A 115,343-nucleotide genomic window follows, 5' to 3' on the forward strand; every position below is an offset into this window, starting at 1 on the left:
TGAGCTACAAAGGCTCAAGGTTTGTCGCGTTTACGCCAGAACCTTGAGCCCACGAGGTTACTTCTTACGCAGCGTGGCCTTGAGTTTTTTCTGCCAGGCCACCAGTTCAAACACGCCAAAGATAAAAATACGGACCTGTTCAAAACGGCTCAGCGGCGGGGCATCTTTCGGCTGAGTGGCCTTCAGCAGCGTCAGCTGCAGACCGTGCATCAGGATCATAAAGATCAGAGCAACGTTAACGAAGATGTTCAGCGGCTTCGGGAAAGGCTGAAACAGGTTTAATAATAAAAATGCCCAGACGCACAGCATCAACACGCGGCCAAAATTAATCAGCATGATTTTCTCCTTTTGCCTCACGTTGATAGAGACGGTAGGCGACCTGTCCGGCCACTTTCTCACGATACAGATGCCAGCATGCCGGCACCGGCGGTAAACCATTTTCGACTTCGCTCTCAACGTAGATGAGCGCTTCATCGGCGAGCCAGCCGTTATTTTCCAGCAGACGCAGCGTCTCTTCCAGCAGACCTTTGCGGAAAGGCGGATCGACAAACACGATATGGTGCGGCGTGCCTGGCTGATTAAGGTAGCTGAGCGTATTGGTATTGACCACCTTGCCATGGCTGGCTTTCAGGGTCGCCAGGTTTTTTTGCAACTGTTGAGCGACGCCGCGCTCCATTTCCAGCAGCGTGGTGCTGCCCGCATAGCGCGACAGCGCTTCCAGCCCGAGGGCGCCGCTGCCGGCAAAGCAATCGAGGCAGTGCGCATCGACCATGACAGGCGCCAGCCAGTTAAAAAGGGTTTCACGGACCCGGTCGGTAGTCGGGCGCAGGCCCGGGCTCTCGGGCACCGGTAATTTCCGCCCCCGCCATTGCCCACCAATAATACGGATCTGGCCGCTGCCCGTGTGGTTTGGTTTCTTCATCTCGTTGCTCAGGTCTCCACTTTCAGCCCGCTATTCTAGCGATCGAACGCGGATGACGAAACCTTAATCCGGGGGCGGTGATGCGAGTTAAGTTAAGTGATAGACTATCCGACTAATTTCATCATTTTTCAGCTTCCGCTATTGTTATGCCGAAGCTGTGCCATGAATAAACAGCGGGAGTGTCGTCGCAAATGGCAAAAGAGAAAAAACGTGGCTTCTTTTCCTGGCTGGGCTTTGGACAAAAAGAACAGGCGCAGGAAACCGAGACCGAACAGAAAGTAGAAGGGCAAACCGACGTTGCCGAACAGCATTCGGCTACAGCGTTGCCTGCTGAGACGGTGGCGGCACCAGAAGCGGATACGGTAAGCGCTTCTACGGTGGAGAAAGAGGACGCGGAAGCTTTTGCGGCCGATGTCGTTGAGGTGACTGAACAGGTTGTTGAGAGCGAATTACCGCACTCTGAGCCGGTGACGCCTGCGGTTGAAGCCCCGGCCGAAGTCGAAGCGATCCCTCAGCCGCACGCTGCTATTGACGAAGCGCCAGCCGCCAGTACGTGGGTCGAAGAGGCTGCCGTTGAACAGGTTGTGGCTGAGACCGCTGCTGAAGAGACGGTTGCTGAAAAGCTGTCGGCGGAAGACCTCGCCGCTCCGGAGTCGCTGGTCGAAGATGCGATCGCTCAGCCGGTTGTCGCGGAAGCGGTAGCCGGGCAGACGCCGGAAGCGGTGACGGATGAGCCGCAAGTCGCTGCCGTGGACGACGCGGTGAGTGATGAGCCGCGCGGTGAGGAACAGCCTGAATCTGCTCTGTCTGATGAAGAACTTGAAGCTCTGGCGCTCTCCGCTCAACCTATTGATGATAAAGAGGTTGTTGAAGCGGAAGAACAGAGTCAGCCGGATGATTCCGCTCAGCAGGAGCAGGAAAAACCGACGAAAGAGGGCTTTTTCGCCCGTCTGAAACGCAGCCTGATTAAAACCAAACAGAACCTCGGTTCCGGATTTATCAGTCTGTTCCGCGGCAAAAAAATCGACGATGATCTGTTTGAAGAGCTGGAAGAGCAGCTGCTGATTGCTGACGTCGGCGTGGAAACGACCCGTAAGATCATTACCAATCTTACCGAAGGCGCCAGCCGTAAGCAGCTACGTGATGCGGAAGCGCTGTATGGCCTGCTGAAAGAAGAGATGGGCGATATCCTTGCGAAAGTGGATGAGCCGCTGAATGTTGAAGGGAAAACGCCATTTGTTATTCTGATGGTGGGCGTGAACGGCGTGGGTAAAACCACCACTATCGGTAAGCTGGCGCGTCAGTTCGAACAGCAGGGTAAATCGGTGATGCTGGCGGCCGGGGACACCTTCCGTGCCGCGGCGGTAGAACAGCTGCAGGTCTGGGGTCAGCGCAACAACATTCCGGTGATTGCTCAGCATACCGGCGCGGACTCGGCATCAGTGATCTTCGATGCTATTCAGGCCGCGAAGGCGCGAAATGTTGACGTGCTGATCGCCGATACCGCGGGTCGTCTGCAGAATAAATCGCACCTGATGGAAGAGCTGAAGAAAATTGTCCGGGTGATGAAAAAACTGGATGAAGATGCGCCGCATGAGGTCATGCTGACCATCGATGCCAGCACCGGGCAAAACGCGATTAGCCAGGCCAAACTGTTCCATGAAGCCGTTGGCTTGACCGGCATCACGTTGACTAAGCTGGACGGTACCGCGAAAGGTGGGGTTATCTTCTCGGTCGCCGACCAGTTCGGTATTCCGATTCGCTACATTGGCGTCGGTGAACGTATTGAGGATCTGCGTCCGTTTAATGCGGGCGACTTTATTGAGGCACTTTTTGCCCGAGAGGATTAATCATGATTCGCTTTGAACAAGTCAGCAAAGCCTATCTCGGTGGGAGACAAGCGCTGCAGGGGGTGAATTTCCACCTGCAGTCGGGCGAGATGGCATTTCTGACCGGCCACTCCGGCGCGGGGAAAAGTACCCTGCTTAAGCTTATCTGCGGTATTGAACGGCCGAGCGCCGGGAAAATCTTATTCGGCGGCCACGATATTAGCCGCCTGAAAAGCCGTGAGGTGCCGTTTTTGCGCCGTCAGATCGGCATGATTTTCCAGGACCACCACCTGCTGATGGACCGTACGGTGTTTGATAATGTCGCTATTCCGCTGATTATTGCCGGCGCCAGCGGCGATGATATTCGTCGCCGTGTGTCGGCGGCGCTGGACAAGGTCGGGCTGCTGGACAAAGCGAAAAACCTCCCTATTCAACTCTCCGGCGGCGAACAGCAGCGCGTGGGGATTGCCCGCGCGGTGGTCAATAAGCCTGCGGTGTTGTTGGCGGATGAACCTACCGGTAACCTCGACGAGGCGCTCTCGGAAGGGATTTTACGCCTGTTTGAGGAGTTTAACCGCGTAGGCGTAACGGTTCTGATGGCGACGCACGACCTGGGGCTGATTTCCAGCCGCTCGTATCGCATGCTGACCCTGAGCGACGGTCATATGCATGGAGGCCATTGGGGTGAATAAGCGCGACGCAATAAACCAGATTCGCCAGTTCGGTAGCAGGCTCGATCGCCTCCGCAATGGCGCAGGCGCGGGCGGCGGCGGTGGGCGTAATGCGCCGAAGCGGCCAAAAGCAGCGCCGGGCCCGGCTTCCCGTAAGAGCAACGTCTTTAACGAACAGGTTCGCTATGCCTGGCATGGCGCGGTCCAGGATTTAAAAAGTACGCCGCTGGCTACCTTCCTGACCATTATGGTTATCGCCATTTCGCTGACGCTGCCAAGCGTGTGCTACATGGTGTACAAGAACGTCAACAGCGCGGCGGCGCAGTACTACCCGTCGCCGCAGATCACCGTTTATCTTGAGAAAACGCTGGACGATGACGCGGCGGCGCGAGTGGTTGGCCAGCTCCAGGCAGAACAAGGCGTAGAGAAGGTGAACTATCTGTCGCGGGATGAAGCGCTTGGCGAGTTCCGCAACTGGTCTGGCTTTGGTGGCGCGCTGGATATGCTGGAAGAGAACCCCCTTCCGGCCGTCGCGATTGTCGTGCCGAAGCTGGATTTCCAGAGCACCAATGCGCTGAACACGCTGCGCGATCGCGTGACGCACATTCAGGGCGTGGACGAAGTGCGTATGGATGACAGCTGGTTTGCCCGCCTCTCCTCGTTGACCGGGCTGGTGGGCCGGGTGTCGGCGCTGATTGGCGTGCTGATGGTGGCGGCTGTGTTCCTCGTTATCGGCAACAGCGTACGCCTGAGCATTTTTGCTCGTCGCGATACCATTAACGTGCAAAAACTGATTGGCGCGACCGACGGCTTCATCCTGCGTCCGTTCCTGTATGGCGGTGCGCTGCTGGGCTTCTGCGGTGCCTTTTTATCGCTGATTTTGTCGGAAATTATGGTGATGCGCCTGTCGTCCGCGGTGACGGAAGTCGCGCAGGTGTTTGGAACCAAGTTTGAACTCAGCGGGTTAGGCTTCGACGAGTGTCTGCTGATGCTGATTGTCTGCTCGATGATTGGCTGGGTGGCGGCCTGGCTGGCTACCGTGCAACATTTACGTCACTTTACCCCCGATTAAAAAAAGTCTGATATAATCTTTCCCTGCACTGATGAATGTCTCTCTGCAGGGAAAGAGTCCCTGTTGTCTCTTCCCTACGTTTCATTTCCATGTCACATTTTGTGCGTAATCTATTCACATCGTTGCATGGAACTTGTGGATAAAATCACTGTCTGATACTAATGTGGGTGATATTCTCGTTGCTCATAAACGCTGGCATGTTTGTTGCTCATCTCATGGGAACCATCACGTCAGACGATATCGATTGAGAGGATTTGAATGACCAAAGATATGCAAACTTTAGCTTTAGCCCCCGTTGGTAACCTGGAATCGTATATCCGGGCTGCGAACAGCTGGCCGATGTTATCGGCTGATGAAGAGCGGGAGCTTGCTGAAAAGCTGCATTACCAGGGCGATCTGGAAGCAGCGAAAAGGCTGATCCTGTCTCACCTGCGCTTTGTTGTTCATATTGCTCGTAATTACTCGGGCTATGGCCTGCCGCAGGCGGATCTGATTCAGGAAGGCAACATTGGCCTGATGAAAGCCGTGCGTCGTTTCAACCCGGAAGTGGGCGTGCGTCTGGTTTCCTTCGCCGTACACTGGATTAAGGCTGAAATTCACGAATACGTTCTGCGTAACTGGCGTATTGTGAAAGTCGCGACCACCAAAGCGCAGCGTAAGCTGTTCTTTAACCTGCGTAAAACTAAGCAGCGTCTGGGCTGGTTTAACCAGGATGAAGTCGAGATGGTGGCCCGTGAGCTGGGCGTGTCGAGCAAAGACGTACGTGAAATGGAATCCCGTATGGCGGCGCAGGACATGACCTTCGACATGTCGTCGGACGACGAGTCCGATAGCCAGCCGATGGCACCGGTGCTCTACCTGCAGGATAAAACGTCTAACTTTGCCGATGGCATTGAAGATGATAACTGGGAAGAGCAGGCGGCCAACAAGCTGACCGACGCGATGCAAGGTCTGGACGAGCGTAGCCAGGACATTATCCGCGCCCGCTGGCTGGACGAAGACAATAAGTCGACGCTGCAGGAACTGGCGGATCGCTATGGCGTGTCGGCTGAGCGCGTACGCCAGCTGGAAAAAAACGCGATGAAGAAACTGCGTACTGCCATCGAAGCATAACGCAACAGCGTACATACTCGCCTCTGTGCAGGCACCCGATAACGCCCCACATTACGTTGGGGCGTTTTGTTTTTCTGCGTCTGCTTTTTCGGCCAGCACCTGCGGGCATAGCGTCTGCAGACATGCCAGCAGGATACGGAAGGCCGGCTCCATTTGCGCCTCTGCCAGGCTGGCAAAGCCCATCAATAGCCCCTTCTTACGTTCTTCCGTCAGATAGTAGCGCGAGAGCGGACGCACCAGAATATTGTGGGCATTGGCCTGTCTGGCGATCGCGACATCGTCCGCGTCGTCTGGCAAGTTGAGGATCAGATGTAGACCGGCGTTATCGCTGAAATCTGACAGCGCCTGCGGGCTGCAATAACGCTGAATCAGCTCGGTCAGGCAGGCGCGACGGCGGCTGTACAGCAGGCGCATTCGTCGGATATGGGCGGAGTAATGGCCCGCGTTAATGAATTCCGCCAGCGCCATCTGAATCAGCGAGTGGCCGCCGCGATAGAGTTCGGCATGGGCGCTTTTCAGATCGCCAATCAGCGGACGCGGCAGCACGACATACCCCAACCGCAGCCCCGGGTAGAGAGTCTTACTGAATGTTCCGATATAGACGACCGGCGCGTCGGCAATCAGTCCCTGCAGCGCCGGAATCGGCTGGCCGGAAAAGCGAAATTCGCTGTCGTAATCATCCTCGACGATCCAGCTGCCGTGCTGGCGCGCCAGAGCCAACAGGCGCTGACGGCGCTCCAGGCTCATCACCGCTCCCAGCGGATACTGATGCGATGGGGTGACAAAAATCAGGTGTGGCGCCGCCTCAACTGTCTCCGGCGGGCACAGGCCGTTGGCATCGACGGTAATGGGATTGACCCGCACATCATTCATCGCCAGCACGTGACGGATCCCCCAGTAGGAGGGCTCCTCGACCCACGCCAGATCGCCACTATCGCAGAGCATACGCGTCACCAGATCGATTGCCTGATGGATCCCTTCCGTAATAAGAATTTGATCTGCCTGGCTGTGAACGCCTCGGGACACGCGCAGGTAATCCACTAACGCCTGCTGCAGTTCCGGAGTACCGCCGTTACAGCTGTAGCTCAGTCGCTCGGGTTTCGGGCGGCGGCTGATACGGGCCTGAATCTTGCTAAATAGCGGGTGGGGAAAAGCATTGACGTCCGGTACGCCAGGGATAAACGCTCCCCACTGGCGCGGGCTGGCGCTGACGTGGCTGAGCAGCTGTTGCCCGCGGCGCGACAAAAAGGGGGTTGCCGTCAAGTCGCTGCTGTTTTCGGCGATGCTGCCAGTAGAAAGAGAAATATCCGGCCCGGTTTTCGCGACGAATGTGCCGCTTCCGCGGCGGGAAACCACATATCCTTCCGCCTGCAATTGTTCATAAGTTGTTAATATGGTGTTTCTTGAAACGCCGAGCTCCCCGGCCAGATCTCGCGAGGGGGGCAGGCGGCTATGGGGCGCTAAAGAACCGTCCAGAATCGAGCGACGAACCGCGTTGTATAAGCGTTTATGCAGCAGCGGGTCTGTCTCCTCCTGCAATCTGACCAGCACAAGGTCACCGACGAGTGAGCGCAATTGGATCCCTCAGATAATCTAAATTGGTACTCGATTATAGGGCCAACTCCTGTGTAAATAAACGACATAGTTTCGAGATTGTTGCGATAACGTGACACACATGACAGGAGATTCGAGGGTGAAAAGTTCAGAACTGAATCAACGTCGCCAGCAGGCGACGCCGCGCGGCGTAGGCGTAATGTGCAATTACTTTGTTGAGAAGGCGGAGAATGCCACGCTGTGGGATGTGGAAGGTAACGAGGTGATTGATTTTGCTGCGGGAATCGCCGTGCTCAATACCGGCCATCGCCACCCGAAAATTGTTGCCGCCGTCGCGCAGCAGCTGGAGGCCTTTACCCATACGGCGTATCAGATTGTCCCTTACGAAAGCTATGTTTCGCTGGCGGAGCGCATTAACGCGCTGGCGCCGGTCGATGGCCCGGCCAAAACCGCTTTCTTCACCACCGGTGCGGAAGCCGTGGAAAATGCGGTGAAGATTGCCCGCGCTTATACCGGCCGTCCGGGGCTGATTACTTTTGGCGGCGGCTTTCACGGGCGTACCTTTATGACCATGGCGCTGACCGGTAAAGTCGCGCCTTACAAAATCGGTTTTGGACCGTTCCCTGGTTCGGTTTATCACGGGGTATACCCGAATGCTGCCCACGGCATCACCACCGATGAGGCGATGAAAAGCCTTGAGCGTATCTTTAAAGCCGATATTGCCCCGGACCAGGTGGCGGCAATTATCCTCGAGCCGATTCAGGGCGAAGGCGGTTTTAACGTCGCGCCAGCGGAGTTTATGCAGGCGCTGCGTACGCTGTGCGATACCCACGGCATCCTGCTGATTGCCGATGAAGTGCAGACCGGTTTTGCCCGCACCGGCAAGCTGTTTGCTATGCAGCATTACGACGTGAAGCCGGACCTGATGACGATGGCGAAAAGCCTTGCCGGCGGTTTCCCGCTGTCAGGCGTAGTGGGGCGCGCCGAGGTGATGGATGCGCCGGCGCCGGGCGGACTGGGCGGCACCTATGCCGGTAACCCGCTGGCGGTCGCCGCGGCTCATGCGGTCCTTGACGTCATTGAAGAAGAGCAGCTGTGTCAACGTGCGGAACAGCTTGGCAGCCATCTGAAAGAGGTGCTGAATCAGGCGCGCGAGTATTGTCCGGCGATTGTTGATGTTCGCGGCCAGGGCTCAATGGTTGCCGTGGAATTTAACGATCCGCAGACCGGCGCGCCGTCACCGGAGTTCACCCGCCACATTCAGCAAAAGGCGCAGGAAAATGGTCTGCTGCTGCTGAGCTGCGGCGTCTATGGCAACGTTATCCGTTTCCTGTATCCGTTAACTATCCCCGATGCGCAGTTTACAAAAGCGCTGGATATTCTGGCGCGCGTCCTGAAGGGATGATGTGCCCGACTCCTGTGCGGCGGCAGGGAAGCCAGATAAAACAGGATGCCGCACACGAGTTTTCATACTCAGCGTGAGTGGTTTATCACCCTGATATCACCTTTTTTCCGGCGGCGCCTGTCGCCGGAATAAAACGGAAAATATTATGTCTGAACATTCCACCTTTTCCTCGGTTCTCACCAGCCGGGAGCGTACCGCTGTACCTGCAAAATCCCTTAGCTTCGTGGAAGGGGTCTCGATGATCGTCGGCACCAATATCGGTGCCGGGGTTCTGTCTATCGCCTATGCGTCCAGCAAGGCCGGCTTTTTACCGCTGTTGTTCTGGCTGGTGGTGGTCGGCAGCCTGACGACGGTCACCATGCTGTATGTCGCAGAATCGACGCTGCGCACCCGTAAGCATTTACAGCTGAGCGGGCTGTCGCATCGCTATGTCGGGCGCTTCGGGGCGCTGATGATGTTCCTGTCGGTTTGCGTGAACAGCATCGGCGCGCTGACGGCCTATATGACCGGAAGCGGTAAGCTGCTGCATTCGCTGTTCGGTATCTCTCCGGCGCTGGGGAGCGCGCTCTTTTTTATCCCGGCGGCAGGCGTGCTTTATCTCGGGCTGAAGGCCATCGGGCGAGGTGAAAAATTCATCAGTATCGGCATGGTGGTCATGATCGCCGTGCTGGTGGCGGCGACGCTGCTCAAAGAGACGACCCAGGTCCGCTATCTGCTCGACGGCAACTGGCTGTATATGGTGCCGGTGTTCAACGTGGTCGCATTCTGTTTCTCGGCGCAGTATATCGTTCCGGAAATGGCCCGCGGGTTTGCGGATAAGCCGGAGAAATTGCCGAAAGCCATTATGGTGGGAATGGGGCTGACTTTCTGCCTGCTGGCGCTGGTCCCGCTGTCGGTGATCGCCCTGAGCGGGCTGGATAATATTTCCGACGTGGCGACGATCTCCTGGGGCAGGGCGCTCGGTGAGTGGGCCTTTTTCTCCGCTAACCTGTTTGCCCTGTGTGCGATGCTGGCTTCTTACTGGGGTCTGGGGGGAAGTTTCCTGACGAATATTTTCGATCAGTTCCGCCTCGGCAACGATGAGCAACCGCGCAAGCGCATGATGGTGCTGACTATCGTGGCCATCCCGCCATTTATTCTGGCATACAGCGGCATGGTGTCGTTTGTGAATGCACTCTATTTTGCCGGCGTCTTTAGCGGCGTGATTTTATCCATCATGCCGATTCTGATGCTCAAAGGCGCCCGGCAGCGCGGTGATATCACGCCAGGCTGGAGCTGTCCGCCGCTGATAACCCATCCGCTGATCCAGACCTTCATTGTGTTGCTTTACCTGTGTAGCGCCGTTTACGCGATAGCTTCCGCATTGGGCTACCTGCCCGCCGGTTGGTAATCTGGCGCCTGACTCCACCGCGTCCGGTTCATCCTGACGCGGTTTTTTATTTGTCACTTATCTGTTACATAACCCGCAATTTTGTCATTTCAAATTCTCCTGAATGGCGGTATGTTTAGCATAGTGTGCTGCAAAAGCGCAGGCGGCAGACCTAAAAGTAGACGTCATATGCTTTATTTATGACTTAAATTAGAATAATGCGCTAACAAACAACATCACAACAAATGCAAAAAACCATAATAATGGGGAGCCTCAGGATGAACATGAAGGGTAAAGCGCTACTGGCAGGATGTATCGCCTTAATTATGAGCAATGCCGCGCTGGCGGAAGATATCAAAATTGCCGTGGTTGGCGCGATGTCTGGCCCGGTGGCACAGTACGGTGACCAGGAGTTTACCGGTGCTGAGCAGGCGGTTGCCGATATTAACGCGAAGGGTGGGATCAAAGGCAATAAGCTGCAGATCGTGAAATATGATGATGCCTGCGACCCGAAACAGGCGGTGGCCGTCGCCAACAAGGTGGTTAACGATGGCATTAAGTACGTTATCGGCCATTTGTGCTCGTCCTCTACCCAGCCGGCGTCCGATATCTATGAAGACGAAGGCATTCTGATGATCACCCCGGCTGCGACAGCGCCGGAGCTGACCGCCCGCGGCTATAAAATGATTCTGCGTACCACCGGTCTCGATTCTGACCAGGGGCCGACGGCGGCGAAATACATTATTGAGAAGGTTAAACCTCAGCGCATCGCTATCGTGCATGACAAACAGCAATATGGTGAAGGTCTGGCGCGTGCGGTGCAGGATGGTCTGAAGAAGGGCGGCGCTAACGTGGTGTTCTTTGACGGCATCACCGCCGGGGAGAAAGATTTCTCTACCCTGGTTGCGCGCCTGAAGAAAGAAAACATCGACTTCGTCTATTACGGCGGCTACCACCCGGAAATGGGGCAGATTCTGCGTCAGTCCCGCGCGGCAGGTCTGAAAACGCAGTTTATGGGACCGGAGGGCGTCGCCAACGTCTCCCTGTCTAACATTGCCGGTCAGTCTGCGGAAGGCATGCTGGTCACGAAACCGAAGAACTATGACCAGGTCCCGGCGAACAAACCGATTGTTGACGCGATCAAAGCGAAGAAACAGGATCCGAGCGGCGCCTTCGTCTGGACAACCTACGCGGCAATTCAGTCGCTGCAGGCGGGCCTGAATCAGTCCGAAGACCCGGCGGCGATCGCGAAATACCTGAAGGCCAACTCTGTCGATACCGTTATGGGGCCGCTCTCCTGGGATCAGAAAGGCGACCTGAAAGGCTTCGAGTTCGGCGTGTTTACCTGGCATGCCGATGGCACGGCGACCGACGCCAAATAATTTAACCTTCGCCTTTCACGCTACAGGTGCGTTGGCTGCGCTCCTCAACCCCGGTCGCTTACTCATGTAAGCTCCCGGGGATTTCACAGCTTGCCGCCTGCCTGTAGCGCGAAATTCTCGGTTAAATCAATGGCCGCTTAGTTGCCATGAAACGCGGGGATTCCCGGTTAAATCAATGGCCGCTTTGTTGCCATGAAACGCGGGGATTCCCGGTTAAATCAATGGCCGCTTAGTTGCCATGCAAAACGGAGATCCCCGGTTAAATCAATGGCCGCTTAGTTGCCATGAAAAACGGAGATCCCCGGTTAAATCAATGGCTGCTTTGTTGCCATGAAACGCGGGGATTCCCGGTTAAATCAATGGCCGCTTTGTTGCCATGAAAAACGGAGATTCCCGGTTAAATCAATGACCGCTTTGTTTTTAATGCTTTTCCCAACCGCCGTCCCGGGCGCTGAAGCCTAGCGCTTGCATAAACGCCGACATGACGCGGTGGTCTTCAATTCCGGTATCGGCCATCCGCCAGCGACCGATTTCTGGATTTCTTTGCAGCACTTCTTCCACCAGATATTGCCCGACGCCGCGCCGACGAGTGACTTCGCGTACGCACAGCGCGCTGAGCTCGCCTTCATTGCCACGTAGCGTGACGCGCACGGCACCCAGCAGACGCTCGTTAAAGCGGGCGGCGTAAATTCGGTGACGATCGTCCAGAGGGATATCGTCGGGATCCTGCGACGGCCAGATTTTCCCTAAGTCGATGCGATCCTGATCGCTGAAAAGTGGTAATCGAATAATGGTCAGTTTCATGCGCGACAAGTCCAGTCAAAACGGATGGGGCAGTGTACCCAAATTTGCTGTCGGAAGGGGCGCTGTTTTTTATCCATTCATTAGGGGATTCGTTCTTCTGGCGAGTGCAGATTAGAGCAATCCGTCATGGATCGAAAAATAAGCAGAATTTTAACCTAATGTGCAGCGTTTTATTCCGCCTTATGTATCGTTATTTTATGCTGTGAAGAGGACTTTTTTTTGTTTATCTTCGCTTTAATACAGAATATTATCTTTGCTTAATCGCCTGAAAAATAGAGATTTTAATCTCAATTCAGGCAAAAAACATCGCTAAACCATTAAAGATAATGGTAAAAGTAGCGTTGTTTAATAAAAGCACAGAATGCTTTTTAACCATAAAAATACAAAATATTTACACCACATCACGAACGGGGTTCTGAAGCATGAAAAGGAACGCAAAAACCATTATTGCGGGATTCGTTGCACTGACGATGTCTCACGCGGTCATGGCTAAGGATATTAAAGTTGCCGTGGTCGGTGCGATGTCCGGCCCGGTAGCTCAGTGGGGCGACATGGAGTTCAACGGCGCGCGGCAGGCCATTAAAGACATTAACGCGCAGGGCGGAATTAAAGGCGATAAGCTGGTTGGCGTTGAGTTCGACGATGCCTGCGACCCGAAACAGGCCGTGGCGGTAGCGAACAAAATTGTTAATGAAGGCATCAAGTACGTTATCGGCCATCTGTGTTCCTCTTCTACCCAGCCTGCCTCCGATATCTATGAAGATGAAGGTATTCTGATGATTTCTCCGGGCGCGACGAACCCGGAACTGACCCAACGCGGCTATCAGTACATCATGCGTACCGCTGGCCTGGACTCCGCACAAGGGCCGACCGCCGCCAAATACATCCTGGAAAAAGTGAAACCGCAGCGTATCGCCATCATCCATGACAAACAGCAGTATGGCGAAGGTCTGGCGCGATCCGTCCAGGATAGCCTGAAGAAAGGCAAGGCGAATATCGTCTTCTTTGATGGCATCACCGCCGGAGAGAAAGATTTCTCCGCGCTGCTGGCACGCCTGAAAAAAGAAAATATCGACTTCGTTTATTACGGCGGCTACTACCCTGAAATGGGGCAAATGCTGCGTCAGGCTCGCTCCGTGGGGCTGAAAACCGTCTTTATGGGACCCGAAGGTGTCGGCAACGCGTCGCTGTCAAATATTGCCGGCGCAGCCGCGGAAGGCATGCTGGTAACAATGCCGAAACGCTATGACCAGGATCCGGCGAACAGCGCTATCGTTGAGTCGCTGAAAACAGAGAAGAAAGATCCGAGCGGTCCGTATGTCTGGATCACCTATGCTGCCGTGCAGTCATTGGCGCAGGCGATGGACAGGAGCAGCAGCCAGGAGCCGCTGGACTTAATCAAAGATCTGAAAGCTCACGGGGCGAAAACCGTGATTGGGCCGCTGAATTGGGACGAAAAAGGCGATTTGAAGGGATTTGAGTTTGGTGTCTTCCAGTGGCATGCGGATGGATCATCCTCTGTCGCAAAATAAGATGCGTTATCCCACCGCCCGTGTGAAGCGGGCGGCATGAAAAAGGTTACCTTATGTCCGAGCAGTTTCTCTACTTTCTGCAGCAGATGTTTAACGGCGTCACGCTGGGCAGTACCTATGCGCTGATCGCCATCGGCTATACGATGGTGTACGGCATTATCGGCATGATTAACTTCGCCCATGGCGAGGTATACATGATTGGCAGCTACGTCTCCTTCATGATCATCGCCGCCCTCATGATGATGGGGATTGATACCAGCTGGCTGCTGGTGGCCGCCGGGTTTATCGGGGCGATTATTATCGCCAGCGCCTACGGCTGGAGCATTGAACGCGTGGCCTACCGACCGGTGCGCAGTTCCAAGCGCCTGATTGCGCTGATTTCCGCCATCGGGATGTCGATCTTCCTGCAAAACTACGTCAGCCTGACGGAAGGTTCGCGCGATATCGCGTTGCCGAGCCTGTTTAACGGCCAGTGGATTATCGGGAGCAGCGAAAACTTCGCCGCCACCGTCACCACGATGCAGCTGGTGATTTGGGTCGTGACTTTTGTTGCGATGCTGGCACTGACGCTGTTTATCCGCTATTCACGCATGGGCCGCGCCTGCCGCGCCTGTGCAGAAGACCTCAAAATGGCGAGCCTGCTCGGTATCAATACCGACCGGGTGATTGCGTTGACGTTTGTTATCGGCGCGGCAATGGCGGCGGTCGCGGGCGTACTGCTGGGCCAGTTCTACGGCGTTATCAACCCGTATATCGGCTTTATGGCCGGGATGAAAGCCTTTACCGCTGCGGTACTGGGCGGCATCGGCAGCATTCCTGGCGCGATGATCGGTGGCCTGATTCTGGGCATCGCCGAAGCGCTCTCGTCTGCCTACCTCAGTACGGAATATAAAGACGTCGTCTCCTTTGCCCTGTTGATTCTGGTGCTGTTGGTGATGCCTACCGGCATTCTGGGTCGTCCGGAGGTCGAGAAAGTATGAAACCGATGCATATTGCTATGTCGCTGCTGTCCGCGGCGATGTTCTTTGTCCTCGCCGGCGTGTTTATGGGTGTGCAGCTGGAGCTGGACGGCACCAAACTGGTGGTGGATACCGCAGCCGATATCCGTTGGCAGTGGATCTTCATCGGCACCGCGGTGGTCTTCTTCTTCCAGCTGATGCGTCCGCTGTTCCAGAAAACCCTGAAAAACGTCTCCGGGCCGAAGTTTATTATGCCGGCCATCGACGGTTCGACGGTCAAGCAGAAGCTGTTCCTGCTCGCACTGCTGGTTATCGCCGTGGCGTGGCCGTTTATGGTGTCGCGTGGGACGGTGGATATCGCCACGCTGACCATGATCTATATCATTCTCGGTCTCGGGCTTAACGTGGTGGTGGGGCTGTCCGGTCTGCTGGTGCTGGGTTATGGCGGCTTCTATGCCATCGGTGCCTACACCTTTGCGCTGCTGAACCACTATTACGGTCTTGGCTTCTGGACTTGTCTGCCGCTGGCAGGGCTGGTATCCGCAGCCGCGGGCTTCCTGCTGGGGTTCCCGGTGCTGCGTCTGCGCGGCGACTATCTGGCGATCGTCACGCTTGGCTTCGGCGAAATCGTCCGTATTTTGCTGCTTAATAACACCGAAATCACCGGTGGCCCCAACGGCATCAGCCAGATTCCAAAACCGACGCTGTTTGGCCTTGAGTTTAGCCGCAGCGCCCGCGAAGGCGGCTGGGATACTTTCAGTAACTTCTTTGGCCTGAAGTACGACCCGGGCGATCGGGTGATTTTCCTCTACCTGGTGGCGCTGCTGCTGGTCGTGCTGTCGCTGTTTGTGATCAACCGCCTGCTGCGTATGCCGCTGGGACGCGCATGGGAAGCGTTGCGTGAAGACGAAATTGCCTGCCGCTCGCTGGGCCTTAGCCCTACGCGCATCAAGCTGACCGCCTTTACCATCAGTGCCGCGTTTGCCGGCTTTGCCGGTACGCTCTTCGCCGCGCGCCAGGGCTTTGTCAGTCCGGAATCCTTCACCTTTGCCGAGTCGGCTTTCGTGCTGGCGATTGTGGTTCTGGGTGGAATGGGCTCGCAGTTTGCGGTGATTCTCGCCGCGGTGCTGCTGGTGGTATCACGCGAGCTGATGCGTGATTTCAACGAATACAGCATGCTGATGCTGGGTGGGTTGATGGTACTGATGATGATCTGGCGTCCGCAGGGTCTGCTGCCGATGACGCGTCCGCAGCTGAAGCTGAAAAAAGGTCAGGCGAAAGGAGAGCAGGCATGAGTCAGCCATTATTATCCGTCAGCGGCCTGATGATGCGCTTTGGCGGCCTGCTGGCGGTCAACAACGTGTCGCTGGAGCTGCACCCACAGGAGATCGTGTCGCTGATCGGTCCTAACGGCGCCGGGAAAACCACGGTCTTCAACTGCCTGACCGGTTTTTATAAGCCGACCGGCGGGACCATCATGTTGCGCGATCAGCACCTGGAAGGGTTGCCGGGTCAGCAAATCGCCCGGATGGGCGTTGTTCGTACCTTCCAGCACGTGCGTCTGTTCCGCGAAATGACGGTGATTGAAAACCTGCTGGTGGCGCAACATCAGCAGCTGAAAACCGGGGTCTTCTCCGGGTTGTTGAAAACCCCGGCCTTTCGTCGCGCGCAGAGCGAAGCCCTGGATCGTGCCGCTACCTGGCTTGAGCGTATCGGCCTGCTGGAACATGCGAACCGTCAGGCGAGCAATCTGGCCTACGGTGACCAGCGGCGTCTGGAGATTGCCCGCTGCATGGTCACCCAGCCGGAAATCCTGATGCTGGATGAACCCGCTGCGGGTCTGAACCCGAAAGAGACCAAAGAGCTGGACGAGCTGATCGCCGAGCTGCGCAGTCATCACAACACCACCATCCTGCTGATTGAGCACGATATGAAGCTGGTGATGGGCATTTCCGATCGTATTTATGTGGTAAACCAGGGCACGCCGCTGGCTAACGGTACGCCGGAAGAGATCCGCAATAACCCGGATGTGATCCGCGCATACCTTGGTGAGGCATAAGTATGGAAAAAGTGATGTTATCTTTTGACAACGTAAGCGCCCACTACGGCAAGATTCAGGCGCTGCATAACGTCAGTCTGCATATTAATCAGGGGGAAATCGTGACCCTGATTGGCGCCAACGGCGCGGGGAAAACCACGCTGCTGGGTACCCTGTGCGGCGACCCGCGCGCCAGCAGCGGGAAGGTGGTGTTTGACGGTAAGGATATTACCGACTGGCAGACCGCGAAAATCATGCGCGAAGCGGTGGCGATTGTCCCGGAAGGGCGGCGCGTCTTCTCGCGTATGACCGTTGAGGAGAATCTGGCGATGGGCGGTTTTTTTGCCGATCGAGACCAGTTCCAGAGCCGCATCAAATGGGTTTATGAACTGTTCCCGCGCCTGCTTGAGCGCCGTATTCAACGTGCGGGCACCATGTCCGGCGGCGAGCAGCAGATGCTGGCGATTGGTCGGGCGCTGATGAGCCAGCCGCGCCTGCTGCTGCTTGATGAGCCCTCTCTGGGACTGGCGCCGATCATCATCCAGCAGATTTTCAACACCATCGAACAGCTGCGCGAGCAGGGGATGACCATCTTCCTTGTCGAGCAGAACGCCAACCAGGCGCTGAAACTGGCTGACCGCGGCTATGTGCTGGAAAACGGCCACGTCGTGCTGGAAGACACCGGCGATGCGCTGTTGGCTAACGAGGCGGTGCGTAGCGCCTATCTGGGCGGATAGTGAAGATAAAACGCCCGGCATCTGCCGGGCGTTTTACTTGGCTCCTACAGCTCCAGAGAGCGTTTCCACAGCATAAAATCATATTGTTCGAGCGCATCCGCTTTGGTACGCCAGCTTCCGCTGGCGGTGGCGATGATTTTCTCGAACAGGCCGTCAGCGATATCCGCCAGCGGCGTACCTTCGATAATCGGCCCGCAGTCATAATCGATAATATCCGGCATCTTTTTGGCCAGCGCGGTGTTGGTTGAAACTTTGAGAACCGGAACGATAGGGTTCCCTGTCGGCGTACCTAACCCGGTTGAGAAGATCACCACGTTGCACCCGGCCGCGACCAGGCCCGTTACCGCGTCCACATCGTTGCCCGGCGTGCAGACCAGCGAAAGGCCGCTTTCTCCCATCGGTTCGGCATAGTCGCATACCGCGCTAACCGGCGCTCTGCCGCCTTTTTTCGCCGCGCCGGCGGATTTTATCGCGTCAGTGATCAGCCCATCGGCAATGTTTCCCGGGCTGGGGTTATCGGCGATGGTGGTGCCGAAGAAGTTCGCGACATGCTCATAGTTTTTCATCAGCGACAGAAACTTCTCTTTCAGTTCGCGGGTCGCGCAACGTTGAACGATATCCCCTTCCGCGCCGCACAGCTCGGGGAATTCCGCCAGCCCCGACGCGCCGCCGAGGGCGACAAGGCGGTCTGACACTTCGCCCATCGCCGGGTTTGCGCTGATCCCCGAGAACCCGTCAGAAGCGCCGCACTTGACGCCGATTTTCAGATGGGAGAGCGGGACGTCCTGCCGCTCGGCGACGGGGGCTTCGCGGATCGCGTTATAGGTTTCGGTCAACGCATCCTGCATCATTTTTTCTTCGCTACTCCAGTCCTGCTGCCTGAAATAAATAATCGGTTTGCTGAAGTTTGGGTTACGCTTCGCCAGCGCGGCGTTGAAATCAACAATTCGCGCTTTTTCACAGCCGAGAGCAAAAACCGTCACGCCAAGAACATTGGGATGATCGGAATAGGCGGCCAGCACGTCGCACATCGTCATGCTGTCCGAGGTGGCGCCGCCGCAGCCGGAATTAACGGTAATACAGCGAATACCGTCAAGATGCGGAAAGGGCAGATGCCGGGTATCGTTTAAAGCCCCTGCCGATGTCACCTGGCGAGCAAAATTTTTCAGGCCGTTATTGGCGTAGCCAAGGGCGTCGTTCAACGCATCGGTGACGCGCTGAACGTTGCGGTTTTCACAGAATACCAGCGGAATGACCAGCCAGTAGTTCGCGGTGGCGACCCGGCCATCTTCACGCACGATTCCCTTAAACGTCCGCTTTTGCCAGGCGGAAACATCCGGCTGCTGCCAGTCATAGGGGGCGACATCGTCAAGCGTAACCGGGGCCGCGTAGTGTTTGATATTCTCCGTTGTGATGGCTTCGCCCCGGGTGATGGGGCGCGTCGCTTTACCGACCGGTACGCCGTACAGCGAAACGATATCGCCGGGCGCAATATCCTCGGTGGCAAATTTATGTTTGGCTTTGACATCGCTACGCAGAACGTAGGCCTCATCGTTCCAGTGAACCCGCTGTTCTTTGCGTAAGTCCTGCAGCGCAACGATTAAGTTATCAGTAGGGTCAATCTTTAAGATGGTCTGCATGTTATTTATCCTTTGTTATAGGCGCATCAGGACTTAGTGATGAGTGACCGCAACGCCGTTTGTCGCTTTTCTGCCGGCAAGAGCGGCAATAAGCAGCGCACAGCAGATGGTAATCAGCGACAGTGCGACCAGGCCCGCCGAATCGTTGCCGAAGAAGGTATCGACCTCAACGCGAATGAGCGGCGCCAGGAAGCTACAAAACGCGCCCATGGTGGTGCAAAAGCCGATACTGGCGGCCAGCGCCGAGCCTGACACAATCTGCGCCGGGAAAGTCCAGAAAATGGGTTGCACGGAGAGAAAGCCGATGGCTGACAGCGACAGCGCGGCAATGGCGAGCACCGGGCCGGACCAGGCAGAAACAAACAGCCCCAGCGCCGCAGCCAGCATACAGATGACCGAAATCAGTACCCGGCGAGCCGGCATTTTGTCCGCCAGACGCGGAATGTAATAGACGCCGACGGCGGAGCAGGCCCATGGAATGGCGGCGACCAGCGACTCTTTAAAGCCGAGCGTGGAACCCATTAGCGAGGCGACTTGCGAAGGCAGGAAGAACATCAGTCCGTACACGCTGATCTGGATGGTGCCGTAGATCAGCGCCAGGTGCCAGACTTTAAGGCTTTTCAGCGCGGTACCGACGCTGCTGGTTTCCGTCTGCCTCTGCTCCTGCTGTAGCTGGGCAGTCAGCGCCTTTTTCTCTTCTTCGTTCAGGAAGCGCGCTTTGGCCGGCGTATCGTCGAGCCAGAACCAGGCGAAGATCCCCATGATGACCGCCGGAATGCCTTCAATGAAGAACATCCAGAACCAGCCGGGTTTACCGAGGAAGCCGTGCATTTCCAGAAGCGCGCCGGAGATGGGCGAGCCTAAGGTCAGCGCCAGCGGTACGCCGAGTACGAAGATACCGACTACGGATGCGCGAACTTTATTGGGAAAGTAGATGGAGGCCAGCAGCAGAATACCGGGATAAAAACCGGCTTCGCCTAATCCCAGTAAAAAGCGCAGGACAATAAACTGGGTTTCCGTCTGTACCAGTCCGGTGAGGGCAGAGAGGACGCCCCACAGAACGGTGGTGATACTTAACCATTTTTGCGCGCCAATTTTATTCAGAATCAGGTTCGCAGGAATGCCAAACAGCGCATAGGCGGCGAAAAAGATCCCCGCCCCGAGGGCGAAGGCGGAATTGGAGAGCCCAATATCCACCTGCATCGCCTCTTTGGCGAATCCCACGTTCACCCTGTCGATAAAGGCGATGAAGTACAAAATAAACATCAGTGGCACCAGGCGCTTCCATGATTTGGTAATCGCGGAATTGAGGGCCGGATTGTCGTAAGCTGTGATGGTTTTCATAATACCTCCGCGTGGGGGTCAGGCATTAATTTCAATACCAGCGCGGGAAAGTATCCGCAGAATACTTTCGGTCTGGCAGGTGGCGAGCGAGCTAAACGGTGCCGTGCAGCGGTCGGACTGAATAATTCCGCGCAGCTGTAGCGCTTTTTTAAATGTTGGAATGAACGGATCGTTAACCGCGTAAATATCCATTAACCCATCCACTTTTTGCTGATACCGCGAAATTTTCTGCAAATCGTTATCGCTAAATGCCTGCATCCAGTCGCGGAATATTTCAGGGCAAATATTGGATAACCCGCCGATACATCCATCGCCCCCCGCCAGGACATTGTGCGCGAAGTTATTGTCATAACCGGCATAGACTTCAAAATACGGTAGTTCAGATTTTACCTGGCGAATCACCTGCGACGTATGATTGGTGTCCGGAATGGTGTCTTTAAGACCGACAATGTTTGGGAACTCTCTGGCGAGTCGTAAACAGACCTCTGGCGAGACGCAATAGCCGGTACGTTCCGGGAAGTTATAAATAAATATTTTGGCGGCGGTGCGGCGAGCTATCTGGCTATAAAATGTATAAATGCCTTCATCAGTCAGGCGGAAGTACCACGGGCTGATAATCATGACGCCATCCAGTCCGCACTCATCTGCATAGTTTGCCAGCTCTACGCACTCGTCAATATCCATGCGGCTGGTACCTGCATAGGCCTTTATTCCCTCGCGCGGGAACTCTGCCGCCATTTGAATGACCTGACGGGATGTTTTCATATCCAGCGAGAAAAACTCACCGGTACTACCCATGACGACAAATCCCGATACGCTGCTTTTAATGAAATCGTACAGGCGAAAGTTGCCTTCAGGATCCAGCCTGCCCTGCTCATCAAAAACCGTTATTGCCGGGGTGATGTAACGACTTTGCATATTAAACCTCTTTGTTGTTCGTATATACAAACTGTGTCTGTATTTGCGATTAAGCATAAGTAAACACGCCATCGACGTGAAGTCAAATGGCGCCAAAGTCGTGCGGATAATTGATTAACTCAATGAATAGAGGGGGAATTATGCAGAATAGTCGGGCGCCACGGTGGATCATTAAATATCGGCATTGTGTGGGTAATCACAATTCCGAAGGCGCCGTTGGCAAATAAATCAGTAATTTTTAATATCAGGCAGCTTATTCAGCACGCTTTCGATACGACCCTTGGCCTCTTTTAGCGCATGAATAACCTGCTGCGTTTTTTCATCGCTGGCGCGGAAAGAAGGCAATGAGACGCTGATCGCCGCCAGAATAATGCCTTTCTGCTGCAGGGGGACGGCGAAGCAGATGGTATCGTCGTTGATTTCCCGATCGTCCATGGCATAACCGTTGGCGGCGACCATATCCAGCTGCTGACGAAGCTGGGCCATATTCGTTACGCTGCGGGCGGTAACGCAAGGAAAACCCTGCGGATAGAGCTCCAGTATCTCTTCGTCACGATGCTTATGCAGCAGCGCCTTGCCCAGGGCGGAACAGATCGCCGGAAGGCGAGTTCCTACCTTAGAGACCAGCTGCACGGTTTGATCGCCCTGGACTTTATCAACATAAAGTACCCAGGCATCATCCAGAATGCCGAGCTGGCAAACTTCGTTGCATTCATTGACCACCGCGTGCATTTCGCTATTGATCGTTTTCAGCCAGAACTCTTTTTCCACCGTTGAGCTGGCCAGAACCGCGCAGGAGATCCCCAGAGTGTAAATCCCGTTGCGAGCGTCGTGACTGATATATTTGCGATACTGCAGTGATTTGAGGATCGGGAAAATGGTTCCCTTGGAGATATCCGTTTTGAGCGATAGCTCGGAAAGCGTCATTCCATCCGCGTTGGCTAAGGTTTCCAGAATGAGCAAAACGCGCTCGGTAGGTTTATGAAGCGTCTTCATATTTTTTCCTTTTGACGGCTCGCCGTAGAGTGCTCTTTAACGCACTCTATTTAACTACAGATCCCCCTTTATCTGTAGTCTGCGCCGCCTCTCTTTTTCCCTTGCCATTTCCCTGCCACTTTTTTTTCACCGTTTCATCATGTTTTTGCCAATTTATTGTAATATTTTTGTAATGCAATAGTTATTTTTCTGTCATTCGAGCATGTCATGTTACCCCCGCGAACATAAAACGCGTGAAATCGCGCATCTGGAACAACAAGAGAGATAACCGATGATATCGTTACGACATACAGCTTTAGGACTGGCGCTCAGCCTGGCATGTGCCGGTCAGGCGCTGGCAGTGACCAATATTCCGTTCTGGCATTCCATGGAAGGGGAGTTGGGTAAAGAAGTTGATTCTCTGGCGCAACGTTTCAACGCGGCCAATCCGGATTATAAAATTACACCGGTGTACAAAGGTAACTATGAACAGAGCCTGAGTGCCGGCATTGCGGCATTCCGTACCGGTAATGCGCCGGCGATCCTTCAGGTTTATGAAGTAGGTACTGCGACGATGATGGCTTCGAAGGCCATTAAGCCGGTATATCAGGTGTTCAGCGATGCGGGTATTAAGTTTGATGAATCGCAGTTCGTCCCGACCGTTTCCGGTTACTACACCGATTCCAAAAGCGGCCATCTGCTCTCCCAGCCGTTTAACAGCTCCACACCGGTGCTGTACTACAACAAAGACGCCTTCAAAAAAGCCGGTTTAGACCCGGAGCAGCCGCCGAAAACCTGGCAGGAGCTGGCAGCCTATACCGATAAGCTGAAAGCCGCCGGGATGAAGTGCGGTTACGCCAGCGGCTGGCAGGGCTGGATTCAGATTGAAAACTTCAGCGCCTGGCATGGCCTGCCGGTGGCGACCAAAAACAACGGCTTTGACGGTACCGATGCGGTTCTGGAGTTCAACAAGCCGGAGCAGGTCAAGCATATCGCCATGCTGGAAGCGATGAACAAGAAGGGCGATTTCAGCTACTTCGGGCGTAAAGATGAGTCCACCGAGAAGTTCTATAACGGGGACTGCGCGATAACCACCGCCTCTTCCGGTTCGCTGGCCGATATTCGCCAGTACGCGAAGTTCAACTACGGCGTGGGGATGATGCCGTACGACGCCGACGTGAAGGGCGCGCCGCAGAACGCCATTATCGGCGGGGCCAGCCTGTGGGTGATGCAGGGTAAAGATAAAGAGACTTACACCGGGGTGGCGAAATTCCTGGAATTCCTCGCTAAACCGGAAATCGCTGCGGAATGGCATCAGAAAACCGGCTACCTGCCGATTACCACCGCCGCTTATGACCTGACCCGCCAGCAGGGCTTCTACGATAAGAATCCAGGCGCGGATATTGCCACTCGTCAGATGTTGAACAAGCCACCGTTGCCGTTCACCAAAGGGCTGCGTCTGGGCAACATGCCGCAGATCCGCACCATTGTGGATGAGGAGCTGGAAAGCGTGTGGACCGGGAAGAAAACGCCACAACAGGCGCTGGATTCAGCGGTACAACGTGGTAACCAGCTGCTGCGCCGCTTCGAGCAAGCAACCAAATCGTAATCTGTAACTTGCCCGGTGGCGCTGCGCTTACCGGGCCTACGATGTGCCCTATGTAGGCCGGGTAAGGCGTAGCCGCCACCCGGCATTGTTCAGGAACCCAATCTCAATGTCATCATCCCGTCCGGTATTCCGCTCGCGCTGGCTGCCTTATGTGCTGGTTGCGCCGCAGCTGATTATCACCATTATTTTCTTTATCTGGCCCGCGGGCGAAGCGCTGTGGTACTCACTCCAGAGCGTCGATCCGTTTGGTCTTTCCAGCCAGTTCGTTGGCCTGGACAACTTCGTGACCCTGTTCCACGACCCGTACTATCTGGACTCGTTCTGGACCACCATTAAGTTCAGTAGCCTGGTGACCTTCAGCGGGCTGATGATTTCTCTGTTCTTTGCTGCGCTGGTGGATTATGTCGTGCGCGGCAGCCGCTTTTATCAAACCCTGATGCTGCTGCCCTATGCCGTGGCGCCAGCGGTGGCGGCGGTATTATGGATTTTCCTCTTTAACCCCGGCCGTGGACTGATAACCCATTTCCTCGGCGAGATGGGCTATGACTGGAACCATGCGCAGAACAGCGGCCAGGCAATGTTCCTGGTGGTCTTTGCCTCGGTATGGAAGCAGATCAGCTATAACTTTTTGTTTTTCTTCGCTGCATTGCAGTCGATCCCGCGCTCGCTGGTTGAGGCTGCCGCCATTGACGGCGCCGGGCCGATTCGCCGCTTCTTTAAACTGGCGCTGCCGTTGATTGCGCCGGTCAGCTTTTTCCTGCTGGTGGTCAACCTGGTCTACGCCTTCTTCGATACCTTCCCGGTGATCGATGCTGCCACCGCCGGCGGCCCGGTACAGGCGACCACTACGTTGATTTATAAGATCTATCGCGAAGGTTTCGCCGGGCTCGACCTGTCGGCGTCCGCCGCCCAGTCGGTGGTTCTGATGTTCCTGGTGATTGTGCTGACGGTCGTTCAGTTCCGCTACGTTGAGAGTAAGGTGCGCTACCAATGATTGAGAACCGTCGCGGGCTGACGATTTTCAGCCACACTATGCTGATTGCGGGGATCGCCGTCATCCTGTTCCCGCTGTATGTCGCGTTTGTTGCCGCGACGCTGGATAACAAAGCCGTTTTTGAGACGCCGATGACGCTGATTCCCGGCGGACATCTGCTGGAAAATATGGCGACCATCTGGACCCAGGGCGTTGGCGTGAACAGCGCGCCATTCTGGCTGATGATGCTCAACAGCTTCATCATGGCCTTCGGTATCACGGTCGGGAAAATCGTGGTCTCAATGCTCTCTGCGTTCGCCATCGTCTGGTTCCGCTTTCCGCTGCGTAACCTCTTCTTCTGGATGATTTTTATTACCCTGATGCTGCCGGTTGAGGTACGTATCTTTCCCACCGTGGAAGTGATCGCCAATCTGAAGATGCTCGACAGCTATGCCGGGTTGACGCTGCCGCTGATGGCCTCCGCGACCGCCACCTTCCTGTTCCGCCAGTTCTTTATGACCCTGCCGGACGAGCTGATCGAAGCGGCGCGTATCGACGGCGCCTCACCGATGCGCTTTTTCCGCGACATCGTGCTGCCGCTCTCGAAAACCAATCTCGCGGCCCTGTTTGTTATCACCTTTATCTACGGCTGGAACCAGTATCTGTGGCCGCTGTTGATTATTCAGGACGTGAATCTTGGCACCGCAGTGGCGGGTATCAAAGGCATGATCGCCACCGGAGAAGGCACCACCCAGTGGAACCAGGTGATGGCGGCGATGCTGCTGACGCTGATTCCCCCGGTTGTTATCGTTTTAGCCATGCAGCGTGCGTTTGTGCGTGGTTTAGTGGACAGTGAGAAGTAGGTTGTATCCCTTGATTGTTCGTGGCGTCGACGCTGAGCCGAAACCGCGTAATCAAGGCGGAGGATGATGGACATAGTGGGCCTATGTCCAAATCCGACAACGCAGAGTACGCGGTTTCGGCACGCGTCCCGAAGGGCTGGGGCCATTTTTGCCCGGTACCGCGTTACTCGCGTCTTATTTGGGCCCACCAAACTGCGACGCTTGCGCCTTGCCCCGAGCAAAAATAGCCGCCAGCGACGTTCATGAACAATCAAGGGATACAACCTTTTATGGCAGGTTTAAAACTACAGGCAGTAACCAAAAGCTGGGATGGCAAAACCCAGGTCATTCAACCGCTGACGCTGGACGTCGCGGACGGGGAATTTATCGTTATGGTCGGACCGTCCGGCTGCGGGAAATCAACGCTGCTGCGCATGGTTGCCGGGCTTGAACGCGTGACCAGCGGCGACATCTGGATTAACCGCCAGCGCGTGACCGAGATGGAACCGAAGGATCGCGGGATCGCGATGGTGTTTCAGAACTACGCGCTTTATCCGCACATGAGCGTGGAAGAGAACATGGCCTGGGGGCTAAAAATACGCGGTATGGGCAAAGGCCTGATCGCCGAGCGGGTGCAGGAAGCGGCGCGTATTCTGGAGCTGGATGGCCTGCTCAAGCGCCGCCCGCGCGAGCTCTCCGGCGGCCAGCGCCAGCGCGTTGCGATGGGCCGCGCCATCGTGCGCGACCCGGCGGTATTTCTGTTTGATGAACCGCTATCGAATCTCGATGCCAAGCTGCGCGTCCAGATGCGTCTTGAACTTCAGCAGTTGCATCGTCGTCTGAAAACCACCTCGTTGTACGTCACGCATGACCAGGTGGAGGCGATGACGCTTGCCCAGCGGGTGATGGTGATGAACAAAGGCATTGCCGAACAAATTGGCACCCCCGTCGAGGTGTACGAGAAGCCGGCCAGCCGCTTTGTGGCGAGCTTTATTGGCAGCCCGGCGATGAACCTGCTGGACGGGCGCGTCAGCGAAGATGGTCATCGTTTTGAGCTGGAAGGCGGTCTGCGTTTACCGATGAATGGCGAGCATCGTCGCCATGCCGGGCGTAAGATGACGTTAGGTATCCGCCCGGAGCATTTTGCATTAAGCTCCCAGGCGGAAGGTGGCGTACCGCTGGTGATGGATACGCTGGAAATTTTAGGTGCCGATAACCTTGCCCACGGTCGCTGGGGCGAGCAGAAACTGGTGGTCAGGCTGCCGCATCAGCAGCGTCCGTCAGCAGGCAGCACGCTGTGGCTGCATCTGCCCGAGGATCATCTGCACCTCTTTGATGGTGAAACAGGACAACGCGCATGAGTCACTGGCCTTATCCTCACATCGTCGCCCATCGTGGCGGCGGGAAACTGGCGCCGGAAAACACCCTGGCGGCCATCGACGTCGGCGCCCGTTTCGGGCATACGATGATCGAGTTTGACGCCAAGCTGTCGAAAGACGGACAGATTTTTTTGCTGCATGATGACAATCTCGAGCGCACCAGCAACGGCTGGGGCGTCGCCGGCGAGCTGGCCTGGAGCGAACTGCTGAAAGCCGATGCCGGCAGCTGGTATAGCCATGAATTCAAAGGCGAGCCGCTGCCGCTGCTGGCCGAGGTTGCCGAACGCTGTCGTCAGCACGGCATGATGGCGAATATCGAGATTAAACCCACAACCGGCACCGGACCGCTCACCGGGAAAGCGGTGGCGCTGGCGGCCCGTGAGCTGTGGCAAGGTATGACGCCGCCGCTGCTCTCATCGTTCGACATTGACGCGCTGGAGGCGGCGCAGCAGGCGGTGCCTGAGCTGCCGCGCGGGCTGCTGCTGGATGAGTGGCGCGAGGACTGGCGCGAGCTGACCACGCGCCTGGCGTGCGTTTCGATCCACCTTAACCATCAACTGCTGGATGAGTCGCGAGTGGCCAGCCTGAAAGCCGCGGGTCTGCACATCCTCGTCTATACCGTCAACAAACCCCAGCGGGCGGCTGAGCTGTTGCGCTGGGGCGTGGACTGCATTTGTACCGATGCCATTGATGTCATCGGTCCTGACTTCCACGCCTGATCCTTCGGCAGACGGCCGTTATGGTGTCGTCTGCCGTTGCAACATCCCTCCGTTATTATTCGGCAACATCTGCTGGGACGAATTCAAATTACCGCTCTGGATGACCCGCTGCTGGTTGTTGTTGAGCTGCGTCTGGAGATGCTGCTGCTGGGCGCGCGTCTGGCTCTGCATATCCTGCTTCAGCATGCTCTGGTGCTGCTGCTGTTGCACCTGCATCTGATTTTGCATCCGCTGCTGGCTGGGGATGACGTACCCCGGCTGATTGGGATTATTGGTGGTGTTGAGTGGCTGCGCCAGGACGCTCAGCGGCAGCAGCGCCGCCAGAAATAATAGTGCTTTCATGGTTCTCTCCTCCCGTGCGTGGGATCACTTAAGTGTACCTCCTTTTCAGCATAACAATGATTTTTTAGGACTTATCAACCAGGCTTAAGCGGGGAAAAAAACACTTCAGGAGTAAGACAATGATAAACACGCGTTCCTGGCGTCAGGTGGTCATCGCTGCTTTGCTGGCCGGCGGAAGTTTTGCCGTCAGCGCAAATCCCACCCCGCCGCCCGTTTCTTATGGTGTCGAAGAAGATGTCTTTCACCCGGTTCGTGCCCGGGAGGGGATGGTGGCCTCGGTAGATGCGACGGCGACCCGCGTCGGGGTGGATATTCTGCGTCAGGGGGGCAACGCCGTCGATGCCGCGGTGGCCGTGGGCTATGCGCTGGCGGTTACGCATCCACAGGCCGGTAATATTGGCGGCGGCGGGTTTATGATGCTGCGTACCAAAGACGGTAAAACGACGGCGATTGATTTTCGCGAAATGGCGCCTGAGCAGGCCACCCGGGATATGTTCCTTGATGATCAGGGCAACCCGGATAGCAAAAAATCGCTCACTTCACATCTGGCTTCTGGTACGCCGGGCACCGTGGCAGGCTTCTCATTAGCGTTGGAAAAATACGGCACCATGCCGCTGAACAAGGTGATCCGTCCGGCGATTAAGCTGGCGGAAGAGGGCTTCACGGTGAACGATGCGTTGGCCGACGATCTGAAGACCTACGGGAGTGAAGTCATCCCCAGTCACCCGAACAGTAAAGCCATCTTCTGGAAAAACGGCGAGCCGTTGAAGAAAGGTGACAAGCTGGTGCAAAAACAGCTGGGCAAAAGCCTTGAGCTGATCGCGGAGCATGGCCCGGATGCGTTTTATAAAGGGGCGATTGCCGATCAGATTGCCGACGAAATGCACAAAAACGGCGGCCTGATCACCAAAGCCGACCTTGCCGGCTACAAGGCGGTCGAGCGTACGCCGATAAGCGGCGAATATCGCGGTTATCAGGTGTTTTCGATGCCACCGCCTTCGTCCGGGGGGATCCACATCGTACAGATCCTCAATATCCTCGAAAACTTCGACATGCATAAATATGGCTTCGGCAGTGCAGACGCCATGCAGGTGATGGCGGAAGCCGAAAAACATGCCTATGCCGACCGTTCGGAGTATCTCGGCGATCCGGACTTCGTCAAAGTGCCGTGGCAGGCGCTAACCAACAAAGCCTACGCCAAATCGATTGCTGAACAGATTGATATCAACAAAGCCAAACCTTCGAGCCAGATTCGTCCGGGCAAGCTGGCACCGTATGAAAGTAACCAGACCACCCATTTCTCGGTGGTGGATAAAGAGGGTAACGCGGTGGCGGTCACCTATACGCTGAATACTACCTTCGGGACCGGTATTGTGGCGGGTAGCTCCGGGATACTGATGAACAACCAGATGGATGACTTCTCGGCGAAACCGGGCGTTCCGAATGTCTACGGGCTGGTGGGCGGTGATGCCAACGCCGTCGGGCCGAAAAAGCGTCCGCTGTCGTCGATGTCGCCGACTATCGTGGTGAAGGAGGGGAAAACCTGGCTGGTGACCGGCAGTCCGGGCGGTAGCCGCATCATTACCACCGTACTGCAGATGGTGGTCAACACCATCGATTTCGGTATGAACGTGGCGGAAGCCACCAACGCGCCGCGCTTCCATCATCAGTGGCTGCCGGATGAGCTGCGGGTGGAGAAGGGGTTTAGCCCGGATACGCTGAAGCTGCTGGAGCAGAAAGGGCAGAAAGTGGCGCTGAAAGAGGCGATGGGAAGTACCCAGAGCATTATGGTCGGCCCGGACGGGACGCTGTATGGCGCGTCCGATCCGCGCTCGCCCGGTGATTTGACGGCGGGATACTGATTGATGTGCCGGGTGGCGGTTGACGCCTTACCCGGCCTACAGATGATGCAGAATCACGGGCCCGGCTGGCGTGGCGCCACCGGGCCATATTTAGCGGTTACTTGAGGCGCGCCATGAAATGCGCATCCACATACTCGCCGTTACGCAGGGCAAACTTCCGCGCGGTCCCTTCGACGACAAAACCGTGTTTGCGATAGACGGCAACGGCGGCGGCGTTATCGGCAAATACCGTCAATTCGATGCGCTCGACCCGCAGCCAGTTATCGCACAGGTTAATCATTTCGCGCATCAGCGCGCTGCCCACGCCACGCCCGTGGAACGCTGCGTCAACGCTCATTCCGAAGGTGGCAACGTGGCTCCGGCGAGGTCGCGGCTCGACGCTGAGCATCAGGTGACCGACGACGCCATTGTCAAGAGTGGCGACCAGATGGTGACTGTGTGGCCTGGGCTGTAGACGTTCTTGCCACATTTCCATCGAGGGATGAGGAAGTTGTAGTGTGTCGTGATAGACCTCCGGGTGGGCCGTCAGCTGGCGTAAAGGTTCTGCATCGCGCGGTTCAGCGTGGCGTATCACTATGTCACTCATTTCTCTTCTCCTGTGCCGCGGCATCGCGGTCTTGATCCCCTTTATTGGCCTTTTAAACATCCCTGACTTTAAAAAATGCGTCAACGGCTAATTTTTGCAAAAAGAGGTAGACAAGTGCGAATGAGAATGATTATTATTGTCCTGCATTCAGGGAGACCCTTGCGGAAAGCCTGAAAGCACGACATTGCTCACATTGCTTCCAGTATTACTTTAGCCAGCCAGGTGCTGGCTTTTTTTTTGGCTTTTTTTGCCGGACATTTCCACCATCCTGAATAGGTTAAGAGTTAAGTTCGTCGCCGGGGTGCGCTATGGTTAGCAGCAGAAACCTCAACAAAGGACGGCTCTATGACTCTGCACTGCGCGTTTATTGGGTTTGGCAAAAGCACCACCCGCTACCATCTTCCTTATGTTCTGCACCGCAAAGACCGCTGGCACGTCGCGCATATCTATCGCCGCAGCGCGAAGCCGCAGGAGCAGGCGCCGCAGTATTCTCATATTCATTTCACCAGCGATCTCGACGACGTGCTCAACGACCCGCAGGTAAAACTGGTGATTGTCTGTACTCATGCGGACAGCCATTTCGAATATGCAAAGCGGGCGCTGGAGGCCGGTAAAAATGTGCTGGTAGAAAAACCGTTTACCTCCACGCTAGCCGAGGCAAAGTCGCTCTTTGCGCTGGCGAAGAGCCGGGGGTTGACGGTGACGCCATACCAAAACCGCCGCTTTGATTCCTGTTTCCTGACGATGAAAAAGGTGATTGAGAGCGGCAAACTGGGCGAGATCGTGGAGGTTGAGAGCCATTTTGACCTCTATCGCCCGGTGGCAGAAACACAGCCCGGAGTGCCGCAGGATGGAACATTTTACGGTCTTGGTGTGCATACGCTGGATCAGCTCATCTCGCTGTTTGGCCGCCCGGACCACGTGGCTTATGACATCCGCAGCCTGCGCAACAAAGCCAATCCGGATGACACCTTTGAAGCCCAGCTGTTCTACGGCGACCTGAAGGCCATTGCCAAAACCAGCCACCTGGTGAAGCTGGCGTACCCGAGGTTTACCGTCCACGGGCATAAAGGCTCCTTTATCAAATATGGTATCGATCGGCAGGAAACCAGCCTGAAAGCCAATATTATGCCGGGTGAGCCAGGATTCGGCGCGGACGATACGTTTGGCCTGCTGGAGTACGTCAATGAGGCGGGTGAAACCGTGCGGGAAGAGATCCCAATTGAAACCGGCGACTATGGGCGGGTCTATGATGCGCTGTATGAAACCCTCGTTAACGGTCAGCCAAATTACGTCAAGGAATCTGACGTTCTCACGAATATGGAGATCCTCGGGCGCGGGTTTGAACAGCCCTCTCCGGCCACGATAACCTTAGATAAATAAGCCTTCATGGCTCCTTTGTAGTCATTCATATTTTTTGAACAGAGGAGTCAATTTTCACCCTCTATGATCGTGAGCAGATTGAGTCCACACTGACTCTATCGAAAACATACGGGGGTGCAACATGATCTACTTACGCAAAGCTAATGAACGCGGTCACGCTAACCACGGCTGGCTGGATTCCTGGCATACTTTCTCTTTCGCTAACTATTATGACCCGAACTTTATGGGCTTCTCGGCGCTGCGGGTTATCAATGATGACGTGATTGATGCCGGTCAGGGCTTCGGTACCCATCCGCACAAAGATATGGAAATCCTGACCTACGTGCTGGAAGGGGCGGTTGAACACCAGGACAGCATGGGTAACAAAGAGCAGGTTCCGGCGGGCGAGTTCCAGATCATGAGCGCAGGTACCGGGGTTCGTCACTCCGAGTACAACCCAAGCGATACAGAAAAACTGCATCTGTACCAGATCTGGATTATGCCAGAAGAAAACGGCATCACTCCGCGCTACGAACAGCGTCGCTTTGATGCTCTGCAGGGCAAACAGCTGGTTCTGTCGCCGGATGCCCGTGACGGTTCACTGAAAGTGCACCAGGATATGGAACTGTACCGCTGGGCGCTGCTGAAAGATGAACAGTCGGTGCATCAGATTGCCGCGGAACGCCGCGTGTGGATCCAGGTGGTGAAAGGCGAGGTGACGATTAACGGTACCAAAGCGACCACCAGCGATGGCCTGGCGATTTGGGACGAGCAGGCGATTTCCGTACACGCCGACAGCGATAGCGAGATCCTGCTGTTCGATCTGCCGCCGGTCTGATTCAGTTCTGAAGATGTTTAAATAAATTGCGCGGCCTTCCCGGATGTTTGGGAAGGTTGCGCTTTGTCCGTGATAAACTGGGAAAATGTCTCCCCGTTATCACAGTCAGGACGATGAAAAAGAAAAGACCCGTACTGCAGGATGTAGCCGATCTTGTCGGCGTGACCAAAATGACGGTCAGTCGCTTTTTACGTAACCCGGAACAGGTTTCCGAGGCCCTGCGTGGCAAGATTGCCGCTGCTCTCGATGAACTGGGTTATATTCCCAATCGTGCGCCTGATATCCTCTCTAATGCCACCAGCCGCGCCATTGGTGTGCTGCTGCCCTCGTTGACCAACCAGGTCTTCTCGGAAGTGCTGCGTGGGATTGAAAGCGTCACCGATGCCTTCGGCTACCAGACGATGCTCGCGCACTACGGCTATAAGCCGGAAATGGAAGAAAAGCGTCTCGAATCCATGCTCTCATGGAACATTGATGGCCTGATTCTCACCGAACGTACCCATACCCCTCGCACGCTGAAAATGATCGAAGTTGCCGGTATCCCGGTGGTTGAGCTGATGGACAGTCAGTCGCCGTGCCTCGATATCGCCGTCGGTTTTGATAACTTTGATGCCGCACGCCAGATGACCGCCGCAATTATTGCCCGCGGCCATCGCCACGTGGCCTATCTGGGGGCGCGCCTTGATGAACGTACTATCATCAAGCAAAAGGGCTACGAACAGGCGATGCGCGATGCCGGCATGACGCCGTATAGCGTGATGGTTGAACAATCTTCGTCCTATTCGTCAGGGATAGAGCTGATGCGCCAGGCGCGTCGCGAATATCCGCAGCTCGATGGCATCTTCTGTACCAACGATGACCTTGCGGTCGGTGCCGCCTTTGAGTGTCAGCGCCTGGGATTGAAAATTCCGGACGATATGGCGATCGCCGGTTTCCACGGCCATGATATTGGTCAGGTGATGGAGCCCCGACTGGCCAGCGTGCTGACCCCGCGTGAGCGAATGGGACGCATTGGTGCCGAACGGCTGCTGGCCCGTATTCGGGGTGAAGTCGTGACGCCGAAGATGTTAGATTTAGGTTTCACATTGTCACCGGGCGGATCAATTTAGACTGACAAGTTTGAAGTAGATCACACATATTCATTCCTGGCACGAATGGTGATTGCTTATCGCTAAGTCCGGCATGACAATGTTACCGATAACAGTTACCCGTAACAATCAATCTGTATACGAGTCTTCACGCTGTATTCTTGCAGCCAGTACGGCTTCGTATATGTGTCCAGTGGGAGGAAGCTTTGAGCACGACTAACCATGATCACCACGTCTATGTCCTGATGGGCGTTTCCGGCAGTGGTAAATCCGCTGTCGCCAGCGAAGTGGCGCATCAGCTGCATGCCGCGTTTCTCGATGGTGACTTTCTGCATCCGCGTAGCAACATCAACAAGATGGCCTCCGGCGAGCCGTTAAACGACGATGATCGTACGCCGTGGCTGCAGGCGCTGAACGACGCCGCTTTTGCCATGCAGCGTACAAATAAAGTTTCGCTGATCGTCTGTTCCGCTCTGAAAAAGAGCTATCGCGATATTCTCCGCAAGGGCAACCCGAATCTCTCTTTCGTCTACCTGAAAGGCGATTTCGACCTGATTGAAAGCCGTCTGAAAGCGCGTAAAGGCCATTTCTTTAAAACCCAGATGCTGGTGACCCAGTTTGAAACGCTGCAGGAACCTGGCGCAGACGAAGGCGATGTCTTAATCGTCGATATTGATCAATCGCTGGAAGGCGTGGTCGCGAGCACCATTGAGGTGATCAACAAAGGCAGTAACTAGTGAGTACATTAACGCTTGTTTTAACAGCAGTAGGCTCCGTTTTGCTGCTGCTGTTTTTAGTCATGAAGGCGCGTATGCATGCTTTCGTGGCTTTGATGGTGGTTTCTATTGGTGCCGGTCTCTTTTCCGGCATGCCGCTGGATAAAATTGCGGCGACGATGGAAAAAGGGATGGGCGGGACGCTGGGCTTCCTGGCGATCGTCGTGGCACTTGGCGCGATGTTTGGCAAGATTCTTCATGAAACCGGCGCTGTCGATCAGATTGCCGTGAAGATGTTGAAATCTTTCGGCCACAGCCGCGCTCATTACGCGATTGGCCTCGCTGGTCTTATCTGCGCGCTGCCGCTGTTTTTCGAAGTGGCGATCGTGCTGCTGATCAGCGTGGCCTTCTCCATGGCGCGCCATACCGGCACCAACCTGGTGAAACTGGTTATCCCGCTGTTTGCTGGCGTGGCGGCCGCGGCGGCGTTCCTGCTGCCCGGGCCGGCGCCGATGCTGCTGGCATCGCAAATGCATGCTGACTTTGGCTGGATGATCCTGATTGGTCTGTGCGCGGCGATTCCGGGAATGATTATCGCCGGGCCGCTGTGGGGCAACTTCATCAGCCGTTACGTTGAGCTGCATATTCCTGACGATATTAGCGAACCAAGCCTGGGTGAAGGCAAGATGCCGTCCTTTGCCTTTAGCCTGTCGCTGATTCTCCTGCCGCTGGTGCTGGTGGGGCTGAAAACAATCGCCGCGCGCTTTGTGCCGGTTGGCTCCAGCGCTTACGAATGGTTTGAGTTTATCGGCCATCCGTTCACCGCGATTCTGGTCGCGTGTCTGGTGGCTATCTATGGTCTGGCGGTACGTCAGGGGATGGCGAAAGATCGGGTGATGGAGATCTGCGGTCATGCGCTGCAGCCTGCGGGGATTATCCTGCTGGTTATCGGTGCCGGCGGCGTCTTCAAACAGGTGCTGGTTGACTCCGGCGTGGGCCCGGCGCTCGGTGAAGCGCTGACGGGCATGGGGTTGCCTATCGCCATTACCTGCTTCGTGCTGGCGGCCGCGGTGCGTATTATCCAGGGTTCTGCGACCGTCGCCTGTTTAACGGCGGTGGGGCTGGTCATGCCGGTCATCGAGCAGCTGAACTACAGCGGTGCGCAGATGGCGGCGCTCTCCATCTGTATCGCGGGTGGATCCATCGTGGTGAGCCACGTGAACGACGCCGGTTTCTGGCTGTTCGGGAAATTTACCGGCGCTACCGAAGCGCAGACGCTGAAAACCTGGACGATGATGGAAACTATCCTCGGCACCACCGGTGCCATCGTCGGTATGATCGCGTTTACGTTGTTAAGCTAAACGCCGCTGAGCGTGTCCGGCCGAGCGACGCGAGGCCGGGCAAATCGCCCATCCAATCCCGCAAAAAAACCTCTCTGCTGAGCGATGAGACGAAAGGATTACCTCTCGTAAGGCCGCATCAGACCTGGTTTTCTCCGCTTTCCCCACCGGCGCGATAGCGCTAGATTTCTGCGCAGATCCATAATCCAGATCAATAAAAAAGCGGCGGAAAATATTCCCTTCCTGCGGTTATTTCCCCGATAATCTTTGCGGTTTTTCTGGGTACCGATGTCGGCAGAAGCTGCGTTCAATAAGTTGCTTTTCTGATTGCTGCGCAATCATTGATTAATTTCACTTGCGACTTTAGCAGCATTTTGTAATGTGAGGGATGATCCAGCAGGAAACTGGCTAGGCACAAACAGCACACATCTCCCAGGAAATACGTTATGAAAAATGTTGGTTTTATCGGCTGGCGCGGAATGGTCGGCTCTGTACTCATGCAACGCATGGTTGAAGAGCGCGACTTCGACGCCATTCGCCCTGTTTTTTTCTCCACCTCTCAGCTGGGGCAGCCTGCTCCATCCTTTGGTGGTAGCACCGGCGGTACGCTGCAGGACGCGTTTGATCTGGACGCGCTGAAGGCGTTGGACATTATTGTGACCTGCCAGGGCGGGGATTATACCAACGACGTGTATCCGAAGCTGCGTGAGAGCGGCTGGCAGGGTTACTGGATTGACGCCGCCTCTTCGCTGCGCATGAAAGACGACGCCATCATTATTCTTGATCCGGTAAACCAGGATGTGATTACCGCCGGTCTGAATAATGGCGTGAAAACGTTTGTTGGCGGCAACTGTACCGTCAGCCTGATGCTGATGTCCCTCGGCGGCCTGTTTGCCCAGGATCTCGTGGAGTGGGTGAGCGTGGCCACTTACCAGGCGGCATCCGGTGGCGGGGCGCGTCACATGCGCGAACTGCTGACCCAGATGGGCCAGCTGCATAGCCACGTGGCGACAGAGCTGGCGAATCCGGCGTCCGCCATTCTGGATATCGAACGCAAAGTGACGGCGCTGACCCGCAGCGGCGACCTGGCGGTTGATAACTTTGGCGTGCCGCTGGCAGGCAGTTTGATCCCATGGATCGACAAACAGCTGGATAACGGCCAGAGCCGTGAAGAGTGGAAAGGACAGGCTGAGACCAACAAAATTCTCGCCACCTCGTCAGTGATTCCGGTTGATGGCCTGTGTGTACGCGTTGGCGCGCTGCGTTGCCACAGCCAGGCGTTTACCATCAAGCTGAAAAAAGATGTCTCTATCCCGACCGTTGAAGAACTGTTGGCCGCACACAACCCGTGGGCCAAAGTCGTACCGAACGATCGTGATATTACAATGCGTGAGCTGACCCCGGCTGCCGTCACCGGCACCCTGACCACGCCGGTGGGTCGTTTGCGTAAGCTGAATATGGGGCCGGAATATCTGTCGGCTTTCACCGTCGGTGACCAGCTCCTGTGGGGCGCTGCCGAGCCGCTGCGACGCATGCTGCGCCAGCTGGCTTGATAACGGGATGAACCAAAAGGGGGTGTTTTACACCTCCTTTTTTTTGCGTAATACAAGGAGTAAACGCGGATGTTAGATTTTTTCCAACGGAGGTAAGACAGCCTTGGCTATGCTTTAAGTAAGGAACGACAACGTTGCCTTACCTGAAGGTGGGACGGAGCAGAAGGATGCACAGTGTGCTGCACCGTTCAGGTCAAAAAAAGTCGCCAGATACAGGAAAGGGCGACACTTACAACAGGATGAAACCATGTCTAATCGTATCGATAGAGACGTGATTAATGCGCTTATTTCTGGCCATTTTGCGGATCCCTTTTCCGTACTTGGAATGCATCAAACCGATGCCGGTCTGGAAGTGCGCGCATTATTACCCGATGCCACCGATGTATGGGTGATTGAACCGAAAACCGGGCGCAAAGTCGGCAAACTCGAATGCCTCGACTCACGCGGATTCTTTAGCGGCGTACTGCCGCGCCGAAAAAATCCTTTTCGTTACCAGCTGGCCGTCACCTGGCACGGTCAGCAAAACCTGATTGACGACCCTTATCGCTTTGGTCCGCTGCTGCAGGATCTTGATGTCTGGCTGCTGTCAGAAGGCACTCATCTACGGCCTTATGAAACGCTGGGGGCACACGCCGACACGATGGACGGCATCACCGGCACGCGCTTTTCCGTCTGGGCGCCGAACGCCCGTCGGGTTTCCGTTGTCGGACAGTTCAACTACTGGGATGGCCGCCGTCATCCGATGCGCCTGCGCAAAGAGTCCGGCATCTGGGAGCTGTTTGTGCCCGGCGCGCATAATGGCCAGCTGTATAAATTTGAACTGATTGACGCCCACGGCCATCTGCGCGTGAAGTCCGACCCTTATGCCTTTGAAGCGCAAATGCGCCCGGAAAGCGCGTCGCTTATCTGCGGCCTGCCGGAAAAGGTCGAACAGCCGCAGTCCCGTAAGCAGGCCAACCAGTTTGATGCGCCGATTTCGATCTATGAAGTCCATTTGGGCTCCTGGCGTCGCCATACCGATAACAACTTCTGGCTGAGCTACCGTGAACTGGCCGATCAGCTGGTGCCCTACGCGAAGTGGATGGGCTTCACCCATCTGGAGCTGCTGCCGGTAAACGAACATCCGTTCGACGGTAGCTGGGGCTATCAGCCGACCGGGCTGTACGCGCCGACCCGCCGTTTTGGTACCCGTGAAGACTTCCGCTACTTCCTGAATGCTGCCCATGCCGCGGGTCTGAACGTGATCCTAGACTGGGTGCCGGGCCACTTCCCGTCGGATGACTTTGCGCTGGCATCGTTCGACGGCACCGCGTTGTATGAACACAGCGACCCGCGAGAAGGTTATCACCAGGACTGGAATACGCTGATCTACAACTACGGTCGTCGGGAAGTCAGCAACTTCCTGGTCGGGAACGCGCTGTACTGGATTGAACGCTTCGGGATCGACGCCCTGCGCGTGGATGCGGTTGCATCAATGATCTACCGCGACTACAGCCGCAAAGAGGGGGAGTGGGTGCCCAATGAGTACGGCGGCCGGGAAAACCTCGAAGCGATTGAATTTCTGCGCAATACCAACCGTGTGCTCGGTGAACAGACGCCGGGAGCGGTCACGATGGCGGAGGAGTCTACCGACTTCGCCGGGGTTTCACGACCGTCTTCGACGGGCGGTCTTGGCTTCTGGTTCAAATGGAACCTCGGCTGGATGCATGACACCCTCGACTACATGAAGCTCGATCCCATCTATCGTCGTCATCATCACGACAAGATGACCTTCGGGATGCTCTACAACTACACCGAAAACTTCGTGCTGCCGCTGTCACACGATGAAGTGGTTCACGGCAAAAAATCGATTCTTGACCGGATGCCCGGCGATGCCTGGCAGAAGTTTGCCAACCTGCGCGCCTACTATGGCTGGATGTTTGCCTTCCCGGGGAAAAAACTGCTGTTTATGGGCAATGAATTTGCCCAGGGGCGGGAGTGGAACCACGACGGTAGCCTTGACTGGCATCTGCTGGAAGGCGGCGATAACTGGCATCACGGCGTCCAGCGCCTGGTACGCGATCTGAACCATACCTATCGCCACCATAAAGCGCTGCACGAGCTGGATTTTGACCCCTACGGCTTTGAATGGCTGGTGGTGGATGATCACGAACGTTCTGTCTTTATCTTTGTGCGCCGCGATAAAGCCGGCAATGAGATTATCGTTGCCAGCAACTTCACGCCGGTGCCGCGCTACGGCTATCGTTTCGGGATTAACCAGCCGGGGCGCTGGCGTGAAGAACTGAATACCGACTCGATGCACTACCACGGTAGCAACACCGGTAACGGCGGCATCGTGGAAAGCGAAGCCATCGCCAGCCACGGGCGTGAGCATTCTCTCTCGATTACGCTACCGCCGCTGGCGACCGTCTGGCTGGTACGGGAGGCAGAATGACGACACTGGCGGCCGGAAAACCTTCGCCGTTGGGTGCAAGCTATGACGGAAAGGGGGTGAATTTCACCCTCTTTTCCGCCCATGCCGAGCGGGTTGAACTCTGCGTATTTGATGCCCAGGGCAATGAGCAGCGGTTCGATTTACCCGCGCGCACGGGCAATATCTGGCACGGCTGGCTTGCTGCCGCCGGGCCGGGTCTGCTCTACGGCTACCGTGTGCATGGGCCGTGGGATCCGGCGCAGGGGCACCGCTTTAATCCGGCCAAGCTGCTGCTCGACCCGTGCTGTCATCGGGTTGAGGGCGTACTGCCCGATGATGAGCGTCTCCACGGCGGCGATCTTTCTCCCGATCGTCGTGACAGCGCGGCGATTGCGCCAAAGTCGCAGGTTGTGGATCTGCGTTACAACTGGCAGAACGATGCGCCGCCGGGAACCCCCTGGGGTGAAACGGTTATCTATGAGGCCCATGTTAAAGGGCTGACCTGGCTGCATCCCGGGCTGCCGGAGTCGATTCGCGGCACCTATAAAGCGCTGGGTCATCCGGTGATGATCGATTACTTCAGGACCCTCGGCATTACGGCGCTGGAGCTGATGCCGGTGGCGCAGTTTGCCAGCGAACCGCGCCTGCAGAGAATGGGATTAAGCAACTACTGGGGCTATAACCCAATGGCGATGTACGCGCTCGATCCGCGCTATGCCAGCGAGCCTGCGCGTGCGCTGGATGAGTTTCGCGATGCGGTAAAGGCGCTGCATGCGGCGGGGATCGAAGTGATCCTCGACGTGGTGCTGAACCACAGTGCTGAAATTGATCTGGAAGGACCGACCTTCTCTTTGCGCGGAATCGATAACCGTAACTATTATTGGATCAGAGAAGACGGGGATTACTACAACTGGACCGGCTGCGGAAATACGCTCAATCTCAGCCAGCCGGACGTGGTGGAGTATGCCCGCCAGTGTCTGCGGTTTTGGGTCGATGAGTGCCACGTCGATGGCTTTCGCTTTGATTTAGCCTCGGTGATGGGACGCACGCCGGAATTTCGCCAGGATGCGCCGCTGTTTGAAGCGATCCGTAACGATCCGCAGCTGGCGGCCGTGAAGCTGATTGCCGAACCCTGGGATATTGGCGCCGGCGGCTACCAGGTGGGAAACTTCCCGCCGCTTTTTGCCGAATGGAATGACCATTTTCGCGATGTCGCCAGGCGCTTCTGGTTACAACAAAGCATCTCATTGGGCGAGTTTGCCCGGCGTTTTGCCGCGTCCAGCGATCTCTTTCAGCGTAACGGTCGCCAGCCCGCGGCGGCGGTGAATCTGATCACCGCCCACGATGGCTTCACCCTGCGCGACTGCGTTTGTTTCAATCAGAAACATAATGAGGCGAATGGTGAAGAGAATCGCGATGGGACTAACAATAACTACAGCAGCAATCATGGTATAGAGGGAACAGGGGGCAGTCTTGATGTGCTTGAGCGGCGCCGGGACAGCGTTCATGCCCTGCTCTCGACGCTGCTGCTGGCACAGGGCACGCCGATGCTGCTGGCGGGTGACGAGCATGGTCATAGCCAGCACGGCAACAATAACGCGTATTGTCAGGACAACGCATTGACCTGGCTTGACTGGAACCAGGCAAATAGCGGGCTGACGGCATTTACCGCCGCGCTCATTCACCTGCGTCGATGCATACCGGCATTAACCAGTAACCGCTGGTGGCAGGAAGGGGACGGCAACGTTGTTTGGCTAAACCAGTATGCGCAACCGTTAACTGCCGATGAATGGCAGCACGGCACCGCGCGTCTGCAAATTTTGCTGTCTGGCCGTTGGTTAATGACGGTGAATGCCACCCCAGAGGTGGCGCATATGGAGTTACCTGAGGGGGAGTGGCACGCCGTTCCTCCTTTCGCCGGAGAGGATAATCCGGTCGTCATGGCTGTCTGGCATGGGCCCGCGCACGGAGTGTGCGTATTTCAAAGGTCGTAAGCCCTGAAGCTTCCGGTTGCACTCGCGGCCGCTACGCGGTGAGAGGGACAGGAAGGCTGGGATGTAAAAAGGAGTTAATCATGGTTAGGCTAGAAAAGAACGATCCGTTGATGCTGGCGCGTCAGCTCCCCATCAAAACCGTGGCGTTGATTCTTGCGGGTGGACGCGGTACCCGGCTTAAGGACTTAACTATTAAGCGTGCAAAACCGGCTGTCCATTTTGGCGGTAAGTTTCGCATAATTGATTTCGCATTATCTAACTGCATTAACTCAGGTATTCGCCGCATCGGCGTCATCACCCAGTATCAATCGCACACTCTGGTTCAACATATCCAACGCGGCTGGTCATTTTTTAGTGAAGAAATGAACGAGTTCGTGGATTTACTGCCCGCGCAACAGCGTGTGCATGGCGAAAACTGGTATCGCGGCACGGCTGATGCGGTGACGCAGAACCTCGATATCATTCGTCGCTACAAAGCGGAATATGTGGTGATCCTCGCCGGCGATCATATTTACAAGCAAGACTACTCGCGCATGTTGATCGATCACGTCGAAAAAGGGGCTCGCTGCACCGTGGCCTGTATGCCGGTGCCCATCGAAGAGGCATCCGCCTTTGGCGTGATGGCGGTTGATGAGAGCGACAAGATCATTGAGTTTGTCGAAAAGCCCGCCGTACCGCCCGCAATGCCGAGCGATGAGACCAAATCGCTGGCCAGCATGGGGATCTATGTCTTTGATGCAGATTATCTTTATGAACTGCTGACTGAAGATGATAACGACGAAAACTCCAGCCACGATTTCGGTAAAGATATTATTCCGAAGATCACTGAAGCTGGCATGGCTTATGCACATCCTTTCCCGCTCTCCTGCGTGCAGTCTGACCCGGATGCGGAACCGTACTGGCGCGATGTGGGTACGCTTGAAGCCTACTGGAAAGCGAACCTTGACCTGGCTTCGGTGACGCCGGAGCTGGATATGTACGATCAGAACTGGCCGATTCGCACCCATATGGAGTCTCTGCCGCCCGCGAAGTTCGTTCAGGACCGCTCTGGTAGTCACGGTATGACGTTGAACTCGCTGGTTTCCGGCGGCTGTATTATCTCCGGCTCCGTGGTGGTGCAATCGGTGCTGTTCCCGCGCGTGCGCGTGAATTCATTCTGTAATATTGATTCGGCAGTCTTATTGCCAGAAGTGTGGGTGGGGCGCTCATGCCGCCTGCGCCGCTGCGTAATCGATCGTGCCTGCGTGATTCCTGAGGGCATGGTGATCGGCGAACACGCGGAAGAAGATGCGCGTCGGTTCTACCGTTCAGAGGAAGGTATCGTGCTGGTGACGCGTGATATGTTGCGGAAGTTGGGGCATAAACAGGAGCGATAATGCAGGTCTTACATGTATGTTCAGAGATGTTCCCGCTGTTAAAAACCGGCGGTCTGGCGGATGTAATCGGCGCGCTGCCTGCGGCGCAAATCGCTGAGGGTATCGATACGCGCGTGCTGCTGCCGGCGTTCCCGGACATTCGCCGTGGCGTCACCGATGCGCAGGTGGTGACGCGCCGGGATACTTTTGCCGGACGCATGACGCTGCTGTTTGGTCACTATAACGGCGTGGGGATCTATTTGATTGATGCCCCGCATCTCTACGACCGCCCAGGGAGCCCTTACCACGACACCAACCAACATGCTTACACCGACAACGTGCTGCGTTTTGCGCTGCTGGGGTGGGTAGGCAGCGAGATGGCCTGCGGACTGGACCCTTTCTGGCGTCCTGATGTCGTGCATGCTCACGACTGGCATGCAGGCCTGACTCCTGCCTATCTGGCCGCGCGTGGACGCCCGGCGAAATCGGTCTTTACGGTACACAATCTGGCCTATCAGGGGATGTTCTACTCCTGGCACATGAATGAGATCGAACTGCCGTGGTCGTTCTATAACATGCATGGTCTGGAGTTCAACGGCCAGATCTCGTTCCTCAAGTCCGGGCTCTATTACGCCGATCATATTACGGCGGTCAGCCCGACCTACGCGCGTGAAATAACCGAACCGCAATTTGCCTACGGCATGGAAGGGCTGCTACGTCAGCGCCAGCACGAGGGGCGACTATCGGGGATCCTGAACGGCGTGGATGCGGGTATCTGGAACCCGGAGAGCGACCTGCTGCTGGCGTCGCGTTATGACCGCGATCGCCTTGAAGACAAAGCGGAGAACAAGCGCCAGCTGCAAATTGCGATGGGGCTGAAAGTCGACGACAAAGCCCCGCTGTTCGCCGTGGTCAGCCGTCTGACCAGCCAGAAAGGGCTGGATTTAGTTCTCGAAGCGCTGCCGGGCCTGCTTGAGCAGGGTGGGCAGCTGGCGCTGCTGGGCGCAGGGGACCCGGTACTGCAGGAAGGTTTTCTGGCTGCGGCCGCCGAGCACCCGGGCAAAGTTGGCGTGCAGATTGGTTATCACGAGGCCTTTTCACACCGCATTATGGGGGGCGCCGACGTGATTCTGGTTCCCAGCCGTTTCGAGCCCTGTGGCTTAACCCAGTTGTATGGCCTGAAGTACGGCACGCTGCCGCTGGTGCGGCGTACCGGTGGTCTGGCGGATACCGTGACCGACAGTTCGCTGGAAAATCTGGCCGATGGCGTAGCCAGCGGTTTTGTCTTTGAAGACAGCAATGCACTATCGCTGCTGCGGGCAATTCGGCGCGCGTTCGTGCTGTGGTCGCGCCCGTCGCTCTGGCGTTACGTTCAGCGTCAGGCGATGAATATGGATTTTAGCTGGCAGGTCGCGGCGCACTCTTATCGCGAACTTTATCAACGCTTGCTGTAACCACAGGAGTCATTGCGATGAATGTACCCTTTAGCTATGCATCACCCACGCTGAGCGTTGAGGCGTTAAAGCACTCTATTGCCTATAAGCTGATGTTTATCATTGGTAAAGATCCGGCTATCGCCAATAAGCATGAGTGGCTCAACGCCACGCTGTTTGCCGTCCGCGACCGTATGGTGGAGCGCTGGCTGCGCTCTAATCGTGCTCAGCTTTCTCAGGAAGTACGCCAGGTTTATTACCTGTCGATGGAGTTTCTGATTGGCCGTACGCTTTCTAACGCCTTGCTGTCGTTGGGCATCTACGAAGATGTGAACAGCGCGCTGGAAGAGATGGGGCTGAACCTTGAAGAGCTGATTGACGAAGAGAATGACCCGGGGCTGGGTAATGGCGGTCTTGGGCGCCTGGCCGCCTGTTTCCTCGATTCGCTGGCGGCCCTGGGCCTGCCTGGCCGTGGTTACGGTATCCGCTATGACTACGGGATGTTTAAGCAAAACATCGTTGACGGCCGGCAGAAAGAGTCGCCGGATTACTGGCTCGAGTACGGCAACCCGTGGGAATTTGAACGGCATAATACGCGTTACAAAGTGCGCTTCGGCGGACGCATTCAGCAGGAAGGTAAACAGTCGCGCTGGGTTGAAACCGAAGAGATCCTGGCGGAAGCCTACGATCAGATTATCCCGGGTTTTGATACCGATGCGACCAACACGCTCCGTCTGTGGAGCGCCCAGGCCAGCAGCGAGATTAACCTCGGTAAATTTAATCAGGGTGATTACTTCGCGGCGGTGGAAGATAAAAACCATTCCGAAAACGTCTCCCGGGTACTGTATCCGGACGACTCGACCTACTCCGGGCGCGAGCTGCGCCTGCGTCAGGAATATTTCCTCGTCTCCGCGACGGTACAGGATATTCTCAACCGCCATTATCAGCTGCATAAAACCTTTGCTAACCTGGCAGACAAAATTGCGATTCACCTTAACGACACCCATCCGGTGCTGTCGATTCCGGAGCTGATGCGCCTGCTGATTGATGAGCATAAGTTCGGCTGGGATGAGGCGTTTGAAGTCACCTGCCAGGTGTTCTCCTACACCAACCATACGTTGATGAGTGAAGCGCTCGAGACCTGGCCTGTCGATATGCTGGGGAAAATTCTGCCGCGCCATTTGCAGATTATTTTCGAGATCAATGACTACTTCCTGAAGACGCTGCAGGAGCAGTATCCCAATGATACGGCGCTGCTAAGTCGCACGTCGATTATTGACGAATCCAACGGCCGCCGGGTGCGCATGGCGTGGCTGGCGGTGGTGATTAGTCATAAGGTGAACGGCGTTTCCGAACTGCACTCCCGGCTGATGGTGGAGTCGTTGTTTGCCGACTTCGCGAAGATTTTCCCGATGCGCTTTATTAACGTCACCAACGGCGTGACGCCGCGTCGCTGGCTGGCGCTGGCGAATCCGCCGTTGTCGAAGGTACTGGACGAGAACATCGGTCGTACCTGGCGTACCGACCTCAGCCAACTGCAGGAGCTGGAGCAGCATATTGACTATCCGACGGTCAATCAGGCCGTACGTCAGGCGAAGCTGGAGAACAAGCAGCGTCTGGCAAACGTGATTGCTCATCAGCTGAATGTGGTGGTGAACCCGAAAGCGCTGTTCGACGTGCAAATCAAACGTATCCACGAGTACAAGCGTCAGCTGATGAATGTCCTGCACGTGATTACCCGCTACAACCGTATTAAGGCCGATCCTGACGCCGTATGGGTACCGCGCGTGAATATCTTTGCCGGGAAAGCCGCCTCGGCTTATTACATGGCCAAGCACATTATTCATCTCATTAACGATGTGGCGGCGGTGGTGAACAACGATCCGCAGATTGGCGATAAGCTAAAAGTGGTGTTTGTCCCGAACTACAGCGTTAGCCTTGCGCAGCTGATTATTCCGGCGGCGGATCTTTCAGAGCAGATCTCGCTGGCGGGTACGGAAGCTTCCGGAACCAGTAATATGAAATTTGCGCTTAACGGCGCTTTGACCATTGGTACCCTGGACGGCGCGAACGTCGAAATGCTGGAGCACGTGGGCGAGGATAATATTTTTATCTTCGGCAATACCGCAGAACAGGTGGAGGCGCTACGTCGTAACGGCTATAAGCCGCGGGAATTTTACGAACAGGATCCGGAGCTGCATCAGGCGCTGACGCAAATCGGTACCGGGCTGTTCAGCCCGTCGGAGCCGGGTCGCTATCGCGATCTGCTGGATTCGCTGATCAACTTTGGTGACCATTATCAGGTGCTGGCGGATTACCGTAGCTATGTGGATTGCCAGGATAAGGTGGATGAGCTGTATCGTCATCCGGAAGAGTGGGCGATGAAAGCGATGCATAATATCGCCAACATGGGCTATTTCTCTTCTGACCGTACGATTCAGGAATACGCCGACCATATCTGGCATATCGACCCGGTACGGCTGTAGCCGGTTACGCAGTGAAAACGGGGCCGCTGGCCCCGTTTTTTATGCACTATCCCGACAAACTCCGCGCCAGCGCGGGTCGTTCGGGCTTAAGAAGCCAGCGAAAGCTCAGACTTTCCCACGTGCTGCGCCAGCCATTCGCCGATCCGCGCCTGCTGCGAGTCATTCAGCCACATTCCCTGTTTCGTCCGGCGCCAGATGGCATCCTCAAGCGTGCGTACCCACTCATGCTCCACCAGGTATTTCAGCTCGGCTTCATAGAACTCATGGCCAAAATCCTCACCCAGATCCGCTATCGATGCCGCCTCTGCGAGGATCAGCTCGCTGTTGCTGCCATAGGTGCGGGCATAGTGACGCGCCATCGATTCGCTGATAAATGAGAACCGGCGGCGCAGCCTGGCCGCGTAATCGTCGCGGTCGCCGTCGATATCCCCGCCGGGCAGCACGGCCGTTTTGGTCCAGGCCGGGCCGATGCCTTTGTAGTAGGGCGTCAGTTTTTCCAGCGCGTGCTCGGCCAGCTTGCGATAGGTTGTCAGCTTGCCGCCAAATACCGACAGCAGCGGCGCCTGGCCCTGTTCGTCATGGATATCCAGGGTGTAGTCGCGGGTAATCGCCTGCGGCGAGTCCGATTCATCGTCGCACAGCGGACGGACGCCGGAGTAGGTCCAGACGATATCGTCGCGGGACAGCGTCTTTTTGAAGTGCGCGTTATAGGCGTTCAGCAAATAGTTGATCTCGTTGTCATCGATCGCCACTTTCTGCGGGTCGCCATTGTACTCAACGTCGGTGGTACCGATTATCGAGAACTCATCCATCCACGGGATCACGAACACAATCCGTTTGTCTTCGTTTTGCAGAATGTAGGCCTGTTTCTGGGTGTGCACACGCGGCACCACAATGTGGCTGCCTTTAATCAGGCGAATGCCGTACGGTGAGCGCAGATGCATCCCTTCGTCAAAGAAGTGTTTGACCCACGGGCCGGTCGCATTGACCAGGCCACGGGCCTGCCAGGTGAATTTCTCGCCGGTATCGATATCTTCCGCCTCGACAATCCACAGGCCGTTTTCGCGTTTTGCCGAAATTGCCCGGGTACGAGTCCGGACCTCGCCACCTTTGCGTACCACCATCTGCGCGTTAGCCAGTACCAGACGCGCATCGTCTACCCAACAGTCGGAATATTCGAAACCGCGCACGATTTCAGGTTTTAATACCGATTCTGCGCCAAATCGCAAGCCGGTCGAAGCGGGTAAGCTGGTGCGTTTCCCGAGGTGATCGTACATAAACAGACCGATACGGATCATCCAGGCCGGGCGCAGGTGCGGGCGATGCGGCAGGCGAAAGCGCATGGGAAAAGCGAGATGCGGCGCCATTTTTAACAGCACTTCGCGTTCGGCCAGCGCTTCGCTGACCAGGCGGAATTCATAGTGTTCAAGGTAGCGCAGCCCGCCGTGAATCAGCTTCGAACTGGCGCTGGAAGTGGCGCAGGCGAGATCGCGCGCTTCCAGCATCAGTACGGATAAACCACGCCCGGCGGCGTCTGCCGCGATACCGGCACCGTTGATGCCTCCCCCTATCACAATCAGATCTTTGGTTTCCACGTTCGCTACCTCTGGCACTTTCGTTTAAGCTCAAAAATGTTCGTTATCGCTCAATATAGCAAACAAACGCGCCATTGGTAACATCAAAAAAACATTTCAGAGTGATGCGTGTAACATATTGGCGTTTATTTCCCGTCTGACGGTAAACTAGGCAGTAGAATCATGGCCGGCTATCTGCCAGCAATATTATTCCGCTATATAGAGAAAGAGCACATGGACCACTTTGAATGTATCAATGTTGAAGAAGCGCACCAGAAACTGCATCAGGCAAAGGCGGTGCTGGTGGATATCCGCGATCCGCAGAGTTTTGCGATGGGGCATACGCCGGGTGCGTTTCATCTGACCAACGATACGCTGGGCGCGTTTATGCGCGATAATGACGTTGATACCGCGGTGATGGTGATGTGCTACCACGGCAATAGCAGTAAAGGCGCCGCGCAGTATCTGCTACAGCAGGGCTATGACAAGGTTTACAGCGTGGATGGTGGGTTCGATGCGTGGCATCGTCATTTCCCGGCGGAAGTGGAACATGGCGCGCTTTAAACGTTAGCACGCCATTCCGTTATTCCCGTCCTGTTTCAGATGGCATGGCTGCGGATGCGTTGTTCAGGGACGCCCAGGGCGCGCCACTCCTGCAACTCGTATATACTAGCCCCCTTTGTGTGGAATAAGCGATCCGCCGTATGTTAATGATTACCTCTTTTGCTAACCCGCGTGTGGCCCAGGCGTTTGTCGACTACATGGCTACGCAGGGCATTATCCTGACCATTCAGCAGCATGATCAGAGCGATGTCTGGCTGGCCGATGAGAGTCAGGCCGGGCGGGTGCAGGCCGAACTGGCTCGCTTCCTGGAAAACCCCGCCGATCCACGCTATCTGGCGGCCAGCTGGCAATCCGGACAGACCAACAGCGGTTTGCGCTACCAGCGTTTCCCTTTCTTTGCCACTCTGCGTCACAACGCCGGGCCGTTTACCTGGGCCATTTTGCTTGTCTGCATCCTGGTCTTTGTGCTGCAAAACATCATCGGCGATCGGCCGATCATGCTGCTGCTGGCCTGGCCTTATGACCCGTCGCTGAAATTTGAAGTCTGGCGCTACTTTAGCCATGCTTTCATGCACTTCTCGCTGATGCATATCCTGTTTAACCTGCTATGGTGGTGGTACCTCGGCGGTGCGGTGGAAAAACGCATCGGCACCGGCAAACTGGTGGTCATTACCGTTATTAGCGCCTTGTTAAGCGGGTTTATTCAGCACCAGTTTAGCGGCCCCTGGTTTGGTGGGCTATCCGGCGTCGTCTATGCGCTGATGGGCTATGTCTGGCTGCGTGGAGAGCGGGATCCGCAAAGCGGCGTCTATTTGCAGCGTGGCTTGATACTCTTCTCTTTAGTGTGGTTAATTGCTGGATGGTTTGATGTTTTTGGCATGTCGATTGCGAACGGTGCGCATGTGGCAGGTCTCCTGACCGGGCTGGCGATGGCGTTGGTCGATACGCAACATGTGCGAAAGCGAACATAGGGCCGCCGACTTATCCGGCTCTCTGCAACGACAGCGCCTTTATGCGAGTCTTATAATCCCAGGGATATTTCATGAAACAAACACAACGTCATGACGCCATTATCGAGCTGGTAAAAAAACAGGGATATGTCAGTACGGAAGAGCTGGTTGAGCAGTTTGCCGTCAGCCCACAGACCATTCGTCGTGACCTGAACGACCTTGCCGAACAAAAGATGATCCTGCGCCACCACGGTGGCGCAGCGCTGCCTTCCAGTTCGGTAAATACCTCCTGGCACGACAGGAAGGCCACCCAGACGCAGGAAAAAGAGCGTATTGCCCGCAAGGTGGCCAGCCAAATCCCCGATGGCGCGACGTTGTTCATCGATATCGGCACCACGCCGGAAGCGGTGGCGCATGCGCTGCTGGAGCATAACGATCTGCGCATCGTCACCAACAACCTTAATGTGGCCACCACGCTGATGGTGAAAGAGGATTTCCGCATTATTCTGGCGGGCGGCGAGCTGCGCAGTCGGGATGGCGGCATTATCGGCGAAGCGACGCTGGACTTTATCTCCCAGTTTCGTCTTGATTTCGGCATTCTCGGTATCAGCGGCGTAGACAGCGACGGTTCGCTGCTGGAGTTTGATTACCATGAAGTTCGCACCAAACGCGCGATCATTGAAAACTCTCGCCACGTGATGCTGGTGGTGGATCACTCGAAATTTGGGCGCAATGCGATGGTGAATATGGGCAGCATCAGCATGGTCGATGCGGTCTACACCGATGTGATGCCGCCGGCAGGGGTACTGAAAGTTATTACGGACAACAACCTTCAGCTGGAACTGTGCTAAACGGCGTTAAACGCCGTAGCCCATCATTTTAAGCAACCGCTGGGCGTGCTGTACCGCATCCTGGCGGTGTGCGACTCCCAGCTTCTGATACAGATTACGAATGTGGGTTTTAATGGTCGTGGCCGCCACGTCCAGCTCACCGGCAATCTGTTCGTTGCTGTAGCCGGAATAGATCAGCCCCAGTACCTGCCATTCACGCTGGGTCAGCGGGCTGGTGCGAATCAGTTCCGGGACTTCCGGGTGACTCAGCAGCCGTTCGACAAAGCCCTCATCAAAGTGGGCAAACTTATGGCGATGGTGCTGGTTGATATCGCGCAGGATGCGCTGGGCACGGTGCTGTTCCAGCTCCGGCAGCGTATTGAGCTGAATCAGCTGGCGCAGCTGCTGCGCCATGGCTTCGCCTTCAATCACAAAGTGGTTGATAAACCCGGTGCGGTTGGCGAGTGCGAGCGCCTCCAGCAGGACTTTCTGCGCCTCGCTTTTCCGTCCTGCCTGCCAGTAAAGCTGGTTGAGCAACAGCAGGTTGCGGTTAATATCGCTCATCAGACGCAGCGAGCGGGCATTGTCGTTGAGCTCTTCCAGCACCATTTCCGCCGAGTCAAAATCACCCAGCAGAATTTGCGCCCGGGCGATGTTGCGCCACTGGCTTTGCAGGAAGTGGTTATTGGCGAATTCGGGTTTCGGCGTCTGGCGCAGCCAGTTGGCGGCCGTGGCTTTATCACCGACCATCTGCCAGTAGATCACCCGGACTTTATCGGCATTCGAAACCCAGTCGCTATGATAGTGACCGTTGCCGAGCAGGTTTTCCAGGCGGTTGAGGTGGCTGCGGGCGTTATCCAGATCGCCGCGTGCCAGCGAGCACTGCACCATCAGAGCCAGACACTGCAGCTGCTGCTGCGGTTGATAGCTTGACAGGACATCCATGCCATTACGTGCGGACGCTTCCGCCTCATCCAGCCGCGCCCAGGCCCACAGCAGCTGTGAGCGAATACGCAGCAGGAATTCATGCATCGGCAGCTGCTCGAGATGCTGCTCGCGGATAAGCTGGAAAGCTTTCTCCTGCACTTCCCAGGCGGCCTGCAGGAAGCCCTGGGCAAAGAGAATCTCGCTTTGCTGGATCATGCTCCACAGCGCGTAATGCCAGATGTCGTGGCGGCGGGCCATCTGCTCCGTCTGTTGCATCACCGCCAGAGATTTACTTAACTGGCCTTTACAATGCAGCACTTCGCCATGCACCGATGTAGCCACAATTCGGCTGTAGTAGCTGGCCAACGGCAGCTCTTCTAACGCGACCATGGACAGACGCTCGGCCTCTTCCTGATCGCCGGCATTAATGGCCACCTGTGCACGCAGGGCGTTGAAATCGCCATGCATCGCGGTATCCATTTTCATGTCCATCTCCTGCTCGGCGCGCGCCAGCAGGGTGTTGACTTCGCTGTAACGGTGCTGGCTTTGCATCAGCCAGGCCTGCAGCAGGAGCAGACGCGGATTTTCCAGCAGGTTTGACCACGGCAGCGCCGCCAGCGACTGTTCGAGCAGTCCCAGTTCGCTGTGGTTGAACATGCCCCAGGCGTGATTCAGTAAAATATCGCGCAGCATTTTCGCATCGCCGGCCGCCAGCGCATGATGAATGGCTTCGCTGGGGAAGCCCAGCGCCATCCAGCCTTCGGCGGCAGAGCGGTGAATTTCAGGTAATTCGGTTGCCAGCTCCCACTGGCAGCGCTGGCGCAGGAAATTGCCAAACAGGGGGTGATAGCGGAACCATTCGCCGGAGTCGTCCATCCGCTGCATGAACAGGCCCTGACGTTCAATCTCTTCCAGCTGCATTTGCCCGTTTTCTTCCCCGGTCACGCGAACGATGAGCGCATCGTTCATTGAACGCAGCAGCGAGCTTTTCAGCAAAACATTACGCGTTCGCGCGTCGACATTATCCAGTACCTCATCCACCAGATAATCGGAGAGATGGCTGGCATTTATACCGGCAAGACGACGGGCGGAGTGGTGGGCGGAAGAGTTATTCTGGCGAGCGGAAAGAGCAATAAGCTGAAGCGCCGTGGCCCAGCCGGCGACGTCGTCGCACAGCCTGCTGCTGTCTTCAGCCTCAATCGGCGAAGCCAGACGACAGTCGAAAAAGAGTTTTGCTTCCTGATGGGTAAACGCCAGCTGCTGGCTGCCGATTTCCAGCAGCTGATCGCGCACGCGCAGGTTGGCAATACCGAGCTGCGGCAGGTTGCGCGAGAGCACCACCAGGGTCATATTCTCCGGCTGATGGCGGAGGAAGAAGCGCATCGCATCGTGAATCACCGGATTGTTGATCAGATGATAATCATCAATCACCAGATACAGCGGGCGCTGCCAGTCGGCAAGCTCAATAAACAGCTGCGCAAAAAGCGAGGGCAGGCTGGCATACTGGCGTTTCTGCACCATGTTTTCGCTGGCCACGCAGTGGCCGCCGGTAGCCTGCTGAACAGAGGCGATCAGATAACTGGCAAAACGCTCCTGTTGGTTATCGCCTTCATCCAGCGAAAACCAGCCAAGTTCATTTTTCCCCGCCGCCCATTGAGAGATGAGCGTTGTCTTGCCGTACCCAGCGGGGCTGGTGACCAACACGAGACGGTAATTGTTCGCGCCGGAAAGTTTAGCCAGCAATCGCTCGCGAACCACGGTGTGTTCAAGGCGGACTGGGCGACTTAATTTAGACGGAATCAACATAGTTAATCATTTCGCTGTGCAAGAGAGGATTTGCGATTTTTTTTGCGCTTCGTAATTAATGACTATTAAGGTCGGCGATAATGAAAATTATTGCAAGTTATGTCCGAATTTTATGCTCTTGAATTTGCACCAGGTCACAAATTCCCAATTAAAACCCTGCGGTTGTAAAACCGGTACCAGCGTGCGTGATTACTGGGTTTTCCCTTGTTCACTGGTCTAAAAAATGGCTTTCACTCCATTTTTTTGTAGTTGTATGTTTTTATTAAGTTAATTTCAGGACAATCTTATAAATAATCGTTTTGGCGTATTTGTGTCATGAGGCAGGGTTATTTTTACACAATGCTTATTTTTATTTCGTGATAATTGCGGAATGGTGTTTTATCCAACGCTTTGTCTCGGCCTGTAACAAATATTCTTCTGATGGTGATGAACAATATAGTGTTTCTGGGTGGTGAATTTTCCAGCATGTTTCTGGCGGAGAGCTACCGTTATAGTGGCCACGATCACACTTTTCGCTCATCCCTGCTGCTCCTCCCTGTCTAATCCCCATCGGGATGAGGACGTTGCTTCAGGAGGTCGGCACACTAACGCCAACGTTTTAGTAAAGGACCCGGATTTCTTATGTCACAGACTTCTTTTAATAAAGATCAGTTTCAGGCTGCACTGACCCGTCAGTGGCAGCATTTTGGCTTACAGTCCGCTTCTGAGATGACCCAGCGTCAGTGGTGGCACGCCGTAAGCGGTGCGCTTGCCGAGCTGTTGGCCGCTCAACCGGTGGCGAAACCCGCCAAAGGGCAGCGTCACGTCAACTATATCTCTATGGAGTTTTTGATCGGTCGTCTGACCGGCAACAACCTGTTAAATCTGGGTTGGTATCAAGGGGTGAGCGATGAGCTGAAGGCTCATGACATTCACCTGACCGATCTGCTGGAAGAAGAGATTGATCCGGGCCTCGGCAACGGCGGTCTGGGTCGTCTGGCGGCATGTTTCCTCGACTCCATGGCGACCGTTGGCCAGTCGGCAACCGGCTATGGCCTGAATTATCAGTATGGTCTGTTCCGTCAGTCTTTCGCAGATGGCCAGCAGGTTGAAGCGCCGGATGACTGGGGGCGTAGCCGCTACCCGTGGTTCCGTCATAACGAACAGCTGGATGTGCAGGTTGGGATCGGCGGTAAGGTCAGCAAAAGCGGCGCCTGGGAACCGGCGTTCGTGATTACCGGCCAGGCCTGGGATCTGCCGGTGCTGGGGTATCGTAATAACGTCGCGCAGCCGCTGCGTCTGTGGCAGGCGACCCATGCTCATCCATTTAATCTGACCAAATTTAACGATGGCGATTTCCTGCGCGCAGAGCAGCAGGGTATCGACGCGGAAAAACTGACTAAAGTGCTTTACCCGAACGATAACCATCAGGCAGGGAAAAAGCTGCGCTTAATGCAGCAATACTTCCAGTGCGCCTGTTCGGTTGCCGATATTCTGCGTCGCCACCATCTGGCGGGTCGTAAGCTGGCAGAACTGGCGGATTACGAAGTGATCCAGCTCAACGATACCCACCCGACCATCGCCATTCCTGAACTGCTGCGCGTGCTGATCGATGAGCACCAGCTGAGCTGGGATGACGCCTGGGCCATTACCAGCAAAACCTTCGCCTACACCAACCATACGCTGATGCCTGAAGCGCTGGAGTGCTGGGACGAGAAGCTGGTTAAAGCCCTGCTGCCGCGTCATATGCAGATCATCAAAGAGATTAACGACAGATTTAAGAAGCTGGTCGAGAAAACCTGGCCTGGCGATAAGCAGGTGTGGGCAAAACTGGCGGTGGTGCATGATAAACAGGTTCGCATGGCGAACATGTGTGTGGTCAGCGGCTTTGCGGTCAACGGCGTTGCCGCGTTGCACTCCGACCTGGTGGTGAAAGATCTGTTCCCGGAATATCACCAGCTGTGGCCGAATAAGTTCCACAACGTGACCAACGGCATTACGCCGCGTCGCTGGATTAAACAGTGCAACCCGGAACTGGCTGCGCTGCTGGATAAGACGCTGAAGAAAGAGTGGGCTAACGATCTCGACCAGCTGATCCATCTGGAGAAATATGCTGACGATGCGGCGTTCCGCCAGACCTACCGTGAGATTAAGCTGGCTAACAAAGTTCGCCTGGCTGAGTTTGTTAAGACGCGTACCGGTATCGAGATCAACCCGCAGGCGATTTTCGATATCCAGATTAAGCGTCTGCACGAGTACAAGCGTCAGCATCTCAATCTGCTGAACATTCTGGCGCAGTACAAAGAGATTCGCGAAAACCCGCAGGCGGACCGCGTACCGCGCGTGTTCCTGTTCGGGGCGAAAGCCGCACCGGGCTACTACCTGGCGAAGAATATTATTTTTGCTATCAACAAGGTGGCGCAGGCGGTGAATAACGATCCGCTGGTGGGCGACAAGCTGAAAGTGGTCTTCCTGCCGGATTACTGCGTCTCTGCGGCGGAAATGCTGATTCCAGCGGCGGATGTCTCTGAACAGATCTCCACGGCGGGGAAAGAAGCCTCCGGTACCGGCAACATGAAGCTGGCGCTGAACGGCGCATTGACCGTCGGGACCCTGGACGGTGCGAACGTTGAAATCGCCGAACAGGTCGGCGAAGAGAATATCTTTATCTTCGGTAATACCGTTGAAGAAGTTAAGGCGCTGAAAGCGAAAGGTTATGACCCGCTGAAATGGCGTAAAAAGGACAAGCTGCTGGATGCGGTCCTGAAAGAGCTGGAAAGCGGCAAGTATAGCGATGGCGACAAGCATGCTTTCGACCAGATGCTGCACAGCCTGCTGAAAGGCGGCGACCCGTACCTGGTGCTGGCTGACTTCGAAGCGTATGTTGCTGCGCAGAAGCAGGTGGATGAGTTGTACCGCGATCAGGAAGCCTGGACTCGTGCGACGATTCTGAATACCGCGCGCTGCGGCATGTTCAGCTCCGACCGCTCAATTCGCGACTATCAACAACGTATCTGGCAGGCAAAACGCTAAGGACAGGCCTATGGAGACTAAACGCCTTGATAACGCCGCGCTGGCGGCGGGAATAAGTCCCGACTACATCAATGCGCACGGTAAGCCGCAGTCGATTGCTGCGGCGACTAAACAACGTCTGCTGGATGCGATGCATCGTACAACAACCGCCACGAAAGTGGCGGTTGACCCGCTGCCGCCGGTGCAGGTTTTCACACACGGCAAGAAAATGTCGCTGCCGGTAGCCGGCCGTGGGGAATTCCAGTGGATCCTCACCACCGAAGAGGGGAAACAGTATCAAGGCAAAGTGCGCGGAGGAGAGCCCCTCCCGCTGCCGGCCAAACTGCCGGAAGGCTATCATTCGCTGACCCTGACTCAGGATGGCGAACGCTGGCATTGTCGGGCGATTGTGACGCCGGTGCGTTGCTATGAACCACAGGCCCTGAAAGAGGGGCAAAAACTGTGGGGCGCCTGCGTACAGCTTTATACGCTGCGCTCGGAGAAAAACTGGGGAATCGGCGATTTTGGTGATTTACGCGCGATGCTGCCGGAGATTTCCCGGCGCGGCGGCGCGTTTATCGGTCTTAACCCGATTCATGCGCTCTATCCGGCAAACCCGGAGAGCGCCAGTCCCTACAGCCCATCCTCACGCCGCTGGCTGAACGTTATCTATATTGACGTTAACGCGGTCGATGATTTTCGTCTGAGCAAAGAGGCGCAGGCCTGGTGGCAATCACCGGAGACGCAGCGGGCATTACAAGCCGCGCGTCAAACCGAGGATGTGGATTATACCGCGGTGACCGCGTTGAAAATGACCGCGCTGCGCATGGCCTGGAAGCGATTTTCCACCCGTCACGATGAGGCGATGGCGGAGTTCCGTCAGTTCGTGCTTCGTGAAGGCGAAAGCCTGTACTGGCAGGCGGCGTATGATGCCCTGCACGCCTGGCACGTACAGCAAGATCCGCTCCGCTGGGGCTGGCCTGCCTGGCCAAAAGCGTATCAGGATATCAGCAGCCCGGAAGTGAAAGCATTCTGCACCGAGCAGGCCGACGAGGTGAGTTTCTACCTCTGGCTGCAGTGGCTGGCGTATTGCCAGTTCGCCGAATGCTGGCACACCAGCCAGCACGACGCGATGCCGATTGGTCTGTACCGCGATCTGGCGGTGGGCGTGGCGGAAGGCGGTTCGGAAACCTGGTGCGACCGCGAGCTGTATTGTCTGAAAGCCTCCGTCGGGGCGCCGCCGGACATTCTTGGCCCGCTGGGGCAAAACTGGGGTCTGCCGCCGATGGATCCGCATATCATCGTCGCCCGTGCCTATGAGCCGTTTATCGAGCTGCTGCGTGCCAACATGCAAAACTGCGGTGCATTGCGCATCGACCACGTGATGTCGGTTCTGCGTCTGTGGTGGATTCCGTATGGTGAAACCGCTGACCACGGCGCCTATGTGCAGTACCCGGTCGACGATCTGCTGTCGATTATGGCGCTGGAGAGTCAGCGTCATCGCTGTATGGTGATTGGCGAAGATCTGGGTACCGTCCCGGTGGAGATTGTCGGCAAGCTGCGTAAGAGCGGCGTCTATTCCTACAAAGTGCTCTATTTCGAAAATGACCATGAGAAGACGTTCCGCGCGCCGCAGACGTATCCGGAACAATCAATGGCGGTGGCGACAACGCATGACCTGCCAACGCTGCGCGGTTACTGGGAAAGCGGAGACCTGACGCTGGGTAAATCGTTAGGTCTGTATCCTGATGAAGTGGTTCTGCGTGGCCTGTATCAGGATCGTGAACGGGCGAAACAGGGGCTGCTGGATGCGCTGCATCAATATGGCTGCCTGCCAAAACGCGCCGGGCATAATGCCTCGCTGATGGCGATGACGTCGACCCTCAATCGCGGGATGCAGCGTTACATTGCGGACAGCAACAGCGCATTGTTGGGGTTACAGCCGGAAGACTGGCTGGAAATGGCGACCCCGGTCAATATCCCGGGCACCAGCAGCGAATATCCGAACTGGCGGCGTAAGCTCTCCACGACCCTTGAGCAGATGTTTGCCGATGAGCGGGTGAATAAGCTGATTAAGGATCTGGATAAGCGGCGCAAAGCGGTCGCTAAGAAGAAATAGTGTCGCCGTTTCCCCGGTGACGCCGGGGAAACGCTGTGAAAAAAGCCAATAAAAAGGCCGGGTCGCGTATGCGGACCCGGCCTTTTTTATGCTGACGCCTGGCTTACACCACCATCCCCAGCAGCAGACAGCCAACCAGGCCGCAGACTGAGATAATGGTTTCCAGCACCGACCACGACCGGATGGTCTCGCCGATGGTGAGGTTGAAGTATTCCTTAAACAGCCAGAATCCCGGATCGTTCACGTGAGAGAAGATAACGCTGCCGGAACCAACCGCAATGACCATCAGTTCCGGGCTGACGCCGGTGGTGGCAATCAGCGGTGCGGCAATCCCGCCGGCGGTGATGGCGGCAACGGTCGCAGAACCGAGCGCAATACGCAGTACCGCCGCGATAGACCAGGCCATAAACAGCGGGGACATGTTGGATTCATGCATGATAGAGGCGATGTATTTATCCATGCCGCTATCCACCAGCACCTGTTTGAAGGCGCCACCGCCGCCGATGATCAACAGCATCATAGCGATAATTTTGATCGAAGAGGTCAGCGTGTCGTTGATCTGCTCCATGGAACGTCCACGGTTCAGGCCGAAGGTGAACAGGGCGATGAGAACCGCAATCAGGGTCGCCATTACCGGGTCGCCGAAGAACTCGGCAACCGGCAGGAAGGCGTGGCCTTTCGGCAGGATCATCTCGGCAACGGCGCGCATCGCCATCAGGATCACCGGTACCAGTGAGGTCCAGACGCTGACGCCAAAGCCCGGCATCTCTTCTTCGGTGAAGGTTTTCGGGTTGTGCAGACCTTCCGGAATCGGTTTATCGATGCCTTTCAGGAAGCGAGCGAAAACCGGACCGGCAAGGATAACCGTCGGAATAGCCAGAATCGTACCGTACAGCAGGGTCTTACCCATATCAGCATGGAAGATTGTGGCAATCGCCGTTGGGCCCGGGTGCGGAGGCAGGAAACCGTGAGTCACGGAGAGCGCGGCCGCCATCGGAACGCCGACGTACAGCAGCGGGATGCGGGCAGACGCGGCAATGGTGAACACCAGCGGCAGCATCAGGACGAAGCCCACTTCGTAGAACAGCGCGAAGCCGACGGTAAAACCGGTCAGCACGACGGCCCACTGGATGTGCTTTTTACCGAACTTAGCGATTAAGGTTGTGGCAATGCGCTGAGCGCCGCCGCAATCCGCCAGCAGCTTACCGAGCATAGCGCCAAAGCCCATGATCAGCGCGAGGCTGCCGAGGGTTCCCCCAACGCCGTTTTTAATGGATACGATGACTTTATCCAGAGGCATGCCTTGCATAAGTCCGACGGCGAGTGCCACCAGAACCAGAGCGATGAAGCCGTTCATTTTGAAACGGATCATCAGCAGTAACAGCAGGGCAACCCCGATAGCAACGATGACTAATGGCATAATTTACCTGGCCTTACATTTGTTATGGGTAACGTCAAATTTCAATCTTTTTCGTTTGCTCTGCCTGAGCCGGCAAACGGTATGGCGCCATAAAATCGACTATCACTCCTGTAGGAAAGGATAGCTGGCTATTTTTATAGCAGCGGTGCCTGAAAGAGATGATACGGGTAACATGGGCGGGTTGAGAATCACCCGCCGGGGTAAAATTTTAAATATGAGACTTAAGTCATACTCTTTCCCGGGTTTTTACCGGGTGGCTCAGGGGGAAATGTTGTGCGGTAACATTGGCAGGGGCGGCCCGGCCGGGCAAATGCCGCCGGGCTTAACATCGGGAAGAGGGGCGTACTTAGTAGTAAGAGTGCTCGCCGCGCTGGTGTTCGGTCAGATCGCGCACGCCTTTCAGCTCAGGGAATTCGTTTAGCAGCTGTTTCTCGATCCCTTCTTTCAGGGTCACATCGACCATTGAACAGCCGTTACAACCGCCGCCGAACTGCAGGATGGCCAGACCGTCTTCGGTGATTTCCATCAGCGTGACGCGTCCGCCGTGGCCGGCCAGCTGTGGGTTAATCTGGGATTGCAGCATGTATTCAACGCGTTCCATCAGCGGAGCATCGTCGGAAACTTTGCGCATTTTGGCATTCGGTGCTTTCAGCGTCAGCTGAGAGCCAAGCTGATCGGTGACGAAGTCAATTTCAGCGTCTTCCAGATACGGCGCGCTGAGTTCGTCGACATACGCAGTCAGTTGCTCAAACTTCAGCGCCGTGTCGGTGTCTTCCACCGCATCCGGTGGGCAGTAGGATACGCCGCACTCAGCGTTTGGGGTGCCGGGATTAATCACAAATACGCGAATTTGTGTCCCTTCTTCCTGATTTACCAGCAATTTGGCAAAGTGCGCTTGTGCAGCATCGGAAATACGGATCATAGCGTTGGCCTAATAGTTGACTATTTTACTTGGTTATAATACGCCCATCAGCAGGGGTCTACAAGGTACGGCATATACACCATACCTGAACCGTCGCGGCGCCGTTTTGCAAAAGCAGGCGGGATATTTCAGCGACGGTGCTTCCGGTTGTGACGACATCATCCACAATGGCGATATGGAGGCCGCGCACCGATATTTCAAGCTGAAAGGCATTTTTCAGGTTCTGTTTACGCAAGCGTGCGGAGAGATGGTGCTGGGTCGCAGTGCGTCGGTTGCGCCGCAAAGCGTCATGGTGCCAGGCGCACTGCAGCCAGTGCGCCAACGGTCGGCATAGCAGGTCGCTTTGATTGAAGCCTCGCCGCCATTGACGTCGCTGCCACAGCGGGACGCTGACGAGACGGTCTGGCCGGGGAAATCCTTCCCTCTGGCGAACGCGTAACAGCAGCAGACGCGCCAGCGCTGGCGCCAGCTCCGGTCGACGGGAAAACTTAAGCTGATGTATCAAACCGCTCAGCGGTGGCCGGTAATCATTGACCGTCACCAGCCGTTGCCACGGCGGAGGATCCCGCAGGCAGCGGCCGCAGGAGACTCTGCTGACCGCTGCAGGCAGCCCGCACCGTGGGCAAAGCGAATGGGCAAACGCCAGAGAGGTGGCGCAGCGGGAGCAGATTCCCCAGCGGGCGATCGCCACCGGCATTTGGCATAGCCAGCATAAGCTGTGTGCTGTTAGCATATTTCACCTCGTAATGGTGGAAAGAGAACAGTAACTGATGAACGACATCTGGTGGCAAACCGTGGGGGAAGGAAATTGTCATCTTGTGCTCCTGCACGGATGGGGGCTGAATGCCAGGGTATGGGATTGCGTGACGCCGGAACTGGCCTCGCACTTTACCCTGCATCTGGTTGACCTGCCGGGCTATGGTCGTAGCAGCGGCTTTGGCGCCCTGTCGCTGGAGGAGATGGCGCAGCAGGTACTGAGCCAGGCCCCGGAGCAGGCTATCTGGTTGGGCTGGAGCCTGGGTGGGTTGGTGGCCAGTCAGATTGCCGTGCAACATCCCGGGCGCGTACAGGCGCTGGTCACCGTGGCCTCTTCGCCTTGTTTTGGCGCCGATGGCGACTGGCCCGGGATCAAAGCGGAGGTGCTGAGTGGGTTTCAGCAGCAGCTGAGCCAAGATTTCCAGCGCACCGTGGAGCGGTTTCTGGCGCTGCAAACGATGGGGACGGAAAGCGCTCGTCAGGATGCCCGGGCGTTGAAAAGTACCGTGCTGTCGTTGCCGATGCCATCCTCAGAAGCGTTGAACGGCGGGCTGGAGATCCTTAAAACGGCCGATTTACGCCAGCCGCTGGCCGCATTCACACAGCCATTCCTGCGGCTGTATGGCCGACTGGATGGCCTGGTGCCGCGCAAAATTGTTCCGGTTCTGGATGCATTATGGCCGCAGAGTGAATCCATGGTATTTGAAAAAGCGGCCCATGCCCCGTTCATCTCGCACCCGCAGGCGTTCTGTGAGCCACTGGTGGCGTTGAAAAATCGCCTGCGCAATTATTTTTAGCAGGCTGTGGCAAAAATCCCGACCATAGCAATACTTAGGTTGTCACGGGGAGCATGCGTTTCTGTCGCCGCCGTGGCCTATAAAAACAACCTTATGGAGAGTTGAGGCTATGAAACTTATTACGGGTATTGTTGCATCTCTGGTGATTGGGTCCCTGTCTTTTGGCGCGTTTGCAGCGAAAGAGATTCAAAAAGATGAAGTGGCGTCAATGAAGCTGACGAAAATCGGCAGCATTACGACCTCAAAAACAACGTCACCGATGGATGCAAAGCGCGATCTGTCGAAGAAGGCGGATGAGCTGGGCGGCAAGTACTTTGTGGTGATTGCCGGTTCGAAAAACGAGAAAACCGTTCACGCAAACGCCGACGTCTACAAATAAGCAAAAGCGGGTCTCAGGACCCGCTTTGGTTTTATTGCTCATAGGCTTATTGCCCAGCGGTATCAGCGCAGCGCCCACCACTCTTGCAAGCAGGCTTTTCCCTCAGGGCAACTTTTGCAGCTGCCGGACAAACAGCCGTTCGCGTCTTCCGTTATGCGCACGGCTTTCCCCATGGCTTCCAGACGACTCAGCATGGCATCGACCAGCGGCTGCGGAGCATGCAGGCGAGCGCTGAGCTGTGTCGCCTGCATACGCCCCTGCAGGGCCAGCATATCGCGTACTTCAATCAACGACGCCATGATAACTCCTTAGTGACAATCACCTGCCGGACTCTGGCAGCAGGATGACGGCGTTTTACGCGTCGCCAGCAGGGAGACATCAACCCGACTGCGTGCCCGGCGTAACAGAGCAAAGACCATGATGTTAAACAGCACCACCGCCAGGATACACACCAGACTGTAGCGCGGATGCTGGCTGAAACTCACGGTCTGGTAGTACAGTGTAGAGAGCGAGTAGGCGATGTTCAGTCCCCATAAGATGGAGAATGACATCCAGCCGCGGCTGGATTCGCGAGCGATAGCCCCCATCACCGAGATGCACGGAATATAGAGCAGAACGAAAATCAGGTAGCTGTAGGCGGCCGCCGCGCTGCCGAATTTGCTGCCCATGACCCCCATGGCGCCGGTTTCCATTTCACCATCGCCTTTGCTGGCTTCGATAGGGTTAGCCAGAACGCTCAGGCTGAAGGTATCTTTCAGGCTCTGCCAGGTTTCGTCCAGCGCGGCCAGCAGTTCGTCGCCGAGGTGGAACTCCTGCGGATTAAACGCTTCATTCTGAATATCTTCGGCGGTGTAGAGCGTGTTCAGCGTCCCGACGACCACCTCTTTCGCCATTGCGCCGGTAAACAGTCCGACGGTGGCCTGCCAGTTATCTTCATGCACGCCAATAGGTTTAAAAATCGGCGTGATAATACGACTGACGGAGGCCAGCGCCGAATCGTTAATGTTGTCCACCAGCTTACCGTTAAGCGAGAAGCTGTTCAGGGCGCTAAGGAAGATACTGACGATGACGATAACTTTACCCGCGCGCAGCACAAAGCCTTTCAGCCGTTGCCAGGTCTGGATGACCAGACTTTTGATATGCGGGACGTGGTAGACCGGTAGCTCCATTACGAACGGCGATGCTTCGCCGCGCATAATGGTGTGTTTGAGCATCAGGCCGGTCAGGATAGCCATCACGATCCCGAGCAGATACAGCGAGAAGACCGCCAGCGCGCCATTCTGACCAAAGAACGCGGCGGCGAACACGGCAAAGATCGCCAGGCGCGCGCCGCAGGACATAAACGGCGCCATCATGATGGTCATCAGGCGTTCGCGCGGTGCATCCAGCGTGCGCGCCCCCATCACCGACGGCACGTTGCAGCCGAAGCCTACAATCAGCGGCACGAAAGATTTCCCCGGTAGCCCCAGCGCCTGCATCAAGCGGTCCATGACGAATGCCGCTCGCGCCATATAGCCGGAATCCTCAAGGAAGGAGAGGAACAGATACATCATGCCGATTTGCGGCACCAGCGGCAGCACGGTGTTGATACCGCCGCCCAGCCCCTGGGCAAGGAAAACGGTTAGCCAGTCCGGGAAATGCAGGGTATAGCCCAGCCACTGAATGCCGTGAATAAAGATAGCCACGGACCCGGCGTCAAAGATGGGTTGTAACGCGCCGCCGATGTTGATCGCCAGCAGGAACATCAGGTACATGACAAATAAGAAGATAGGCAGCCCCAGCACGCGGCTGAGGATGATTTTGTCCATCGCGGTGGTGAAACGACTCGGTTCAGCGGTGAGCGTGTTGCTGACGGCGTCGCAGATGGCGGCAATGCTCTGATAGCGAGCATCCGCGATGTGCAGCGCCGGATCGGCAATTTCCGCACTCAGATTCGCCAGGGCATCGTCGAGCTTATGCGCAGCGTTTCCGGCGTACTCGCGGCTGTAAATATCGCCTTCCAGCATCTGCAGACCCAGCCAGCAACGCTGACGTTGCGGAATTTCTGGCGCCATCTCCTGAGCCAGCTTTTCGGCTTCACGTAGCAGCGGCTGCGGGTAGTGCACCAGCTCAAGCGACGTATTTTGCTGGTGGCGGTCGACGGCCATTTTTAAGGCTTCGATACCGCGTCCGCGAGTCGAGACCAGCGGGATCACCGGGCAACCCAGGCGGGCTGCCAGCGCGTCAACGTCGATCCGGATTTTTTGCTTTTCGGCAATATCCAGCATATTCAACGCAACGATGCAGGGGATGCCCAGCTCCAGCAGCTGCAGCGTCAGATAGAGGTTGCGTTCCAGGTTTGAGGCGTCGACCACGTTAATCAGCATGTCGGCATCGCCGCTGAGGATATAGTGACAGGCGATCTGCTCATCTAAAGAGGTCTGTGAAGAGATCGTCGTCAGCGAATAGGTGCCGGGCAGGTCTACCAGCGTGACCTGGTGGTCGGTGGTGGTAAAGGCTCCTTCTTTGCGTTCGACGGTGACCCCGGCCCAGTTGCCGACGCGCTGACGAGCGCCGGTAAGCTGATTAAATAATGTTGTTTTGCCGGAGTTCGGATTACCAATTAAACCAAGAGTTAACTTTTTCATATTTCAGACTCTGAGTACCGGGTCAGGTGTTATTGTGCAACCGCTTCCAGTTCTATTAAATCGAGATCTTTTTTGCGTAATACCAGACTTACACGTCGGGTTTCGATATGCACGGGATCGCCGAGCGGCGCGACGCGGACCACATTAAAAGAGGAACCTGGCAGCATGCCAAGAGACAATAGTTTCTGACGATAAGCCGGACTAATATCACGAGAGAAACCCGTGATTTTCCACGCACTATCAGGAGTGAATTGCATAGGGCCTACCTGTAATCGCTAACTGAACGAGAGTTTACCGTGTGCGGTCATCGCACAGTACCGGGGAGCATAGTCAACGGAGAAGAAGATATATTTACTATGAATGATGATAATGATAATGGTTTTTATCATCAATACATAAATGGTTTAATAATCGACATTTGCCGGAAATATGCTGTTTTTTTGATATGACGCAAGGTCTGCACTGTAGCGCTAAATAAGGGTAATATTTATTTTGTCATTTAATGTTTAATTAAGGTTTCATTGGTTAACAAAATGAAACCTTAATAAATAACTTATTTACTCGCCTTTATTAGCCGGAGCTAATCGGTTTCCGGAGTATACCAACATGGGGTCAGAGAATAAGGCGGAGAAAGCGGCCCCTGCAATGAGGGGCCGGAAAAGGGTTAGCGTTTTTTACCCATGGCTGCTGCCAGCGCGTCCATCATGGCGCTGTTGCCAGCGGACTGCGCCTCACGGCCGCGCGGTTTCGCCGCTTTTGCCGCCGGGCGGTTGCCCTGCGTACGATCGCTTCCGCCGCCGCGCCGGGCGTTGCTCTCGCCCGGCTGCTCGTCAAGACGCATGGTCAGTGCGATGCGTTTACGCTGCAGGTCGACCTCCATCACTTTAACCTGCACGATATCGCCAGCTTTGACGACGGTATGCGGATCGTCGACGAATTTATTCGACAGCGACGAAATATGCACCAGGCCATCCTGGTGAACGCCGATATCGACAAAGGCGCCAAAGTTGGTGACGTTGGTAACCGCACCTTCCAGTACCATGCCCGGCAGCAGGTCGTTCATGGTTTCCACGCCATCGGCGAACTTCGCAGTTTTAAACTCCGGACGCGGGTCGCGACCGGGTTTTTCCAGCTCTTTGATAATGTCGGTGACGGTTGGCACACCGAATTTCTCATCGGTGAAGTCGGCCGCTTTCAGATTGCGTAATTCGCTGCTGTTGCCCATCAGATCGCTTAACGCCTGCCGGGTGGCGGCCAGAATGCGCTCGACGATAGGATATGCTTCCGGGTGAACGGTGGAGGCATCCAGCGGGTTGTCGCCGTGGTTGATGCGCAGGAACCCGGCGCACTGCTCGAAGGCTTTGGGACCGAGGCGGCTGACTTTCAGCAGCTGTTGACGGTTCTGGAACTGGCCGTTTTCATCACGCCAGGCGACGATGTTCTGCGCCATCATCCGCGTCAGGCCCGCCACGCGGGTAAGCAGCGGCACGGAAGCGGTGTTCAGATCCACGCCGACGGCGTTAACACAGTCTTCGACTACCGCATCCAGCTTGCGCGCCAGCTGTGACTGGCTGACGTCGTGCTGGTACTGGCCCACGCCGATGGACTTCGGATCGATTTTAACCAGCTCGGCCAGCGGATCCTGCAGACGACGGGCAATTGAAACGGCGCCGCGCAGAGAAACATCGAGGTCCGGGAACTCCAGGGCCGCCAGTTCGGAAGCTGAGTAGACGGAAGCCCCGGCTTCGCTGACGATCACTTTCTGCGCGGTGACTTTCGGGAACTGTTGCTGCACATCGAGGAAGAAGCGCTCGGTTTCGCGGGAGGCGGTGCCGTTGCCGATAGCGACCAGTTCAACGTTGTGCTTTTCACACAGCGCGGCGACGACAGATGCCGCTTTGGCGGCCTGTCCGGTGTGCGGATAGATGGTGTCTGTGGCGACCAGTTTACCGGTGCCATCTACCACGGCGACTTTCACGCCGGTACGCAGGCCTGGGTCGAGGCCCATGGTGGCGCGCAACCCGGCGGGGGCGGCCATCAGCAGATCGTGCAGGTTACGGGCAAACACGTTGATGGCTTCATCTTCCGCGCGTTCGCGCACGGTGCCCATCAGCTCGGTTTCCAGGTGCATCAGCACCTTAATGCGCCATGTCCAGCTGACAACCCCTTTGCGCCAGCTGTCGGCTGCGGCATTGTTCAAGCGTAAACCGAGATGGTCGATAATAATCTGTTCGCAGTGGCTCTCTTTCGGCGGCTCGTCAAACTGCGGGTCGGCATTCAGGGCCAGCTGCAGGATGCCTTCATTACGGCCGCGGAACATCGCCAGCGCGCGGTGCGAAGGGACGGTAGCGATAGGCTCATGGTGATCGAAGTAGTCGCGGAATTTTGCCCCTTCCTCTTCTTTGCCGCCCACTACCGTGGCAACCAGGTGCGCACTCTTCCACAGGTAGTCACGCACCTTCGCCAGCAGCGCGGCGTCTTCAGCAAAGCGCTCCATCAGGATATAACGCGCGCCATCCAGTGCGGCTTTGGTATCGGCGACGCCTTTATCGGCATCGACAAACTTCGCCGCTTCTGTTTCCGGATCGTGGGACGGTTCGTTCCATAGCAGATCCGCCAGCGGCTCCAGCCCGGCTTCAATGGCGATTTGCCCGCGGGTGCGGCGTTTCGGTTTATATGGCAGGTAAAGGTCTTCGAGCTCGGTTTTGCTCAGCGTGGTGGTAATCGCCTTTTCCAGCGCATCGGTCAGCTTACCCTGTTCGCCGATCGATTTGAGGATCGATTGACGGCGGTCTTCCAGTTCACGCAGATAACCAAGGCGGGTTTCCAGATTACGCAGCTGCGTGTCATCCAGACCGCCGGTGACTTCTTTACGATAGCGTGCGATAAACGGCACGGTGTTCCCTTCATCAAGCAGGCGAACGGCAGCTTCTACCTGTTCAGACCTGGCCTGAAGTTCACCCGCAATAATGCGGCAGAGCGAATCATTCATCATGTCTATTTCATCTTGTGGATCGAAAATCAGGGGGATAGTTATACGGACTGGCACGGCAAAATGCCAGTCGTGGCACGAGGCTCTCAGATTGTTCCGGACGCGCTATTTCACATATTCGATATTGTTGACGTACCAGCTGGCTTCGCCGGCGGGCGTGTTGACCACCGCCAGGTCGCCGACCTCTTTTTTCAGCAGCGCGCGTGCCATCGGCGAGTCGATAGAGATGTAGTCTTTACGTCCGAAAATCTCATCGTAACCGACGATGCGAAAGCGCTTGGTGTCGCCATCATCGTTTTCGATTTCAACCCACGCGCCGAAAAACACCTTGCCCTCCTGCTGCGGGGAGTAATCGACGATTTTCAGATTTTCCAGACATTTGGTGAGATAGCGTACCCGGCGGTCGATTTCACGCAGCCGTTTTTTGTTGTACTGGTAATCGGCATTTTCGCTACGATCGCCAAGGCTGGCCGCCCAGGTCACTTTTTTGGTGACCTCAGGACGTTCTTCACGCCACAAATAGTCCATTTCTTTTTTAAGTTTTTCATACCCTTCACGGGTGATCAGCGGCGTTTTCATTTATCGTTCTACCTTCTGATTGTCGGACACTGTACGCGGCGGTGTGCGGTTGCGCACAATTCGTAGTGCGTAATAATACCGACAGGATAAATAATGTGTCTTATGATTAAATGTATACTTAAGCTGCTGTTAAATATGCTTTGTAACAATTTAGCCTGGAATATATACCAGATTTAGCTGGTCGGCGACCCGGGCTTTTTTGAGAATACGCACTGACAATTGCAGTGAACCTTTGGGAGTATAAACAATGCAAGAGAATTATAAGATTCTGGTTGTCGACGACGACATGCGCCTGCGTGCGCTGCTCGAACGTTATCTGACCGAGCAAGGCTTCCAGGTTCGAAGCGTCGCCAACGCTGAACAAATGGATCGTCTGTTGACTCGTGAGTCCTTCCACCTGATGGTGCTGGATTTGATGCTGCCGGGCGAAGATGGTCTCTCCATTTGTCGTCGTCTGCGTAGCCAAAGCAACCCGATGCCGATCATTATGGTTACGGCGAAAGGGGAAGAGGTTGACCGTATTGTGGGCCTCGAAATTGGTGCGGACGACTATATTCCAAAACCGTTCAACCCGCGTGAGCTGCTGGCCCGTATCCGCGCCGTGCTGCGTCGCCAGGCGAATGAGCTGCCGGGTGCGCCGTCACAGGAAGAGGCGGTCATCGCCTTTGGTAAATTCAAGCTGAATCTCGGCACCCGCGAGATGTTCCGTGAAGATGAACCGATGCCGCTGACCAGCGGTGAATTTGCGGTACTGAAAGCGCTGGTTAGCCATCCGCGTGAGCCGCTCTCCCGCGATAAACTGATGAACCTTGCTCGCGGTCGCGAATATTCCGCGATGGAGCGTTCCATCGATGTACAAATTTCCCGTCTGCGCCGCATGGTCGAAGAGGATCCGGCCCATCCGCGTTACATCCAGACCGTGTGGGGGCTAGGCTACGTCTTCGTACCGGACGGCTCTAAGGCATGAAACGCGTGCGTTTTTCGCCGCGAAGCTCGTTTGCTCGCACCCTGTTATTGATAGTCACCTTGCTGTTTGTCAGCCTGGTGACGACCTATCTGGTGGTGCTGAATTTTGCGATTCTACCGAGCCTCCAGCAGTTTAATAAGGTGCTGGCATACGAAGTGCGTATGCTGATGACCGATAAACTGCAGCTGGAGGATGGCACCCAGCTGGTGGTGCCGCCGGCGTTTCGTCGCGAAATTTATCGCGAACTGGGCATTTCGCTCTATTCCAATGAAGCGGCGGAAGACGCAGGCCTGCGCTGGGCGCAGCACTATGAGTTTTTAAGTCAGCAGATGGCGCACCAGCTCGGTGGGCCAACCGAAGTGCGGGTCGAGGTCAACAAAAGCTCCCCCGTGGTGTGGTTGAAAACCTGGCTGTCGCCGAATATCTGGGTGCGCGTACCGCTGACGGAAATCCACCAGGGCGACTTCTCGCCGCTGTTCCGCTATACCCTGGCGATTATGCTGCTGGCGATCGGCGGCGCCTGGCTGTTTATCCGTATTCAAAACCGGCCGCTGGTCGATCTTGAGCATGCGGCGCTGCAGGTCGGGCGAGGCATCATTCCGCCGCCGCTGCGGGAGTACGGTGCATCCGAAGTGCGTTCGGTCACCCGGGCCTTTAACCACATGGCCGCAGGCGTAAAACAGCTGGCAGACGATCGTACGCTGTTAATGGCCGGCGTCAGCCACGATCTGCGTACGCCGCTGACGCGTATTCGCCTGGCGACGGAGATGATGGGGGAAGAAGACGGTTACCTTGCCGAGTCGATCAACAAAGACATTGAAGAGTGTAACGCCATCATCGAGCAGTTTATTGATTACCTGCGCACGGGCCAGGAGATGCCGATGGAGCTGGCGGATCTTAACTCGGTGCTCGGTGAAGTTATCGCGGCGGAAAGCGGTTACGAACGTGAAATCGCGACGGACCTGCAGGCCGGCGAGATCCCGCTGCGCATTCATCCGCTCTCTATCAAGCGCGCGCTGGCCAATATGGTGGTTAACGCCGCGCGTTATGGCAACGGCTGGATTAAGGTCAGCAGCGGTAGCGAAGCCAGCAGCGCCTGGTTCCAGGTCGAGGATGATGGCCCGGGGATTAAGCCAGAACAACGCGAGCATCTGTTCCAGCCGTTTGTGCGTGGCGATAGCGCCCGCAGCACCAGCGGTACCGGGCTGGGGCTGGCGATTGTGCAGCGTATTATCGATAACCATAACGGTCGTCTGGAGATTGGCTCCAGCGAGCGGGGCGGGCTGTTGATTCGCGCCTGGCTGCCGGTTCCGGTTCAACGTGCGCTAACGCCGACGAAACAGAGCAAAGAGAGTTAAGCGGCCGCTCGCGGCAGTCTGAATCGCGCGAGTCGGCGCGAGAGCATTAAAAAGCCGGGCATTGCCCGGCTTATTCTTTATAAATACACGGTTAGCGCTTCGGGCCGGCAGCGACCAGCGCGGCGCCCGCTGGCGTATCGGTGTACTTCTCGAAGTTCTCTACGAACAGCTTCGCCAGCTGCTCGGCTTTCTCCTGCCACTGCTCTGGCGAACCGTAGGTGTTACGCGGGTCGAGGATGTGCGTATCGACACCTGGCAGCGAGGTTGGGATCTGCAAATCGAACATCGGCAGCGTGAAGGTTTCCGCATTGTCCAGCGACCCGTCGAGAATGGCATCGATAATGGCGCGGGTATCTTTAATCGAGATACGTTTGCCGGTGCCGTTCCAGCCGGTGTTGACCAGATAAGCCTGCGCACCGGATGCCTGCATGCGCTTCACCAGAACCTCAGCATACTGCGTCGGGTGCAGCGACAGGAACGCGGCACCGAAGCAGGCGGAGAAGGTTGGCGTCGGTTCAGTGACGCCACGTTCGGTACCGGCCAGCTTAGCGGTAAAGCCAGAGAGGAAGTGATACTGGGTCTGGTCTGCCGTCAGGCGCGATACCGGTGGCAGTACGCCGAATGCATCCGCCGTCAGGAAGATAACTTTGGTGGCATGGCCCGCTTTCGAGATCGGCTTAACGATGTTCTCGATATGATCGATCGGGTAGGAGACACGGGTGTTCTCGGTTTTCGACCCATCGTCGAAATCAATCGTGCCGTCCGCGCGAACCACCACGTTTTCCAGCAGCGCATCACGACGAATCGCGTGATAGATATCTGGCTCTGCGGCTTCGGAGAGTTTGATGGTCTTGGCATAGCAGCCGCCTTCGAAGTTGAAGACGCCATCGTCATCCCAGCCGTGCTCGTCATCGCCGATCAGACGGCGTTTCGGATCGGTGGAAAGGGTGGTTTTGCCGGTGCCGGAGAGGCCAAAGAAGACCGCCACGTCGCCTTTCTCGCCCACGTTAGCGGAACAGTGCATTGATGCGATCCCCTGCAGCGGCAGCAGGTAGTTCATGATAGAGAACATCCCTTTCTTCATTTCGCCGCCGTACCAGGTACCACCAATCAGCTGGATCCGCTCGGTCAGGTTGAAGGCAACGAAGTTTTCAGAGTTGAGTCCCTGCTCCTTCCACTGCGGGTTGGTGCATTTGGCGCCGTTCATCACGATGAAATCCGGCTTAAAGTTGGCCAGTTCTTCATCGGATGGGCGAATAAACATGTTCTTGACGAAGTGTGCCTGCCAGGCCACTTCGGTAATGAAGCGTACGCTCAGACGCGTGTCGGCATTGGCGCCGCAGAACGCATCAACGATGAACAGACGCTTGCCGGAAAGCTGATGAGTGACCAGATCTTTCAGGTGCTGCCAGGTTTCCTGCGAGAGCGGTTTGTTGTCGTTTTTACCGTTGCCTTTATCAGACCACCACACGGTATCGCGGGTTGTATCGTCACGAACGATATATTTATCTTTCGGCGAACGACCGGTAAAGATACCGGTATCGACGGCGATCGCGCCCAGATTGGTGAGTACGCCGCGCTCATACCCTTCCAGAGTGGGATCGAGTTCTTCTTGATACAACGTATCGTAACTAGGGTTGTGGACGATATCCTGGACGTCATTGATACCATAAGCCTTGAGATCCTGCGGGGTTAAACCATTATTAACGCGCATGTCACTGCTCCTTAGCCAATAATATATACTGCTTTAAATTGTAGGGGTTCTTTCGGGGTATAGACCGCGACCAGGCTCATAGATTTACGTATCTCGACAAACGCCTTACTTACGAAAAACACGGTGACTCCTGTCACGAAACATGCGTGATTATCTCAGGAAATTGGCCGTTGGTGGGGATAGATGTTTCTTATTGGTTAAAAAGTAATTAAAAAAACTGCTGAATTGTGAATGTAATCGCTTTCTTGAAAGAAAATTACGTAACTCTTTCAGTGAAAATCGATTCATCACGCGAGGAAATAGTTGACGGCAGGCGCGGCGAAGGCAGAAAACCTCCGCCGCGAGCTCTGGTGGGCAGGATTATCAGTGAACCTGCGGGTCGGCCGGAGAGGCATTATTGCGAATCTCGGCGATATCCATGGCGTTGAACAGGTAATGATTGCCGCAGTAATCGCAGTGCATATCAATTTCACCTTCGTCAGCGAGAATGCTGTCGATCTCTTCATCCGGCAGCGTTTTCAGCGCCCCGGCGCAGCGTTCGCGGGAACAGGTACACTTAAATTCCACATTCTGCGGATCGTACACGGTCACTTCTTCTTCGTGATACAGACGCCACAGGACGTCAGTCGCTGAGAGGGTGAACAGTTCCTCGGCTTTGATGGTCTCAGTGAGCGTAGCCAGATGGTCGAAATCATTGGCCTGGGTCTCTTGTGCCGGCATCACCTGAAGCAGCATGCCGCCCGCCATCGGTTTCCCTTCATGTTCGCCGGTGCGAATGATAAGGCGCGTCGGCAACTGTTCTGAGCGCTGGAAATAATCTTCCAGGCAAGCCGCCAGGGTGTCGCCTTCCAGACCGACCACGCCCTGATAGCGCTCGCCTTCATCCGGAGAGATGGTGATGACCAGATACCCGTTACCGACCAGCGTTTTCAGGTCCGCATCTTCCGGAATGTCGCCCTGAGTCCGCGCGACGCCGCGCAGCTGCTGCTGATTCGTCCCGTTGATTACCGCCAGAGACAGAGGACCATCGCCCTGCAGCTGCACGGTGATATCGCCGGCAAACTTCAGCGTCGCGGTCAGCAGGCTGGTGGCAACGAGCAGCTCTGCCAGCACGGTTTTGACCGGCTGCGGGTAGCTGTGGTTCGCCAGAATCTGTTCCAGGGTTTCCGAAACGGTAACCAGTTCACCGCGTACGGCATAGTTTTCAAACAGATAACGATGTAATTGATCGTGTTGAGTCATAATGGTCTCTCTTGCTGGCAACAGCGGTGCCTACAGGTATAGGCGGTTACTCACTGTCGCCGTGTTTAAATCTCATCAGGTCGCGGCGTTCTTTCTTGTCCGGACGTCTGTCGGGATGCGGCATGGTCAGCGCGTTCATTTTGCGCGCCAGCGCCATTTTCTCGCGTTTTTCGATGCTCTCTGCCGTCTCTTCATACAAGGCGACGGCTTCACTGGCAGGTCGGCGCTGTTCGGTTATCCCTTTGACCAGCAGAATACGTTCGTCGTTGCCCTGGCGTAGCGTCAGAGTGGCGCCCGGCTCAACGATTTTACCCGGCTTGCTGCGCTGTCCGTTGTAATGCACCTTGCCGCCTTCAATCATCTCGCGCGCCAGCGCACGGGTTTTATAAATGCGGGCTGCCCAAAGCCATTTGTCCAGCCTGACGGCTTCGACGGGCTTCTCTTTCATGGCCTCTCCTTTGGGGTCAGCGAAGGGATCAGGCGCCGGTAGTCGTTCAATCCCGGATGTCGGGCATAGCTTTTTTCCGCCAGCCCGGAATCCGGATTCGTGACGCCCAGGCAGTAGCGAACACCAAACTGAGCCGCGGCATCGAGAATCGCCTCGCTATCGTCAACAAAGAGCGTTTTGCGCGCATCGAAGCCGGTTTCTTCCGCCACCGCACGCCACAGACGCTGATCTTCTTTCGGATAACCAAATGTGTGGGTAGAAAGCAATAAATCAAGGTGTGCGTCGAGACCGGTATGTTCAAGCTTTACCGCCAGATTGTGCGGATGGGCGTTGGTCAGCAGGATGCGCCGCTTGCCGCTGGCCTTGAGCGCATCAAGGAACGGGACGGTATCTTCACGCAGGGCTGCTCTTGGCCCCTGCTCGCTGGTCATCGCACGAATATCCAAATTCAGGCGCTCGCTCCAGTAGTCCAGACAGTACCAGTTTAGCGTATGCTGCACCGCGTGATACTCCTGGTGCATCGCCTCTTTGGCCTCCTGCAGGTTGAGCCCGCGTGCCGCTCCCCAGGTTTCCGGCACCAGCTTTTGCCAAAAATAGTTGTCGAAGGCGAGGTCGAGCAGCGTGCCATCCATATCCAGCAGAACGGTATCAACCTCCTGCCAGGCGATATCAAAATGCATGGTGAGTCTCCAGCGAGGGGAAATGCGCGACAGGGTATCACACCCCGCCGCGCAGGGAATTACTCTTGATGTTCCGGCGAGGGGATGAGTACCGGATTCAGGCAGCTTTCGTAGTATTTCTGAATATCTTCCATTCGCTGGCGATGACGCTGGTAGCGACGAATCGTCAGGATCCCGTGCCACGACATGCAGCCCAGCATGGTCAGCAGAAGCAGCGTCGTCCCCAGATAGCGCCACAGACCTGAACGGTCTGGAATACGATGCAGGTTGATGTGCTGAGTGCCATTGGCATCGGTATAGAGATTGGTCACAATCCCCTCGGCGTGGAACGGCGTATGCATCAGCATTCTGGCCAGACGCTGCAGTTCGCCCCACTGTTCATGCGCCGGATAGTCATACAAGCTGGTGGTCGGCCACGGCTGATTGACCAGATCGCTGCCTTCATCACTGACAATCAGGAAACCGCCGGGAGCCGGACTGTTAAGGGCCTGCGCTGCGCGTGAGGTTTCACGAATGACAAACGGTGCCGTTGAGGTGGTGACCAGATTTTCCAGCGACTCAGCGCTAACCGGGCGCAGCAGAACGTTGACGCCATCCAGCTTGCCCGAGTTGGCGCGTTTGGTCAGCGCTTCCCAGTTACGCGTATTGCCCAGGTTAACCAGCGCGTTTTTCAAACGGGTACAGTCATCTTTTGCCGCACACAGGTTGTTGGTTTTTATGACGATATCGCCAAAATCATCCAGCAGCACCATGCCTGATTTCTGAATCGCCGAGCGCAGCGCGGGGCTGACGTGCGAGTCATCGTCCGGATCGGGATGTAGCTGGCGCTGCACGGATTGCATCAGCGCCGTGGCTTTGCCGACGACGTCGGACTCCGGAAGCGGTAGGGGAGGCGCGTCATTCCAGATGATCTGCGAGCAATCAAACGGCATAAACGGCGAGTTCTCTTTCGCCGTCCAGCTATCCGGCGAGTGGATATTGCAGGTTCCGGTACCTTTCAATCGCAGCGTATCGCCGAGGCGAACCTGCGACTTCTCCAGCTGGGCAACGGTAGTCGCTTCAATGGTTTGCGCCCCTTTCAGCCATGAAAGCGTAAACTTAAACGGCATATTCAGCGGGACGCTGGCCCACAGCATCACCACCACCAGCAGTGCGCCGATAGCGATAATGGCGCTACGCAGCCAGTACTGAAGCGGGAAGTTTTTCACTTCATCGTGCAACGACAGGAAGCGCCCCTGACGCACGACGTGACGGCTGAGATAGATATCGATATCCGTCTGCTGGCCGAGATCCTGGGCAATCCAGGGTTGCCAGTGGCGCGGATAGATCAGATCGATAATACCCAGGGAGATATTATTGATATGCTCCTGGTCATTTTCGCCAAACAGACCCCAGCGTTTGGGCATCCCGCGCAGGCAGTGGATCTCCCGGAGCGCCGCTTTACGCGGCGGCGCGTAGATACCCCACAGGCCCGCAGCCAGGAACAGTAGTCCACCGAGCAGTAGCCACGGGGTAAAAACATAGGGGCTTATCAGGCTGAAGTAAAACAGCAGGAACGAGGTGACGATAAAGATCGCTTCACGCAGCCCATCCGGCCGACTCAGCGCGTATTCCTCTGCCGTTTCCTGGCGAATGCTCAACAGCTCGATCTGCTCGCTCTCTTCCCCGCGGATTGACGCCTGGGTTGACGACGTCCGTTCGAGGGCATAACTGCGGCTCTCCTGCGGGTAGTCGCTGAGCGCATGGCCATTGAGGGCAATGACCAGCGGCAGGCTGTCGGTGGGTATCAGCTCAACGCTATTTTCGTCATTGATATACTGCTCCCAGAAAGGCGGCAGATGCACCTCCACCGAGTCGAGGAAGTAGCGCCATTTGTTCGGGTCATCGGTGGTAATGCCATAGCGCGTAATGGCGCGGGTCACCGTGAAAACAGTATCGCTCTGTTGGGTGAGAGACAGTACGGCAGGGGCAACGCTTGCCCCCGATGCCGGCATTTGTCGGGCGTGGTTGAGACCTTCAAGGTACTTTTCCACCGCGCGGCGTTCTTGCTCAGAAAGCTTGCGGGTGACGGCATCGCTAAAGGCATGCAGGAGAGGGAGGCGGCGACGTCTGGCATGCGATCGATACCACCACCCGATAAGCAATGCGCAGATTAGCAGAGCTGTGAAAGAAATCAGAAAGGTGCCCATGCCCATCCCATCGTAGTTATTCTTTTCTTACAGGTGTCTTTAGTTGCTTAACACTTTGCGTGAACCTGCAGTGTGCTCTCGGCAGATATCGTATGTATACGGGAAAATTTATTGTGCGATACAGCAGCATACAAGCTTATCAAAATCGTTAAAATCCAGGAATCAGTAAATTCTCAAAAACATTTCAACCTATTGACTTTTTTATCTTTCTGATTCTCTCGTTTTGCGAGTGCAGGTTGCAACTATGTAAATAAGTGGCGAATTGAATTGCCGAAACCGTGCTGCGTATCGCACAATGACTTCTGGAATCACAGCATAGATCGATAACAATGAGCAAATCATTACAAAAACCCACCATTCTCAATGTTGAAACAGTAGCGCGCTCGCGTCTTTTTAACGTTGAAAGCGTGGACCTGGAATTCAGCAACGGCGTGCGTCGCGTTTATGAACGCATGCGCCCTTCGACGCGTGAAGCCGTGATGATTGTACCGATTGTCGATGACCATCTCATTCTGATTCGTGAATATGCCGTTGGCACCGAATCTTATGAGCTTGGTTTTTCTAAAGGGCTGATTGATCCAGGTGAAACCGTCATGGAAGCCGCTAACCGTGAACTGAAAGAAGAGGTCGGTTTCGGCGCCAATAAGCTGACGTTCCTGAAAAAACTGAGCATGGCACCCTCCTATTTCTCCAGCAAGATGAATATCCTGGTGGCTGAAGATCTGTACCCGGAATCGCTGCCTGGCGATGAGCCGGAACCTTTACCGCAGGTGCGCTGGCCGCTGTCGCAGCTAATGGCGCTGTTGGATGATGAAGATTTTAACGAAGCGCGCAACGTCAGCGCCCTGTTTTTGGTCCGCGAGTGGCTGAAGGCTCAGGGACGCCTGTAGACCGCCCGGCGCTTTGCCAAACATCCGGCCTGTCACCATGGCCTGCAGAGAGAAGCAGAAAAAAAGCGCCCGCAGGCGCTTTTTTTGTCAGAACAGTTCGTGGGTTTCACCGCCACCATCGGTGATCGTGGTCCCCACTTCATGCACCGCCTGATGGGTCGGCTGTGTGCCATCAATGAAGTATTCGGCGCGGCTGTTACCGCCGCTCGCCAACTGACCGGTGCTGCGGTCGATATTGACCGTTACCACGCCAGGCGGCGGGGTTAATGGCTCTTCAGGTACGCCTTCCAGCACGCGTTTCATAAAGTTATCCCAGGCTGGCTGGGCGCTTTTGGCTCCCCCCTCATAGCCGGAAATCTGATCTTTAATCGCGCCGGATGCGGTAGTCCGCCCCAGATCGCGGCGGTGATCGTCAAAACCAATCCATACCGACGTCACGACACCCGGGCCGTAGCCGGAGAACCACGCATCTTTTGAGCTGTTGGTGGTCCCCGTTTTACCGCCGATATCGTGGCGCTGCAGATCGCGCCCGGCGCGCCAGCCGGTACCCATCCAGCCCGGTTCGCCGAAGATGTTACTGTTCAGGGCGCTTTTAATCAGGAATGACAATGGCGTGCTGATCACATGCGGCGCGTATTCCTGGGCGCCGGATTGGGCAACCAGCGCCTGGTTGACCTGTTCAAGCTCTGGCTGCGGCGGCACCGCGGAGTTCTGCGGTGTTGTCGAGGTCGCGACATCTTCGACATCCTTATTTTCCAGCACGTCGGATTTCGGCGTATCGCCGTAAATGACCGGCAGGTTGCACTGCGGACAGGCAACTTTAGGCCGCTCCTCAAAGATCACGCCGCCCTGATCGGTCTCGATTTTGCTGATAAAGAATGGCGTGACCAGGAAGCCGCCGTTGGCCATCACCGAATAACCGCGCGCAACCTGCAGCGGCGTAAAGGATGCGGACCCCAGCGCCAGCGACTCGGTATGCACGATATTCCCCGCCGGGAAACCGAAACGCTGTAGATACTCCGCCGCGTAATCCACGCCCATGGCACGCATGGCGCGAACCATCACGACGTTCTTCGACTGCCCCAGTCCCTGACGCAAGCGAATCGGGCCGGCGTACTGCGGCGGGGAGTTTTTCGGCTGCCAGTCGGAACCGGCACCGGCGTCCCAACGGGAAATCGGCACATCGTTAAGCATACTGGCCAGCGTCAGGCCTTTATCCATCGCCGCGGTGTAGAGGAACGGCTTAATGTTCGAGCCTACCTGGCGCAGGGCCTGGGTCGCGCGGTTGAATTTACTTTGATTGAAGTCGAACCCGCCGACCAGGGCGATAATGGCGCCGTTCTGCGGGTTAATGGAAACCAGCGCCGAGTTCACATCCGGTACCTGCGACAACCACCAGCGGTCGCCGACCTGACGGACCCAAATTTGCTGCCCGGACTGCAGGACATCGGTGACCTTGCGCGGAGTCGCTCCTTGCTGGGTATCGGAGATAAAGCGACGCGCCCAGCGGACGCCCTCCATGTTCAGCGTGACCGACGTTCCATTACTTAATAACGCGACCGCTTCCTGGGGATTTGCCGAGGTAATCACCGCCGGAGCAAGCGGCCCGTAGCCGGGCAGGCTTTTCAGCGATGCGATAATTTTCGCCTGATCCCAGGGCGTTTCGCCCACTTTCCACAGCACGTTAGCCGGGCCGCGGTAGCCATGGCGCATATCGTAATCGAGCACGTTATTGCGGACGGCCTGCTGAGCGGACTGCTGGTTTTTACGCGTGATAGTGGTGTAAACGCGGTAGCCATCTTCATACGCCTGCTCGCCATAGCGGTTGACCATCTCCTGGCGGACCATTTCACTGAGATAAGGCGCCGAGAAAGCGATTTCCGGTGCGTGGTAGCGGGCGTCAATGGCTTCGTTGCGCGCCTGATCGTATTGCGTCTGCGTGATATAGCCTTCGCTCAGCATACGTGCCAGAACAACGTTACGACGCGCGGTCGCGCGGTCCATGGAATAGAGCGGGTTAAATGTCGATGGTGCTTTAGGCAGGCCGGCGATAACGGCCATTTCGCTCAGGCTAAGCTGGTCGACAGATTTACCAAAGTAAACCTGCGCCGCCGCGCCGACGCCATAGGCGCGGTAGCCGAGATAGATTTTATTCAGGTACAGCTCAAGGATTTCGTCTTTATTCAGCAACTGCTCGATGCGAATCGCCAGAAAGGCCTCTTTGATCTTACGCATCAGCGTCTTCTCCGGGCTCAGGAAGAAGTTACGCGCTAACTGCTGGGTGATGGTACTGGCGCCCTGTGAGGCATGGCCTGAGAACATGGCGACGCTGGCTGCACGGAAAATACCGACCGGATCGACGCCGTGATGTTCATAGAAACGACTATCTTCGGTGGCAATAAACGCTTTGATCAGCTCGGGCGGCATTTGCTGCAGCGTGACGGGAATACGGCGTTTCTCGCCATACTGCGCAATAAGCTCGCCATCCGCGCTATAGACCTGCATCGGGATCTGCAAACGCACATCCTTCAGGGTCGCGACGTCAGGGAGTTGCGGCTCAATATATTTATAGAGGCCAAAAACCGAGCCTGCTCCCAGCAGTACGCAACAGACTGCAAGGATCAATAGATACTTTACGAACTTCACCGGAGATTTCCCATTAAGTTTAATTTGGGCAGTTTATAAACAAACGCGCGGTAGTATAAAGGCAAGCCTGGTGCATTGATAGAGTCGAGCCGTAATGGTGGACAAGGAGATCGTAAGCATGGCTTTCAGCAACTGGCGAATCGGGATGCATATTCAACAGGACGCAATAGTGCTGGTCGCACTGCGCTACGCGCGTTCCCGCTGGGCGTTATGCCGCTGGTGGGATATCGAACTGGCGCCCGGCATCGTGCGCCATGGCATGGTGGTTGACGTGGCTGCGCTGGCTGAACGGTTGCAGAACTGGCGGCGGGAACTGCCTTTGCAACATCAGGTCAGCATTGCGTTTCCGGCCAGCCGAACGTTACAAAAGCAGCTGCCGCATCCGCAGCTGTCTCTGCGCGATAAGGAGCGGGCAACCTGGATAGCCAGCGTGATGGCGCAACAGCTGGAGATGCCGGCCGCCTCGCTATGTGTCGATTATTCCGCCGCGCCGGCAAAGAACGAATGGCGGGTGACGGCAGCACAACGCCTGGATATCGACGCTCTGCGTCAGCTCGCCGCCCGCCTGAAGCTGAGCATCGCAGGCATTGTACCGGATGCCTGCGCGCTGGCAGCATTCCTCCCCTGGCTGCCGTCTGGCTCGCAAGGCCTCGCGTGGCGCAACGATCCTCATTGGCTGTGGGCAACGCGGGAAGGCTGGGGCAGTTTGCCGTGCGCTGAAGCCTCTTCGTTTTCACAGCTCTCCCGGTTGATCGATGCCAAATCACTCCAGCGCTGCGCCACGCGTTCTGGCGATGAGACCTCTTTTGACCCCTGGCGCGTCATTCATCGCCTGCAGCCACCGCTGCCGGACTGTGGAGAGCGCTATGCCGTGGCGATTGGGCTGGCGTTAGGAGGGCGGCAACGATGACGACGGCGGTGAATTTTTTGCCCTGGCGTGAAGCGCGTCGCCGCCAGCGGCTGCGTATCGTGCTGCTGTACGCGGTGGGGTTTCTACTGATCTTGCTGACGATTGCTCAGGTTAAGCGGGCTGAGCGTCACGCGGTTGAGGCGCTGACTGCGGTGAGAGCCGCGGCTGAAAACCAGCTCTGGTCCGCACTCCGGCAGCGCGAAAGCATGATGCTGGAGCGACAGCAGCAAGGACAGCGGCTGCGCCTGAGACAGCAAAAAAGGGCATTAACCGAGGCCTGGCAGTCCCGGTTATGGGCAATCGCCGCGCAGCTACCGGAGCAGGCCTGGTTAACCCGGCTGGAGTATCAGCGCGATACCTTGATGTTGAGCGGTCTGGCGCTGAATCTTAAGGCCGTGGCGGGACTGGAAAAAGCGCTGAGCGCGGTTGCCGGGTTCAAACCGGCCAGAGCCGATGAAACGCGCCGCGGTGAGCAGGGGCGCTGGCAGTTTCGCTTTTCCCTGAGCGGAGAGCACGCTGATGCAGGCACTCATTGAACGTGGAATGACGGCATTTTTTTCTCTGCGCGGCGGGCGGCTCGCGCTGCCGATTGTTCTGGGGCTGATCGCGGTGATTTTTTCCCGACTCTCAGCTTCGCCTCCACCGGCAGAAACCGACGGACATCTCCGTCTGCGCCAGCAGTGGCTTCGGTTAATACCGCTGCAGACTACCTTGCAAAATGCCTTCCTGGATGAACAAAAGCGTGCGCTGTTCTCCCCGATTACGCTGCCGGTATCAGGCGCCATGCTGGTGAGCTGGCGCCCGTCGGGGCGCGGCGGCGAGCTGCTGCTGGAGGTCCGCTGGCAGGCGGTCCCGCCGCTGTTTTCCTGGCTGGCGGAGTGCGGAATGCGTGTAACGGGCTTTTCACTGCGTCCGGAAAAAAAGACGCTCCTGATGACGCTACAGCTGGAGGCCGAAGATGTGGGGTAAGGGTTGGCGTTTTCTGTGGCTGCTTCCGCTGCCGCTATCCTTGCTGGCCGGCGATCGCGATCCGTTTCGGCCTCCGGAGGATCGCTGCCAGACGGCACAGCTGGCGCAATGGCGCTATGGCGGCGCGGTCGGTCATCGGCACTATTGGGTGGGTTATTTACTGGATCATCGTAACCAATGGCGCCGGGTGCGAAAAGAGGACGCTTTGCCGGGAGGCTGGCGAATCCATTTGCTGACGGCGGAGCGAGTTGCAATAACAACAGGGCCTGGATGCGAACCTGCGCATTGGGAATGGCTGCGGGAAAAAGGAACAAAATATGATGCGATGGATAAGCCTGCTGTTTCTGCTGTTGCCAGCAATAGCGACGGCAAAAAATGAGAAACTCGTGTCGCTGGTGGTGGACGATGTGCCGGTTGCCCAGGTACTGCAAACGCTGGCCGAGATGCAGCAAAAAAATCTGGTTGTGGCGCCTGACGTCAGCGGTACGGTGTCGCTTCATCTGAAGAACGTTCCCTGGCAGCAGGCATTGCGCGCGGTGATTGATAGCGCCGGGCTGATGTATAACCAACAGGGCACGGTACTGCATGTGCATACGCTGGTCTGGCAAAATGCGCGGCAGGCGCAACAAGAGGCGGCGCGCGCGAAGCAATTGCAGAACCTGCCTTTGCAAAGGCATAGCGTGATGCTGCAGCATGCTGATGCGAGCGAGCTGGCGAAGTCCGGGGATAAATTGCTCAGCGCCCGGGGTAGCCTGACGGTGGATAAACGCACCAATCGACTGTTCATTCACGACGATGCCGCGCATCTGTCGGCATTGACCGCGTGGGCCCAGGAGATGGATCTGCCGGTCGGTCAGGTCGAGCTGGCGGCACATATTGTCTCGATGAGCGAAACCAGCCTGCGTGAACTGGGGGTGAAATGGAGCATGGCCGAAGCCAGCAGCATGCCGGGTTCCGGTAAGCTGACGACCTTAAGCAGCCATCAGGCGCTGAACAATGCCAGCAATCGCGTGGGGTTTAATATCGGCCGCCTGAGCGGGCGCTTGCTGGAGCTGGAGCTTTCGGCGCTGGAGCAAAAACAGCAGGTGGAAATCATCGCCAGCCCGCGCTTGCTGGCTTCTCATATGCAGTCTGCCAGCATTAAGCAGGGGAGTGAAATTCCCTATCAGGTCTCGCGCGGGGAAAGCGGTGCAACATCGATTGAGTTCAAAGAGGCGGTACTGGGAATGGAGGTCACGCCAACGGTTCTGCAACAGAATCGTGTGCGCCTGAAACTACGCATTACGGAGAATACGCCAGGTCAGGTTCTGAAGCAGGAAAATGGCGAAGCGTTGGCTATCGATAAACAGGAAATTGAGACCCAGGTTGAAGTGAGAAGCGGCGAAACGCTGGCTCTGGGCGGAATCTTTTCGCAAAAAAAGAAATCTGCCCGCGACAGTATTCCGCTACTGGGCGACATTCCGCTGCTCGGCCAGCTGTTTCGTCGCGACGGCAAAGATAACGAACGGCGTGAACTGGTTGTCTTCATTACCCCACGAATTCTGGCAGTGCATTAAGCGGTTTTTCTTGCTAAACACGTTTCAGGTGTTTGACGTGAGGACGGATTTAGCATACAAGGGGTACCGATTTGAGAGTCGGGTTCGGCATCAATCCTCCCTTTTTGTCCGGTGATTTATCCACAAGATCATTCAGGATGCGTCGAGGCGGTAAGCTGGTTTACCCCCAGAAACATAGATAACTATGCACCTGGAGGCGTATGAGTGCAGCCGACGGCGAGGTAGTTTGAATAATGACGAGTATATTCAGTTGCCAAACCTGCCTGAGTATTGAGATAATTTTTAGTCTGACTCTCGCTCTATTGCATATGAGGTTTCAGTTCATGTCCTGCTGCGCTGGGTATTCGCGAAGCGGGTTTACCATTAACGAATAGTCTTAGTAGTACCGAAAAAATGGCAGAGAAACGCAATATCTTTCTGGTTGGGCCTATGGGTGCCGGCAAAAGCACTATTGGGCGCCAGTTAGCCCAACAGCTCAATATGGAATTTTACGATTCTGATCAAGAGATTGAGAAACGCACTGGCGCAGATGTGGGCTGGGTTTTCGATGTCGAAGGTGAAGACGGCTTCCGCGACCGTGAAGAAAAGATCATCAATGAGTTGACGGAAAAACAGGGAATTGTGCTGGCGACTGGCGGCGGCTCTGTGAAATCCCGTGAAACGCGTAACCGTCTCTCCGCCCGCGGCGTGGTGGTGTACCTGGAAACAACGATCGAAAAGCAGCTTGCCCGTACGCAGCGCGATAAAAAGCGTCCTCTCTTACAAGTTGAAGCGCCGCCTCGCGAAGTTCTTGAAGCGTTGGCCGACGAACGCAACCCGCTGTATGAAGAGATTGCTGACGTCACTATCCGTACCGACGATCAGAGCGCAAAAGTAGTGGCAAACCAGATTATTCATATGCTGGAAAGCAATTGATTCTGGCTTAATAAAGAGCGTCAGAGTAAAAAGCAACTGAGGTGGACGTCGCGTTATGGAGAGGCTTACTGTAACCCTCGGGGAACGTAGTTACCCGATTACCATCGCGGCTGGTTTGTTTAACGATCCAGCTTCCTTCCAGCCACTGAAATCAGGCGACCAGGTTATGCTGGTCACCAATGAAACGCTGGCGCCGCTTTATCTGGATAACGTTCGCTCTGTACTGGAGCAGGCGGGGGTTAACGTAGATAGCGTCATTCTACCCGACGGCGAGCAGTACAAAAGCCTGACGGTGATGGACTCGGTCTTTACCGCTTTACTGCAAAAACCGCACGGCCGTGACACCACTCTGGTGGCGCTCGGCGGCGGCGTGGTCGGTGATTTAACCGGCTTTGCCGCGGCTAGCTATCAGCGCGGCGTGCGTTTTATCCAGGTTCCAACCACCCTGCTGTCGCAGGTGGACTCTTCGGTCGGCGGCAAGACGGCCGTCAATCACCCTCTTGGTAAAAACATGATTGGTGCCTTCTGGCAGCCGGTTTCCGTGGTCGTCGATCTCAACTGTCTTAAGACGTTGCCGGCCCGTGAACTCTCTTCCGGACTGGCCGAAGTGATCAAATACGGCATTATCCTCGACGGTGAATTCTTCAGCTGGCTGGAAAGCAATATCGATGCGCTGATGGCGCTTGATGAGAAGGCGATGGCGTACTGTATTCGTCGTTGCTGTGAGCTGAAAGCCGAAGTTGTTGCGGCCGACGAGCGCGAAACCGGGTTACGTGCTTTACTCAATCTTGGACATACTTTTGGTCATGCTATCGAAGCTGAAATGGGCTACGGTAACTGGCTACACGGTGAAGCCGTTGCTGCCGGTATGGTGATGGCCGCGCATACGTCCGAGCGATTAGGGCAGTTCAGCGCACAGGATACACAGCGTATCGTGACGCTGCTGCAGCGTGCGGGCTTGCCGGTACGTGGGCCGCAGGAGATGACTGCGCAGGCGTATCTGCCCCACATGATGCGTGATAAAAAGGTGCTGGCAGGCGAAATGCGGCTGGTGCTACCGCTGGCAATAGGGAAAAGCGAAGTTCGCGGCGGAGTGTCGCATGATGTTGTTCTTGGCGCGATTGCTGATACTCAGCTAGCGCAACAATAAGAAGGTCTAGCCGCGTCCGCGCGGCGTTATCATTTCAGGTGACATGCAATAGTCGTGAGCATAAGCCTTTTAGTGGGGTGTTAAATGGATGAATTAAAACCAGAAGATGATCTGAAAGCCGATCGCAGCGATCGTCGTACTGGTCGTTCCCGTCAATCTTCCGAGCGCGATAGCGATCCGCAGATCAATTTTGATGATGTCGATCTTGATGCGGACGACAGCCGTCCGACGCGCGCCAGCAAAGCACGCCGTGAGCGCGATGAAGAAGAGTATGAAGCGGACGTAGAGTCTGAAGAAGACGAAGAGTCGGAAGAGCAGCAGGTTGAGCGTCGTCCGCGCAAGCGTAAGAAAGCGCCCGCGAAGCCAGCCTCCCGCCAGTATATTATGATGGGGGTGGGGATTCTCGTGCTGCTGCTGCTGATCGTTGGCATTGGCTCTGCACTGAAATCGCCATCCTCTTCCAGTGAACAAACCGCGTCAGGCGAAAAGAGCATTAACCTGTCAGGCGATCAGTCTGGCAATGGCCAGCCTGTCGCTCAGGACCAGACCACGGCAAACAACCCGCAGCAGGATGTTTCTCTGCCGCCGATCGCCTCTAATCCGACTCAGGGTCAGACTAGCGCTGAGCCGCAGGGACAGCAGCGTGTTGAGGTGCAGGGCGACCTGAATAATGCCTTGACTCAGCAGCAGGGCCAGATTGACAGCGCCGTAGCGAACTCTACGCTGCCGACTGAACCGGCGACCGTTGCTCCTGTCCGTAATGGCGCCGCCCCGCGTCAGGCAACAACTGAACGTCAGACTGCCGCCGCTCCGCGTCCGGTAGAGCGTAAGCATACGGTGATTGAGCCGAAACCAGTGGCGAAAGCGCCGGTTGAAGCGAAACCTGTTCAGCCGAAGCGTGTTGAAAGCACCGCTGCGGCTGCGCCGGTGAAAGCGCCTGTCGCTCAGCCGAGCAAACCTGTTGCCACCGCACAGACGACGAAGCCGGCTCCGACGACAACGACAACCGCGACCGCACCAGCGGCTACCGCTGCGGCGACGGCGGCTCCGGCTGCAACTGCCGGGGGTAAAACAGCGGGTGATGTCAGCTCGATGAAAGCGGCGCCGTCGGGTAACTACACTCTGCAACTCAGCAGCTCCTCCAACTACAACAACCTGAATAGCTGGGCGAAGAAAGAGAAGCTGGATAAATATGTCGTCTACGAGACCACGCGTAACGGTCAGCCATGGTATGTACTGGTCAGCGGTATCTACGCTTCGAAAGATGAAGCGAAGCGTGCTGTAGCCACTCTGCCAGCGGATGTGCAGGCGAAAAACCCGTGGGCGAAACCGCTGCATCAGGTTCAGGCCGATCTGAAGTAAGTGCGGTGTAGTCTTAAGCGCAGGGTGCTGTCGGAGCTTTCTCCACAGCCGGAGAATGTGGTAATTAGTTAGGCAGCATGAAAAAGAATCGCGCTTTTCTGAAATGGGCAGGGGGTAAATACCCCCTGCTTGACGATATAAAGAAACACTTGCCGCAAGGCGATTGTCTGATTGAGCCCTTTGTTGGCGCAGGGTCGGTATTTCTTAATACCGACTTTTCTCGTTATATTCTGGCGGACATCAACAGCGACCTGATCGGTCTTTACAACATCGTTAAATTGCGGACGGATGAGTACGTTGCGGCGGCGCGTGAAATGTTTACGCCCGAGAATAACGCGGCAGAGCAGTACTATCAGTTCCGTACTGAATTCAACCAAAGTCAGGATCCGCTGCGTCGCGCGGTGCTGTTCCTGTATCTGAATCGCCATGGCTACAATGGCCTGTGTCGCTATAATCTGCGCGGCGAATTTAACGTACCGTTCGGCCGTTATAAGAAGCCCTACTTCCCGGAAGCTGAGCTGTATCATTTTGCCCAGAAGGCGCAGAATGCGTACTTCTACTGTGAGTCGTATGCCGACAGTATGGCGCGCGCGGACGGTTCTTCGGTGGTCTATTGCGATCCGCCGTATGCGCCATTATCGTCTACCGCCAATTTTACGGCCTATCATACGAACAGCTTTAACGCCGAGCAGCAGGCCCATCTGGCGCAGCTGGCGGAGAACCTGCTGGAGCAGCGGGTTCCGGTTCTGATTTCCAACCACGATACGGCGCTCACGCGCGAATGGTATCGTCAGGCTAAACTGCATGTCGTCAAAGTTCGACGCAGTATCAGCAGCAACGGTGGTACACGAAAGAAGGTGGACGAGCTTCTGGCTCTTTACCGTCCGCCCAAGACTAAATAATTTCAAGGAGATGCGGATGAAGCAGTATTTGATTGCCCCTTCGATTCTGTCGGCTGATTTTGCCCGCCTGGGCGAGGATACCGCCAAAGCGCTGGCTGCAGGTGCGGACGTTGTGCACTTTGACGTGATGGACAACCACTACGTGCCGAATCTGACCATCGGCCCTATGGTGTTGAAAGCGCTACGCAACTATGGCATCACCGCCCCGATCGACGTGCACCTGATGGTGAAACCGGTCGACCGCATCATTCCTGATTTCGCCGCGGCGGGCGCCAGCATCATCACCTTCCACCCGGAAGCCTCTGAGCACGTCGATCGCAGCCTGCAGCTGATCAAAGAACATGGCTGTAAAGCCGGTCTGGTGTTTAACCCGGCCACGCCGCTGAGCTACCTTGATTATGTGATGGATAAGCTGGACGTTATCCTGCTGATGTCCGTTAACCCGGGGTTCGGCGGTCAGTCCTTCATCCCCCAGACTCTGGATAAACTGCGCGAAGTGCGTCAGCGCATCGATGCGTCGGGTTATGATATTCGTCTGGAAGTCGACGGCGGCGTGAAGGTCAGTAATATTGCGGATATTGCGGCGGCAGGCGCGGATATGTTTGTTGCCGGTTCGGCGATTTTCGATCGTCCGGACTACAAGGAGGTTATCGATCAAATGCGTAGTGAATTAGCAAAGGTTAGTCATGGATAAATTACACTCTGTTCGCGGTGTCGCCTTTGACCTTGACGGCACGCTGGTCGATAGCGCGCCGGGTTTGACGGCGGCGGTTGATAGCGCGCTCTATGCGCTGGAGCTACCGATGGCCGGCGAGGCGCGCGTCGTAACCTGGATCGGCAACGGTGCGGATGTTCTGATGGAGCGGGCCCTGAGCTGGGCGCGTCATGAACGCGCAACCCAGCGTGCTGCGATGGGGAAACCCTCCGTCGACCATGACGATATTCCACAGGCAGAGCAGCTGATGGTGCTGCGTAAGCTGTTCGATCGCTACTATGCTGAAGCGGCGGAAGAAGGCAGTTTTCTGTTCCCGGCGGTGGCTGATACGCTTGGCGCACTGCATGCGAAAGGCCTGCCGCTGGCGCTGGTAACCAACAAGCCGACGCCGTTCGTTGCGCCAATTCTGGACGCGTTGGATATCGCGAAGTATTTTACGGTCGTCATCGGCGGCGATGATGTGAAGAATAAAAAACCCCATCCGGATCCCCTGCTGCTTGTGGCGCAGAAGCTGGGCCTGGCGCCTGCTGAGCTGCTGTTCGTTGGTGATTCGCGTAATGATATCCAGGCGGCTAAAGCCGCGGGCTGCCGCTCCATCGGGCTGACCTACGGGTATAACTACGGCGAGTCGATCGCGCTCAGCGAACCGGACTACATCTTTGACCAGTTTAATGAACTCTTGCCCGCTCTTGGGCTACCGTATAGTGAAACTCAGGAATTGAAAAATGACTAAGCCCATCGTTTTTAGTGGCGCACAGCCCTCAGGTGAATTGACCATTGGCAACTATATGGGTGCGCTGCGTCAATGGGTGAGCATGCAGGATGATTATCACTGCATCTACTGCATCGTAGATTTGCATGCCATCACCGCGCGTCAGGATCCTGAGAAACTGCGTAAAGCGACGCTGGATACTCTGGCGCTTTACCTGGCATGCGGTATCGACCCGGAGAAAAGCACCATCTTCGTTCAGTCGCACGTGCCGGAGCACGCGCAGCTGGGCTGGGCGCTGAACTGCTACACCTATTTCGGTGAACTGAGCCGTATGACCCAGTTCAAAGACAAATCCGCGCGCTATTCGGAAAACATTAACGCCGGTCTGTTTGACTATCCGGTGCTGATGGCGGCGGACATTCTGCTGTATCAGACCAACCAGGTTCCGGTTGGCGAAGATCAGAAACAGCACCTGGAGCTGAGCCGCGATATCGCGCAGCGCTTCAACGCCCTTTACGGCGAGGTGTTTAAAGTGCCTGAGCCGTTTATTCCTGCCTCCGGCGCTCGCGTGATGTCCCTGCTTGAACCGACAAAGAAAATGTCCAAGTCAGACGACAACCGCAATAACGTGATCGGCCTGCTGGAAGACCCGAAATCGGTGGTGAAGAAGATTAAGCGTGCAATGACCGACGGTGACGAGCCGCCTGTTGTTCGCTATGACCAGCAGAATAAAGCCGGTGTTTCCAACCTGCTGGATATCCTCTCGGGCGTCACCGGGCAGAGTATTCCGCAGCTGGAGCAACATTTCGAAGGCAAAATGTATGGTCACCTGAAAGGCGAAGTGGCTGATGCGGTGTCCGGTATGCTGCTGGAACTGCAGGAGCGCTATAACCGCTTCCGTAACGACGAAGCGTTCCTCAATCAGGTGATGAGAGACGGGGCGGAAAAAGCCAGCGCGCGCGCGTCGCAAACGCTGAAAGCGGTCTATGAAGCCATTGGTTTTGTGGCTAAGCCGTAAGCGATAGCCGGGCGAGAAGCAGAAAAGGGCGGGTCAATCCCGCCCTTTTGTATTTTCAGCATATGCGACGTTTGCCGGTCAGTTTCTCGGGGTCCGCGAGCCGAACCCGAAACGTCAGTATCAGTGATGGGAGAACCAGTTCAGCTTGTCGCGCAGGCTGACCACGCGGCCAACGATAATCAGCGCCGGGCTGGCCATCTGCTGCGCCAGAACATCCAGCCGATCTAAGGTGCCGGCGACGACTCTTTGGCTGACCGCCGTGCCGTTCTCAACGATAGCCGCGGGCATATCCGCCGCCATGCCGTGAGCAATCAGGTTCTCCCGGATAGCAGAGGCCTGGTTCAGCCCCATATAAAACACCAGCGTCTGCTTCTCTACCGCCAGGTTTTCCCAATCCAGCTCGCCGCCTGTCTTCAGATGGCCGGTGATCAGGCGGACGCCCTGGGCGAAATCGCGATGGGTTAACGGGATACCTGAATAGGCGGAACAGCCTGAAGCCGCGGTAATTCCTGGTACCACCGAGAAGGGGATCCCGGCGTTGCACAGGGTTTCCAGCTCTTCGCCGCCGCGGCCAAAAATAAAGGGATCGCCACCTTTCAGGCGCACGACGCGACGTCCATTCTGCGCCTCGCGCAGCAGGATCTGGTTAATCTCTTCCTGCGGCACGCAGTGATAGCCCGCGCGTTTACCGACGAAAATCCGATCGGCGTCGCGACGTACCAGATTCATAATGTCGTCAGAGACCAGGCGGTCATACACCACGACGTCCGCCTGCTGGATCTGCTGGAGCCCTTTGAGAGTCAGCAGTCCGGCATCGCCGGGACCGGCGCCGACCAACACCACTTCGCCACGGTGATCCAGCGGCTCTGTTAACAGTTGCTCGGTAGTATCGGCAACGGCCTGGCGGTCTTCATTGGCCAGCGATTGCGCCAGACGGTCGTTGATGAACAGCTTTTCCCAGAAACGTCGACGTTCGCCGACCGTCGCAAACTGTTTTTTCACCCGCGACCGCAGCTGGCCGGCATAGTGGGCCAGCTGGCCTAAGTGGAGCGGCAGAATCGACTCCAGCTTTTCCCGCAGCAGCCGCGCCAGCACCGGTGAGGTACCGCCAGAGGAGACCGCGACCATCAGCGGCGAGCGGTCAATGATCGACGGCATAATAAAGCTGGCCTGCTGCGGCGCATCGACCACGTTACAGAATATCCGCCGTGCCTCTGCCGCGTCGCTGACCTGCTGATTGACATCCTCATCGTCGGTGGCGGCGATGGCCAGCCAGCAGGTGTCGAGAAGCGTCGGGGTGAACGGCGCTTGCACCAGGGTCAGCATCTGTGAATCGGCCCACACATGGAACTGCGGCGAGAACCCCAGCGCGTTGACCGTGACTCTGGCGCCGGCATCGAGCAGCAGGCGCGCCTTGCGTTCGGCAACATCACCGCCGCCGACCAGTAAGCAGTCGCGGCCGCGCAGCTGACAAAAAATAGGTAAGTGATCCACGGAACATCCTCGCAGCAAGCAGTGGGAGAGGGATAAGCGGTCGTAGCATAGCAGCAGAGGGTTGGCACAATATACGATTTTTCGGGCGCCTACCGCTTAGTTGGCATAAGAAGAAAATATGGTTCCCGCCGGAGCGCGGCGGGAACCTCAGGGCATCATGCCTTCAGCTGAACGTTGCCGTCTTTCACGCGCGCATCGAAATGCGCAATGGAGTGGCTTGCATCTTCCATGCACAGGCCGTCGCGCAGACGGAAGCGCTGTTTCTTCAATGGGCTGGCGACCCACAGCTCACCCTCATGCTCGGCAATGATGCCTCGCGACAGCACGCTGGCATTGAAGAACGGGTCGATATTGCTGATCGCATAGACCCGATCGTCATGGTAAGGCCGGAACAGGGCGACCTGCTGCTGACCCAGCAGCGCACAGACGCCGGTTGCAGGCAGAATATCGTCAATCTTGCAGATGTTTACCCACTGGCTCATGCGTTCTCCTCCACCAGAGTGACCGGGATACGCTCATACGGCGTCGCCGGACGGTGCTGCTCGCGTTCCGGTACGACCTGGACATTCGGGTCGCGCTGGTTGCTGTTGATAAAGTGTTTGAAGCGGGTTTGTGCCGCCGGATTGTTGACCGTCTCGGTCCACTCACAGGCGACAGCGGCACGCAGACGCGCCAGCTCTTCTTCCAGGTGGGCGTTCAGGCCCAGCTTGTCGTCGATAATGACGCTACGCAGGTAGTCGATGCCGCCTTCCATGTTGTCTAACCACGGCGCGGTACGCGTCAGCTTATCGGCGGTACGGATATAGAACATCATAAAGCGATCGAGATAGCTGAGCAGCGTTTCGCGGTCGAGATCGGCAGCCAGCAGGTCGGCGTGACGCGGCTTCATCCCGCCGTTGCCGCAGACATATAAATTCCAGCCCTTCTCGGTGGCGATAATCCCCACATCCTTACCCTGCGCCTCCGCACATTCACGGGTACAGCCGGAGACGCCAAACTTCATTTTATGCGGCGTACGGATGCCTTTGTAGCGATTTTCCAGCTCGACGCCGAAGCCCACGCTGTCGCCGACGCCGTAGCGGCACCAGGTGCTGCCGACGCAGGTTTTCGCCATACGCAGCGCTTTGGCATACGCGTGGCCGGTTTCGAAGCCCGCTTCAATCAGCTGACGCCAGATTTCAGGCAGGTCGTCTTTTTGCGCGCCGAACAGGCCGATACGCTGGGAACCGGTGATTTTGGTGTAGAGATTATATTCGCGCGCGATGCGCCCTACGGCCACCAGACCTTCCGGCGTAATTTCGCCGCCGGCGGAGCGCGGGATAACCGAATAGGTCCCGTCTTTCTGGATATTGGCGAGGAAGTTATCGTTCGTATCCTGCAGCGGCGTATGCTGAGGCTTGAGAATGTACTCATTCCAGCAGGAGGCCAACAGAGAGCCAACGGTCGGCTTACACACTTCGCAGCCGTAGCCTTTTCCGTGTTTCGCCAGCAGCTCTTCGAAGGTTTTAATCCCTTCTACGCGAATCAGGTGGAACAGCTCCTGGCGGGAGTAGGCAAAGTGTTCGCACAGATTGTGGTTCACTTCGATCCCCTGTTTCGCCAGCTCCGCGTTCAGCACCTGGGTCACCAGCGGAATACAGCCGCCGCAGCCGGTACCGGCTTTGGTTTCTGCTTTCAGCGCGGCGACGGTATGGCAGCCTTTGTTGATGGCGGAAATCAGCATCCCTTTAGTCACGTCGAAGCAGGAGCAGATTTGCGCGCTGTCCGGCAGTTTATCGACGCCGATTGACGGCTTACCGCTGCCGGCGTGTGCCGGCAGAATCAGCGAGTCCGGGTTTTCCGGCAGTTCAATACCGTTGAGCACCAGCTGCAGCAGATTGCCGTAATCGCTGGTGTCTCCGACCAGCACCGCGCCAAGCAGGGTTTTATTGTCTTCGCTGACGATCAGTCGTTTATAGACTTCTTTGCTTTCATCAAGATAGACGTAGCTGCGGGCGCCAGGCGTGCGGCCATGCGCATCGCCGATGCCGCCCACGTCAACGCCAAGCAGCTTCAGTTTGGCGCTGAGATCGGCCCCGATAAAGCGGTTGTCGTTGCCGAGGAGATGGTCGACGGTCACCTGGGCCATTTTATAACCCGGCGCCACCAGACCGTAGACGCGGTTGTTCCAGCTGGCGCATTCGCCGATAGCATAGATATCCGGATCGGAGGTCTGGCAGGTGTCATTGACCACGATACCGCCACGCTGCGCCACGGCCAGACCGCATTGGGTCGCCAGCTTATCGCGTGGACGAATACCGGTTGAGAAGACGATAAAATCAACCTGCAGCTCGCTGCCATCGGCGAACTGCATGGTTTTTCTGGCCTCGCTGCCCTGCTGGACAATCTCTTTGGTGTTTTTGCTGGTATGGACCTTCACGCCCATACTTTCGATTTTACGCTTCAGCTGCTCGCCGCCCATATTATCCAGCTGTTCGGCCATCAGCATGGGGGCAAATTCGATGACGTGGGTTTCCACGCCGAGGTTTTTCAGCGCGCCGGCGGCTTCGAGGCCCAGCAGGCCGCCGCCGACGACGGCGCCGCGTTTGCTGCGACGTGCGCAGGATTCAATCGCGTTCAGATCTTCAATGGTGCGGTACACAAAGCAGTCCTGAGTGTCCGCGCCTTTGATTGGCGGGATCCACGGATAGGAACCCGTCGCCATCACCAGCTTGTCGTAAAATACGGTGCGTCCCGCGCTGGAGTGAATCACTTTCTCCTGGCGGTTAATGGTAATAGCGCGTTCACCGATCAGGACTTTAACGCCATGTTTCTCGTAAAAACCTTCACGGACCAGCGAGAGCTCTTCGGCGGTGTGATGGGAGAAGTAAGACGACAGGTGGACGCGGTCGTAAGCGATACGGGGTTCTTCACAGAACACGGTAATGTCGAACTGTCCGGCAGGCGCCTTATCAAGAAGCTCTTCGATAAAGCGATGGCCAACCATGCCGTTACCGATAATAGCGATTCTGACTTTGCTCATTTTTGCCTCGATTTCTTTTCTATTACCGCCTACCTTAACGATTCAGCCAGTACACTTATTGATACAAATCAAGATCGCCCGCGCCTACCACTTAATGGGTATGCTTATGATTTTCCTGGATTTTTATAAGTTATGGAAAACTCAGGCTTTTCCTTGTTGTTGCTTTTGTGTACAAAATGGATGCGGGGGAATGTTTATGGGTTGGGCGAAAAAACGGCATATTCACGGGAGTCATCAAGATGACAGCAGTTCCGCTTTGGTTGATTGAGAACGTACGTTTGCCCGATCGCGAAGGGCTATGGCAGATCGCGATAGATAAAGGCTGTTTTGGCGATATCACCCCGATGGGCGATGCGCGCAGCGAAAGTTATGAAGTGCTCAATGCCCGCGGTGGGCTCGCGATCCCGCCATTTATTGAACCGCATATTCATCTCGATACCACCCAAACTGCCGGCGAGCCAAACTGGAACCAGTCCGGGACGCTGTTTGAGGGGATTGAGCGCTGGGCAGAACGTAAGGCGCTATTGAGTCACGAAGATGTGAAGGCCCGGGCGTGGAAGACGCTGAAATGGCAAATCGCCAACGGGATTCAGTTTGTCCGCACGCACGTTGACGTGTCTGACCCGACGTTGACGGCATTAAAGGCGATGCTGGAGGTGAAACAGGAGGTAGCGCCATGGGTAGATTTGCAGATAGTCGCCTTCCCCCAGGAGGGGATCTTATCCTACCCCAATGGTGAGGCCTTGCTGGAGGAGGCCCTGCGGCTCGGGGCCGATGTGGTCGGCGCCATTCCGCACTTTGAGTTTACCCGCGAGTATGGTGTGGAATCGCTGCATATCGCGTTCCGTCTGGCGCAGCAGTATCAACGCCCGCTGGATATTCACTGCGATGAAATTGACGACGAGCAGTCGCGGTTTGTCGAAACGGTGGCGGCTCTGGCGTTGAAAGAGGGCATTGGCCCACGGGTTACGGCCAGCCATACCACCGCGATGCACTCCTATAACGGCGCCTATACTTCGCGGTTGTTTCGGTTACTAAAGCTCTCGGGAATCAACTTTGTTGCTAACCCGCTGGTCAATATTCATCTCCAGGGGCGGTTTGACGATTATCCAAAACGCCGTGGCATCACCCGGGTGAAGGAGCTGATGGCGGCGGGTATTAACGTTTGTTTCGGTCACGATGATGTTTTCGACCCGTGGTACCCGCTGGGCACCGGCAATATGCTGCAGGTGCTGCATATGGGGTTACATGTCTGTCAACTGATGGGCTATCAGCAGATCAACGATGGGCTGAAGCTGATTACCGACAACAGCGCCCGTACCTTTGGTCTGCACGATTACGGTATTGTGCCGGGCTATCCCGCGAATCTGGTTATTCTGCCGGCGGAGAATGGCTTTGAAGCGGTTCGCTGTCAGGTACCGGTTCGCTGGTCGATTCGTCAGGGACGGGTGATTGCCACAACGCAACTGGCGCAGACCTGGATCCAGACCGACAGAGGAGGAGAGGAGCTGTTCTTTAGTCGAAACAGCCCCTTCACTGACGCAAAGGGGCCAACAAAGGCTTAGTGGGAGGTCGCAGCCGCGTTGTGCTGGCGGTGGCGGGAGACGAAACCAAGGATTAAGCACATCACAAAGACCACGGCGTAGAGGCCGTTAGCGGTGTGCAGCGCTGCCAGCGGGCCGCTGGCAGCCACAATCGGACCGGTCACCACGAAGGTCAGCATTGTGCCGATGGTGCCGCAGGTAAGTACAAAGTTCACCAGTTTCGGCGACGCGACTTTGGTTTGTAGCGAACCCAGCGTAATAAGCGAGGTGTAAATCGCGCTGGAGAAGAAGCCGAGGGTCAGAATAAACCACGGCATATGCTCCGGTGAACCGTTGATGAACAGGTACATCAGCACGGTGGCGAGACCAGCCAGTACGGTCAGGATGCGCTGCAGGTCGAAGAAGCGCAGGATGAAGCTGAACGACCACATACCAATCATGTACGACATCCAGAAATCACTCACCAGCTTACCGCCATCGGCCAGGCTCATGCCCAGGGTCTTGGCATACTCCGGTACCCAGGAGATAAAGCCCAGTTGACCGAGGATGTAGCACAGCGCCGCAATTGCGAGGAACAGCACGCCGATGCCCCATTTTTCTTTCACGACCGGCTGGTTATCCTGCTGTGCTTTTTTGCCAAGAACCGGGAACTCACAGCCGAAGGTCAGAATAAAAATGGCAACGTAGACCAGCCCAATGCAGGCATAAACCCAGTACCACTCGATACTGCGGGCCAACAGGAATGCGGCGACCATCGGGAAGATCATCCCCGCCATGCTGAAGAAGGAGTCGGTAAACAGCAAACGCGCGCCACGCTGGCGGCCTTCATACATGTGGGTGATCAGGAAGGTCCCGATCGACATGGTGATCCCGCTGACCAGCCCCAGAACGAACATGGACGCGGAGAACAGAGCCAGGCTGTGGCTAAACATCAGCCCGGCAACGGCCAGGACCATCAGAATGAAGCCAAAACGCAGCTGGGTTTTCAGCGGCACAATTTCCATCAGCCAGGCGTTCAGGAAGATAGAGATCAGGATACCGGCGTTGAGGAAAGTAAAGGTGTTGCTCATACTGGAGACGGGCAAATGGAAATAATCGGCGATATTTCCCATCACCATTCCGGTGACGATCACCAGCGCGCCGGTGAGGGCGTAGGAAAAGAAGCTGATCCATGTGAGCTTGATACGATTGCTGTTAGTCATGACTGGCCTGTGAATAGAAATGTAAAGCGCATTGACTGCGCCAGGGCGGACAGATTTTATTCATTCGAGTGATGTAAGCAAACGTTTATTATGCAATGAAATGCTTTTTGCATGGATTAGTGTGATTTGGATCGCCTTTATTTATCGCGCTGGTCAATGCGTGCGCCGTAACAACTATTTCAGCTACGTAAAATTAGGTAAAAGGCTGGCCCAGGATGCAAAGGCTCTTTAGAATCAAAGCACTTGCTTTTTATTCTGCTCCGTTAAGGAATTCCCATGCTCAAATCAACTCTGGCGGCGGTGGTTGCCGTTTTCGCCATTTCAGCTTTCTCTCCGGCAATGGCAGCGAAGGGCGATCCTCATGTACTGCTGACGACGTCTGCGGGCAATATTGAGCTGGAGTTAAATAGCCAGAAAGCACCGATTTCCGTGGATAACTTCCTGAAGTACGTGAACAGCGGCTTCTATAACAATACGACCTTCCATCGCGTGATTCCGGGCTTCATGGTGCAGGGCGGCGGCTTTAACGAACAGATGCAGCAGAAGCAGCCGAACCCGCCGATTAAAAACGAAGCCGATAACGGTCTGCGCAATACCCGCGGTACTATCGCAATGGCGCGTACCGCCGATCAGGACAGCGCTACCAGCCAGTTCTTCATTAACATTGCGGACAACGCCTTCCTTGACCACGGGCAGCGTGATTTTGGCTATGCGGTCTTCGGCAAAGTGGTGAAAGGCATGGACGTGGCGGATAAGATTTCCCAGGTTCAGACGCACAACGTCGGACCGTACCAGAATGTACCGTCCAAACCTGTTGTTATCCTCTCAGCAAAAGTCCTGCCGTAAGCCTTTCTGTGCGCGGGTAACATTGCCCGCGCCTCGTCGGCCTCTCTGCGTAACCTGAAATTGCTGCTTATACTTGTGGCAAACAGGGGACGATAAGGGAGGCGACCATGCGTTCACTCACCGATAAGCAAAAATCCCAGCTCTGGGAACAGACCCGCAATGTGAATTTTCAGGCCAGCCGTCGCCTGGAGGGGGCAGCGATCCCGCTGGTGACGCTGACTGCCGAGCAAGCGCTGGCGCGTCTTGCCGAGATCAGGAGGCGCCATGAGCAGTAAATATGGCGACGATCGCGACCCTTACCTCTACCCTGCGCTCAATGTGATGCGTAACCGTCTCGGTATTCGTCAGGCGCAGCGGCTGGAGCAAACGGCCTGGGAAATCACCTCCCTGCGTGCGGCGACGCTGCCGCTGGGACCGCGCGGCCGCGGGCTACCCTACCTCTGTTTCATTCATCATCAGCTCTATCAGGATATCTTCGACTGGGCGGGGCAATTCAGAGAAGTCGATATCTATCAGGGGGATACTCCTTTCTGCCATTTTGCGTGGATTGAGAAAGAGGGCAATGCGCTGATGCGGGCGCTGGAGGAAGAGGGCTACCTCAGCGGAATCAGCCGCGCGACGTTCGTCACGCGTCTGAGTTGGTACTACGGGGAAATCAACGTCCTGCACCCGTTTCGCGTCGGTAGCGGCCTGGTTCAGCGAATTTTCTTTGAACAGTTGGCTCTTCACGCCGGGTTTGTGCTCGACTGGCGGGATATCGACCCCGATAGCTGGAGCCAGGCTAACCAGCTGGGGGCGATGGGCGATCCCGAACCCCTTGAGCGGATCTTTCGCAAAGTGGTAAGCGAAGCGTGAGAATCTGAGTAGAATAGCCCGGTTTTATTCTTTCCGGAGCCGCTATGATCCTGCTTATCGACAACTATGATTCTTTCACCTGGAACTTGTACCAGTACTTCTGTGAACTGGGGGCGGAAGTGCTGGTCAGGCGCAATGATGAGCTGACGCTTGAGGAGATCGCGGCGTTGATGCCGGAGAAAATCGTGATCTCTCCCGGGCCCTGTACGCCAAATGAGTCAGGCATTTCGCTGGCGGTGATTGCTCGTTATGCCGGTCAGGTTCCGCTGCTGGGCGTTTGTCTTGGCCATCAGGCCATCGCCCAGGTCTTTGGGGCCACTATCGTGCGAGCGGCGAAAGTGATGCACGGCAAAACTTCTCCCATCTATCATAACGGGCAGGGGGTCTTTCAGGGGCTGAATAATCCGCTGACCGTTACTCGCTACCACTCTCTGCTGATTGATCCCGCGACGCTTCCCGAATGCTTTGAGGTGACGGCCCGCAGTGAAAGCGGAGAGATTATGGCGATTCGCCATCGGGAGTGGGATCTCGAAGGGGTACAGTTCCACCCGGAAAGTATTCTCAGCGAGCAGGGACATCAACTGCTGGCAAACTTCCTCAATCGATGATTTGTAGTTGCCATTGATTGATTTTTTATGCATATTTTGTGATTAGATTATCACAATAATGACCGCATAACGAAGAAGGATGGCATGACATGGCAACTGAGCAACCGGTAATTACCCGCGCCACATTCGATGAAGTTATTCTGCCGATTTATGCACCGGCAGAATTCATCCCGGTCAAAGGTAAAGGTAGCCGCGTATGGGATCAGCAGGGCAAAGAGTACGTTGATTTCGCGGGCGGGATTGCGGTGACGGCGTTAGGTCATTGTCATCCGGCTCTGGTCGCGGCGCTGCATGAGCAGGGCGAAACCTTGTGGCATACCAGCAATGTCTTTACCAACGAGCCGGCGCTGCGTCTGGGTCGTAAGCTGGTGGAGGCCACCTTCGCCGAACGCGTGGTGTTCATGAACTCCGGCACCGAAGCGAACGAAACGGCGTTCAAGCTGGCGCGCCACTACACCATTACCCGTCACAGTCCGTATAAGACCAAAATCATCGCCTTCCATAATGCCTTCCACGGCCGTTCGCTGTTCACGGTATCGGTGGGCGGGCAGCCAAAATATTCTGATGGCTTCGGCCCGAAACCGGCGGACATTATCCACGTGCCGTTTAACGATCTGCATGCGGTTAAGGCCGTTATGGACGATCATACCTGCGCGGTGGTTGTGGAGCCGATTCAAGGAGAAGGCGGCGTGATGGCGGCGACGCCGGCGTTCCTGAAAGGACTGCGCGAACTCTGCGATGAGCATCAGGCGCTGCTGGTATTTGATGAAGTTCAGTGCGGCATGGGGCGTACCGGTTCGCTGTTTGCATATATGCACTATGGCGTGACGCCGGACATTCTTACCAGCGCCAAAGCGCTGGGCGGTGGCTTCCCGATCAGCGCCGTACTGACCACCAACGATATTGCCAGCGCATTCCACGCCGGTTCCCACGGTTCGACCTACGGCGGTAACCCGCTGGCCTGCGCCGTGGCCGGGGCGGCATTTGACCTGATTAATACCCCGGAGGTGCTGGAGGGCGTGAAGGCGAAGCGCGAGCTGTTTGTGCAGCATCTCCAGCAAATTGACGCGCAGTTTGACCTGTTCAGCGATATCCGCGGTATGGGGCTGTTGATTGGCGCGGAGCTTAAGCCGCAGTATAAGGGCCGGGCTCGTGATTTTCTCTATGCCGCGGCAGATGCCGGCGTGATGGTGCTGAATGCCGGGCCGGATGTGATGCGCTTTGTCCCTTCGCTGGTCATCGACGAGCAGGATATTGCCGAAGGCATGGCCCGCTTTGCCCAGGCGGTAAAGCAGGTTCTTAACGCTTAATCGCGCGTAGCCAGATGCCGTGATGCGGGCGCTGACGCCATGCCACCGAGGAGATGGTGTGCATGGTGTTCAGATGGTCGAGGATCCGCTGCAGATGTTGCTCCATCGTACTTAACGGCCCCCGGCTCACCTCCACATCCTGCGACTCCATAATATTGACATCGCCAGCGCTGCCGGGACCATCGGAATCCAGCCGCTGCTGGCAACGCTGGAGCGCAATCTCACAAGATTCCAGATAGCGTCGGGCCAGCTCCGGCGTCAGCATCGTATGCTCGCGGGCCAGGGTGGTCATCGCGTTGATATGCTCAACAATAAACTGGCTGTGGGTGACCCACAGTTTCATGTCGTCAAGATAGTGTGTGTTAAAACCGGGTTCCTGCATGGCCTGATTCAGCGAGTTATACAGCGAGTTATGCGCCTGATTGACGCGCATCCGGCGATAGGCCAGCGCCGGAGCCTGATGATCGTCGCTAAGAATCAGCCTGATCGCTTCCTGATCGGCTTCCAGCGCGTCGTGAGCGTTCTTACGCAGTAGCCCGCTTTGCCATTGCGGCCATAGCCAGACCATGCCGCCAAAGGCGATAAGGCAGCCGATAAGCGTATCGATAAGCCTGGCGACAATATACTGCTCGCCGTTGAGCGTCAGAAGCTGCAGGGTATACACCGCCGTCACGGTAAAGCCAACCATCGCCCAGCCATAATGCTTGCGGATAATCAGGTAGCTCAGCAGCGTGACGAGCAGCATCGCGGAGAGCGTATAACCCTCCGGGACATGGAAGTGCAACGCCAGTCCGGCGATGGCCAGACCGGCAAGCGTACCTGCCGCCCGATGGACGATACGTACCCGCGTCGCGCCGTAGCCGTTTTGGGTTACAAAAAGCACCGTCATCAGGATCCAGTAAGGCTTGGGAAGGTTCAGGGCACTTCCCATCAGGCTTGCGGCCGTTAACATCACGCAGATACGCGCAGCGTTACGTAACGCCGGTGATTTTAACGAGAGATAGTTTTTTAGCGCGGGCAGCAGCGGCAGACGGCGCTCTTTATCCGCCATCAGGTTGCGAGCGTACAGCGGGCGCTGGGTACGCAGCACCCGGGCTATTCGGCTGAAGTGCCAGGCGCAGAACTGCCCTACCGGGTTGTCCGGATGCTGCCAGGCAATTTTCTCCAGCGCGCCGATCTGCTTATCCATGTTAAAGCGCTGCGGATAGCGGTGGTACAGGATGTCATCGGCCAGCACCCGCAGGCGAGCGGCAACGGTTTGCGCGTTCCAGCGGATCACCGCCTCGGCATGGCTGCGCTCTACCAGTTTTTGTACTTCTTCGGGTTGGTGCAGGCTGACGGAGATATGTTCCTGCAAATCCAGCGCCATCTGAAACGCCCGCAGCAGGCGCTTGTGGTCATTGCGCTGGTTCGCCGCCAGCATATGCATCTGCTGGTAGCATTGGGTGATCAGGTCCACCACCTTCTGCTGGCGCGTGAGCAGCGGCGGCAGTGAAGTGGTGGGATCGATATGCTGGGTCAGCAGGCTGTATTTGGCTTCGCAGTAGTTAGCCAGCTCGCGATAGAGCAGGCTCAGCGATTCGCGCAGCGGCTGCTCGCGCCATAGCCAAAACCAGAACCAGTTAAACAGACCGTACCACAGCGTCCCGAGGGCGTAGATCAGCAGTGGCTCCCAGACGGGCATGTTTCCGGCAAGGCTCAGGGTAAAGATCGCGGCAATCAACGAAGCGGGCAGAAGCCTGGCGTGCAGAGAGCTGATCTCCGCCGTTACGCCGAGCAGCAGCGCCAGGCCGCTGAGAATCAAAGGTAGCGGGATCGCCTGCTGAAGCAGAAGCTGGACGACCAGACTACAGCCGGCGAACAGCGAACCGCCAATAATCAAGCGTTTAAAAAAACGTTTGTGCGGCGTATCCAGACCGGCGACGTTACAGCAGGCGGGCACCAGCGAGAACAGCAGACCTTGCTGTAAATGACCGAGGAGGAGGCCGATTGCGACAGGCAAACACAACACCAGCGTTTGCCGCAGTGCATAGTTGACTTCCGGGTGATAAATCAGCCTGCGCCACATAGAGGGAAAACAAAAACGGCGTATTGCGCAAGCAATACGCCGTTTTATCGACTTAACGCGTACCGTATACGACGATAGTTTTACCGTGTGCGGAGATCAGGTTCTGATCTTCCAGCATCTTCAGGATACGGCCAACGGTTTCGCGGGAACAGCCAACGATCTGACCAATTTCCTGACGGGTAATTTTAATTTGCATACCATCAGGGTGGGTCATCGCATCCGGCTGTTTTGCCAGGTTCAACAGCGTCTGAGCGATGCGCCCGGTGACGTCGAGGAAGGCAAGGTTACCCACTTTTTCTGAGGTCACCTGCAGACGGCGAGCCATCTGCGACGACAAGCGCATCAGGATATCCGGGTTAACCTGAATGAGCTGACGGAATTTTTTGTAGGAGATTTCGGCCACTTCACATGCGGTTTTCGCACGTACCCAGGCGCTACGCTCCTGGCCTTCTTCAAACAAGCCTAATTCACCGATGAAATCGCCCTGGTTGAGGTAAGAGAGGATCATCTCTTTACCTTCTTCATCCTTGATGAGCACAGCCACAGAGCCTTTGACGATGTAGTACAACGTTTCTGCTTTTTCACCCTGGTGGATCAGCGTGCTTTTAGATGGGTACTTATGAATGTGGCAATGAGACAAGAACCATTCGAGGGTAGGGTCTGTTTGCGGTTTGCCAAGCACCATGCGCGGTTATCCTCTGTTATAAGCTATCTCCGGGTGCCGACACTACACGGCATCCGGGCATGCAATCGTATTGTTTCCCTATGCCTGGGAAACGGGCTGGTGATTTTTCTTCAGCCTGTAATGTGAACTCCTCTGCATACATGCAGTACATCAATGTAATACTGTAGCATCCCGACTGTTTTAGCATAGCTTTTGCCGCATGTCTCCTGGTGTCTCGCTTCAGCATGATGCAGGTCGCCTTCCGTTGCGAGAATTGTTATGTACGCGTAATCTGTCAGGAAAATTGCAACCTTGGAGTTAAATTTTATGCAAGCTCGTGTGAAATGGGTTGAAGGGTTAACCTTCATCGGAGAGTCGGCGTCAGGTCACCAGATTCTGATGGACGGCAACTCCGGAGATAAAGCGCCAAGCCCAATGGAGATGGTGCTGATGGCGGCGGGCGGATGCAGCGCGATCGATGTCGTGTCTATTTTGCAGAAAGGTCGTCACAACGTGACTAACTGTGAAGTCAAGCTGACGTCTGAACGTCGGGAAGAGGCGCCGCGTCTGTTTACCCATATCAACATGCATTTTATTGTCACCGGCAAGGAGCTGAAAGATGCGGCCGTCTCCCGTGCGGTGGATCTGTCGGCGGAGAAATACTGCTCGGTGGCGCTGATGTTGCAAAAAGCGGTGAACATCACCCACTCGTTTGAGGTGGTAGAGGCGTAATGCCAGATACCCGGTGGCGCGATGCTTACCGGGTTGACACCGTCTTGCAGGCCGGCGCAAGCGTAGCGCCGGCCGCGAATTTAAATTGCTTTACCTTCCATCAAGCGCTCCACCAGCGGCGTCATGATGAGCTCCATCGCCAGCCCCATTTTCCCGCCAGGCACCACCAGCGTATTGATATGCGAGATAAACGAGCCCTGTAGCATCGCCAGCAGCCAGGGAAAATCGATATCCGGTAGGTTGCGGAAGTGGATCACCACAAAGCTTTCATCCAATGACGGAATGCCCTTCGCCGCAAACGGGTTGGAGGTGTCGACAGTGGGGACGCGCTGGAAGTTGATATGGGTGCGCGAAAACTGCGGTGTGATGAAGTTGATATAGTCTTCCATTGAACGGACCACGGAATCCATCACCGCTTCACGGGAGTGACCTCGTTCACTGGTATCGCGGATGAGCTTCTGAATCCATTCCAGGTTGACGATAGGCACCACGCCAACCAGCAGGTCGACATTCTGCGCGACGTTATACTGCGGCGTGACAACCCCGCCGTGCAGCCCTTCATAAAACAGGACATCGGTCGGTTCCGGTAGCGGTTGCCACGGTGTGAATGTGCCCGGTACCTGATTCCACGGCACCGCCTCATCATAGGTATGCAAATACTTGCGCGACTGGCCGCTACCGTTACGCCCGTACTCAAGGAAGGTGTTTTCCAGCAGGCCGAAGTCGTTGGCTTCCGGGCCGAAGTAGCTGATGTGTTTCCCCTGATCGCGCGCTTTGCGGATCGCCATGTCCATTTCCGGGCGGGTATAGCGATGGAAGCTGTCGCCTTCTACCTCCGCGGCACGCAGGTTTAGCTGGGCGAAAATTTTACGAAAGGCGAGGCTGGTGGTCGTGGTTCCCGCGCCGCTGGAGCCCGTGACGGCAATCACCGGATGTTTGGCAGACATAACAACTCCCAGATTAAACGATGTGTGGCGCCGCCTTAGCCGTGAAACTGCTTGCGGGGCATGATGTTGACCGTCTCGTGCAGTTCTGACCACACCAGCACGGCTTCTCCGCTTTTCAATTGCTGTTTGACGTCGGCGACTTTATCCGCCAGCGAGCGTTCATGTTCACCATAATCGGTGCCTTCACGCAACACAAAGCTTTCGATCAGGTTATCCAGCGTTTCGGGATCCAGATCGTGCCAGGGAATAATCATTTTTGTGCTCCCAACCAACGGGTTAACCAGTCCGGGATACGCTTTTCCAGCCACATTTCCGGTTTGCGCAGCGTGCCGCCGACGAATCCGACGTGTCCGCCATTTTCGGTCAGCTGATACTCGACGTTTACCGGGAGCTGCTCTTGCGGCGGAATGGAGTGGTGGTCCATAAAAGGATCGTCCTTCGCATGAATGATCAGCGTCGGTTTCGTAATGTCGCTGAGGCGCGGCATGGCGCTGCACTGGCGATAGTAGTCCAGCGCATCGGCGAATCCGTGAATCCTGGCGGTGATCATATCGTCAAACTCGCGGATGCGGCGCATACCTTTGAGCTGGCGGAGATCAACCGGTAGCGAGCCGGGATAGGCTTTCAGCTTACGCGCGGCGTTGGCCTTTAACAGATTGAGCAGATAACGCTGATAGACCCGGGAAAAGCCCTTGTCCATATGATAGCTGCAGGCTTCGAGCATGAACGGGGCTGAGACAATAACCGCGGCATCAAGCGGGACATTATCACCTTCTTCGGCCAGCAGGCAGCCCAGCATATTACCGCCCAGCGAATAGCCGACGGCAGCGGTCGGCACCGCACCCCATTCGCGTTGTAGCCAGTGCAGGAACCAGCGGCCATCTTCGGTTTCACCCGAATGATAGATGCGGTTATTGCGGTTGGGTTCGCCGCTACAGCCGCGGAAATGCATCACCACGCCCAGCCAGCCGCGCTGCATGGCTGCATGGATAAGGCCATGAGCATAGGGGCTGTGCAGGCTACCCTCCAGCCCGTGGAACACCACCAGTCGCGGTTTGTGTTGCGCCCCGGCGGGGTCTTCGCTCCACGCCAGATCGACAAAATCACCGTCCGGGAGCTCAAGTCGCTGCCAGTGCGGCGTGAATCCCAGCTTACGGCGAATCAGGCGCGGCAGCATGGTCTGCAGATGACGATTGCCCACGCCGCGCATAGGGTGAAACTCACGCGAGTCGTTTTCGGGGGGCGTCATTTCTGTGGGGGTGATTTCAACCATAGCACCAGAGCAGTTAATCATCTTATAAAACAGTATACCGCGCATGAAGTGCGCAGGTTATCCAATATGTGGTCTTGCGGCCTGTGCTATAGGTTACACGAAATTGAAGCCGGATGAGGACTGCTCTTGCGGGATAAAGATGGCACGCTGCCCGGGAAGGCTGGAAGGGGAAACAGCCACCGCCAGGAGCGAATGGCTGTGGGGCTGGCTTAAAACATGCTGTTGCCGCTGGCGGTTTTTTCCGGAACCGTCTGAATAACATCCCAGTGCTCAACGATCTTGTTCTGCGCATCGAGGCGGAAAATATCGATAATCGCCCGGGTGACGCCCGGCTCGCGGCCGGTGGACGCAACGTGCAGAACGACATAGTCGCCGTCGACAATCACGCGTTTAATCTCGCTGTGAGAGTCGGGGAATTTCTCTTTCAGAAAGGCGATGAATTGACGAAAGCCTTCGGGCCCATCCTTCGCACCAGGATTATGCTGGATATACTCGTTTCCGAGGTAGGTTTTTGCGGCATCAAAGTCTTTATCGTTCAACGCTTTATTATAAAAAGCGATGACGTTTTCTTTGTTTTTCAATTCGCTCGCGCTGTAGGCGGCAAAAGCGGAGTGGGTCAGGGCACAAAGCAGTGAGAGGGAGATAAGCGTTTTTTTTACCATAGCAATGCCTCTTCGCAGATGAGTGTTGCGGTTTATAGCAGGGGCATATAACGGCGCGTTCCCATAACTCAGCGCCACTGCGTTTATACTCCCTGCCCTATCATAACCCGTTTTAACCTTCCTGTAGCATCTGTTCCAGCTGCTCTTGTGCATCCAGCCAGGCCATTTCACACTCTTCGAGACCGGATTTGGCACTGGCCTGTTGCTGCAGACAGCTGGTCAGCTCTGCTTTGCGGGAGGCATCATACAGCCCGCTGTCGCCGAGCTTCTCTTCCGCCTGGGCGAGCTGCGCGTTGAGCTTATCCATCTCTTTTTCGAGGCGGCTAATCTCTTTACGCAGCGGCTGAGTGAGCGTCCGTAATTCCGCTTCCCGACGTTTCTGGTCTTTGCGGGCCTGTGCGCTGTTACCGCTCTCTTTCGCAACGTCAGACGACGAGCTCTCCTGTTTCTGCGAGTCGCTGAGCCACTGCTGATAATCTTCCAGGTCGCCATCGAACTGCTCGACTTTACCGTCATGCACCAGATAGAGATCGTCGGTGGTGGAACGGATCAGGTGGCGATCGTGCGAGACCACCACCAACGCGCCTTCGAAATCAATCAGCGCTTCGGTCAAGGCCTGACGCATATCGAGATCGAGGTGGTTCGTCGGTTCATCGAGCAGCAGAAGGTTAGGTCTCTGCCAGACGATCAACGCCAGCACCAGGCGGGCTTTTTCACCACCGGAGAAACGCTGCGTCTCTTCGTTGACCTTATCGCTCTGGAAACCAAATCCGCCGAGATAGTCGCGCAGTTTCTGCTCTGTCTCCTGAGGTGCCAGGCGTGCCAGATGCTGTAACGGGGATTCGTCAGCGCGCAGAAACTCCAGCTGATGCTGAGCGAAGTAGCCGAGCTTAATACCTTTAGCGAGGCCAATCTCGCCATGCAGCGGCTGGAGTTCGCCGGCCAGCAGCTTGATCAGCGTCGACTTGCCGGCGCCGTTTCGCCCTAACAGGCCAATGCGTGAACCGGGCACCAGGTTTAGTTTGATAGAGTCCAGAATCACCCGTTCGCCGTAGCCGGCGCTGACTTTTTCCATTTTCAGCAGCGGGTTTGGCAGGCTTTCCGGCGCGCGGAAACTAAAGTGGAACGGGTTATCGACGTGAGCCGGTGCGATAAGCTCCATGCGTTCCAGCATTTTAATGCGGCTCTGGGCCTGCTTGGCCTTGGTGGCCTTGGCGCGAAAGCGGTCGATATAGCTTTGCAGATGGGCGACGCGCAGCTGCTGGCTTTCATACATCGACTGCTGCTGTGACAGGCGGGTTGCGCGCTGCACTTCAAACGAGCTGTAGTTGCCGGTGTATTCGAACATCGTTTGCTGTTCGATATGAATAATTTTATCGACGATCGGATCCAGGAAGTCACGATCGTGAGAAATCAGAATCAGCGTGCCGGTGTAGCCTTTCAGCCATTTTTCCAGCCAGATGACCGCATCGAGATCGAGGTGGTTAGTCGGTTCATCGAGCAGCAGCAGATCGGAACGACAAATCAGCGCCTGCGCGAGGTTCAGGCGCATACGCCAACCGCCGGAAAAGTCGCTGACCGGGCTTTCAAGCTGCTCATTACTGAATCCCAGCCCGTGCAGCAGACTGGCGGCGCGCGAACGGATGGTCCAGGCATCGATGGCATCCAGTTTGCCGTGCACCGTCGCGATGGCGTGGCCGTCATTGCGCTCGTTGGCCAGTTTTAAATCGGCTTCGAGCTGGCGATATTCGCGATCGCCATCAATAACATAATCAATGGCTGGCTGCGGCAGCGCAGGGGTTTCCTGATTAACCCACGCCAGCTGCCAGTTACCCGGAAAGGTCATACTGCCGCCGTCGGCGCTAATCTCGTTTTTCAAAAGCGACAGCAGCGTGGATTTGCCGCAGCCGTTTTTGCCCACCAGGCCGACCTTCTGGCCAGGATTGATGGTGGCGGTGGCGTTGTCCAGGAGGACCCGTACGCCGCGACGAATTTGTAACGAGGAGAAAACAATCATAAGGCGCCGTATGTTCTGACTATGTTAGTTTGTCATTATGATAATGTAATGTGGTAGCAAATTGCTCCACCGGGCCGCAATGGTAGCCCAAAACGAAGACGATACACAAAGTCATTCTGGTTGCGTCGGGACGCAGCCGTTGTGCAGGCCACCAGAAGACGTTCGGGAGGGGAATGATGTCTCAGACAGCGAAGGTTTTGCTGCTGTATGCCCACCCAGAATCCCAGGATTCCGTGGCCAACCGGGTTTTACTTGAACCGGCTTTACAGTTGCCTAATGTCACCGTGCACGATCTCTATGCACACTACCCAGATTTTTTTATCGATATTGCCCACGAGCAGGAGCTGTTGCGCCAGCATGAGGTGATTGTTTTCCAGCATCCGCTCTATACGTGGAGCTGCCCGGCATTGCTGAAGGAGTGGCTGGACAGAGTGCTGACCCGCGGCTTTGCCAGCGGCGCCGGAGGGAACCAGCTTGCGGGAAAGTACTGGCGTAGCGTGATTACCACCGGTGAGCCCGAGAGCGCCTACCGACGCGATGCCAATCGCTATCCCATGAACGACATCCTGCGCCCATTTGAACTGACTGCCGGCATGTGCCGGATGCACTGGATGAGCCCGATTATTGTCTACTGGGCTCGCCGACAATCGCCTGCCGATCTGAAAAATCACGCGCGTGCTTATCGCGACTGGCTGGCTAATCCCATCGCGGCAGGAGGCATAAATGGAGGGCGCTGATCTGCTTTTAGCGGGAGTCCTGTTTCTGTTTTCTGCCGTGGTGGCGGTGCCGTTGGCCGCCCGGCTCGGCATCGGCGCGGTATTAGGCTATCTGCTGGCCGGCATTGCGATTGGCCCCTGGGGGCTGGGTTTTATTAGCGATGTTGATGAGATTTTGCACTTCTCCGAACTGGGCGTCGTGTTCCTGATGTTCATCATCGGGCTGGAGTTGAATCCGTCTAAGCTCTGGCGCCTGCGCAGCTCCATTTTTGGCGTCGGGGCGGCGCAGGTTGTGCTCAGCGCGGGTATTCTTGGCGGATTACTCATTGTGACCGGGTTTTCCTGGCAGGCGGCGGTGGTCGGCGGTATTGGTCTGGCGATGTCGTCTACGGCAATGGCGCTGCAGTTGATGCGTGAGAAAGGAATGAGTCGCAGCGAGTCCGGACAGCTGGGGTTTTCGGTGCTGCTGTTTCAGGATCTGGCGGTGATCCCCGCGCTGGCTCTGGTACCGCTGCTGGCCGGTTCCGGTGATGACCATCTTAACTGGGTGACCGTCGGGCTGAAGGTTCTGGCCTTCGCCGGGATGCTTATTGGCGGCCGTTTTCTGCTGCGACCTGTTTTTCGGTTTATCGCCGGCTCCGGGGTGCGAGAAGTATTTACCGCCGCAACGCTGCTGCTGGTACTGGGTTCGGCCCTGTTTATGGATGCGCTCGGTCTGTCTATGGCGCTCGGTACTTTTATCGCCGGCGTTCTGCTGGCTGAAAGCGAGTATCGCCATGAGCTGGAGATCGCCATCGAGCCGTTTAAAGGGCTCTTGCTTGGGTTGTTCTTTATTTCCGTCGGCATGGCATTGAATCTGGGCGTGCTCTATACCCACTTACTGTGGGTGGCGGCAAGCGTTGCCGTGCTGGTGGCGGTAAAAAGTCTCGTGTTGTACGGCCTGGCGCGGGTATACGGGGTGCGTAGCTCGGAACGGATGCAGTTTGCGGGAGTGCTGAGCCAGGGGGGCGAGTTTGCGTTTGTGCTGTTCTCACTGCCGGCCTCGCTGCGACTGTTCGAAAACGATCAGATGGCGCTGCTGCTGGTCACGGTCACGCTATCGATGATGACAACGCCGCTGTTGATGACGCTTATCGATCAAATTCTCTCCCGGCGCTTTAACCAACCGGAAGAAGAGGATGAAGCGCCGTGGGTTGAGGACGATAAACCGCAGGTGATTATTGTCGGCTTTGGCCGCTTCGGGCAGGTTATTGGTCGTTTGCTGATGGCCAATAAAATGCGGATTACCGTGCTGGAGCGCGATATCAGTGCGGTTAACCTGATGCGTAAATATGGCTATAAAGTCTATTTTGGCGATGCGACGCAGCTGGAGCTTCTGCGCTCGGCGGGGGCGGAGGATGCGCAGTCGATTGTTATCACTTGTAACGAGCCGGAAGATACCATGAAGCTGGTGGAGATGTGTCAGCAACACTTTCCGCATCTGAATATTCTGGCGCGCGCCCGGGGGCGTGTTGAGGCGCATGAATTGCTGCAGGCCGGCGTGAAGCAGTTCTCGCGTGAAACGTTTTCCAGCGCGCTGGAGTTGGGGCGCAAAGCATTGATTACCTTGGGCATGCACCCGCATCAGGCGCAGCGCGCGCAGCTGCACTTCCGTCGTCTGGATATGCGAATGCTGCGTGAGTTAATGCCCGTGAATACTGATACGCTGCAGATATCACGCGTGCGGGAGGCTCGCCGGGAGCTGGAAGAGATTTTCCAGCGCGAGATGCAGAAAGAGAGCAGGCAGCTTGACGGTTGGGATGAGTTTGAATAAGGGTCAAATAATGATGGCAGTGCGTAAACGTTTTATTGCCGGCGCAAAATGTCCGGCGTGTCAGGCGCAGGATTCTCTGGCAATGTGGCGTGAGAATAATGTCGATATTGTTGAGTGTGTTAAGTGTGGCCACCAGATGCGTGAGGCGGATAAAGAGGCGCAGGAGCACGTCCGTAAAGATGAACAAGTGATTGGCATTTTTCATCCGGACTAGCGTTATCTGTCGCCTTTTTTTAAGCTAGAGGGTACACGGCTGCAGAATTCCGCTACAATCTGCGCCACTATTCTTCCCATGCTCAGGAGATATCATGAAAGTAGCAAAAGACCTGGTGGTCAGCCTGGCCTATCAGGTACGTACAGAAGACGGTGTGTTGGTTGATGAGTCTCCGGTAAGCGCGCCGCTGGACTACCTGCATGGTCACGGCTCCCTGATTTCCGGCCTGGAAAATGCGCTGGATGGCCATGAAGTGGGCGACAAATTTGACGTAGAAGTCGGCGCGAACGATGCGTACGGCCAGTACGACGAAAATCTGGTTCAGCGTGTTCCTAAAGACGTCTTCATGGGCGTTGATGAACTGCAGGTTGGCATGCGTTTCCTGGCGGAAACCGACCAGGGTCCAGTGCCGGTTGAAATCACCGAAGTGGACGACGAGCACGTCGTGGTTGATGGTAACCACATGCTGGCTGGCCAGAATCTGAAGTTCAACGTTGAAGTTGTTGCGATTCGCGAAGCGACTGCAGAAGAGCTGGAGCACGGTCACGTGCACGGTGCCCACGGCCACGATCATGACCACGATCATGAAGGTTGCTGCGGCGGCCACGGCCACGATCACGACCACGGTCATGAACATGGCAAAGGTGGTTGTGGTAACGGCGGCTGCGGTTGCCACTAATACCCATCGTCTTTCAGGCCGCAGGCGCGTTGGCCTGGCTTTCAAACCCCGGTGACATCGTTCTCTATGCTGCCGGGAGTTCTCAAGCCTGCCGCCATTCTGCGACTCGACATTCTTAGGGTATTCAATCCGGTAGACATAGTGCTGCCGGAGATAGTCAAGCGGGGAAACCCGCTTTTTTTACGCCTCAATAATGTGGCGGGGGCGTTTCTTCTGCCTGTGATGCGATGTGCGATGATTGGGTCGCTTTCAGTTTTTCAACCATCAAGCGCATATGTTCACGCATCTTCGCCATTTCGATCTCATGGGCGGTGACGGTCTTGTTGAGGTCTTCAATGGTGATTTCCTGAAACGCCAGCCGGCTTTCCAGCTCCGCCAGGCGAGTCTCCAGTGTACTGTCGTGCATGAGTAACCTCTTCTGTCTTATCTCGCGAGCGGATTCTACTCAACTTTCACCCTTCGCGCAGCAACCTCGCGTAAGACAGGAAACTTATTTATACAAAAATAGTCTCAAAACTGGCGATATTCAGGAAGGTCTGTATGTAGATTTGCTCTGCAACGTTCTATAGTACCTTTTTTGCTTTTTACGATAACCTTGGGGTGAGATGCCCCGGCCCTGGAGAAATGGATGAAATCACTGTTTAAAGTAACGCTGCTGGCGACCACGATGGCTGTCGCCCTGAATGCACCGCTGACCTTTGCGGCTGATACTGCCGCGAAGACGGCACCTGCAACGGATAGCAAAGCGGCATTTAAAAATGACGATCAAAAATCTGCTTATGCGCTGGGTGCTTCACTGGGACGTTACATGGAAAACTCCCTGAAAGAACAAGAAAAACTGGGTATCAAGCTGGATAAAGATCAGCTGATTGCCGGTGTTCAGGATGCGTTTGCGAATAAAAGCAAACTGTCCGATCAAGAAATCGAGCAGACTCTGCAAACCTTCG

102 protein-coding genes (2 of these 102 running past the window's edge) are annotated in these 115,343 nt (G+C 56.1%); 64 read left to right on the top strand and 38 right to left on the bottom strand.

From position 1 onward, the window contains the following. Positions 1-47 carry the end of a DUF2500 domain-containing protein gene (locus DSD31_RS01605; RefSeq protein ID WP_069476381.1) on the top strand. The gene continues 313 nt to the left of window position 1, outside the view, so 47 of the gene's 360 nt are visible here — the last part of the coding sequence; the start codon falls outside the window, past its left edge; the stop codon is at positions 45-47. A 10-nt stretch (positions 48-57) separates the two neighbouring features. Here DSD31_RS01605 and DSD31_RS01610 read toward each other — a convergent pair whose 3' ends face one another. Together DSD31_RS01610 and rsmD are read right to left on the bottom strand one after the other, a co-directional pair. Further along, positions 58-336 (bottom strand): DUF1145 family protein, encoded by a 279-nt coding sequence (locus tag DSD31_RS01610; RefSeq protein WP_113990798.1) that lies wholly within the window; start codon positions 334-336, stop codon positions 58-60. Further along, positions 326-922, bottom strand: a complete 597-nt coding sequence (rsmD, locus tag DSD31_RS01615) for a 16S rRNA (guanine(966)-N(2))-methyltransferase (protein WP_004868569.1) — start codon at positions 920-922, stop codon at positions 326-328. Before rsmD ends, DSD31_RS01610 begins: the two co-directional genes overlap by 11 nt. A gap of 191 nt (positions 923-1,113) precedes the next feature. On the opposite strand from rsmD, the gene ftsY reads away from it, so the two are divergent. The 4 genes from ftsY (at position 1,114) to rpoH (ending at position 5,607) form a co-directional block, all read left to right on the top strand. Then, a complete protein-coding gene (gene ftsY / locus DSD31_RS01620) occupies positions 1,114-2,772 on the top strand; it encodes a signal recognition particle-docking protein FtsY (RefSeq protein ID WP_015585589.1) in 1,659 nt (552 codons plus the stop codon). Between the two features lie 2 nt (positions 2,773-2,774). Further along, positions 2,775-3,443: a cell division ATP-binding protein FtsE gene (ftsE, locus tag DSD31_RS01625; RefSeq protein WP_004868565.1), complete on the top strand. Its 669-nt coding sequence runs from the start codon at positions 2,775-2,777 to the stop codon at positions 3,441-3,443. Continuing rightward, complete coding sequence (ftsX, locus tag DSD31_RS01630) at positions 3,436-4,494, top strand: permease-like cell division protein FtsX (protein WP_004868563.1); 1,059 nt, start codon at positions 3,436-3,438, stop codon at positions 4,492-4,494. Before ftsE ends, ftsX begins: the two co-directional genes overlap by 8 nt. Positions 4,495-4,752: 258 nt before the next feature. Beyond that, entirely contained in the window at positions 4,753-5,607 is an 855-nt protein-coding gene (rpoH, locus tag DSD31_RS01635) for an RNA polymerase sigma factor RpoH (protein ID WP_004868561.1), read from the top strand. Positions 5,608-5,658: 51 nt separating this feature from the next. Here rpoH and pdxR read toward each other — a convergent pair whose 3' ends face one another. Next, on the bottom strand, positions 5,659-7,182 hold the full coding sequence (gene pdxR, locus DSD31_RS01640) for a MocR-like pyridoxine biosynthesis transcription factor PdxR (protein WP_015585590.1): 1,524 nt from the start codon (positions 7,180-7,182) through the stop codon (positions 5,659-5,661). 118 nt (positions 7,183-7,300) lie between these two features. Between pdxR and DSD31_RS01645 the strand changes: the two genes are divergently transcribed. The 3 genes from DSD31_RS01645 (at position 7,301) to livJ (ending at position 11,317) form a co-directional block, all read left to right on the top strand. Beyond that, positions 7,301-8,566: a 4-aminobutyrate--2-oxoglutarate transaminase gene (locus tag DSD31_RS01645; protein ID WP_004868558.1), complete on the top strand. Its 1,266-nt coding sequence runs from the start codon at positions 7,301-7,303 to the stop codon at positions 8,564-8,566. 145 nt (positions 8,567-8,711) lie between these two features. Next, positions 8,712-9,956, top strand: coding sequence for an aromatic amino acid transport family protein (locus DSD31_RS01650; RefSeq protein ID WP_113990799.1), 1,245 nt, complete (start codon positions 8,712-8,714; stop codon positions 9,954-9,956). Between the two features lie 257 nt (positions 9,957-10,213). Beyond that, complete coding sequence (gene livJ / locus DSD31_RS01655) at positions 10,214-11,317, top strand: branched chain amino acid ABC transporter substrate-binding protein LivJ (protein ID WP_015585591.1); 1,104 nt, start codon at positions 10,214-10,216, stop codon at positions 11,315-11,317. Between the two features lie 420 nt (positions 11,318-11,737). Here the strand turns inward: livJ and panM are convergent, their stop codons facing one another. Further along, a complete protein-coding gene (gene panM, locus DSD31_RS01660) occupies positions 11,738-12,121 on the bottom strand; it encodes an aspartate 1-decarboxylase autocleavage activator PanM (protein WP_004868553.1) in 384 nt (127 codons plus the stop codon). 422 nt (positions 12,122-12,543) lie between these two features. On the opposite strand from panM, the gene livK reads away from it, so the two are divergent. Genes livK through livF form a run of 5 tightly spaced genes read left to right on the top strand, consistent with a single transcriptional unit; the run spans position 12,544 to position 17,387 of the window. After that, positions 12,544-13,653, top strand: coding sequence for a high-affinity branched-chain amino acid ABC transporter substrate-binding protein LivK (gene livK / locus DSD31_RS01670; RefSeq protein WP_113990800.1), 1,110 nt, complete (start codon positions 12,544-12,546; stop codon positions 13,651-13,653). 53 nt (positions 13,654-13,706) lie between these two features. Next, positions 13,707-14,633: a high-affinity branched-chain amino acid ABC transporter permease LivH gene (livH, locus tag DSD31_RS01675; protein WP_004868550.1), complete on the top strand. Its 927-nt coding sequence runs from the start codon at positions 13,707-13,709 to the stop codon at positions 14,631-14,633. Continuing rightward, positions 14,630-15,907 carry a branched chain amino acid ABC transporter permease LivM gene (livM, locus tag DSD31_RS01680; protein WP_004868547.1) on the top strand — a complete coding sequence of 426 codons (1,278 nt, stop codon included), beginning with the start codon at positions 14,630-14,632 and terminating at the stop codon, positions 15,905-15,907. Before livH ends, livM begins: the two co-directional genes overlap by 4 nt. After that, positions 15,904-16,671, top strand: a complete 768-nt coding sequence (livG, locus tag DSD31_RS01685) for a high-affinity branched-chain amino acid ABC transporter ATP-binding protein LivG (RefSeq protein ID WP_004868546.1) — start codon at positions 15,904-15,906, stop codon at positions 16,669-16,671. The genes livM and livG overlap by 4 nt, the downstream gene beginning before the upstream one ends. A 2-nt stretch (positions 16,672-16,673) precedes the next feature. Continuing rightward, on the top strand, positions 16,674-17,387 hold the full coding sequence (livF, locus tag DSD31_RS01690; RefSeq protein ID WP_086815724.1) for a high-affinity branched-chain amino acid ABC transporter ATP-binding protein LivF: 714 nt from the start codon (positions 16,674-16,676) through the stop codon (positions 17,385-17,387). Positions 17,388-17,431: 44 nt separating this feature from the next. Here the strand turns inward: livF and DSD31_RS01695 are convergent, their stop codons facing one another. The 4 genes from DSD31_RS01695 to DSD31_RS01710 all read right to left on the bottom strand — a co-directional run bounded on the left by DSD31_RS01695 (position 17,432) and on the right by DSD31_RS01710 (position 22,285). Continuing rightward, a complete protein-coding gene (locus DSD31_RS01695) occupies positions 17,432-19,027 on the bottom strand; it encodes a UxaA family hydrolase (RefSeq protein ID WP_064359881.1) in 1,596 nt (531 codons plus the stop codon). A gap of 33 nt (positions 19,028-19,060) precedes the next feature. Then, the gene (locus tag DSD31_RS01700; RefSeq protein ID WP_015585594.1) at positions 19,061-20,371 is read right to left on the bottom strand and encodes an MFS transporter; all 1,311 of its coding nucleotides are present in this window, start codon (positions 20,369-20,371) and stop codon (positions 19,061-19,063) included. An 18-nt stretch (positions 20,372-20,389) separates the two neighbouring features. After that, the gene (locus DSD31_RS01705; RefSeq protein ID WP_015585595.1) at positions 20,390-21,289 is read right to left on the bottom strand and encodes a dihydrodipicolinate synthase family protein; all 900 of its coding nucleotides are present in this window, start codon (positions 21,287-21,289) and stop codon (positions 20,390-20,392) included. Between the two features lie 228 nt (positions 21,290-21,517). Further along, on the bottom strand, positions 21,518-22,285 hold the full coding sequence (locus DSD31_RS01710) for an IclR family transcriptional regulator (protein ID WP_015585596.1): 768 nt from the start codon (positions 22,283-22,285) through the stop codon (positions 21,518-21,520). Positions 22,286-22,556: 271 nt separating this feature from the next. Between DSD31_RS01710 and ugpB the strand changes: the two genes are divergently transcribed. The 5 genes from ugpB to ugpQ all read left to right on the top strand — a co-directional run bounded on the left by ugpB (position 22,557) and on the right by ugpQ (position 27,786). Further along, on the top strand, positions 22,557-23,873 hold the full coding sequence (ugpB, locus tag DSD31_RS01715; protein WP_004868544.1) for a sn-glycerol-3-phosphate ABC transporter substrate-binding protein UgpB: 1,317 nt from the start codon (positions 22,557-22,559) through the stop codon (positions 23,871-23,873). 106 nt (positions 23,874-23,979) lie between these two features. Further along, a complete protein-coding gene (gene ugpA, locus DSD31_RS01720; RefSeq protein ID WP_004868543.1) occupies positions 23,980-24,867 on the top strand; it encodes a sn-glycerol-3-phosphate ABC transporter permease UgpA in 888 nt (295 codons plus the stop codon). Next, positions 24,864-25,709, top strand: a complete 846-nt coding sequence (gene ugpE / locus DSD31_RS01725; RefSeq protein ID WP_004868542.1) for a sn-glycerol-3-phosphate ABC transporter permease UgpE — start codon at positions 24,864-24,866, stop codon at positions 25,707-25,709. Before ugpA ends, ugpE begins: the two co-directional genes overlap by 4 nt. Before the next feature lie 269 nt (positions 25,710-25,978). After that, a complete protein-coding gene (locus DSD31_RS01730; protein WP_004868541.1) occupies positions 25,979-27,049 on the top strand; it encodes a sn-glycerol-3-phosphate import ATP-binding protein UgpC in 1,071 nt (356 codons plus the stop codon). Further along, the gene (gene ugpQ / locus DSD31_RS01735; protein WP_004868540.1) at positions 27,046-27,786 is read left to right on the top strand and encodes a glycerophosphodiester phosphodiesterase; all 741 of its coding nucleotides are present in this window, start codon (positions 27,046-27,048) and stop codon (positions 27,784-27,786) included. Before DSD31_RS01730 ends, ugpQ begins: the two co-directional genes overlap by 4 nt. Before the next feature lie 18 nt (positions 27,787-27,804). Here the strand turns inward: ugpQ and DSD31_RS01740 are convergent, their stop codons facing one another. Next, positions 27,805-28,128, bottom strand: coding sequence for a DUF2756 family protein (locus DSD31_RS01740; protein WP_004868539.1), 324 nt, complete (start codon positions 28,126-28,128; stop codon positions 27,805-27,807). A 119-nt stretch (positions 28,129-28,247) separates the two neighbouring features. Here DSD31_RS01740 and ggt point away from each other — a divergent pair, with 119 nt between their 5' ends. Next, the gene (gene ggt / locus DSD31_RS01745; RefSeq protein WP_004868538.1) at positions 28,248-29,990 is read left to right on the top strand and encodes a gamma-glutamyltransferase; all 1,743 of its coding nucleotides are present in this window, start codon (positions 28,248-28,250) and stop codon (positions 29,988-29,990) included. Positions 29,991-30,087: 97 nt separating this feature from the next. Here the strand turns inward: ggt and yhhY are convergent, their stop codons facing one another. After that, positions 30,088-30,564, bottom strand: a complete 477-nt coding sequence (gene yhhY, locus DSD31_RS01750; protein WP_160873408.1) for an N-acetyltransferase — start codon at positions 30,562-30,564, stop codon at positions 30,088-30,090. A 357-nt stretch (positions 30,565-30,921) separates the two neighbouring features. Here yhhY and DSD31_RS01755 point away from each other — a divergent pair, with 357 nt between their 5' ends. From DSD31_RS01755 to glgP, 11 genes are all read left to right on the top strand, one after another. Next, on the top strand, positions 30,922-31,959 hold the full coding sequence (locus tag DSD31_RS01755) for an oxidoreductase (protein ID WP_004868536.1): 1,038 nt from the start codon (positions 30,922-30,924) through the stop codon (positions 31,957-31,959). Positions 31,960-32,080: 121 nt separating this feature from the next. Continuing rightward, positions 32,081-32,776 (top strand): quercetin 2,3-dioxygenase, encoded by a 696-nt coding sequence (gene yhhW, locus DSD31_RS01760; protein ID WP_004868535.1) that lies wholly within the window; start codon positions 32,081-32,083, stop codon positions 32,774-32,776. Between the two features lie 113 nt (positions 32,777-32,889). Beyond that, positions 32,890-33,885: a gluconate operon transcriptional repressor GntR gene (gene gntR, locus DSD31_RS01765; protein ID WP_004868533.1), complete on the top strand. Its 996-nt coding sequence runs from the start codon at positions 32,890-32,892 to the stop codon at positions 33,883-33,885. 185 nt (positions 33,886-34,070) lie between these two features. Further along, positions 34,071-34,601, top strand: coding sequence for a gluconokinase (gene gntK / locus DSD31_RS01770; RefSeq protein WP_004868532.1), 531 nt, complete (start codon positions 34,071-34,073; stop codon positions 34,599-34,601). Next, positions 34,601-35,941 carry a gluconate transporter gene (gene gntU, locus DSD31_RS01775; protein WP_015585601.1) on the top strand — a complete coding sequence of 447 codons (1,341 nt, stop codon included), beginning with the start codon at positions 34,601-34,603 and terminating at the stop codon, positions 35,939-35,941. The genes gntK and gntU overlap by 1 nt, the downstream gene beginning before the upstream one ends. 425 nt (positions 35,942-36,366) lie before the next feature. Further along, positions 36,367-37,473, top strand: a complete 1,107-nt coding sequence (gene asd / locus DSD31_RS01780; RefSeq protein ID WP_004868528.1) for an aspartate-semialdehyde dehydrogenase — start codon at positions 36,367-36,369, stop codon at positions 37,471-37,473. Between the two features lie 247 nt (positions 37,474-37,720). Then, on the top strand, positions 37,721-39,907 hold the full coding sequence (gene glgB / locus DSD31_RS01785; RefSeq protein WP_113990801.1) for a 1,4-alpha-glucan branching enzyme: 2,187 nt from the start codon (positions 37,721-37,723) through the stop codon (positions 39,905-39,907). After that, a complete protein-coding gene (gene glgX / locus DSD31_RS01790) occupies positions 39,904-41,880 on the top strand; it encodes a glycogen debranching protein GlgX (protein WP_015585603.1) in 1,977 nt (658 codons plus the stop codon). Before glgB ends, glgX begins: the two co-directional genes overlap by 4 nt. A gap of 80 nt (positions 41,881-41,960) precedes the next feature. After that, positions 41,961-43,256 (top strand): glucose-1-phosphate adenylyltransferase, encoded by a 1,296-nt coding sequence (glgC, locus tag DSD31_RS01795; RefSeq protein WP_004868522.1) that lies wholly within the window; start codon positions 41,961-41,963, stop codon positions 43,254-43,256. Further along, positions 43,256-44,689, top strand: a complete 1,434-nt coding sequence (glgA, locus tag DSD31_RS01800; protein ID WP_004868519.1) for a glycogen synthase GlgA — start codon at positions 43,256-43,258, stop codon at positions 44,687-44,689. Before glgC ends, glgA begins: the two co-directional genes overlap by 1 nt. Positions 44,690-44,706: 17 nt before the next feature. After that, positions 44,707-47,154 (top strand): glycogen phosphorylase, encoded by a 2,448-nt coding sequence (gene glgP, locus DSD31_RS01805; protein WP_004868517.1) that lies wholly within the window; start codon positions 44,707-44,709, stop codon positions 47,152-47,154. Positions 47,155-47,240: 86 nt separating this feature from the next. On the opposite strand, the gene glpD is transcribed toward glgP, so the two are convergent. Beyond that, positions 47,241-48,749 (bottom strand): glycerol-3-phosphate dehydrogenase, encoded by a 1,509-nt coding sequence (gene glpD / locus DSD31_RS01810; protein ID WP_113990802.1) that lies wholly within the window; start codon positions 48,747-48,749, stop codon positions 47,241-47,243. A 213-nt stretch (positions 48,750-48,962) separates the two neighbouring features. Here glpD and glpE point away from each other — a divergent pair, with 213 nt between their 5' ends. From glpE to DSD31_RS01825, 3 genes are all read left to right on the top strand, one after another. Then, positions 48,963-49,292 carry a thiosulfate sulfurtransferase GlpE gene (gene glpE, locus DSD31_RS01815; RefSeq protein WP_015585604.1) on the top strand — a complete coding sequence of 110 codons (330 nt, stop codon included), beginning with the start codon at positions 48,963-48,965 and terminating at the stop codon, positions 49,290-49,292. Positions 49,293-49,432: 140 nt separating this feature from the next. Beyond that, entirely contained in the window at positions 49,433-50,263 is an 831-nt protein-coding gene (glpG, locus tag DSD31_RS01820) for a rhomboid family intramembrane serine protease GlpG (protein ID WP_004868509.1), read from the top strand. A gap of 71 nt (positions 50,264-50,334) precedes the next feature. Next, complete coding sequence (locus DSD31_RS01825) at positions 50,335-51,093, top strand: DeoR/GlpR family transcriptional regulator (RefSeq protein WP_004868507.1); 759 nt, start codon at positions 50,335-50,337, stop codon at positions 51,091-51,093. A gap of 6 nt (positions 51,094-51,099) precedes the next feature. On the opposite strand, the gene malT is transcribed toward DSD31_RS01825, so the two are convergent. Then, positions 51,100-53,805 (bottom strand): HTH-type transcriptional regulator MalT, encoded by a 2,706-nt coding sequence (malT, locus tag DSD31_RS01830; protein ID WP_113990803.1) that lies wholly within the window; start codon positions 53,803-53,805, stop codon positions 51,100-51,102. A gap of 621 nt (positions 53,806-54,426) precedes the next feature. On the opposite strand from malT, the gene malP reads away from it, so the two are divergent. After that, positions 54,427-56,817, top strand: coding sequence for a maltodextrin phosphorylase (malP, locus tag DSD31_RS01835; protein ID WP_004868504.1), 2,391 nt, complete (start codon positions 54,427-54,429; stop codon positions 56,815-56,817). A gap of 10 nt (positions 56,818-56,827) precedes the next feature. Next, positions 56,828-58,915 (top strand): 4-alpha-glucanotransferase, encoded by a 2,088-nt coding sequence (gene malQ / locus DSD31_RS01840; RefSeq protein ID WP_004868502.1) that lies wholly within the window; start codon positions 56,828-56,830, stop codon positions 58,913-58,915. Between the two features lie 103 nt (positions 58,916-59,018). Here malQ and gntT read toward each other — a convergent pair whose 3' ends face one another. The 3 genes from gntT to gntX form a co-directional block, all read right to left on the bottom strand. After that, entirely contained in the window at positions 59,019-60,335 is a 1,317-nt protein-coding gene (gntT, locus tag DSD31_RS01845; RefSeq protein ID WP_015585607.1) for a gluconate transporter, read from the bottom strand. 346 nt (positions 60,336-60,681) lie between these two features. Continuing rightward, positions 60,682-61,257 (bottom strand): Fe-S biogenesis protein NfuA, encoded by a 576-nt coding sequence (gene nfuA / locus DSD31_RS01850; RefSeq protein ID WP_004868496.1) that lies wholly within the window; start codon positions 61,255-61,257, stop codon positions 60,682-60,684. A 58-nt stretch (positions 61,258-61,315) separates the two neighbouring features. Further along, on the bottom strand, positions 61,316-61,990 hold the full coding sequence (gntX, locus tag DSD31_RS01855) for a DNA utilization protein GntX (protein ID WP_004868494.1): 675 nt from the start codon (positions 61,988-61,990) through the stop codon (positions 61,316-61,318). Between the two features lie 37 nt (positions 61,991-62,027). On the opposite strand from gntX, the gene bioH reads away from it, so the two are divergent. Further along, a complete protein-coding gene (gene bioH, locus DSD31_RS01860; RefSeq protein WP_004868492.1) occupies positions 62,028-62,810 on the top strand; it encodes a pimeloyl-ACP methyl ester esterase BioH in 783 nt (260 codons plus the stop codon). A 109-nt stretch (positions 62,811-62,919) separates the two neighbouring features. Then, complete coding sequence (locus DSD31_RS01865) at positions 62,920-63,189, top strand: YdgH/BhsA/McbA-like domain containing protein (RefSeq protein WP_004868491.1); 270 nt, start codon at positions 62,920-62,922, stop codon at positions 63,187-63,189. 62 nt (positions 63,190-63,251) lie between these two features. Here DSD31_RS01865 and feoC read toward each other — a convergent pair whose 3' ends face one another. From feoC to greB, 5 genes are all read right to left on the bottom strand, one after another. Further along, on the bottom strand, positions 63,252-63,488 hold the full coding sequence (feoC, locus tag DSD31_RS01870) for a [Fe-S]-dependent transcriptional repressor FeoC (protein WP_015585608.1): 237 nt from the start codon (positions 63,486-63,488) through the stop codon (positions 63,252-63,254). Positions 63,489-63,497: 9 nt separating this feature from the next. Further along, a complete protein-coding gene (gene feoB / locus DSD31_RS01875) occupies positions 63,498-65,816 on the bottom strand; it encodes a Fe(2+) transporter permease subunit FeoB (RefSeq protein WP_015585609.1) in 2,319 nt (772 codons plus the stop codon). 29 nt (positions 65,817-65,845) lie between these two features. Continuing rightward, complete coding sequence (feoA, locus tag DSD31_RS01880; RefSeq protein ID WP_004868486.1) at positions 65,846-66,073, bottom strand: ferrous iron transporter A; 228 nt, start codon at positions 66,071-66,073, stop codon at positions 65,846-65,848. Between the two features lie 407 nt (positions 66,074-66,480). After that, positions 66,481-68,811 carry a Tex family protein gene (locus DSD31_RS01885; protein ID WP_113990804.1) on the bottom strand — a complete coding sequence of 777 codons (2,331 nt, stop codon included), beginning with the start codon at positions 68,809-68,811 and terminating at the stop codon, positions 66,481-66,483. Between the two features lie 102 nt (positions 68,812-68,913). Further along, positions 68,914-69,387 carry a transcription elongation factor GreB gene (greB, locus tag DSD31_RS01890; RefSeq protein ID WP_004868482.1) on the bottom strand — a complete coding sequence of 158 codons (474 nt, stop codon included), beginning with the start codon at positions 69,385-69,387 and terminating at the stop codon, positions 68,914-68,916. Between the two features lie 247 nt (positions 69,388-69,634). On the opposite strand from greB, the gene ompR reads away from it, so the two are divergent. Together ompR and envZ are read left to right on the top strand one after the other, a co-directional pair. Continuing rightward, on the top strand, positions 69,635-70,354 hold the full coding sequence (gene ompR / locus DSD31_RS01895; RefSeq protein WP_001157751.1) for an osmolarity response regulator transcription factor OmpR: 720 nt from the start codon (positions 69,635-69,637) through the stop codon (positions 70,352-70,354). Then, positions 70,351-71,712, top strand: coding sequence for a two-component system sensor histidine kinase EnvZ (gene envZ / locus DSD31_RS01900; RefSeq protein WP_004868479.1), 1,362 nt, complete (start codon positions 70,351-70,353; stop codon positions 71,710-71,712). The genes ompR and envZ overlap by 4 nt, the downstream gene beginning before the upstream one ends. A gap of 91 nt (positions 71,713-71,803) precedes the next feature. Here envZ and pckA read toward each other — a convergent pair whose 3' ends face one another. The 5 genes from pckA to DSD31_RS01925 all read right to left on the bottom strand — a co-directional run bounded on the left by pckA (position 71,804) and on the right by DSD31_RS01925 (position 77,985). After that, positions 71,804-73,426 (bottom strand): phosphoenolpyruvate carboxykinase (ATP), encoded by a 1,623-nt coding sequence (gene pckA / locus DSD31_RS01905; RefSeq protein WP_004868477.1) that lies wholly within the window; start codon positions 73,424-73,426, stop codon positions 71,804-71,806. Positions 73,427-73,789: 363 nt separating this feature from the next. After that, on the bottom strand, positions 73,790-74,668 hold the full coding sequence (hslO, locus tag DSD31_RS01910) for an Hsp33 family molecular chaperone HslO (RefSeq protein WP_004868474.1): 879 nt from the start codon (positions 74,666-74,668) through the stop codon (positions 73,790-73,792). A gap of 46 nt (positions 74,669-74,714) precedes the next feature. Next, entirely contained in the window at positions 74,715-75,116 is a 402-nt protein-coding gene (gene hslR / locus DSD31_RS01915) for a ribosome-associated heat shock protein Hsp15 (protein WP_004868472.1), read from the bottom strand. Next, complete coding sequence (gene yrfG / locus DSD31_RS01920) at positions 75,113-75,796, bottom strand: GMP/IMP nucleotidase (RefSeq protein WP_004868470.1); 684 nt, start codon at positions 75,794-75,796, stop codon at positions 75,113-75,115. Before yrfG ends, hslR begins: the two co-directional genes overlap by 4 nt. A 59-nt stretch (positions 75,797-75,855) precedes the next feature. Then, positions 75,856-77,985: an intracellular growth attenuator family protein gene (locus DSD31_RS01925; protein WP_064356617.1), complete on the bottom strand. Its 2,130-nt coding sequence runs from the start codon at positions 77,983-77,985 to the stop codon at positions 75,856-75,858. A gap of 329 nt (positions 77,986-78,314) precedes the next feature. Between DSD31_RS01925 and nudE the strand changes: the two genes are divergently transcribed. Beyond that, on the top strand, positions 78,315-78,875 hold the full coding sequence (nudE, locus tag DSD31_RS01930; RefSeq protein WP_004868466.1) for an ADP compounds hydrolase NudE: 561 nt from the start codon (positions 78,315-78,317) through the stop codon (positions 78,873-78,875). 87 nt (positions 78,876-78,962) lie between these two features. Here nudE and mrcA read toward each other — a convergent pair whose 3' ends face one another. After that, a complete protein-coding gene (gene mrcA / locus DSD31_RS01935; protein ID WP_162786310.1) occupies positions 78,963-81,521 on the bottom strand; it encodes a peptidoglycan glycosyltransferase/peptidoglycan DD-transpeptidase MrcA in 2,559 nt (852 codons plus the stop codon). 118 nt (positions 81,522-81,639) lie between these two features. Here mrcA and DSD31_RS01940 point away from each other — a divergent pair, with 118 nt between their 5' ends. The 12 genes from DSD31_RS01940 (at position 81,640) to trpS (ending at position 91,730) form a co-directional block, all read left to right on the top strand. Then, the gene (locus DSD31_RS01940) at positions 81,640-82,431 is read left to right on the top strand and encodes a type IV pilus biogenesis protein PilM (RefSeq protein ID WP_113990806.1); all 792 of its coding nucleotides are present in this window, start codon (positions 81,640-81,642) and stop codon (positions 82,429-82,431) included. Continuing rightward, positions 82,428-82,967, top strand: coding sequence for a PilN domain-containing protein (locus DSD31_RS01945; protein WP_015585614.1), 540 nt, complete (start codon positions 82,428-82,430; stop codon positions 82,965-82,967). The genes DSD31_RS01940 and DSD31_RS01945 overlap by 4 nt, the downstream gene beginning before the upstream one ends. After that, complete coding sequence (locus DSD31_RS01950) at positions 82,951-83,400, top strand: HofO family protein (protein ID WP_113990807.1); 450 nt, start codon at positions 82,951-82,953, stop codon at positions 83,398-83,400. Before DSD31_RS01945 ends, DSD31_RS01950 begins: the two co-directional genes overlap by 17 nt. Beyond that, entirely contained in the window at positions 83,390-83,779 is a 390-nt protein-coding gene (locus DSD31_RS01955; RefSeq protein WP_015585616.1) for a HofP DNA utilization family protein, read from the top strand. Before DSD31_RS01950 ends, DSD31_RS01955 begins: the two co-directional genes overlap by 11 nt. Beyond that, positions 83,718-84,956 carry a DNA uptake porin HofQ gene (gene hofQ, locus DSD31_RS01960; RefSeq protein ID WP_113990808.1) on the top strand — a complete coding sequence of 413 codons (1,239 nt, stop codon included), beginning with the start codon at positions 83,718-83,720 and terminating at the stop codon, positions 84,954-84,956. Before DSD31_RS01955 ends, hofQ begins: the two co-directional genes overlap by 62 nt. A gap of 393 nt (positions 84,957-85,349) precedes the next feature. Next, the gene (gene aroK / locus DSD31_RS01975; protein WP_004868452.1) at positions 85,350-85,871 is read left to right on the top strand and encodes a shikimate kinase AroK; all 522 of its coding nucleotides are present in this window, start codon (positions 85,350-85,352) and stop codon (positions 85,869-85,871) included. 55 nt (positions 85,872-85,926) lie between these two features. Further along, the gene (gene aroB, locus DSD31_RS01980; protein WP_004868451.1) at positions 85,927-87,021 is read left to right on the top strand and encodes a 3-dehydroquinate synthase; all 1,095 of its coding nucleotides are present in this window, start codon (positions 85,927-85,929) and stop codon (positions 87,019-87,021) included. A gap of 84 nt (positions 87,022-87,105) precedes the next feature. Next, positions 87,106-88,383, top strand: coding sequence for a cell division protein DamX (damX, locus tag DSD31_RS01985; RefSeq protein ID WP_113990809.1), 1,278 nt, complete (start codon positions 87,106-87,108; stop codon positions 88,381-88,383). A 77-nt stretch (positions 88,384-88,460) separates the two neighbouring features. Then, the gene (gene dam, locus DSD31_RS01990) at positions 88,461-89,285 is read left to right on the top strand and encodes an adenine-specific DNA-methyltransferase (protein ID WP_004868446.1); all 825 of its coding nucleotides are present in this window, start codon (positions 88,461-88,463) and stop codon (positions 89,283-89,285) included. Between the two features lie 16 nt (positions 89,286-89,301). Further along, positions 89,302-89,979: a ribulose-phosphate 3-epimerase gene (rpe, locus tag DSD31_RS01995; protein ID WP_004868444.1), complete on the top strand. Its 678-nt coding sequence runs from the start codon at positions 89,302-89,304 to the stop codon at positions 89,977-89,979. Beyond that, positions 89,972-90,733 carry a phosphoglycolate phosphatase gene (gph, locus tag DSD31_RS02000; RefSeq protein WP_113990810.1) on the top strand — a complete coding sequence of 254 codons (762 nt, stop codon included), beginning with the start codon at positions 89,972-89,974 and terminating at the stop codon, positions 90,731-90,733. Before rpe ends, gph begins: the two co-directional genes overlap by 8 nt. Further along, entirely contained in the window at positions 90,726-91,730 is a 1,005-nt protein-coding gene (gene trpS / locus DSD31_RS02005; protein WP_015585618.1) for a tryptophan--tRNA ligase, read from the top strand. Before gph ends, trpS begins: the two co-directional genes overlap by 8 nt. 120 nt (positions 91,731-91,850) lie before the next feature. On the opposite strand, the gene cysG is transcribed toward trpS, so the two are convergent. From cysG to nirB, 3 genes are all read right to left on the bottom strand, one after another. Then, complete coding sequence (gene cysG, locus DSD31_RS02010) at positions 91,851-93,224, bottom strand: siroheme synthase CysG (RefSeq protein ID WP_004868439.1); 1,374 nt, start codon at positions 93,222-93,224, stop codon at positions 91,851-91,853. Between the two features lie 155 nt (positions 93,225-93,379). Continuing rightward, positions 93,380-93,706 carry a nitrite reductase small subunit NirD gene (gene nirD / locus DSD31_RS02015; RefSeq protein WP_004868437.1) on the bottom strand — a complete coding sequence of 109 codons (327 nt, stop codon included), beginning with the start codon at positions 93,704-93,706 and terminating at the stop codon, positions 93,380-93,382. Further along, complete coding sequence (gene nirB, locus DSD31_RS02020) at positions 93,703-96,246, bottom strand: nitrite reductase large subunit NirB (protein WP_004868435.1); 2,544 nt, start codon at positions 96,244-96,246, stop codon at positions 93,703-93,705. The genes nirD and nirB overlap by 4 nt, the downstream gene beginning before the upstream one ends. 239 nt (positions 96,247-96,485) lie before the next feature. Here nirB and DSD31_RS02025 point away from each other — a divergent pair, with 239 nt between their 5' ends. Beyond that, positions 96,486-97,811, top strand: a complete 1,326-nt coding sequence (locus tag DSD31_RS02025; RefSeq protein ID WP_015585619.1) for a cytosine deaminase — start codon at positions 96,486-96,488, stop codon at positions 97,809-97,811. Here DSD31_RS02025 and tsgA read toward each other — a convergent pair. After that, positions 97,808-98,992, bottom strand: coding sequence for an MFS transporter TsgA (tsgA, locus tag DSD31_RS02030; protein WP_048023439.1), 1,185 nt, complete (start codon positions 98,990-98,992; stop codon positions 97,808-97,810). The two genes, DSD31_RS02025 and tsgA, sit on opposite strands and share 4 nt — an antisense overlap. A 276-nt stretch (positions 98,993-99,268) precedes the next feature. On the opposite strand from tsgA, the gene ppiA reads away from it, so the two are divergent. The 5 genes from ppiA (at position 99,269) to argD (ending at position 102,611) form a co-directional block, all read left to right on the top strand. Next, positions 99,269-99,838, top strand: a complete 570-nt coding sequence (gene ppiA, locus DSD31_RS02035) for a peptidylprolyl isomerase A (protein WP_004868429.1) — start codon at positions 99,269-99,271, stop codon at positions 99,836-99,838. 107 nt (positions 99,839-99,945) lie between these two features. Next, on the top strand, positions 99,946-100,113 hold the full coding sequence (locus DSD31_RS02040) for a YhfG family protein (protein ID WP_015585620.1): 168 nt from the start codon (positions 99,946-99,948) through the stop codon (positions 100,111-100,113). Continuing rightward, positions 100,103-100,693: a putative adenosine monophosphate-protein transferase Fic gene (locus DSD31_RS02045; RefSeq protein ID WP_004868424.1), complete on the top strand. Its 591-nt coding sequence runs from the start codon at positions 100,103-100,105 to the stop codon at positions 100,691-100,693. The genes DSD31_RS02040 and DSD31_RS02045 overlap by 11 nt, the downstream gene beginning before the upstream one ends. Positions 100,694-100,737: 44 nt before the next feature. After that, positions 100,738-101,301 (top strand): aminodeoxychorismate synthase component 2, encoded by a 564-nt coding sequence (gene pabA, locus DSD31_RS02050; RefSeq protein WP_004868423.1) that lies wholly within the window; start codon positions 100,738-100,740, stop codon positions 101,299-101,301. Between the two features lie 89 nt (positions 101,302-101,390). After that, positions 101,391-102,611, top strand: a complete 1,221-nt coding sequence (argD, locus tag DSD31_RS02055) for a bifunctional acetylornithine/succinyldiaminopimelate transaminase (protein WP_004868421.1) — start codon at positions 101,391-101,393, stop codon at positions 102,609-102,611. Here the strand turns inward: argD and DSD31_RS02060 are convergent. Together DSD31_RS02060 and crp are read right to left on the bottom strand one after the other, a co-directional pair. Next, complete coding sequence (locus tag DSD31_RS02060) at positions 102,601-104,679, bottom strand: YccS/YhfK family putative transporter (RefSeq protein ID WP_004868420.1); 2,079 nt, start codon at positions 104,677-104,679, stop codon at positions 102,601-102,603. The two genes, argD and DSD31_RS02060, sit on opposite strands and share 11 nt — an antisense overlap. Positions 104,680-104,731: 52 nt before the next feature. Next, positions 104,732-105,364 carry a cAMP-activated global transcriptional regulator CRP gene (gene crp / locus DSD31_RS02065; protein WP_000242758.1) on the bottom strand — a complete coding sequence of 211 codons (633 nt, stop codon included), beginning with the start codon at positions 105,362-105,364 and terminating at the stop codon, positions 104,732-104,734. A 306-nt stretch (positions 105,365-105,670) separates the two neighbouring features. Here crp and DSD31_RS02075 point away from each other — a divergent pair, with 306 nt between their 5' ends. Further along, positions 105,671-106,075 carry an OsmC family protein gene (locus DSD31_RS02075; RefSeq protein ID WP_004868418.1) on the top strand — a complete coding sequence of 135 codons (405 nt, stop codon included), beginning with the start codon at positions 105,671-105,673 and terminating at the stop codon, positions 106,073-106,075. An 80-nt stretch (positions 106,076-106,155) separates the two neighbouring features. Here the strand turns inward: DSD31_RS02075 and DSD31_RS02080 are convergent, their stop codons facing one another. The 5 genes from DSD31_RS02080 to DSD31_RS02100 form a co-directional block, all read right to left on the bottom strand. Continuing rightward, a complete protein-coding gene (locus tag DSD31_RS02080) occupies positions 106,156-107,022 on the bottom strand; it encodes a phosphoribulokinase (RefSeq protein ID WP_004868415.1) in 867 nt (288 codons plus the stop codon). Positions 107,023-107,057: 35 nt separating this feature from the next. Next, the gene (locus tag DSD31_RS02085) at positions 107,058-107,276 is read right to left on the bottom strand and encodes a YheU family protein (RefSeq protein WP_004868412.1); all 219 of its coding nucleotides are present in this window, start codon (positions 107,274-107,276) and stop codon (positions 107,058-107,060) included. Continuing rightward, complete coding sequence (locus DSD31_RS02090; protein WP_015585622.1) at positions 107,273-108,295, bottom strand: hydrolase; 1,023 nt, start codon at positions 108,293-108,295, stop codon at positions 107,273-107,275. The genes DSD31_RS02085 and DSD31_RS02090 overlap by 4 nt, the downstream gene beginning before the upstream one ends. Positions 108,296-108,504: 209 nt before the next feature. Next, positions 108,505-108,957, bottom strand: a complete 453-nt coding sequence (locus DSD31_RS02095) for a nuclear transport factor 2 family protein (protein ID WP_004868408.1) — start codon at positions 108,955-108,957, stop codon at positions 108,505-108,507. 112 nt (positions 108,958-109,069) lie between these two features. Further along, positions 109,070-110,974 (bottom strand): ABC transporter ATP-binding protein, encoded by a 1,905-nt coding sequence (locus DSD31_RS02100; RefSeq protein ID WP_004868406.1) that lies wholly within the window; start codon positions 110,972-110,974, stop codon positions 109,070-109,072. Positions 110,975-111,147: 173 nt separating this feature from the next. Between DSD31_RS02100 and kefG the strand changes: the two genes are divergently transcribed. From kefG to slyD, 4 genes are all read left to right on the top strand, one after another. Next, positions 111,148-111,711, top strand: coding sequence for a glutathione-regulated potassium-efflux system ancillary protein KefG (gene kefG, locus DSD31_RS02110; protein ID WP_048023446.1), 564 nt, complete (start codon positions 111,148-111,150; stop codon positions 111,709-111,711). Next, positions 111,698-113,503 (top strand): glutathione-regulated potassium-efflux system protein KefB, encoded by a 1,806-nt coding sequence (gene kefB / locus DSD31_RS02115; RefSeq protein WP_044347772.1) that lies wholly within the window; start codon positions 111,698-111,700, stop codon positions 113,501-113,503. Before kefG ends, kefB begins: the two co-directional genes overlap by 14 nt. A 13-nt stretch (positions 113,504-113,516) precedes the next feature. Then, on the top strand, positions 113,517-113,717 hold the full coding sequence (locus DSD31_RS02120; RefSeq protein ID WP_015585624.1) for a YheV family putative zinc ribbon protein: 201 nt from the start codon (positions 113,517-113,519) through the stop codon (positions 113,715-113,717). A gap of 94 nt (positions 113,718-113,811) precedes the next feature. Continuing rightward, positions 113,812-114,396 (top strand): peptidylprolyl isomerase, encoded by a 585-nt coding sequence (gene slyD, locus DSD31_RS02125; RefSeq protein ID WP_004868397.1) that lies wholly within the window; start codon positions 113,812-113,814, stop codon positions 114,394-114,396. Between the two features lie 187 nt (positions 114,397-114,583). On the opposite strand, the gene DSD31_RS02130 is transcribed toward slyD, so the two are convergent. Further along, positions 114,584-114,802, bottom strand: coding sequence for a protein SlyX (locus tag DSD31_RS02130; RefSeq protein ID WP_004868395.1), 219 nt, complete (start codon positions 114,800-114,802; stop codon positions 114,584-114,586). Positions 114,803-115,024: 222 nt separating this feature from the next. Here DSD31_RS02130 and fkpA point away from each other — a divergent pair, with 222 nt between their 5' ends. Continuing rightward, positions 115,025-115,343: the 5' portion of an FKBP-type peptidyl-prolyl cis-trans isomerase gene (gene fkpA, locus DSD31_RS02135; protein ID WP_015585625.1), read on the top strand. The gene runs 512 nt beyond the window's last position; only the first 319 of its 831 coding nucleotides appear in the window; the start codon lies at positions 115,025-115,027; its stop codon lies beyond the right edge, outside the window.

This window comes from Klebsiella sp. X13 (genome assembly GCF_003323835.1).
GTDB lineage: Bacteria > Pseudomonadota > Gammaproteobacteria > Enterobacterales > Enterobacteriaceae > Klebsiella > Klebsiella ornithinolytica.

Bases quoted from the DNA above. Each gene is read 5' to 3' on its own strand.
- DSD31_RS01610 (WP_113990798.1), bottom strand. From the start codon at position 336: ATGCTGATTAATTTTGGCCGCGTGTTGATGCTGTGCGTCTGGGCATTT.
- rsmD (WP_004868569.1), bottom strand. From the start codon at position 922: ATGAAGAAACCAAACCACACGGGCAGCGGCCAGATCCGTATTATTGGT.
- ftsY (WP_015585589.1), top strand. From the start codon at position 1,114: ATGGCAAAAGAGAAAAAACGTGGCTTCTTTTCCTGGCTGGGCTTTGGA.
- ftsE (WP_004868565.1), top strand. From the start codon at position 2,775: ATGATTCGCTTTGAACAAGTCAGCAAAGCCTATCTCGGTGGGAGACAA.
- rpoH (WP_004868561.1), top strand. From the start codon at position 4,753: ATGACCAAAGATATGCAAACTTTAGCTTTAGCCCCCGTTGGTAACCTG.
- DSD31_RS01650 (WP_113990799.1), top strand. From the start codon at position 8,712: ATGTCTGAACATTCCACCTTTTCCTCGGTTCTCACCAGCCGGGAGCGT.
- livJ (WP_015585591.1), top strand. From the start codon at position 10,214: ATGAACATGAAGGGTAAAGCGCTACTGGCAGGATGTATCGCCTTAATT.
- panM (WP_004868553.1), bottom strand. From the start codon at position 12,121: ATGAAACTGACCATTATTCGATTACCACTTTTCAGCGATCAGGATCGC.
- livK (WP_113990800.1), top strand. From the start codon at position 12,544: ATGAAAAGGAACGCAAAAACCATTATTGCGGGATTCGTTGCACTGACG.
- livH (WP_004868550.1), top strand. From the start codon at position 13,707: ATGTCCGAGCAGTTTCTCTACTTTCTGCAGCAGATGTTTAACGGCGTC.
- livM (WP_004868547.1), top strand. From the start codon at position 14,630: ATGAAACCGATGCATATTGCTATGTCGCTGCTGTCCGCGGCGATGTTC.
- livG (WP_004868546.1), top strand. From the start codon at position 15,904: ATGAGTCAGCCATTATTATCCGTCAGCGGCCTGATGATGCGCTTTGGC.
- livF (WP_086815724.1), top strand. From the start codon at position 16,674: ATGGAAAAAGTGATGTTATCTTTTGACAACGTAAGCGCCCACTACGGC.
- DSD31_RS01695 (WP_064359881.1), bottom strand. From the start codon at position 19,027: ATGCAGACCATCTTAAAGATTGACCCTACTGATAACTTAATCGTTGCG.
- DSD31_RS01700 (WP_015585594.1), bottom strand. From the start codon at position 20,371: ATGAAAACCATCACAGCTTACGACAATCCGGCCCTCAATTCCGCGATT.
- DSD31_RS01705 (WP_015585595.1), bottom strand. From the start codon at position 21,289: ATGCAAAGTCGTTACATCACCCCGGCAATAACGGTTTTTGATGAGCAG.
- DSD31_RS01710 (WP_015585596.1), bottom strand. From the start codon at position 22,285: ATGAAGACGCTTCATAAACCTACCGAGCGCGTTTTGCTCATTCTGGAA.
- ugpB (WP_004868544.1), top strand. From the start codon at position 22,557: ATGATATCGTTACGACATACAGCTTTAGGACTGGCGCTCAGCCTGGCA.
- ugpA (WP_004868543.1), top strand. From the start codon at position 23,980: ATGTCATCATCCCGTCCGGTATTCCGCTCGCGCTGGCTGCCTTATGTG.
- ugpE (WP_004868542.1), top strand. From the start codon at position 24,864: ATGATTGAGAACCGTCGCGGGCTGACGATTTTCAGCCACACTATGCTG.
- DSD31_RS01730 (WP_004868541.1), top strand. From the start codon at position 25,979: ATGGCAGGTTTAAAACTACAGGCAGTAACCAAAAGCTGGGATGGCAAA.
- ugpQ (WP_004868540.1), top strand. From the start codon at position 27,046: ATGAGTCACTGGCCTTATCCTCACATCGTCGCCCATCGTGGCGGCGGG.
- DSD31_RS01740 (WP_004868539.1), bottom strand. From the start codon at position 28,128: ATGAAAGCACTATTATTTCTGGCGGCGCTGCTGCCGCTGAGCGTCCTG.
- ggt (WP_004868538.1), top strand. From the start codon at position 28,248: ATGATAAACACGCGTTCCTGGCGTCAGGTGGTCATCGCTGCTTTGCTG.
- DSD31_RS01755 (WP_004868536.1), top strand. From the start codon at position 30,922: ATGACTCTGCACTGCGCGTTTATTGGGTTTGGCAAAAGCACCACCCGC.
- yhhW (WP_004868535.1), top strand. From the start codon at position 32,081: ATGATCTACTTACGCAAAGCTAATGAACGCGGTCACGCTAACCACGGC.
- gntR (WP_004868533.1), top strand. From the start codon at position 32,890: ATGAAAAAGAAAAGACCCGTACTGCAGGATGTAGCCGATCTTGTCGGC.
- asd (WP_004868528.1), top strand. From the start codon at position 36,367: ATGAAAAATGTTGGTTTTATCGGCTGGCGCGGAATGGTCGGCTCTGTA.
- glgB (WP_113990801.1), top strand. From the start codon at position 37,721: ATGTCTAATCGTATCGATAGAGACGTGATTAATGCGCTTATTTCTGGC.
- glgX (WP_015585603.1), top strand. From the start codon at position 39,904: ATGACGACACTGGCGGCCGGAAAACCTTCGCCGTTGGGTGCAAGCTAT.
- glgC (WP_004868522.1), top strand. From the start codon at position 41,961: ATGGTTAGGCTAGAAAAGAACGATCCGTTGATGCTGGCGCGTCAGCTC.
- glgA (WP_004868519.1), top strand. From the start codon at position 43,256: ATGCAGGTCTTACATGTATGTTCAGAGATGTTCCCGCTGTTAAAAACC.
- glgP (WP_004868517.1), top strand. From the start codon at position 44,707: ATGAATGTACCCTTTAGCTATGCATCACCCACGCTGAGCGTTGAGGCG.
- glpE (WP_015585604.1), top strand. From the start codon at position 48,963: ATGGACCACTTTGAATGTATCAATGTTGAAGAAGCGCACCAGAAACTG.
- glpG (WP_004868509.1), top strand. From the start codon at position 49,433: ATGTTAATGATTACCTCTTTTGCTAACCCGCGTGTGGCCCAGGCGTTT.
- DSD31_RS01825 (WP_004868507.1), top strand. From the start codon at position 50,335: ATGAAACAAACACAACGTCATGACGCCATTATCGAGCTGGTAAAAAAA.
- malT (WP_113990803.1), bottom strand. From the start codon at position 53,805: ATGTTGATTCCGTCTAAATTAAGTCGCCCAGTCCGCCTTGAACACACC.
- malP (WP_004868504.1), top strand. From the start codon at position 54,427: ATGTCACAGACTTCTTTTAATAAAGATCAGTTTCAGGCTGCACTGACC.
- malQ (WP_004868502.1), top strand. From the start codon at position 56,828: ATGGAGACTAAACGCCTTGATAACGCCGCGCTGGCGGCGGGAATAAGT.
- gntT (WP_015585607.1), bottom strand. From the start codon at position 60,335: ATGCCATTAGTCATCGTTGCTATCGGGGTTGCCCTGCTGTTACTGCTG.
- nfuA (WP_004868496.1), bottom strand. From the start codon at position 61,257: ATGATCCGTATTTCCGATGCTGCACAAGCGCACTTTGCCAAATTGCTG.
- gntX (WP_004868494.1), bottom strand. From the start codon at position 61,990: ATGCTAACAGCACACAGCTTATGCTGGCTATGCCAAATGCCGGTGGCG.
- bioH (WP_004868492.1), top strand. From the start codon at position 62,028: ATGAACGACATCTGGTGGCAAACCGTGGGGGAAGGAAATTGTCATCTT.
- DSD31_RS01865 (WP_004868491.1), top strand. From the start codon at position 62,920: ATGAAACTTATTACGGGTATTGTTGCATCTCTGGTGATTGGGTCCCTG.
- feoC (WP_015585608.1), bottom strand. From the start codon at position 63,488: ATGGCGTCGTTGATTGAAGTACGCGATATGCTGGCCCTGCAGGGGCGT.
- feoB (WP_015585609.1), bottom strand. From the start codon at position 65,816: ATGAAAAAGTTAACTCTTGGTTTAATTGGTAATCCGAACTCCGGCAAA.
- feoA (WP_004868486.1), bottom strand. From the start codon at position 66,073: ATGCAATTCACTCCTGATAGTGCGTGGAAAATCACGGGTTTCTCTCGT.
- DSD31_RS01885 (WP_113990804.1), bottom strand. From the start codon at position 68,811: ATGATGAATGATTCGCTCTGCCGCATTATTGCGGGTGAACTTCAGGCC.
- greB (WP_004868482.1), bottom strand. From the start codon at position 69,387: ATGAAAACGCCGCTGATCACCCGTGAAGGGTATGAAAAACTTAAAAAA.
- ompR (WP_001157751.1), top strand. From the start codon at position 69,635: ATGCAAGAGAATTATAAGATTCTGGTTGTCGACGACGACATGCGCCTG.
- envZ (WP_004868479.1), top strand. From the start codon at position 70,351: ATGAAACGCGTGCGTTTTTCGCCGCGAAGCTCGTTTGCTCGCACCCTG.
- pckA (WP_004868477.1), bottom strand. From the start codon at position 73,426: ATGCGCGTTAATAATGGTTTAACCCCGCAGGATCTCAAGGCTTATGGT.
- hslO (WP_004868474.1), bottom strand. From the start codon at position 74,668: ATGACTCAACACGATCAATTACATCGTTATCTGTTTGAAAACTATGCC.
- hslR (WP_004868472.1), bottom strand. From the start codon at position 75,116: ATGAAAGAGAAGCCCGTCGAAGCCGTCAGGCTGGACAAATGGCTTTGG.
- yrfG (WP_004868470.1), bottom strand. From the start codon at position 75,796: ATGCATTTTGATATCGCCTGGCAGGAGGTTGATACCGTTCTGCTGGAT.
- DSD31_RS01925 (WP_064356617.1), bottom strand. From the start codon at position 77,985: ATGGGCACCTTTCTGATTTCTTTCACAGCTCTGCTAATCTGCGCATTG.
- nudE (WP_004868466.1), top strand. From the start codon at position 78,315: ATGAGCAAATCATTACAAAAACCCACCATTCTCAATGTTGAAACAGTA.
- DSD31_RS01940 (WP_113990806.1), top strand. From the start codon at position 81,640: ATGGCTTTCAGCAACTGGCGAATCGGGATGCATATTCAACAGGACGCA.
- DSD31_RS01945 (WP_015585614.1), top strand. From the start codon at position 82,428: ATGACGACGGCGGTGAATTTTTTGCCCTGGCGTGAAGCGCGTCGCCGC.
- DSD31_RS01950 (WP_113990807.1), top strand. From the start codon at position 82,951: ATGCAGGCACTCATTGAACGTGGAATGACGGCATTTTTTTCTCTGCGC.
- DSD31_RS01955 (WP_015585616.1), top strand. From the start codon at position 83,390: ATGTGGGGTAAGGGTTGGCGTTTTCTGTGGCTGCTTCCGCTGCCGCTA.
- hofQ (WP_113990808.1), top strand. From the start codon at position 83,718: ATGATGCGATGGATAAGCCTGCTGTTTCTGCTGTTGCCAGCAATAGCG.
- aroK (WP_004868452.1), top strand. From the start codon at position 85,350: ATGGCAGAGAAACGCAATATCTTTCTGGTTGGGCCTATGGGTGCCGGC.
- aroB (WP_004868451.1), top strand. From the start codon at position 85,927: ATGGAGAGGCTTACTGTAACCCTCGGGGAACGTAGTTACCCGATTACC.
- damX (WP_113990809.1), top strand. From the start codon at position 87,106: ATGGATGAATTAAAACCAGAAGATGATCTGAAAGCCGATCGCAGCGAT.
- dam (WP_004868446.1), top strand. From the start codon at position 88,461: ATGAAAAAGAATCGCGCTTTTCTGAAATGGGCAGGGGGTAAATACCCC.
- rpe (WP_004868444.1), top strand. From the start codon at position 89,302: ATGAAGCAGTATTTGATTGCCCCTTCGATTCTGTCGGCTGATTTTGCC.
- gph (WP_113990810.1), top strand. From the start codon at position 89,972: ATGGATAAATTACACTCTGTTCGCGGTGTCGCCTTTGACCTTGACGGC.
- trpS (WP_015585618.1), top strand. From the start codon at position 90,726: ATGACTAAGCCCATCGTTTTTAGTGGCGCACAGCCCTCAGGTGAATTG.
- nirD (WP_004868437.1), bottom strand. From the start codon at position 93,706: ATGAGCCAGTGGGTAAACATCTGCAAGATTGACGATATTCTGCCTGCA.
- nirB (WP_004868435.1), bottom strand. From the start codon at position 96,246: ATGAGCAAAGTCAGAATCGCTATTATCGGTAACGGCATGGTTGGCCAT.
- DSD31_RS02025 (WP_015585619.1), top strand. From the start codon at position 96,486: ATGACAGCAGTTCCGCTTTGGTTGATTGAGAACGTACGTTTGCCCGAT.
- tsgA (WP_048023439.1), bottom strand. From the start codon at position 98,992: ATGACTAACAGCAATCGTATCAAGCTCACATGGATCAGCTTCTTTTCC.
- ppiA (WP_004868429.1), top strand. From the start codon at position 99,269: ATGCTCAAATCAACTCTGGCGGCGGTGGTTGCCGTTTTCGCCATTTCA.
- DSD31_RS02040 (WP_015585620.1), top strand. From the start codon at position 99,946: ATGCGTTCACTCACCGATAAGCAAAAATCCCAGCTCTGGGAACAGACC.
- DSD31_RS02045 (WP_004868424.1), top strand. From the start codon at position 100,103: ATGAGCAGTAAATATGGCGACGATCGCGACCCTTACCTCTACCCTGCG.
- pabA (WP_004868423.1), top strand. From the start codon at position 100,738: ATGATCCTGCTTATCGACAACTATGATTCTTTCACCTGGAACTTGTAC.
- argD (WP_004868421.1), top strand. From the start codon at position 101,391: ATGGCAACTGAGCAACCGGTAATTACCCGCGCCACATTCGATGAAGTT.
- DSD31_RS02060 (WP_004868420.1), bottom strand. From the start codon at position 104,679: ATGTGGCGCAGGCTGATTTATCACCCGGAAGTCAACTATGCACTGCGG.
- crp (WP_000242758.1), bottom strand. From the start codon at position 105,364: ATGGTGCTTGGCAAACCGCAAACAGACCCTACCCTCGAATGGTTCTTG.
- DSD31_RS02075 (WP_004868418.1), top strand. From the start codon at position 105,671: ATGCAAGCTCGTGTGAAATGGGTTGAAGGGTTAACCTTCATCGGAGAG.
- DSD31_RS02080 (WP_004868415.1), bottom strand. From the start codon at position 107,022: ATGTCTGCCAAACATCCGGTGATTGCCGTCACGGGCTCCAGCGGCGCG.
- DSD31_RS02085 (WP_004868412.1), bottom strand. From the start codon at position 107,276: ATGATTATTCCCTGGCACGATCTGGATCCCGAAACGCTGGATAACCTG.
- DSD31_RS02090 (WP_015585622.1), bottom strand. From the start codon at position 108,295: ATGGTTGAAATCACCCCCACAGAAATGACGCCCCCCGAAAACGACTCG.
- DSD31_RS02095 (WP_004868408.1), bottom strand. From the start codon at position 108,957: ATGGTAAAAAAAACGCTTATCTCCCTCTCACTGCTTTGTGCCCTGACC.
- DSD31_RS02100 (WP_004868406.1), bottom strand. From the start codon at position 110,974: ATGATTGTTTTCTCCTCGTTACAAATTCGTCGCGGCGTACGGGTCCTC.
- kefG (WP_048023446.1), top strand. From the start codon at position 111,148: ATGATGTCTCAGACAGCGAAGGTTTTGCTGCTGTATGCCCACCCAGAA.
- kefB (WP_044347772.1), top strand. From the start codon at position 111,698: ATGGAGGGCGCTGATCTGCTTTTAGCGGGAGTCCTGTTTCTGTTTTCT.
- DSD31_RS02120 (WP_015585624.1), top strand. From the start codon at position 113,517: ATGGCAGTGCGTAAACGTTTTATTGCCGGCGCAAAATGTCCGGCGTGT.
- slyD (WP_004868397.1), top strand. From the start codon at position 113,812: ATGAAAGTAGCAAAAGACCTGGTGGTCAGCCTGGCCTATCAGGTACGT.
- DSD31_RS02130 (WP_004868395.1), bottom strand. From the start codon at position 114,802: ATGCACGACAGTACACTGGAGACTCGCCTGGCGGAGCTGGAAAGCCGG.